This is a genomic window from Pseudomonas sp. JE3303 (assembly GCF_056312565.1).
On sequence record NZ_JBWGIF010000002.1, the window covers coordinates 55,887 to 169,203 of the forward strand.

Annotated in this window: 106 protein-coding genes and 1 other RNA gene (2 of these 107 only partly in view); 66 read left to right on the forward strand and 41 right to left on the reverse strand. The window is 63.8% G+C overall.

All coding sequences use genetic code 11. The features are described from left to right. On the reverse strand, positions 1-176 hold the start of the coding sequence (locus AC0ZZU_RS03695) for a YraN family protein (protein ID WP_476339216.1). It extends 196 nt beyond the left edge of the window; the window shows 176 of its 372 coding nt (coding positions 1-176); its start codon is at positions 174-176; the stop codon falls past the left edge of the window. Beyond that, entirely contained in the window at positions 176-1,990 is a 1,815-nt protein-coding gene (locus AC0ZZU_RS03700) for a penicillin-binding protein activator (protein WP_476339217.1), read from the reverse strand. The genes AC0ZZU_RS03695 and AC0ZZU_RS03700 overlap by 1 nt, the downstream gene beginning before the upstream one ends. A 189-nt stretch (positions 1,991-2,179) precedes the next feature. Here AC0ZZU_RS03700 and rsmI point away from each other — a divergent pair, with 189 nt between their 5' ends. From rsmI to lpxC, 18 genes are all read left to right on the forward strand, one after another. Further along, positions 2,180-3,055 carry a 16S rRNA (cytidine(1402)-2'-O)-methyltransferase gene (rsmI, locus tag AC0ZZU_RS03705; RefSeq protein ID WP_476339218.1) on the forward strand — a complete coding sequence of 292 codons (876 nt, stop codon included), beginning with the start codon at positions 2,180-2,182 and terminating at the stop codon, positions 3,053-3,055. A 67-nt stretch (positions 3,056-3,122) separates the two neighbouring features. Then, an RNA gene (gene rnpB / locus AC0ZZU_RS03710) (RNase P RNA component class A) lies at positions 3,123-3,482 on the forward strand. A 303-nt stretch (positions 3,483-3,785) separates the two neighbouring features. After that, positions 3,786-4,241 carry a division/cell wall cluster transcriptional repressor MraZ gene (gene mraZ, locus AC0ZZU_RS03715; RefSeq protein ID WP_476339219.1) on the forward strand — a complete coding sequence of 152 codons (456 nt, stop codon included), beginning with the start codon at positions 3,786-3,788 and terminating at the stop codon, positions 4,239-4,241. Continuing rightward, positions 4,238-5,185, forward strand: a complete 948-nt coding sequence (gene rsmH, locus AC0ZZU_RS03720) for a 16S rRNA (cytosine(1402)-N(4))-methyltransferase RsmH (RefSeq protein ID WP_476339220.1) — start codon at positions 4,238-4,240, stop codon at positions 5,183-5,185. The genes mraZ and rsmH overlap by 4 nt, the downstream gene beginning before the upstream one ends. After that, complete coding sequence (gene ftsL, locus AC0ZZU_RS03725; protein ID WP_476339221.1) at positions 5,182-5,475, forward strand: cell division protein FtsL; 294 nt, start codon at positions 5,182-5,184, stop codon at positions 5,473-5,475. The genes rsmH and ftsL overlap by 4 nt, the downstream gene beginning before the upstream one ends. Then, entirely contained in the window at positions 5,475-7,217 is a 1,743-nt protein-coding gene (locus AC0ZZU_RS03730; protein WP_476339491.1) for a peptidoglycan D,D-transpeptidase FtsI family protein, read from the forward strand. The genes ftsL and AC0ZZU_RS03730 overlap by 1 nt, the downstream gene beginning before the upstream one ends. Further along, positions 7,217-8,704 (forward strand): UDP-N-acetylmuramoyl-L-alanyl-D-glutamate--2,6-diaminopimelate ligase, encoded by a 1,488-nt coding sequence (locus tag AC0ZZU_RS03735; protein WP_476339222.1) that lies wholly within the window; start codon positions 7,217-7,219, stop codon positions 8,702-8,704. The genes AC0ZZU_RS03730 and AC0ZZU_RS03735 overlap by 1 nt, the downstream gene beginning before the upstream one ends. Beyond that, entirely contained in the window at positions 8,697-10,064 is a 1,368-nt protein-coding gene (locus AC0ZZU_RS03740; RefSeq protein ID WP_476339223.1) for a UDP-N-acetylmuramoyl-tripeptide--D-alanyl-D-alanine ligase, read from the forward strand. Before AC0ZZU_RS03735 ends, AC0ZZU_RS03740 begins: the two co-directional genes overlap by 8 nt. Beyond that, entirely contained in the window at positions 10,064-11,146 is a 1,083-nt protein-coding gene (gene mraY, locus AC0ZZU_RS03745; RefSeq protein WP_158459958.1) for a phospho-N-acetylmuramoyl-pentapeptide-transferase, read from the forward strand. Before AC0ZZU_RS03740 ends, mraY begins: the two co-directional genes overlap by 1 nt. Before the next feature lie 6 nt (positions 11,147-11,152). Continuing rightward, entirely contained in the window at positions 11,153-12,499 is a 1,347-nt protein-coding gene (gene murD, locus AC0ZZU_RS03750; protein ID WP_476339224.1) for a UDP-N-acetylmuramoyl-L-alanine--D-glutamate ligase, read from the forward strand. Next, positions 12,496-13,710, forward strand: a complete 1,215-nt coding sequence (gene ftsW, locus AC0ZZU_RS03755) for a putative lipid II flippase FtsW (protein ID WP_476339225.1) — start codon at positions 12,496-12,498, stop codon at positions 13,708-13,710. The genes murD and ftsW overlap by 4 nt, the downstream gene beginning before the upstream one ends. After that, entirely contained in the window at positions 13,700-14,779 is a 1,080-nt protein-coding gene (gene murG, locus AC0ZZU_RS03760; protein ID WP_476339226.1) for an undecaprenyldiphospho-muramoylpentapeptide beta-N-acetylglucosaminyltransferase, read from the forward strand. Before ftsW ends, murG begins: the two co-directional genes overlap by 11 nt. Continuing rightward, positions 14,772-16,226 (forward strand): UDP-N-acetylmuramate--L-alanine ligase, encoded by a 1,455-nt coding sequence (gene murC, locus AC0ZZU_RS03765; protein WP_476339227.1) that lies wholly within the window; start codon positions 14,772-14,774, stop codon positions 16,224-16,226. Before murG ends, murC begins: the two co-directional genes overlap by 8 nt. After that, positions 16,223-17,182 (forward strand): D-alanine--D-alanine ligase, encoded by a 960-nt coding sequence (locus AC0ZZU_RS03770; protein WP_476339228.1) that lies wholly within the window; start codon positions 16,223-16,225, stop codon positions 17,180-17,182. The genes murC and AC0ZZU_RS03770 overlap by 4 nt, the downstream gene beginning before the upstream one ends. 5 nt (positions 17,183-17,187) lie before the next feature. After that, entirely contained in the window at positions 17,188-18,057 is an 870-nt protein-coding gene (locus AC0ZZU_RS03775) for a cell division protein FtsQ/DivIB (protein ID WP_476339229.1), read from the forward strand. 14 nt (positions 18,058-18,071) lie between these two features. Then, entirely contained in the window at positions 18,072-19,325 is a 1,254-nt protein-coding gene (ftsA, locus tag AC0ZZU_RS03780) for a cell division protein FtsA (RefSeq protein WP_476339230.1), read from the forward strand. A 58-nt stretch (positions 19,326-19,383) separates the two neighbouring features. Continuing rightward, positions 19,384-20,577: a cell division protein FtsZ gene (ftsZ, locus tag AC0ZZU_RS03785; protein ID WP_158459965.1), complete on the forward strand. Its 1,194-nt coding sequence runs from the start codon at positions 19,384-19,386 to the stop codon at positions 20,575-20,577. A 112-nt stretch (positions 20,578-20,689) separates the two neighbouring features. Continuing rightward, positions 20,690-21,601: a UDP-3-O-acyl-N-acetylglucosamine deacetylase gene (gene lpxC / locus AC0ZZU_RS03790; protein WP_158459966.1), complete on the forward strand. Its 912-nt coding sequence runs from the start codon at positions 20,690-20,692 to the stop codon at positions 21,599-21,601. Positions 21,602-21,659: 58 nt separating this feature from the next. Here the strand turns inward: lpxC and AC0ZZU_RS03795 are convergent, their stop codons facing one another. Beyond that, positions 21,660-22,112 (reverse strand): DUF721 domain-containing protein, encoded by a 453-nt coding sequence (locus tag AC0ZZU_RS03795; RefSeq protein WP_476339231.1) that lies wholly within the window; start codon positions 22,110-22,112, stop codon positions 21,660-21,662. A gap of 287 nt (positions 22,113-22,399) precedes the next feature. Between AC0ZZU_RS03795 and secA the strand changes: the two genes are divergently transcribed. The 4 genes from secA (at position 22,400) to AC0ZZU_RS03815 (ending at position 28,207) form a co-directional block, all read left to right on the forward strand. Continuing rightward, positions 22,400-25,135, forward strand: coding sequence for a preprotein translocase subunit SecA (gene secA, locus AC0ZZU_RS03800; protein WP_476339232.1), 2,736 nt, complete (start codon positions 22,400-22,402; stop codon positions 25,133-25,135). A 203-nt stretch (positions 25,136-25,338) separates the two neighbouring features. Next, on the forward strand, positions 25,339-26,556 hold the full coding sequence (argJ, locus tag AC0ZZU_RS03805) for a bifunctional glutamate N-acetyltransferase/amino-acid acetyltransferase ArgJ (protein WP_476339233.1): 1,218 nt from the start codon (positions 25,339-25,341) through the stop codon (positions 26,554-26,556). 77 nt (positions 26,557-26,633) lie between these two features. After that, positions 26,634-27,266 (forward strand): glutathione S-transferase family protein, encoded by a 633-nt coding sequence (locus tag AC0ZZU_RS03810; RefSeq protein ID WP_476339234.1) that lies wholly within the window; start codon positions 26,634-26,636, stop codon positions 27,264-27,266. Further along, entirely contained in the window at positions 27,263-28,207 is a 945-nt protein-coding gene (locus AC0ZZU_RS03815) for a Nudix family hydrolase (RefSeq protein ID WP_476339235.1), read from the forward strand. Before AC0ZZU_RS03810 ends, AC0ZZU_RS03815 begins: the two co-directional genes overlap by 4 nt. Positions 28,208-28,281: 74 nt before the next feature. Here the strand turns inward: AC0ZZU_RS03815 and AC0ZZU_RS03820 are convergent, their stop codons facing one another. Genes AC0ZZU_RS03820 through AC0ZZU_RS03830 form a run of 3 tightly spaced genes read right to left on the reverse strand, consistent with a single transcriptional unit; the run spans position 28,282 to position 31,844 of the window. Next, positions 28,282-28,842: a cob(I)yrinic acid a,c-diamide adenosyltransferase gene (locus AC0ZZU_RS03820; RefSeq protein ID WP_476339236.1), complete on the reverse strand. Its 561-nt coding sequence runs from the start codon at positions 28,840-28,842 to the stop codon at positions 28,282-28,284. 14 nt (positions 28,843-28,856) lie between these two features. Then, positions 28,857-30,875, reverse strand: a complete 2,019-nt coding sequence (locus AC0ZZU_RS03825; protein WP_476339237.1) for an ATP-binding protein — start codon at positions 30,873-30,875, stop codon at positions 28,857-28,859. Positions 30,876-30,926: 51 nt separating this feature from the next. After that, positions 30,927-31,844, reverse strand: coding sequence for a putative 2-dehydropantoate 2-reductase (locus AC0ZZU_RS03830; protein ID WP_476339238.1), 918 nt, complete (start codon positions 31,842-31,844; stop codon positions 30,927-30,929). Between the two features lie 100 nt (positions 31,845-31,944). Here AC0ZZU_RS03830 and AC0ZZU_RS03835 point away from each other — a divergent pair, with 100 nt between their 5' ends. From AC0ZZU_RS03835 to AC0ZZU_RS03845, 3 genes are all read left to right on the forward strand, one after another. Continuing rightward, positions 31,945-32,430, forward strand: coding sequence for a YajQ family cyclic di-GMP-binding protein (locus AC0ZZU_RS03835; RefSeq protein WP_158459974.1), 486 nt, complete (start codon positions 31,945-31,947; stop codon positions 32,428-32,430). Between the two features lie 111 nt (positions 32,431-32,541). Next, entirely contained in the window at positions 32,542-33,387 is an 846-nt protein-coding gene (locus AC0ZZU_RS03840; protein ID WP_476339239.1) for a mechanosensitive ion channel family protein, read from the forward strand. Between the two features lie 111 nt (positions 33,388-33,498). After that, a complete protein-coding gene (locus AC0ZZU_RS03845; protein ID WP_476339240.1) occupies positions 33,499-34,749 on the forward strand; it encodes an MFS transporter in 1,251 nt (416 codons plus the stop codon). 16 nt (positions 34,750-34,765) lie between these two features. Here AC0ZZU_RS03845 and AC0ZZU_RS03850 read toward each other — a convergent pair whose 3' ends face one another. Both AC0ZZU_RS03850 and AC0ZZU_RS03855 read right to left on the reverse strand, forming a co-directional pair. Then, positions 34,766-36,319: an AmpG family muropeptide MFS transporter gene (locus AC0ZZU_RS03850; protein WP_476339241.1), complete on the reverse strand. Its 1,554-nt coding sequence runs from the start codon at positions 36,317-36,319 to the stop codon at positions 34,766-34,768. A 43-nt stretch (positions 36,320-36,362) separates the two neighbouring features. Continuing rightward, the gene (locus AC0ZZU_RS03855; RefSeq protein ID WP_476339242.1) at positions 36,363-36,716 is read right to left on the reverse strand and encodes an MGMT family protein; all 354 of its coding nucleotides are present in this window, start codon (positions 36,714-36,716) and stop codon (positions 36,363-36,365) included. A gap of 152 nt (positions 36,717-36,868) precedes the next feature. Here AC0ZZU_RS03855 and AC0ZZU_RS03860 point away from each other — a divergent pair, with 152 nt between their 5' ends. The 10 genes from AC0ZZU_RS03860 (at position 36,869) to AC0ZZU_RS03905 (ending at position 45,550) form a co-directional block, all read left to right on the forward strand. Next, positions 36,869-37,876, forward strand: a complete 1,008-nt coding sequence (locus AC0ZZU_RS03860) for a DUF481 domain-containing protein (protein WP_476339243.1) — start codon at positions 36,869-36,871, stop codon at positions 37,874-37,876. A gap of 129 nt (positions 37,877-38,005) precedes the next feature. After that, positions 38,006-38,737 (forward strand): HugZ family pyridoxamine 5'-phosphate oxidase, encoded by a 732-nt coding sequence (locus tag AC0ZZU_RS03865; protein ID WP_476339244.1) that lies wholly within the window; start codon positions 38,006-38,008, stop codon positions 38,735-38,737. 65 nt (positions 38,738-38,802) lie between these two features. Beyond that, positions 38,803-39,264 carry an FxsA family protein gene (locus AC0ZZU_RS03870; protein ID WP_476339245.1) on the forward strand — a complete coding sequence of 154 codons (462 nt, stop codon included), beginning with the start codon at positions 38,803-38,805 and terminating at the stop codon, positions 39,262-39,264. Positions 39,265-39,518: 254 nt separating this feature from the next. Continuing rightward, positions 39,519-39,812 (forward strand): co-chaperone GroES, encoded by a 294-nt coding sequence (locus AC0ZZU_RS03875; protein WP_158459982.1) that lies wholly within the window; start codon positions 39,519-39,521, stop codon positions 39,810-39,812. A 44-nt stretch (positions 39,813-39,856) separates the two neighbouring features. Then, on the forward strand, positions 39,857-41,509 hold the full coding sequence (gene groL / locus AC0ZZU_RS03880; RefSeq protein ID WP_476339246.1) for a chaperonin GroEL: 1,653 nt from the start codon (positions 39,857-39,859) through the stop codon (positions 41,507-41,509). 319 nt (positions 41,510-41,828) lie between these two features. After that, positions 41,829-42,512, forward strand: coding sequence for a two-component system response regulator ColR (gene colR / locus AC0ZZU_RS03885; protein ID WP_028689695.1), 684 nt, complete (start codon positions 41,829-41,831; stop codon positions 42,510-42,512). Then, a complete protein-coding gene (locus AC0ZZU_RS03890; RefSeq protein WP_476339247.1) occupies positions 42,502-43,818 on the forward strand; it encodes a sensor histidine kinase in 1,317 nt (438 codons plus the stop codon). Before colR ends, AC0ZZU_RS03890 begins: the two co-directional genes overlap by 11 nt. A 119-nt stretch (positions 43,819-43,937) precedes the next feature. Further along, the gene (locus AC0ZZU_RS03895) at positions 43,938-44,618 is read left to right on the forward strand and encodes a class I SAM-dependent methyltransferase (protein WP_476339248.1); all 681 of its coding nucleotides are present in this window, start codon (positions 43,938-43,940) and stop codon (positions 44,616-44,618) included. 6 nt (positions 44,619-44,624) lie between these two features. Continuing rightward, on the forward strand, positions 44,625-45,326 hold the full coding sequence (locus tag AC0ZZU_RS03900) for a lipopolysaccharide kinase InaA family protein (RefSeq protein WP_476339249.1): 702 nt from the start codon (positions 44,625-44,627) through the stop codon (positions 45,324-45,326). Continuing rightward, entirely contained in the window at positions 45,323-45,550 is a 228-nt protein-coding gene (locus AC0ZZU_RS03905) for a hypothetical protein (protein WP_158459987.1), read from the forward strand. The genes AC0ZZU_RS03900 and AC0ZZU_RS03905 overlap by 4 nt, the downstream gene beginning before the upstream one ends. 7 nt (positions 45,551-45,557) lie before the next feature. Here AC0ZZU_RS03905 and AC0ZZU_RS03910 read toward each other — a convergent pair whose 3' ends face one another. From AC0ZZU_RS03910 to AC0ZZU_RS03950, 9 genes are all read right to left on the reverse strand, one after another. Next, on the reverse strand, positions 45,558-48,590 hold the full coding sequence (locus AC0ZZU_RS03910; protein ID WP_476339250.1) for a multidrug efflux RND transporter permease subunit: 3,033 nt from the start codon (positions 48,588-48,590) through the stop codon (positions 45,558-45,560). Positions 48,591-48,604: 14 nt separating this feature from the next. Further along, complete coding sequence (locus AC0ZZU_RS03915) at positions 48,605-49,756, reverse strand: efflux RND transporter periplasmic adaptor subunit (protein WP_476339251.1); 1,152 nt, start codon at positions 49,754-49,756, stop codon at positions 48,605-48,607. 129 nt (positions 49,757-49,885) lie between these two features. Beyond that, positions 49,886-50,983 (reverse strand): DUF1513 domain-containing protein, encoded by a 1,098-nt coding sequence (locus tag AC0ZZU_RS03920; RefSeq protein ID WP_476339252.1) that lies wholly within the window; start codon positions 50,981-50,983, stop codon positions 49,886-49,888. Between the two features lies 1 nt (position 50,984). After that, positions 50,985-52,049 (reverse strand): imelysin family protein, encoded by a 1,065-nt coding sequence (locus tag AC0ZZU_RS03925; RefSeq protein WP_476339253.1) that lies wholly within the window; start codon positions 52,047-52,049, stop codon positions 50,985-50,987. 19 nt (positions 52,050-52,068) lie between these two features. Next, positions 52,069-53,490, reverse strand: a complete 1,422-nt coding sequence (locus AC0ZZU_RS03930; protein ID WP_476339254.1) for a di-heme oxidoreductase family protein — start codon at positions 53,488-53,490, stop codon at positions 52,069-52,071. Between the two features lie 175 nt (positions 53,491-53,665). Beyond that, positions 53,666-55,006, reverse strand: a complete 1,341-nt coding sequence (locus AC0ZZU_RS03935) for an imelysin family protein (protein WP_476339255.1) — start codon at positions 55,004-55,006, stop codon at positions 53,666-53,668. A gap of 148 nt (positions 55,007-55,154) precedes the next feature. After that, positions 55,155-57,206 (reverse strand): putative bifunctional diguanylate cyclase/phosphodiesterase, encoded by a 2,052-nt coding sequence (locus tag AC0ZZU_RS03940; RefSeq protein ID WP_476339256.1) that lies wholly within the window; start codon positions 57,204-57,206, stop codon positions 55,155-55,157. A gap of 252 nt (positions 57,207-57,458) precedes the next feature. Next, positions 57,459-58,055, reverse strand: coding sequence for a superoxide dismutase (locus AC0ZZU_RS03945; RefSeq protein ID WP_158459995.1), 597 nt, complete (start codon positions 58,053-58,055; stop codon positions 57,459-57,461). 191 nt (positions 58,056-58,246) lie between these two features. Then, positions 58,247-58,846 (reverse strand): LysE/ArgO family amino acid transporter, encoded by a 600-nt coding sequence (locus AC0ZZU_RS03950; protein WP_476339492.1) that lies wholly within the window; start codon positions 58,844-58,846, stop codon positions 58,247-58,249. 96 nt (positions 58,847-58,942) lie between these two features. On the opposite strand from AC0ZZU_RS03950, the gene AC0ZZU_RS03955 reads away from it, so the two are divergent. From AC0ZZU_RS03955 to AC0ZZU_RS03970, 4 genes are all read left to right on the forward strand, one after another. Beyond that, complete coding sequence (locus AC0ZZU_RS03955) at positions 58,943-59,833, forward strand: LysR family transcriptional regulator ArgP (RefSeq protein ID WP_476339257.1); 891 nt, start codon at positions 58,943-58,945, stop codon at positions 59,831-59,833. A 49-nt stretch (positions 59,834-59,882) separates the two neighbouring features. Beyond that, a complete protein-coding gene (locus AC0ZZU_RS03960; protein WP_476339258.1) occupies positions 59,883-60,878 on the forward strand; it encodes an NAD-dependent epimerase/dehydratase family protein in 996 nt (331 codons plus the stop codon). Between the two features lie 91 nt (positions 60,879-60,969). Beyond that, complete coding sequence (locus tag AC0ZZU_RS03965) at positions 60,970-61,845, forward strand: ATPase (protein ID WP_476339259.1); 876 nt, start codon at positions 60,970-60,972, stop codon at positions 61,843-61,845. Positions 61,846-62,076: 231 nt separating this feature from the next. Continuing rightward, positions 62,077-63,027, forward strand: a complete 951-nt coding sequence (locus AC0ZZU_RS03970; protein ID WP_476339260.1) for a hypothetical protein — start codon at positions 62,077-62,079, stop codon at positions 63,025-63,027. A gap of 635 nt (positions 63,028-63,662) precedes the next feature. On the opposite strand, the gene AC0ZZU_RS03975 is transcribed toward AC0ZZU_RS03970, so the two are convergent. From AC0ZZU_RS03975 to AC0ZZU_RS04010, 8 genes are all read right to left on the reverse strand, one after another. Continuing rightward, positions 63,663-64,631: a peptide ABC transporter ATP-binding protein gene (locus tag AC0ZZU_RS03975; protein WP_476339261.1), complete on the reverse strand. Its 969-nt coding sequence runs from the start codon at positions 64,629-64,631 to the stop codon at positions 63,663-63,665. Next, the gene (locus AC0ZZU_RS03980; protein WP_476339262.1) at positions 64,631-65,599 is read right to left on the reverse strand and encodes an ABC transporter ATP-binding protein; all 969 of its coding nucleotides are present in this window, start codon (positions 65,597-65,599) and stop codon (positions 64,631-64,633) included. Before AC0ZZU_RS03980 ends, AC0ZZU_RS03975 begins: the two co-directional genes overlap by 1 nt. Before the next feature lie 10 nt (positions 65,600-65,609). Beyond that, a complete protein-coding gene (locus AC0ZZU_RS03985) occupies positions 65,610-66,536 on the reverse strand; it encodes an ABC transporter permease subunit (RefSeq protein WP_158460003.1) in 927 nt (308 codons plus the stop codon). Between the two features lie 9 nt (positions 66,537-66,545). After that, positions 66,546-67,556 (reverse strand): ABC transporter permease subunit, encoded by a 1,011-nt coding sequence (locus tag AC0ZZU_RS03990; protein WP_476339263.1) that lies wholly within the window; start codon positions 67,554-67,556, stop codon positions 66,546-66,548. A gap of 74 nt (positions 67,557-67,630) precedes the next feature. Then, positions 67,631-69,226, reverse strand: a complete 1,596-nt coding sequence (locus AC0ZZU_RS03995; protein WP_476339264.1) for an ABC transporter substrate-binding protein — start codon at positions 69,224-69,226, stop codon at positions 67,631-67,633. A gap of 71 nt (positions 69,227-69,297) precedes the next feature. Then, positions 69,298-70,677, reverse strand: a complete 1,380-nt coding sequence (locus AC0ZZU_RS04000; protein ID WP_476339265.1) for an OprD family porin — start codon at positions 70,675-70,677, stop codon at positions 69,298-69,300. Between the two features lie 424 nt (positions 70,678-71,101). Then, positions 71,102-72,727 (reverse strand): ABC transporter substrate-binding protein, encoded by a 1,626-nt coding sequence (locus tag AC0ZZU_RS04005; RefSeq protein WP_476339266.1) that lies wholly within the window; start codon positions 72,725-72,727, stop codon positions 71,102-71,104. Positions 72,728-72,946: 219 nt separating this feature from the next. Continuing rightward, positions 72,947-73,669: an SIMPL domain-containing protein gene (locus AC0ZZU_RS04010; protein WP_476339267.1), complete on the reverse strand. Its 723-nt coding sequence runs from the start codon at positions 73,667-73,669 to the stop codon at positions 72,947-72,949. Positions 73,670-73,869: 200 nt separating this feature from the next. Here AC0ZZU_RS04010 and AC0ZZU_RS04015 point away from each other — a divergent pair, with 200 nt between their 5' ends. The 4 genes from AC0ZZU_RS04015 (at position 73,870) to AC0ZZU_RS04030 (ending at position 78,139) form a co-directional block, all read left to right on the forward strand. Continuing rightward, a complete protein-coding gene (locus tag AC0ZZU_RS04015; protein ID WP_476339268.1) occupies positions 73,870-75,129 on the forward strand; it encodes an ATP-binding protein in 1,260 nt (419 codons plus the stop codon). Then, positions 75,126-75,686: a response regulator transcription factor gene (locus AC0ZZU_RS04020; protein WP_476339269.1), complete on the forward strand. Its 561-nt coding sequence runs from the start codon at positions 75,126-75,128 to the stop codon at positions 75,684-75,686. Before AC0ZZU_RS04015 ends, AC0ZZU_RS04020 begins: the two co-directional genes overlap by 4 nt. A gap of 87 nt (positions 75,687-75,773) precedes the next feature. Continuing rightward, the gene (locus AC0ZZU_RS04025) at positions 75,774-76,715 is read left to right on the forward strand and encodes an AEC family transporter (RefSeq protein ID WP_476339270.1); all 942 of its coding nucleotides are present in this window, start codon (positions 75,774-75,776) and stop codon (positions 76,713-76,715) included. A 53-nt stretch (positions 76,716-76,768) separates the two neighbouring features. Then, positions 76,769-78,139 carry an amino acid permease gene (locus AC0ZZU_RS04030; protein WP_476339271.1) on the forward strand — a complete coding sequence of 457 codons (1,371 nt, stop codon included), beginning with the start codon at positions 76,769-76,771 and terminating at the stop codon, positions 78,137-78,139. 10 nt (positions 78,140-78,149) lie between these two features. Here AC0ZZU_RS04030 and AC0ZZU_RS04035 read toward each other — a convergent pair whose 3' ends face one another. The 5 genes from AC0ZZU_RS04035 to gatC form a co-directional block, all read right to left on the reverse strand. After that, positions 78,150-79,193, reverse strand: coding sequence for a calcium/sodium antiporter (locus AC0ZZU_RS04035; RefSeq protein ID WP_476339493.1), 1,044 nt, complete (start codon positions 79,191-79,193; stop codon positions 78,150-78,152). Between the two features lie 62 nt (positions 79,194-79,255). After that, a complete protein-coding gene (locus tag AC0ZZU_RS04040; RefSeq protein ID WP_476339272.1) occupies positions 79,256-79,627 on the reverse strand; it encodes a septal ring lytic transglycosylase RlpA family protein in 372 nt (123 codons plus the stop codon). 228 nt (positions 79,628-79,855) lie between these two features. Beyond that, positions 79,856-81,301: an Asp-tRNA(Asn)/Glu-tRNA(Gln) amidotransferase subunit GatB gene (gene gatB, locus AC0ZZU_RS04045; protein ID WP_476339273.1), complete on the reverse strand. Its 1,446-nt coding sequence runs from the start codon at positions 81,299-81,301 to the stop codon at positions 79,856-79,858. A gap of 11 nt (positions 81,302-81,312) precedes the next feature. Next, complete coding sequence (gatA, locus tag AC0ZZU_RS04050) at positions 81,313-82,764, reverse strand: Asp-tRNA(Asn)/Glu-tRNA(Gln) amidotransferase subunit GatA (RefSeq protein ID WP_476339274.1); 1,452 nt, start codon at positions 82,762-82,764, stop codon at positions 81,313-81,315. Positions 82,765-82,779: 15 nt separating this feature from the next. Beyond that, positions 82,780-83,067 carry an Asp-tRNA(Asn)/Glu-tRNA(Gln) amidotransferase subunit GatC gene (gene gatC / locus AC0ZZU_RS04055; RefSeq protein ID WP_476339275.1) on the reverse strand — a complete coding sequence of 96 codons (288 nt, stop codon included), beginning with the start codon at positions 83,065-83,067 and terminating at the stop codon, positions 82,780-82,782. A gap of 201 nt (positions 83,068-83,268) precedes the next feature. Here gatC and mreB point away from each other — a divergent pair, with 201 nt between their 5' ends. The 8 genes from mreB (at position 83,269) to tldD (ending at position 94,443) form a co-directional block, all read left to right on the forward strand. After that, positions 83,269-84,306, forward strand: coding sequence for a rod shape-determining protein MreB (mreB, locus tag AC0ZZU_RS04060; RefSeq protein ID WP_158460018.1), 1,038 nt, complete (start codon positions 83,269-83,271; stop codon positions 84,304-84,306). A 197-nt stretch (positions 84,307-84,503) separates the two neighbouring features. After that, positions 84,504-85,595 (forward strand): rod shape-determining protein MreC, encoded by a 1,092-nt coding sequence (mreC, locus tag AC0ZZU_RS04065; protein ID WP_476339494.1) that lies wholly within the window; start codon positions 84,504-84,506, stop codon positions 85,593-85,595. Next, on the forward strand, positions 85,595-86,083 hold the full coding sequence (gene mreD / locus AC0ZZU_RS04070) for a rod shape-determining protein MreD (RefSeq protein WP_158459404.1): 489 nt from the start codon (positions 85,595-85,597) through the stop codon (positions 86,081-86,083). The genes mreC and mreD overlap by 1 nt, the downstream gene beginning before the upstream one ends. A gap of 33 nt (positions 86,084-86,116) precedes the next feature. Beyond that, entirely contained in the window at positions 86,117-86,728 is a 612-nt protein-coding gene (locus AC0ZZU_RS04075) for a Maf family protein (RefSeq protein WP_476339276.1), read from the forward strand. A gap of 54 nt (positions 86,729-86,782) precedes the next feature. Then, positions 86,783-88,240, forward strand: a complete 1,458-nt coding sequence (gene rng / locus AC0ZZU_RS04080; RefSeq protein ID WP_158459406.1) for a ribonuclease G — start codon at positions 86,783-86,785, stop codon at positions 88,238-88,240. Between the two features lie 79 nt (positions 88,241-88,319). After that, the gene (locus tag AC0ZZU_RS04085; protein WP_476339277.1) at positions 88,320-92,135 is read left to right on the forward strand and encodes a YhdP family protein; all 3,816 of its coding nucleotides are present in this window, start codon (positions 88,320-88,322) and stop codon (positions 92,133-92,135) included. A 14-nt stretch (positions 92,136-92,149) separates the two neighbouring features. After that, a complete protein-coding gene (locus AC0ZZU_RS04090) occupies positions 92,150-93,001 on the forward strand; it encodes a carbon-nitrogen hydrolase family protein (protein ID WP_476339278.1) in 852 nt (283 codons plus the stop codon). A 2-nt stretch (positions 93,002-93,003) separates the two neighbouring features. Then, positions 93,004-94,443: a metalloprotease TldD gene (tldD, locus tag AC0ZZU_RS04095; protein ID WP_476339279.1), complete on the forward strand. Its 1,440-nt coding sequence runs from the start codon at positions 93,004-93,006 to the stop codon at positions 94,441-94,443. Between the two features lie 39 nt (positions 94,444-94,482). On the opposite strand, the gene yjgA is transcribed toward tldD, so the two are convergent. Beyond that, positions 94,483-95,007, reverse strand: a complete 525-nt coding sequence (yjgA, locus tag AC0ZZU_RS04100) for a ribosome biogenesis factor YjgA (protein ID WP_476339280.1) — start codon at positions 95,005-95,007, stop codon at positions 94,483-94,485. 108 nt (positions 95,008-95,115) lie between these two features. Between yjgA and pmbA the strand changes: the two genes are divergently transcribed. The 6 genes from pmbA (at position 95,116) to AC0ZZU_RS04130 (ending at position 100,370) form a co-directional block, all read left to right on the forward strand. Continuing rightward, entirely contained in the window at positions 95,116-96,462 is a 1,347-nt protein-coding gene (pmbA, locus tag AC0ZZU_RS04105; RefSeq protein ID WP_476339281.1) for a metalloprotease PmbA, read from the forward strand. Positions 96,463-96,580: 118 nt separating this feature from the next. Further along, a complete protein-coding gene (locus tag AC0ZZU_RS04110) occupies positions 96,581-96,982 on the forward strand; it encodes a FagA protein (protein ID WP_476339282.1) in 402 nt (133 codons plus the stop codon). Continuing rightward, positions 96,975-98,351: a class II fumarate hydratase gene (locus AC0ZZU_RS04115; protein WP_476339283.1), complete on the forward strand. Its 1,377-nt coding sequence runs from the start codon at positions 96,975-96,977 to the stop codon at positions 98,349-98,351. Before AC0ZZU_RS04110 ends, AC0ZZU_RS04115 begins: the two co-directional genes overlap by 8 nt. Positions 98,352-98,390: 39 nt before the next feature. Next, complete coding sequence (locus AC0ZZU_RS04120; protein ID WP_476339284.1) at positions 98,391-98,852, forward strand: hypothetical protein; 462 nt, start codon at positions 98,391-98,393, stop codon at positions 98,850-98,852. A gap of 1 nt (position 98,853) precedes the next feature. Continuing rightward, positions 98,854-99,465 (forward strand): superoxide dismutase, encoded by a 612-nt coding sequence (locus tag AC0ZZU_RS04125; RefSeq protein ID WP_476339285.1) that lies wholly within the window; start codon positions 98,854-98,856, stop codon positions 99,463-99,465. Between the two features lie 11 nt (positions 99,466-99,476). Beyond that, positions 99,477-100,370 carry a ZIP family metal transporter gene (locus AC0ZZU_RS04130; RefSeq protein ID WP_476339495.1) on the forward strand — a complete coding sequence of 298 codons (894 nt, stop codon included), beginning with the start codon at positions 99,477-99,479 and terminating at the stop codon, positions 100,368-100,370. An 87-nt stretch (positions 100,371-100,457) separates the two neighbouring features. On the opposite strand, the gene AC0ZZU_RS04135 is transcribed toward AC0ZZU_RS04130, so the two are convergent. The 10 genes from AC0ZZU_RS04135 to AC0ZZU_RS04180 all read right to left on the reverse strand — a co-directional run bounded on the left by AC0ZZU_RS04135 (position 100,458) and on the right by AC0ZZU_RS04180 (position 107,451). Then, positions 100,458-100,730 (reverse strand): HPr family phosphocarrier protein, encoded by a 273-nt coding sequence (locus AC0ZZU_RS04135; RefSeq protein WP_476339286.1) that lies wholly within the window; start codon positions 100,728-100,730, stop codon positions 100,458-100,460. 19 nt (positions 100,731-100,749) lie between these two features. Beyond that, positions 100,750-101,604 carry an RNase adapter RapZ gene (gene rapZ / locus AC0ZZU_RS04140; RefSeq protein WP_476339287.1) on the reverse strand — a complete coding sequence of 285 codons (855 nt, stop codon included), beginning with the start codon at positions 101,602-101,604 and terminating at the stop codon, positions 100,750-100,752. 1 nt (position 101,605) lies between these two features. Then, positions 101,606-102,070, reverse strand: a complete 465-nt coding sequence (gene ptsN / locus AC0ZZU_RS04145; RefSeq protein ID WP_324122475.1) for a PTS IIA-like nitrogen regulatory protein PtsN — start codon at positions 102,068-102,070, stop codon at positions 101,606-101,608. Positions 102,071-102,082: 12 nt separating this feature from the next. Further along, the gene (gene hpf / locus AC0ZZU_RS04150; RefSeq protein ID WP_158459419.1) at positions 102,083-102,391 is read right to left on the reverse strand and encodes a ribosome hibernation-promoting factor, HPF/YfiA family; all 309 of its coding nucleotides are present in this window, start codon (positions 102,389-102,391) and stop codon (positions 102,083-102,085) included. A gap of 78 nt (positions 102,392-102,469) precedes the next feature. After that, a complete protein-coding gene (locus tag AC0ZZU_RS04155; RefSeq protein ID WP_476339288.1) occupies positions 102,470-103,963 on the reverse strand; it encodes an RNA polymerase factor sigma-54 in 1,494 nt (497 codons plus the stop codon). A 171-nt stretch (positions 103,964-104,134) separates the two neighbouring features. Next, a complete protein-coding gene (gene lptB / locus AC0ZZU_RS04160) occupies positions 104,135-104,860 on the reverse strand; it encodes an LPS export ABC transporter ATP-binding protein (RefSeq protein ID WP_158459421.1) in 726 nt (241 codons plus the stop codon). Continuing rightward, positions 104,861-105,385, reverse strand: a complete 525-nt coding sequence (gene lptA, locus AC0ZZU_RS04165) for a lipopolysaccharide transport periplasmic protein LptA (RefSeq protein WP_158459422.1) — start codon at positions 105,383-105,385, stop codon at positions 104,861-104,863. Next, entirely contained in the window at positions 105,372-105,944 is a 573-nt protein-coding gene (lptC, locus tag AC0ZZU_RS04170) for an LPS export ABC transporter periplasmic protein LptC (protein ID WP_476339289.1), read from the reverse strand. The genes lptA and lptC overlap by 14 nt, the downstream gene beginning before the upstream one ends. Before the next feature lie 8 nt (positions 105,945-105,952). Then, the gene (locus AC0ZZU_RS04175; RefSeq protein WP_476339290.1) at positions 105,953-106,477 is read right to left on the reverse strand and encodes a KdsC family phosphatase; all 525 of its coding nucleotides are present in this window, start codon (positions 106,475-106,477) and stop codon (positions 105,953-105,955) included. After that, the gene (locus AC0ZZU_RS04180; protein ID WP_476339291.1) at positions 106,477-107,451 is read right to left on the reverse strand and encodes a KpsF/GutQ family sugar-phosphate isomerase; all 975 of its coding nucleotides are present in this window, start codon (positions 107,449-107,451) and stop codon (positions 106,477-106,479) included. The genes AC0ZZU_RS04175 and AC0ZZU_RS04180 overlap by 1 nt, the downstream gene beginning before the upstream one ends. Before the next feature lie 246 nt (positions 107,452-107,697). Between AC0ZZU_RS04180 and AC0ZZU_RS04185 the strand changes: the two genes are divergently transcribed. The 9 genes from AC0ZZU_RS04185 to hisD all read left to right on the forward strand — a co-directional run. Then, positions 107,698-108,507 (forward strand): ATP-binding cassette domain-containing protein, encoded by an 810-nt coding sequence (locus tag AC0ZZU_RS04185; RefSeq protein ID WP_476339292.1) that lies wholly within the window; start codon positions 107,698-107,700, stop codon positions 108,505-108,507. After that, the gene (gene mlaE / locus AC0ZZU_RS04190) at positions 108,507-109,304 is read left to right on the forward strand and encodes a lipid asymmetry maintenance ABC transporter permease subunit MlaE (RefSeq protein ID WP_476339293.1); all 798 of its coding nucleotides are present in this window, start codon (positions 108,507-108,509) and stop codon (positions 109,302-109,304) included. Before AC0ZZU_RS04185 ends, mlaE begins: the two co-directional genes overlap by 1 nt. Beyond that, entirely contained in the window at positions 109,304-109,771 is a 468-nt protein-coding gene (gene mlaD, locus AC0ZZU_RS04195) for an outer membrane lipid asymmetry maintenance protein MlaD (protein ID WP_158459428.1), read from the forward strand. The genes mlaE and mlaD overlap by 1 nt, the downstream gene beginning before the upstream one ends. 21 nt (positions 109,772-109,792) lie before the next feature. After that, on the forward strand, positions 109,793-110,446 hold the full coding sequence (locus AC0ZZU_RS04200) for an MlaC/ttg2D family ABC transporter substrate-binding protein (protein ID WP_476339294.1): 654 nt from the start codon (positions 109,793-109,795) through the stop codon (positions 110,444-110,446). After that, positions 110,443-110,745: an STAS domain-containing protein gene (locus tag AC0ZZU_RS04205; RefSeq protein WP_476339295.1), complete on the forward strand. Its 303-nt coding sequence runs from the start codon at positions 110,443-110,445 to the stop codon at positions 110,743-110,745. The genes AC0ZZU_RS04200 and AC0ZZU_RS04205 overlap by 4 nt, the downstream gene beginning before the upstream one ends. Positions 110,746-110,863: 118 nt before the next feature. Beyond that, on the forward strand, positions 110,864-111,103 hold the full coding sequence (locus AC0ZZU_RS04210; RefSeq protein WP_476339296.1) for a BolA family protein: 240 nt from the start codon (positions 110,864-110,866) through the stop codon (positions 111,101-111,103). Positions 111,104-111,126: 23 nt separating this feature from the next. Beyond that, positions 111,127-112,392, forward strand: coding sequence for a UDP-N-acetylglucosamine 1-carboxyvinyltransferase (gene murA / locus AC0ZZU_RS04215; protein ID WP_476339297.1), 1,266 nt, complete (start codon positions 111,127-111,129; stop codon positions 112,390-112,392). Positions 112,393-112,482: 90 nt separating this feature from the next. Continuing rightward, positions 112,483-113,118 carry an ATP phosphoribosyltransferase gene (gene hisG / locus AC0ZZU_RS04220; protein ID WP_158459432.1) on the forward strand — a complete coding sequence of 212 codons (636 nt, stop codon included), beginning with the start codon at positions 112,483-112,485 and terminating at the stop codon, positions 113,116-113,118. A 126-nt stretch (positions 113,119-113,244) separates the two neighbouring features. Then, on the forward strand, positions 113,245-113,317 hold the 5' end (the start) of the coding sequence (gene hisD, locus AC0ZZU_RS04225; RefSeq protein WP_476339298.1) for a histidinol dehydrogenase. Its footprint extends 1,253 nt past the window's final position; only the first 73 of its 1,326 coding nucleotides appear in the window; it begins with the start codon at positions 113,245-113,247; its stop codon lies off the right edge, out of view.

Below are 113,317 nucleotides of genomic sequence, written 5' to 3' on the forward strand. Positions count from 1 at the left end.
AACCGGTAGCGGACTTCGACGAATACTACTGTATCGCTGTCGAGCATGACCAGATCAAGCTCACCGCCTTTGCATCGCCAGTTCTGCGTCAGCAGCCGCAAACCCTGCCCTCGAAGGTAATCGAGGGCCTGTTGTTCCGCGGCCTGGCCGGCGCTGGTGGTCGATGCGTCTGGCATCAGCGCGGGGTGTCCGGCAGGCGCTTGACCTGGCCGCCCGCAAACTCTGCCCAAGGCAGTTGGCGCTCGACACGTTGGCTGGCGTTCATGCTCAGGCTGCCTGACATCCCTTCGATGCGGTTGTCTGGCAATGCCTTCAGCTGGTCCAGGCGCGGTGCCAGGCTATAGGCATCCACGCCCATCGCGTACAGGCGACCCAGGCTGCCAGCAGCTTGCGGCCACTGGGCTACCACCTGCTGGCGCAACCCGCTGCTGGTATCGAGCAGCCACGGAGTCTCGCAGAAGCGAATCCCGGTCATGTCGTTGTACTGGTTGACGTCACCACTGGCACTGTAGACGTTCGAGGTGGCGTAGACCGGCACGTCCCCAGCGTACTGGAAGTTCAGGGTCGGCTTGATCTGCTGTGCCTGCTGGGGCGTGGCGGCGAGGAACAGGAAATCGATGTCCTGGCGGCGCGATGGTTGCGCGGCGACGCTGCCGCCCACGGTGCTTTGCAGGCTCTGTGCGCGGCCTTCGCTCTGGCGCAGCTGGAACAGGTCGGCGATCTGCTGGGCCAGGGCGACCGGCTGAGCGACACGCTCGGCGGCGAGCAGCGTGCCACCCTTGGACTCCCAGTCTTCACGGAAGGCCTTGAGCACGCGGTCACCCCATTCGCCGCTCGGCACCAGTGCAACGGCGCGCACCATGCCATCGGCATGAGCGCGGCGGGAAACCTCGCGGGCCTCATCCTCGGCGGCCAGGCCAAACTGGAACAGTTGTGGCGGCGCTTTCTGGCCGGCATCGGCGTAGTTCAGGGCCAGCGTCGGGATTGGCAGCTGCGCCATGGCAGCCAGCTTTTTCACCAGCGGCTTTTCCAATGGGCCGATGACCAGTTGCACGCCATCGGCCTGGGCCTGGCGGTAGAAGTCCTCGACCGATGTCAGCCTCGAGCTGTCGACCACCTGGATGGCCGGTGCCGGCTGGCCCGACTGCTGGGCCTGGAAATGCGCGGCCATGAAGCCATCGCGCAGAGCGCGCGCCACGCTGGCCAACGGGCCTTCCTGAGGCAGCAGCAGGGCGATCTTGGTCAGCGGCTGGCTGGCCAGCTCCTTGAGCTTGACCAGGGGCAGTGGCAGCTGGATGGCGGCAGGGTGGCCAGGATGCTGGGCACGCCAGCTCTCGATGGCGGCCTGCTGTTGCTCCAGAGTGCCCGCGCTCTTCACCGCCAAGGCAAGGCTGGTCCAGCCGGCCAGGGTATCGGTGCCGGTGGTCTGCAGCTGCTCGGCTGGCAGCGCGGCAAGCAGGGTCCAGATGGCGTCGTTGTTCGCACTGGCGGCATCACCGGTCAGCAGCGGCCCCAGCAGGACACGCTGCTGCGCGGCAGGCAGGGCCTGGCCGTCGGCTTCGAGGGCGGCGGCGTGAACGCTGTAGGTGCGCACCTGCAGCTCCTGAGGCAACTCACCCACTCGGGCAAGGCTCGGGTGGGCGAGAGCGGTGAGCGCCGCCTTCGGCTGGTTGCGGCTCATGGCGAGCTCGGCGGCCAGGGTGCTGGCGAATACCTGCTGGGCGGGCTTGAGCGACTCCAGCGGCACTTGCTCGAGGATGCGCGCGGCACCGGGGAAGTCCTTCTGCCGGTAGGCCTGGTCCGCGGCGCTCAGGCGCAGCAGCGCGGCCTGCTCGGGCGACTTTGCCGAAGCAGCCTGTTCAAGCAATTGCTCGATGCTCGCATCCGGGGTGCGTGGCAGTTCGCCCAGGCTGGATGAGGGCGAGCTGGCGCAGGCCGCCAGCAGGGCAGCAAGGCAGAAGGCTGTGAACAGCCGCAGGCAAGCGATCATGTAGGTGTCCTGTTACTCGACCAAGTTGGCCGACGATTGTACCCAAGCACTGGCCGGGGCGCGACGACGGCAGCGCTGATCCTTCAATATAGGTGTTGTGACCCTCCCCGGCAGACAAGATGGTTGCGCAGTGTTGCCGGTGGTCGGGCTACAATGGCCGCCTCAGATCCGAAACGACAGGTGTGCGCAGTGACAGATGTTCCAGGGGCTTCGAAATCCACGATCGGTACGCTTTATGTGGTCGCCACGCCCATAGGCAACCTGGACGACATGAGCGCCAGGGCCTTGAAGATCCTGGGAGGCGTCGCGCTGATTGCCGCCGAGGACACTCGTCATTCGATCCGTCTGTTGCAGCACTTCGGCATCAACACGCCCCTGGCTGCTTGCCATGAGCACAACGAGCGTGACGAAGGCAGCCGCTTTCTGACCCGGCTGCTGGCCGGTGATGATGTAGCGCTGATCTCCGATGCCGGCACGCCGCTGATTTCCGACCCCGGCTATCACCTGGTGCGCCAGGCGCGCGCCGCGGGTGTGAGTGTGGTGCCGGTGCCGGGGGCCTGCGCGTTGATCGCCGCGCTCTCCGCTGCTGGGCTGCCCTCGGACCGCTTCATCTTCGAAGGCTTTCTGCCCGCCAAGGCGGCCGGACGCCGTGCGCGCCTGGAGCAAGTGAAGGAAGAGCCCCGCACGCTGATCTTCTATGAGGCGCCGCACCGTATCCTTGAGTGCCTCGAAGACATGCAGGCGGTATTCGGTGACGAGCGTCCGGCCTTGCTTGCGCGGGAGCTGACCAAGACCTTCGAGACCCTCAAGGGTCTGCCGCTGGGTAAGCTGCGTGAATTCGTGTCCGGTGACAGCAACCAGCAGCGGGGAGAGTGCGTTGTGCTGGTCGCGGGCTGGACCGCGCCGGAGGACGAGCAGGCGGTCAGCAATGAAGCGCTTCGCGTACTGGACCTGCTGATGGCGGAGATGCCGCTTAAGAGAGCAGCTGCCTTGGCGGCTGAAATCACTGGTGTACGCAAGAACCTGCTCTACCAAGCGGCTCTCGAGCGACAGAAGGAAAAGTGATGGCGTGATGCCATTCGTCGTTTTACCGCTTGTTCTTGAACGCCGCTCCCGGTAACCTTGGCCGCGGAGAGTCGATTGGACAGTCGCTGCCTTCTTTTGTTCCGCAAAAGAGGGGGGAGGAAAGTCCGGGCTCCATAGGGCAGAGTGCCAGGTAATGCCTGGGAGGCGCGAGCCTACGGAAAGTGCCACAGAAAATAACCGCCTAAGCACTTCGGTGCCGGTAAGGGTGAAAAGGTGCGGTAAGAGCGCACCGCGCGGCTGGCAACAGTTCGTGGCTAGGTAAACCCCACTCGGAGCAAGACCAAATAGGGTTCCATATGGCGCGGCCCGCGTTGGAACCGGGTAGGTTGCTAAAGACGTCCAGTGATGGCCGTCGTAGAGGAATGACTGTCCTCGACAGAACCCGGCTTACAGATCGACTCTCCACCTCCCTTTCCTGCTCGTTCTTGAGCGGGCATACCATTCGTAATATCTAAATAGTCTTATTCCTGAGAAATCACTTTAAGTTCGCCCCGTATGTGACTGGGTGCGTTGGTGTTTTTCCGTAGGAAATTTCTCGTTGTAGTACTTCTACCTTCGTTTGATGAGCTAAATCGCCGTCCTGTAAGGCTTTTCCTCATGAACTCGCCTTGACGGTGTGCTGGGCGGATTCCTATAGTGTGCGCGAGTGGCAGGAAGTGGCATGAAGTGGGTTTTCTGAGACAAAAACGCTAACATTGTGGGGAACGCCGTGTTTCGCGGAGCCAACGCTATCAGCCTCGACGCCAAGGGACGTCTCGCCATGCCGAGTCGGTACCGGGTCGAGCTGGATTCGCGTTGCGCCAGTCAACTGATCGTAACCATTGATGCGGTCGATCGCTGCTTGTGTGTTTATCCCCTCGATGAATGGGAACAGATAGAAGCCAGGTTACGTGCCTTGCCGTCATTGCGTCCTGAAAACCGTCGCCTGCAGCGCTTGCTGATCGGCAATGCGGTAGACCTGGAGCTTGATGGCAGTGGTCGTTTCCTGGTCCCGCCGCGTTTGCGCGAGCACGCCCAGCTCGACAGGAAAGTAATGCTGGTGGGGCAACTGAACAAATTTCAGCTGTGGGACGAGGACGCCTGGAACGCGCTTTCGGCGAACGACCTTGCAGCTATTCAACAACCGGGCTCGATGCCCGACGACTTGCGTGATCTTATTCTGTGACGATTGATAGCGGCTTCAAACACATCACCGTGCTGCTCGACGAAGCTGTCGAGGCTCTGGCTGTGCGCACCGATGGCTGCTACCTCGACGGGACGTTCGGACGGGGCGGGCACAGTCGCCTGATACTCGACAACCTGGGGCCGCAGGGCCGGCTACTGGGGTTTGACAAGGACCCACAAGCGATTGCCACGGGGCAAGCGCTGGCGGCCGAAGACGGCCGCTTTGTCATTGTGCAGCGCAGCTTTGCCGAATTGGGCAGCGAGGTTGCGCAGCGCGGTCTTGATGGCAAGGTCAACGGTATCCTGCTTGACCTGGGTGTGTCTTCACCGCAGCTGGACGATCCTGAGCGCGGTTTCAGCTTCATGAATGATGGCCCGCTCGACATGCGCATGGACCCGACCCGTGGCGTCAGCGCCGCCGAGTTCATCGCCACTGCGCCCGAAGAGGAGATCGCCCGCGTCTTCAAGGAATACGGCGAAGAGCGCTTCGCCCGCCGGATGGCCCGGGCCGTGGTCATGCGCCGCGAGGAACAGCCGTTCACTCGCACCGCCGACCTTGCCGAAGTGCTGAAAGTCGCCAACCCTGCGTGGGAAAAAGGCAAGAACCCGGCGACGCGCGCCTTCCAGGGGCTGCGCATCCACGTCAACAACGAGCTGGGTGATCTTGAGGCCGGGCTGGCTGCGGCCATGGACGCGCTGGAGATCGGCGGGCGTCTTGTGGTCATCAGCTTCCACTCGCTCGAAGACCGCATCGTCAAGCTGTTCATGCGCAAGCTCGCCAAGGGTGAGGCCGACAACCTGCCGCGCAACCTGCCGGTGCAGCACAAGGTCTTCGAGCCGAAGATCCGCGTTCATGGCAAGGCGCGGTTCGCCTCCGAAGCCGAGCTCAAGGCCAATCCACGCGCGCGCAGCGCCGTCATGCGCGTGGCGGAGAAGCTGCGGTGAGTGGGCTGTTCGCCAAGCCTCTGCCAGGCGGTAGCTTCTTCATGCTGCTGCTGTTCGCTGGCGTCCTGGGATCGGCCATTGCCGTGTCCTACAGCGCGCACTGGAACCGTCAACTGCTCAATACCCTGTACGGCGAGCTCAGCGAGCGCGACAAGGCGCAGGCAGAGTGGGGCCGTCTGATTCTCGAGCAGAGTACCTGGACCGCCCACAGCCGGATCGAGAGTCTTGCCAGCGAACAGCTGAAGATGCGCGTGCCCGCTGCCGACGAAGTGCGGATGGTCGCGCCATGATGAAACTCGAAGGCGCACTCTATCCCTGGCGCTTCAGGGTCGTGATCGGCTTGCTGGCGTTGATGGTCGGCGCCATCTGCTGGCGGATCATCGACCTGCAGGTGGTCGACCGCGACTTCCTCAAGGGCCAGGGCGATGCCCGCAGCCTGCGGCACATCTCCATTCCCGCGCACCGTGGCCTGATAACCGACCGCAACGGCGAGCCTCTGGCCGTCAGTACGCCGGTTACCACCCTGTGGGCCAATCCCAAGGAAATGCAGGCCGACAAGGCGCGCTGGCCCGCCCTGGCCGCGGCGCTTGGGCAGGACCCACAAAAGCTCACCGAGCGGCTGACCAAACTGGCCGGCAAGGAATTCATCTACCTGGTGCGTGGCCTGACCCCTGAGAAGGGCCAGCAGATCCTCGACCTCAAGGTTCCGGGCGTCTATGGCCTGGAAGAGTTCCGCCGCTTCTATCCCGCGGGTGATGTCACCGCCCACATGGTCGGCTTCACCGACCTGGACGACCACGGCCGCGAAGGGGTCGAGCTTGCCTACGACGAGTGGCTTGCCGGGGTGCCTGGCAAGCGACAGGTGATCAAGGACCGGCGTGGCCGGTTGATCAAGGACATCCAGGTCACCAAGAACGCCAAGGCCGGCAAGACCTTGGCGTTGTCCATCGACCTGCGCCTGCAGTACCTGGCCACCCGCGAGCTGCGCAACGCCATCGCCGAGCAGGAAGCCAAGGCCGGCAGCCTGGTGATCATGGACGTCAAGACCGGCGAGGTGCTGGCCATGGTCAACCAGCCGACGTACAACCCGAACAACCGCCGCAGCATGTTCCCGGCGGCCATGCGCAACCGGGCAATCATCGATGTGTTCGAGCCCGGCTCCACGGTCAAGCCGCTGTCGATGAGCGCAGCGCTCGAAAGCGGCCGCTGGAAGCCGACCGACAAGGTCGAGGTATATCCGGGCAGCCTGCAGATCGGGCGCTACACCATCAAGGACGTCTCGCGCAGCGAAGGTCCGATCCTCGACCTCACCGGCATCCTGATCAACTCCAGTAACGTCGGCATGAGCAAGATTGCCTTCGATATCGGCGGCGAGGCGATCTACCGGGTGATGTCGCAGCTGGGTCTTGGCCAGTACACAGGCCTTGGTTTCCCGGGGGAACGTGTGGGCAACCTGCCCAACCACCGTGAGTGGCGCAAGGCCGAGACCGCGACCTTGTCCTACGGCTACGGCCTTTCGGTGACCGCGCTGCAGCTGGTGCATGCCTACGCGGCCCTGGCCAACGACGGCAAGATGGTCCCGCTAAGCATCCTCAAGGTCGACGGCGCGCCGGAGACCACCCAGGTAGTACCGAAGGAAACCGCCGAGACCATCCAGGGCATGCTCCAGCAGGTGATCGAAGCGCCGCGGGGTGTGTACCGGGCCCAGGTGCCGTTCTACCACGTCGGCGGCAAGAGCGGCACGGCGCGCAAGGCCACGGTTGGCTCCAAGGGCTACACCGAAAATGCCTACCGCTCGCTGTTCGCGGGCTTCGGTCCGATGAGCGATCCGCGCTACGCGATCGTCGTGGTCATCGATGAGCCCAGCAAGGGCGGCTACTTCGGCGGCCTGGTGTCGGCACCTGTTTTCAGCAAGGTCATGTCGGGCACTCTGCGCCTGATGAATATTCCGCCAGACAACTTGCCGCCGCCCGCGCCTGCCGCCCCTGAGCAGCAGGCCACGGCAGCAGCCGCCAAAGGAGGGCGTGGTTGATGACAATGCCATTGAGCAAGCTGTTTGCCCACGCAAGCCGCGATCCGCTGATCCGCGAGCTGACCCTGGACAGCCGTAACGTACGACCGGGCGACCTTTTCCTGGCCGTGCCGGGTGCCATCGTGGATGGCCGCGAGCATATCGCCGACGCTCTCGCCCGTGGGGCGGCGGCGGTGGCGTATGAAGAGCAGGGCGCCACGGTGCTGCCGCTGACCGACGTGCCGCTGATCCCGGTCAAAGGGCTTATCGCTCAGCTGTCGGACATTGCCGGGCGTTTCTACGGCGAGCCGAGCCGCCAGCTGAACCTGGTCGGTGTCACCGGCACCAACGGCAAGACCAGCGTGACCCAGCTGGTGGCTCAGGCGCTTGATATCCTGGGGCAGCGCTGCGGCCTGATCGGTACGTTGGGCACGGGCTTCCATGGCGAGCTGCAAAGCGGACGCCTGACCACGCCGGACCCGATCGCGGTGCAGGCGACCCTGTACGACCTCAAGAAGGCGGGCGCCAAGGCCGTGGCCATGGAAGTCTCCTCCCATGCACTGGAGCAGGGGCGCGTTGCCGCGCTGGCGTTCGATATCGCGGTGATGACCAACCTGTCTCGCGATCACCTGGACTACCACGGCAGCATGCAGGCCTACGAGGCCGCCAAGGCACGCTTGTTCGCCTGGCAGACCCTGCGCGCCCAGGTGGTCAACCTGGATGACGAGTTCGGCCGCCGGCTGGCGGGTGATTTTGCTCGCCAGCGCAACCCCGGGCACAGTGAGACCCGCCTGTTCAGCTACAGCCTGGAAGACCACGCGGCCTCCCTGTACTGCCGTCAGGCGCATTTCGATGATGACGGCGTACGCGCGACCATCGTCACCGCCCAGGGTGAGCGCACCTTGCGCAGCCAGTTGCTGGGCCGGTTCAACCTGAGCAACGTGCTCGCCGCGGTGGCGACGCTGCTGGCGCTTGACTACACGCTCGACGAGATCCTCAAGGTCACCCCGCAGCTGCAGGGCCCCGTCGGTCGTATGCAGCGCCTGGGCGGGGGTAGCAAGCCGCTGGTGGTGGTGGATTACGCGCACACCCCCGATGCCCTGGAGAAAGTCCTCGAGGCCTTGCGCCCCCATGCCCGTGGCCAATTGCTGTGCCTGTTCGGCTGCGGCGGTGACCGTGACCGCGGCAAGCGTCCGCTGATGGCCGAAGTGGCCGAGCGGCTGGCCGACCGCGTGCTGGTCACCGACGACAACCCGCGCAGTGAAGAACCACAGCGCATTTTCGACGACATCAAGCCGGGGTTCGCGCGCAGCGAGAACGTCGAGTTCGTGGCAGGGCGTGGCAAGGCTATCGCCCAGTTGCTGGCCAGCGCCAAGGCTGATGACGTGGTGGTCCTGGCCGGCAAGGGCCATGAGGACTATCAGGAAATCCGCGGCGAGCGTCATGACTTCTCCGATCTGACCGAAGCCCGGAAGGCACTTGCAGCCTGGGAGGCCCCACATGCTTGAATCACTCTTGCTCACCCAGGTGGCTGGCGCCTTGAAAGGCCGTGTGATCGGTGCCGATGCCAGCTTCAGCGGCGTCAGCATCGACAGCCGCGCCATCGCTCACGGGCAGCTGTTCGTCGCCTTGGCCGGGCCGCGTTTCGATGGCCATGACTACCTGGCCGATGTCCAGGCCAAGGGCGCTGTTGCCGCCCTGGTCGAGCGCGAAGTGTCGGGTGTCGACCTGCCACAGCTCGTGGTCGCCGATACCCGCCTGGCGCTGGGTCAGCTGGGTGCCCTCAACCGCGCGGCCTTCGACAGGCCGGTGGCTGCCATCACGGGTTCCAGCGGCAAGACCACGGTCAAGGAGCTGCTTGCCAGCATCCTGCGCACCCGTGGTCCGGTACTGGCCACCCGTGGCAACCTGAACAATGACCTCGGTGCCCCGCTGACACTCCTCGAGCTGGCGCCCGAACACAACGCGGCAGTGATCGAACTGGGTGCATCCCGTGTCGGCGAAATCGCCTACACCGTCGGCCTGACCCAGCCGCAGGTTGCCCTGATCAACAACGCCGGAACCGCCCATGTCGGCGAGTTCGGCGGTCCGGAAAAAATCGTCGAGGCCAAGGGCGAGATCCTCGAAGGCCTGGGCGAGGGCGGTGTCGCGGTTCTCAATCTTGACGACAAGGCCTTTGAGACCTGGCGCACGCGCGCCGGTGGGCACCGGGTGATCACGTTCGCCCTGACCAACCCGCAGGCCGATTTCCATGCCAGTGCGATCGACCGCGACGCCCGTGGCTGTCCGTCCTTCACGCTGCACGGGCCGGAGGGTTCGGTCGCTGTCCAGCTCAACCTGCTGGGCACCCACAACGTCAGCAATGCGCTGGCCGCTGCCGCTGCCGCGCATGCCTTCGGTCTGACCCTCGAAGGGATCGCCGCAGGCCTCGGTGCCGTACAGCCGGTCAAGGGCCGGACCGTGGCGCAGCTCGCGCCCAACGGGGTGCGCGTGATCGATGACACGTACAACGCAAACCCCACCTCCATGTGCGCCGCGATTGATATACTCGCCGGCTTTTCCGGGCGCACCGTTCTGGTGCTGGGAGATATCGGCGAATTGGGGCCGTGGGCAGAGGAAGGGCACCGGCAGGTCGGTGACTATGCCCGCGGCAAGGTAGGCGCGTTGTACGCGGTGGGTCCGAACATGGGTCACGCGGTCAAGGCGTTCGGCACTGGAGGCCACCACTTCGCTACTCAGTCTGAGCTGATCGATGCGGTACGCGTCGAGCAGGCCAGAGACACCACTATTCTGATCAAGGGATCGCGCAGCGCTGCGATGGAAAACGTCGTGGCGGCTTTGTGCGGTCCTAGCGGGGAGAAACATTAATGCTTCTGCTGTTGGCTGAGTATCTGCAACAGTTCCACAAAGGCTTCGCGGTCTTCCAGTACCTGTCCCTGCGCGGGATCCTCGGTGTACTGACCGCGTTGTCGCTGGCGCTGTGGCTGGGCCCTTGGATGATTCGCACCCTGCAGATCCGCCAGATCGGTCAGGCCGTCCGTAACGACGGCCCGCAATCACACCTTTCCAAGTCCGGCACCCCGACCATGGGTGGCGCGCTGATCCTTTCCGCCATCGGCATCAGCACCTTGCTGTGGGCCGACCTGACCAACCGCTACGTCTGGGTCGTGCTGATCGTGACCCTGCTGTTCGGCGCCATCGGCTGGGTCGACGACTACCGCAAGGTCATCGAGAAAAACTCGCGCGGCCTGCCGAGCCGCTGGAAGTATTTCTGGCAATCGGTATTCGGCCTGGGCGCCGCCATCTTCCTGTACGCCACCGCGCCGACCAGCGTCGAGACCACGCTGATCGTGCCCATGCTCAAGGATGTCACCATCCCGCTGGGCATCGGCTTCGTGGTGCTGACCTACTTCGTGATCGTGGGCTCGAGCAACGCGGTCAATCTCACCGATGGCCTTGACGGCCTGGCGATCATGCCAACGGTGATGGTGGGCGGTGCGCTGGGCATCTTCTGCTACCTGTCGGGCAACGTGAAATTCGCCGAATACCTGCTGATCCCTTATGTGCCGGGCGCGGGCGAGTTGATCGTGTTCTGCGGCGCATTGATCGGCGCTGGCCTGGGCTTCCTGTGGTTCAACACCTACCCGGCCCAGGTGTTCATGGGCGACGTCGGCGCGCTGGCGCTCGGCGCCGCGCTCGGCACCATCGCGGTGATCGTTCGCCAGGAAATCGTCCTGTTCATCATGGGCGGTGTGTTCGTCATGGAGACCCTGTCGGTGGTCATCCAGGTCGCCTCCTTCAAGCTGACCGGCAAGCGGGTGTTTCGGATGGCGCCGATTCACCACCACTTTGAACTCAAGGGCTGGCCCGAGCCACGCGTGATCGTCCGTTTCTGGATCATCACCGTGATTCTCGTGCTGATCGGCCTTGCCACCCTGAAACTGAGGTAGATGAGCGTGTCACTGATCGCTTCTGACCACTTCCGCATCGTTGTCGGCCTCGGCAAGAGCGGCATGTCCCTGGTTCGCTTCCTGGCGAGCCGGGGCATTGCCTTTGCAGTCGCCGACACCCGCGAGCAGCCGCCGGAGCTGGACACCTTGCGGCGCGACTATCCGCAGGTAGAGGTGCGCTGTGGCGAGCTGGACGTGGACTTCCTCTGCCGTGCCAACGAGCTCTACGTGAGCCCGGGCCTCGCGCTGGCGACCCCTGCCTTGCAGCAGGCGGCGGCCCGCGGCGTGCGGCTGTCGGGTGATATCGAGCTGTTTGCCCGTTACGCCAAGGCCCCCATCGTTGCGATCAGCGGCTCCAACGCCAAGAGCACCGTGACCACCCTGGTAGGCGAGATGGCGGCCAAGGCCGGCAAGCGCGTCGCCGTTGGCGGAAACCTCGGCACGCCAGCGCTGGACCTGCTCGACGACAGTGTCGAGCTGTACGTCATGGAGCTCTCGAGTTTTCAGCTTGAAACCACCGACCAGCTCAACGCTGAAGTGGCCACTGTGCTGAACATCAGCGAAGACCACATGGACCGCTACAGCGGGTTGCCGGCGTATCACCTGGCCAAGCATCGGATCTTCCGGGGCGCGCGCCAGGTCGTGGTCAACCGCCAGGACGCGCTGAGCCGGCCGTTGCCTGTCGAGGGCCGGCCATGCTGGTCCTTTGGTCTCAACGCCCCGGACTTCAAGTCGTTTGGCCTGCGCGAAGTGGATGGCGAGAAATACCTCGCGTTCGAGTTCCAGGCACTGATGCCGGTGCGCGAGCTGAAAATCCGCGGGGCCCACAACCAGAGCAATGCCCTGGCTGCCCTGGCCCTGGGGCATGCGGCAGGCCTGCCGTTCGATGCGATGCTCGAAAGCCTGCGCGAGTTCGCCGGTCTCGCGCATCGCTGCCAGTGGGTGCGCGAGCGCGATGGTGTGAACTGGTACGACGATTCCAAGGCCACCAACGTCGGTGCTGCCCTGGCGGCCATCGAAGGCCTGGGTGTCGATGTCGACGGCAAGCTGGTCCTGATCGCTGGCGGCGACGGCAAGGGTGCTGATTTCAGCGCCCTGCGCGAGCCGGTCGCCACTTACTGCCGTGCCGTGGTGCTGCTCGGACGCGACGCCGAAAGGCTCGCCCAGACGCTGGGAGACAGCGTGCCGCTGATCCGCGTGAAAACACTCGATGAGGCCGTGCAGCAATGCGCCGGACTGGCCCAGGCGGGCGACGCCGTGCTGCTGTCGCCGGCCTGCGCCAGCCTGGACATGTTCAGGAACTTCGAAGAGCGTGGGCGCCTGTTCGCCCAGGCCGTGGGAGGGCTGGCATGATTTTCAACATCATCAAGCCGTACCCGTCGCCGCTGATCAGCGGCCGTGGCATCGACCTGGACTTCGCCTTCCTCGCTGGCTGTCTGGCGCTGCTGGGCCTTGGCCTGGTCATGATCACCTCGGCCTCTTCGGAAGTGGCCGCGGTGCAGTCGGGAAACCCGCTGTATCACATGTTCCGACACCTGGTGTACGTGGCCATCGGCCTGGTCGCCTGCGGAGTGACCATGCTCGTGCCGATCGCGACCTGGCAACGCATGGGCTTCACCATGCTGGTCGGTGCATTCGCCTTGCTGGTGCTGGTGCTGGTGCCTGGCATCGGCCGCGAAGTGAACGGCTCGATGCGCTGGATCGGCTTCAGCTTCTTCAACGTGCAGCCGTCGGAGATCGCCAAGGTCTTCGTGGTGATCTATCTCGCGGGCTACCTGGTGCGCCGCCAGCAGGAAGTACGCGAAAGCTGGATGGGTTTCTTCAAGCCGTTCATCGTGCTCCTGCCGATGGCCGGCCTGCTGCTGATGGAGCCGGACTTCGGCGCCACCGTAGTCATGATGGGTGCGGCGGCGGCCATGCTGTTCCTCGGGGGGGTAGGGCTGTTCCGCTTCAGCCTGATGGTTGTGCTGGCCGTGGTCGCGGTGTTCGTGCTGGTGCAGGCGCAGCCCTACCGGATGGCACGGCTTATCACCTTCACCGATCCCTGGTCGGACCAGTTCGGTTCCGGCTACCAGCTGACCCAGGCGCTGATCGCTTTCGGCCGCGGCGAGTGGCTGGGCGTGGGCCTGGGCAACAGCGTACAGAAGCAGTTCTATCTGCCCGAAGCGCACACCGACTTCGTGTTCTCGGTACTTGCCGAGGAGCTGGGAGTGATCGGATCGCTGCTGACCGTGGGCCTGTTCGTCTTCGTCACCGTCCGCGCCCTGTACATCGGCCTGTGGGCCGAAAAAGCCAAGCAGTTCTTTGCCGCCTACATGGCATTCGGCCTGGCCTTCCTGTGGATCGGCCAGTTCCTGATCAATATCGGCGTGAACGTCGGTCTGCTGCCGACCAAGGGCCTGACCTTGCCGTTCCTCAGCTATGGGGGCAGCTCGCTGGTGATCTGCTGCGCCTGCGTCGGCTTGCTGTTGCGCATCGAGTGGGAGAGCCGCACGCACCTGGGCAGCGAAGAGCACGAATTCAACGAGAGCGATTTTGCCGAGGAGGCGCAACATGGCCGCTGACGGCAAGAATGTACTGATCATGGCAGGCGGCACCGGGGGCCATGTGTTCCCGGCGCTGGCCTGTGCCCGCGAGTTCCAGGCGCGTGGCTACAGCGTGCACTGGCTGGGTACCCCGCGCGGGATCGAGAACGAGCTGGTACCGCAGGCCGGTTTGCCCCTGCACCTGATCCAGGTCAGCGGCCTGCGCGGCAAAGGCAAGTTGTCGTTGCTCAAGGCGCCATTGACCCTGGTCAAGGCCGTGCTGCAGGCACGGCGGATCATTGGCCAGATCAAGCCGGTATGCGTGGTTGGATTCGGCGGATACGTGACGGGCCCTGGTGGCCTGGCCGCGCGGCTGTGCGGCGTGCCGCTGGTGATCCACGAGCAGAATGCCCGCGCCGGCACCGCCAACCGGATGCTGGTGCCGCTGGCAGGGCGAGTCTGCGAAGCCTTCCCCGATACCTTTGGCGCCAGCGACAAGCGCCGTACCACTGGCAACCCGGTGCGTGCGGAGCTGTTTCTCGAGCCAGGCCGCGCCACACTGACCGGTCGCCGCGCGCGGCTGCTGGTGCTGGGTGGCAGCCTGGGCGCCGAACCTCTGAACAAGCTGCTGCCCCAGGCCCTGGCCGGAGTGCCCGAGGATGTCAGGCCCGAAGTGTTCCATCAGGCGGGCAAGCAGCACGCGCCGGTGACCGCCGAGCGTTACCGAGAAGCCGGTGTCGAGGCTCAGGTAGAGCCCTTCATCAAGGACATGGCCCATGCCTATGGCTGGGCCGACCTGGTGGTGTGCCGGGCCGGCGCCCTGACGGTGAGCGAACTCGCCGCGGCGGGCCTGCCCTCGATGCTGGTGCCGTTGCCCCATGCGATCGACGACCACCAGACCCACAACGCCCATTATCTGGCTCGTGAAGGCGCCGCCTTCCTGATGCCACAAGCGACAACTGGCGCAGCGCAGCTCGCTGAACGCCTGAACGAGGTGCTGATGCAACCCGAGAAACTCAACACCATGGCCGCCACCGCACGGCGCCTGGCCAAGCCTGCCGCTACCGGCACCGTCGTAGACATCTGCCTGGAGGTGGCCCATGGTTGAGAACCAGAAAGCCATGCCGCAGCCTGAAATGCGCCGTATCCGCCGTATCCACTTCGTCGGCATCGGCGGCGTGGGCATGTGCGGGATTGCCGAAGTGCTGCTGAACCTGGGATACCAGGTGTCGGGCTCCGATCTCAAGGCCTCGCCCGTTACCGAGCGCCTGGAATCCTTCGGTGCCGAGATCTTCGTCGGTCACCGTGCCGAGAACGCGGCCAACGCTGACGTGCTGGTGGTTTCCAGCGCGGTCAACACCGCCAACCCGGAAGTCGCCACGGCCCTGGAGCGTCGTATCCCGGTAGTGCCGCGCGCCGAGATGCTCGCCGAGCTGATGCGCTACCGTCACGGCATCGCCGTCGCCGGGACCCACGGCAAGACCACCACCACCAGCCTGCTGGCCTCGGTGTTCGCCGCAGGCGGCCTTGATCCGACGTTCGTCATCGGCGGCCGCCTCAATGCCGCGGGTACCAATGCCCAGCTCGGCACCAGCCGCTACCTGATCGCCGAAGCCGACGAGAGCGATGCCAGCTTCCTCCACCTGCAGCCGCTGGTGGCCGTGGTCACCAACATCGACGCCGACCACATGGCGACCTACGAAGGCGACTTCAACAAGCTGAAGAAGACCTTTGTGGAGTTCCTCCACAACCTGCCGTTCTACGGCTTGGCGGTAGTCTGCCTGGACGACCCGGTGGTGCGCGAGATCCTGCCGCAGGTCAAGCGCCCGGCCGTGACCTATGGCTTCGGCGAAGCCGCCGACGTGCGTGCGATCAATGTGCGCCAGTCGGGCATGCAGACCCACTTCACCGTACTGCGCCGTGATCGCGAGCCGCTGGATGTGTCGGTCAACATGCCGGGCAACCACAACGTGCTCAATGCCCTGGCGACCATTGCCATCGCTACCGACGAAGGCATCAGCGACGAGGCGATCGTCCAGGGCCTGTCGGGCTTCCAGGGTGTAGGTCGACGTTTCCAGGTCTATGGCGAGTTGCCCGTCGAGGGCGGCAGCGTGATGCTGGTCGACGACTACGGTCACCACCCGACCGAAGTCGCCGCAGTGATCAAGGCCGTCCGTGGCGGCTGGCCTGAGCGTCGCCTGGTGATGGTCTACCAGCCGCACCGTTTCAGCCGTACCCGCGACCTGTACGACGACTTCGTGCAGGTGCTGGCCGATGCCAACGTGCTGCTGTTGATGGAAGTCTATCCGGCCGGCGAAGAGCCAATCCCGGGCGCAGACAGCCGCCAGCTGTGCCACAGCATCCGACAGCGTGGCCAGCTCGACCCGATCTACATCGAGCGTGGCGTGGAGCTGGCACCGCTGGTCAAGCCGCTGCTGCGTGCTGGCGACATCCTGCTGTGCCAGGGCGCCGGTGACATCGGCGGCCTCGCCCCGCAACTGCTCAAGAGCCCGCTGTTCGCCGGTGCCGTGGTCAACCAGGGGAAGTCGAAATGATCAAGCCGGATTACGCTTCCCTGCGTTCGACCCTCGACCCGAAAGCCTTCGGCCGGGTCGGCGTGCTCTATGGCGGCAAGAGCGCCGAGCGTGAAGTCTCGCTCAAGTCCGGCGCCGCGGTGATCGAGGCGCTGACCAGCGCCGGTGTCGACGTGGTCGCCATCGACGTCGGCGATGACCTGCTGGCTCGCCTGGTACAGGAAAAACTCGACCGCGCCTTCATCATTCTCCACGGCCGTGGCGGTGAAGACGGCAGCATGCAAGGCCTGCTGGAGTGCCTCGGGATTCCCTACACCGGCAGCGGCATCCTCGCCTCGGCCCTGGCCATGGACAAGCTGCGCACCAAGCAGGTGTGGCAGAGCCTTGGTATTCCCACCCCGCGTCATGCGGTGCTGGGCAGTGAAGCCGATTGTATTTGCGCGGGCACGGAACTGGGCTTCCCGCTTATCGTCAAACCCGCCCATGAGGGTTCCAGTATCGGCATGGCCAAGGTGAACAGCGTTGCAGAGCTGGTCACCGCCTGGAAAGAGGCCGCCACCTACGATTCGCAAGTCCTGGTCGAGCAATGGATTCACGGTCCGGAATTTACCGTGGCGACCTTGCGCGGGCAGGTGCTGCCGCCGATCGCCCTGGGTACCCCGCATTCGTTCTACGACTACGACGCCAAGTATCTGGCCAATGACACCCAGTACCGTATTCCGTGCGGGCTGGACGCTGACCGTGAACAGGAGCTGATCGACCTGACCGCGCGTGCCTGCGATGCCATCGGCATCGAGGGCTGGGGCCGTCTGGACGTGATGCAGGACGAGCAGGGCCGGTTCTGGCTGCTCGAAGTCAACACCGCACCAGGCATGACTGACCATAGCCTGGTACCCATGGCGGCACGCGCTGCCGGCCTGGACTTCCAGCAACTGGTGCTGGCGATCCTGGCGGCAAGCGTCGAGACGCGAGGTTAATCATCATGCAAGGCGCGATGTTACGTCATCAGCAACCCGCCCCCGGTCGAAGCAAGCCGGTGCCGCGCGGTGCCAGCCGTATGGTGGCCGAAGAGCCACTTTCGGCGCGCCTTTCCAAGGCCAACTTCAGCGTGTTCAAGCGCCTGCTCTGGCCGGTCCTGCTGGTGGCCGCAGGGTTTGGCGCGTATGAAGGCGCGCAGCGCCTGATGCCTTATGCCGACCGTCCGATCACCAAGATCGCCGTCCAGGGCGACCTCAGCTACATCAGCCAGCAGGCAGTGCAGCAGCGGATCGCGCCATACGTGGCGGCAAGCTTCTTCAGTGTCGACCTGCCCGCGATGCGCGCCGAGCTTGAGCAGATGCCATGGATTGCCCATGCCGAAGTGCGCCGCGTCTGGCCTGACGAAGTGGTGATCCGCCTCGAAGAACAGCTCCCGGTGGCGCGCTGGGGCGATGAAGCCTTGCTCAACAACCAGGGCCAGGCATTCACCCCGCGTGAGCTTGCCAACTACGAGCACCTGCCGCAGCTCTTCGGGCCGCAGCGGGCGCAGCAACAAGTCATGCAGCAGTACCAGGTGTTGAGCCAGATGCTGCGCCCTCTCGGGTTCTCCATCGCCCGCCTCGAACTGCGCGAGCGCGGCAGCTGGTTCCTGACCACTGGCGCCGGCAGTGCCGGTCCTGGTATCGAGCTGCTGCTCGGGCGTGACCACCTGGTGGAGAAGTTGCGCCGCTTCATTGCCATTTACGACAAGACACTCAAAGAGCAGATCACCAACATCGCCCGCATCGATCTGCGCTATGCCAATGGCCTGGCCGTTGGCTGGCGGGAACCGATTGCACCGACGACGGCCCAATCCGCCGTTGCGAAGAATTAGAGAGAGGCAGGACCATGGCAAATGCGCATAGCGGCAAAATGATCGTCGGGCTGGACATTGGCACCTCCAAGGTGGTGGCGCTGGTGGGCGAAGTGAGCGAGGACGGTACCCTGGAGATCGTGGGTATCGGCACTCATCCCTCGCGCGGCCTGAAGAAAGGCGTGGTGGTGAACATCGAGTCGACGGTGCAGTCGATCCAGCGCGCTGTCGAAGAAGCGCAGCTGATGGCAGGCTGCCGTATCCACTCGGCATTTGTCGGCGTGGCGGGCAATCATATCCGCAGCCTCAACTCCCACGGCATCGTCGCCATCCGCGACCGCGAGGTCAGCACCGCCGACCTGGAGCGCGTGCTCGATGCGGCCCAGGCCGTGGCCATTCCAGCTGACCAGCGCGTGCTGCATACCCTGCCGCAGGACTACGTGATCGACAACCAGGAGGGCGTGCGCGAGCCCCTGGGCATGTCGGGCGTGCGCCTGGAAGCCAAGGTCCACGTCGTCACCTGCGCGGTCAACGCCGCCCAGAACATCGAAAAGTGCGTGCGCCGCTGCGGTCTCGAGATCGACGACATCATCCTCGAGCAGTTGGCCTCGGCCTACTCGGTGCTGACCGACGATGAAAAGGAACTGGGCGTGTGCCTGGTGGACATCGGTGGCGGCACCACCGATATCGCCATCTTCACCGAAGGTGCGATCCGTCACACTGCCGTGATCCCGATCGCCGGCGACCAGGTCACCAACGACATCGCCATGGCCCTGCGCACGCCGACCCAGTACGCCGAGGAAATCAAGATCCGCTACGCCTGCGCCCTGGCCAAGCTGGCCGGTGCCGGCGAGACCATCAAGGTGCCAAGCGTCGGCGACCGTCCTCCGCGCGAGTTGTCGCGCCAGGCCTTGGCCGAAGTGGTCGAGCCGCGTTACGACGAGCTCTTCACGCTGATCCAGGCCGAGCTGCGCCGCAGCGGCTACGAGGACCTGGTGCCCGCGGGCATCGTCCTGACCGGCGGCACCGCCAAGATGGAAGGCGCGGTGGAACTGGCCGAGGAGATCTTCCACATGCCGGTACGCCTTGGCGTGCCGCACAGCGTCCGCGGCCTGAGTGACGTGGTGCGCAACCCGATTTATTCCACCGGCGTGGGCTTGCTGACCTACGGCCTGCTGAAGCAGGCCGACGGCGTGCCCCTGACGGGTAACAGCAGCAACAGCTATGGCGATGAACCGAAGGCTCCAGTGCTTGAGCGATTCAAGCGCTGGGTCCAGGGCAATTTCTAAGTTTCAAAGCAGTAGTGGTAGGCGCAAGAAAAACTAGAGAACTGAAAGGAGAGGGAAAATGTTCGAGCTTGTAGACAACGTCCCGCAAAGTCCGGTCATCAAGGTGATCGGTGTTGGTGGTGGTGGTGGCAATGCCGTCAACCACATGGTCAAGAGCAGCATCGAAGGCGTGGAATTCATCTGCGCCAACACCGATGCACAGGCGCTGAAGAACATCGGCGCGCGCACCATCCTGCAGCTGGGTACTGGCGTGACCAAGGGTCTGGGTGCCGGTGCGAACCCTGAAGTCGGCCGCCAGGCCGCGCTGGAAGACCGTGAGCGCATCGCCGAAGTGCTCCAGGGCACCAACATGGTGTTCATTACCACCGGCATGGGTGGCGGTACCGGTACCGGTGCTGCGCCGATCATTGCCGAAGTGGCGAAAGAGATGGGTATCCTCACCGTTGCGGTGGTGACCCGTCCGTTCCCGTTCGAGGGCCGCAAGCGCATGCAGATCGCCGATGAAGGCATCCGCGCGCTGGCTGACAGCGTTGACTCGCTGATCACCATCCCTAACGAAAAGCTGCTGACCATCCTGGGCAAGGACGCCAGCCTGCTGTCCGCCTTCGCCAAGGCCGACGATGTACTGGCCGGGGCCGTCCGCGGCATCTCCGACATCATCAAGCGTCCAGGCATGATCAACGTCGACTTCGCCGACGTGCGCACTGTCATGAGCGAAATGGGCATGGCGATGATGGGTACCGGCTGCGCAAGCGGCCCGAACCGTGCACGTGAAGCCACCGAGGCAGCCATCCGCAACCCGCTGCTCGAAGACGTCAACCTGCAGGGTGCGCGCGGTATTCTGGTCAACATCACCGCTGGTCCCGACCTGTCGCTGGGCGAGTACTCGGACGTGGGCAGCATCATCGAGGCCTTCGCCTCCGATCACGCAATGGTCAAGGTCGGTACCGTCATCGACCCGGACATGCGTGACGAACTGCACGTGACCGTCGTGGCCACCGGCCTGGGCGCGCGCATCGAGAAACCGGTCAAGGTCATCGACAACACGCTGCAAAGCGCTGCCGCCGCGTACGAGGCTTCGGCCCCGGCACCTTCGCGCCACGAGCCTTCGGTCAACTACCGCGACCTGGAGCGTCCGACCGTCATGCGCAACCAGGCGCATGCGGGCGCTGCGGCAGCCGCCAAGCTCAACCCTCAGGATGACCTTGATTATCTGGACATCCCGGCCTTCCTGCGTCGTCAGGCTGATTGATGGAATTTATCAGGGGTATAAAGGTGATTGGTATTCAGCAAAGGCAGGGTCTGTTATCATCCCCAGTCTTTGTTGATACCAGTTCGCAAATTGCGCTGAAGCGGCCAATGCCATGATTAAACAACGCACCCTGAAGAATACCATCCGTGCCACAGGCGTCGGCCTGCACTCCGGTGAGAAGGTCTACCTGACCCTCAAGCCTGCCCCTGTGGACTCCGGCATCGTCTTCCGCCGCGCCGACCTCGATCCAGTGGTCGAGATTCCGGCTCGTGCGGCAAACGTTGGCGAAACCACCATGTCGACGACGCTGGTCAATGGCGACGTAAAGGTCGACACGGTAGAGCACCTGCTTTCGGCCATGGCTGGCCTTGGCATCGATAACGCCTACGTCGAGCTCTCCGCGTCGGAAGTTCCGATCATGGACGGTAGCGCAGGGCCCTTTGTATTCCTGATTCAGTCTGCCGGCCTGGAAGAACAGGACGCAGCCAAGAGGTTCATCCGCATCCTGCGCGAAGTGACTGTGGAGGACGGCGACAAGCGCGCTACCTTCATGCCTTTCGACGGGTTCAAGGTGAGCTTCGAGATCGACTTCGATCACCCGGCTTTCCGTAACCGGACCCAGAGTGCCAGTGTCGACTTTTCCAGCACCTCCTTCGTGAAGGAAGTCAGTCGCGCCCGGACCTTCGGTTTCATGAGCGATATCGAGTACCTGCGCAAGCACAACCTCGCGCTTGGCGGCAGTGTAGAAAACGCCATCGTGGTAGACACCGACGGCGTTCTGAACGAAGACGGTCTTCGCTACGAAGACGAATTCGTCAAACACAAGATCCTCGACGCCATTGGCGACCTGTATCTGCTCGGCAACAGCCTGATCGGCGAGTTCAAGGGCTACAAGTCCGGACACGCGCTGAACAACCAGCTGCTGCGCAAGCTGATCGCCGAAACCGATGCCTGGGAAGTGGTCACCTTCGAAGATGCCAGTACGGCACCGATCTCTTACATGCGTCCCGTTGCGGCGGTGTAAGTTCGAACACTCTCTAGTTCTTCAAGGCCACCTTCGGGTGGCCTTTTTTATTCCTGTCCTAAAGCTCCGGCGCATGCCGGGCGAGGCGCTCGAGGGCGGCGCGCAGCTTGGGGTCGGTGATGCCTTCGGCGGTCGACTGGATGCTTTGCGCGGCATTGCCGGACAACGCCGGGCCCGGGCCGGCCGGACGCTCGTGGAACGCCGGAGGCTGCACCTTGAAGGAGATGCGCTGCAAGCCATAGAACGCATCCATCACTTGCAACTGCCGCTGCAAGCGCTTCTGCTGGTAACGCAGCCGAGTGGCCCAATGCCCATTGGTGACCACCAGCAGGAGAACACCCTCTCGCCAGGACGCCACATGGCAATGCTCGCGGGCAGCCGGTTGCAGCTGGCTTTCCACCAGGCGCTGCAGTTGGGACAGGCGCTGGGCCTGGTTCAGCAGGGCCTTCAGTGGTCGGGCCTGGCGCAGCAAGGCGGCCGGCAGAAGGGCGGGCGAGGGCGTATACGCCATTGGGGATGACACCAGAGGTTACAGAACGGGTCATCTTACCAGATCGGCCTTGAGCCGATCCTGTTGCCAGACCCGCGGCCCGCACCATTTCAGGGGGGGCTTGAACTTGCACCAAATGCCCTCATCTAAGAAATGCCCCGTCAAAGCGCTGTGCCAGCATGAAGGAAATCCACCACTTTCCTCACCATCGTTTCCGGGTAGAATGCTCGTTCGCATGCGGCCTTTAGGGCTGCTCGGGCGACTCACGGGGCCGCCCTCCATCCCTATGTGTGGAAGATCCTGCCAATATGTTTGCGCCTTTGTTAAAAAAACTTTTTGGAAGCAAGAACGAGCGTGAAGTCAAACGCATGCTCAAGACGGTGAGCATCGTCAATGCCTTCGAAGAGCAGATGTTGGCCCTCTCCGACGAGCAGCTGCGCGACAAGACCGCAGCGCTCAAAGAGCGCCTGGCCAAAGGCGAAACCCTCGACCAGCTCATGCCCGAAGCCTTCGCCGTCTGCCGCGAAGCGGGCAAGCGCGTCATGGGCATGCGTCACTTCGACGTGCAGCTGATCGGCGGCATGACCCTGCACGAGGGCATGATCGCAGAGATGCGCACCGGCGAAGGCAAGACCTTGGTCGCAACCCTGGCGGTGTACCTCAATGCCTTGTCCGGCAAGGGCGTGCACGTGGTCACGGTCAACGACTACCTGGCCCGCCGCGACGCCAACTGGATGCGTCCGCTGTACGAATACCTTGGCCTGTCCGTGGGCGTCGTCACGCCCTTCCAGCCACCGGAAGAGAAGCGCGCCGCCTACGCCGCTGACATCACCTACGGCACCAACAACGAATTCGGTTTCGACTACCTGCGCGACAACATGGCGTTCAGCGTGGACGAGAAGTTCCAGCGCGAGCTCAACTTCGCGGTGATCGACGAGGTCGACTCGATCCTTATCGACGAGGCCCGTACCCCGCTGATCATCTCTGGCCAGGCCGAGGACAGCTCCAAGCTGTACATCGAGATCAACCGCCTGATCCCGCGCCTGGTGCAGCACATCGAGGAAGTCGAAGGCGAGGTCACCCAGGAAGGCCACTACAAGATCGACGAGAAGAGCCGCCAGGTCGAGCTCAACGAGGCCGGTCACCAGTTCATCGAAGAGATGCTCGCCCAGTCGGGCATGCTGGGCGAGGGCGAGAGCCTGTATTCGTCGCATAACCTGGGCCTGCTGACCCACGTCTATGCCGGCCTGCGCGCGCACAAGCTGTTCCATCGCAACGTCGAGTACATCGTCCAGGATGGCCAGGTCCTGCTGATCGACGAGCACACCGGCCGCACCATGCCGGGCCGCCGCCTCTCCGAGGGCCTGCACCAGGCCATCGAGGCGAAGGAAAACCTGAACATCCAGGCCGAGAGCCAGACCCTGGCCTCGACCACCTTCCAGAACTACTTCCGCCTCTACAACAAGCTCTCCGGCATGACCGGTACCGCTGACACCGAGGCCTTCGAGTTCGCCCAGATCTATCAGCTCAACGTGATGGTCATCCCGCCGAACAAGCCATTGGCGCGAAAAGACTTCAACGACCTGGTGTACCTGACTGCCGACGAGAAGTACGCGGCGATCATTGCCGACATCAAGGAGAGCATGGCCCTGGAGCGTCCGGTTCTGGTCGGTACCGCGACCATCGAGACCTCCGAGCACATGTCCAGCCTGCTCACCAAGGAAGGCATCGCGCACAAGGTTCTCAACGCCAAGTACCACGAGAAAGAAGCCGAGATCATCGCCCAGGCCGGCCGCCCGGGTGCGCTGACCATCGCCACCAACATGGCGGGCCGCGGTACCGACATCCTCCTGGGCGGTAACTGGGAAGTCGAGGTCGCGGCCATGGAAGCCCCGAGTGACGAGCAGGTCGCGCAGATCAAGGCCGACTGGCAGAAGCGCCACCAACAGGTCATCGAGTCGGGCGGCCTGCACGTCATCGCCTCCGAGCGCCATGAATCGCGCCGTATCGACAACCAGCTGCGTGGCCGTTCGGGCCGTCAGGGCGATCCTGGCTCGAGCCGTTTCTACCTGTCGCTCGAAGACAGCCTGATGCGCATCTTCGCCTCGGACCGCGTGAAGAACTTCATGAAGGCCCTGGGCATGCAGTCCGGCGAGGCCATCGAGCATCGCATGGTCACCAACGCGATCGAAAAAGCCCAGCGCAAGGTCGAAGGCCGCAACTTCGACATCCGCAAGCAACTGCTCGAATTCGATGACGTCGCCAACGAACAGCGCAAGGTGATCTACCACATGCGCAACAGCCTGCTGGCTGCGCAGAACATTGGCGACACCATCAAGGACTTCCGCCAGGAAGTGCTCGACGTCACCATCAGCCAGCACATCCCGCCGCAATCGCTGCCCGAGCAGTGGGACGTGCCGGGTCTGGAAGCGGCACTGGCCAGCGACTTCGCCGTGAAGCTGCCGATCCAGCAGTGGCTCGACGAAGACGACAAGCTCTATGAAGAGACCTTGCGCGAGAAGCTGCTCAACGAACTGATCACCGCCTACCACGAGAAGGAAGAGCAGGCTGGCGAAGAGGCGCTGCGCACCTTCGAGAAGCAGATCCTGCTGCGCGTGCTGGACGACCTGTGGAAAGATCACCTGTCGACCATGGATCACCTGCGTCATGGCATTCACCTGCGCGGCTATGCGCAGAAGAACCCGAAGCAGGAATACAAGCGAGAGTCCTTCACCCTGTTCCAGGAGCTGCTCGACTCGATCAAGCGCGATGCCATCCGCGTGCTCTCGCACGTTCAGGTTCGCCGCGAAGACCCGGCCGAGGAAGAGGCCCGTCTGCGCCGCGAAGCCGAGGAGCTGGCCGGCCGCATGCAGTTCCAGCACGCCGAGGCCCCAGGGCTCGAGGCTGCGGAGCCGCAGGAAGAAGGCGCTGAAGTGGCGGTCGCTGCCGCGCCCGTGCGCAACGACCAGAAGCTGGGCCGCAATGAGCCGTGCTGGTGTGGTTCGGGCAAGAAGTTCAAGCATTGCCACGGCCAGATCGACTGATCGCTGTTGTAGTGCGTGTATCCCGGGGCTGCCTTGCAGCCCCTTCGCGGCACAAGGCCGCTCCCACAGTGTCCTGAACTCACTTCGCTACCGGAGTCAGCCCAGAACCTGTGGGAGCGGCCTTGTGCCGCGAAGGGGCCGCATCGCGGCCCCTTTCAAGCCTGGCCGCCGGCTTGGCGACATACTTTTCTAGGAGCGATTTCATGGCTGTTGGTCTGGGTCCTTTGCCAACCTTGCACCCGGTTCCGGGTTTCGAACTGGGTATCGCCTCTGCGGGCATCAAGCGCCCAGGGCGCAAGGATGTGGTGGTGATGCGCTGCGCCGAAGGCGCGAGCGTTGCCGGCGTGTTCACCCTCAATGCCTTCTGCGCGGCACCGGTCATCCTGGCCAAGCAGCGCGTGCAGGGTCCTGTACGCTACCTGCTGACCAACACCGGCAACGCCAACGCCGGTACCGGTGCCCCGGGCCTGGCCGCAGCCGAGCGCACCTGCGCCAAGCTCGCCGAACTGACCGGTGTCGATGCCAGCGCGGTGCTGCCGTTTTCCACCGGCGTGATCGGTGAGCCACTGCCCGTCGAGAAAATCGAAGGCGCCTTGCAGGCAGCCCTGGACGACCTGTCGGAAAACAACTGGGCCGCTGCCGCCACCGGCATCATGACCACCGACACCCTGCCCAAGGGTGCCAGCCGCCAATTCCAGCATGACGGCGTGACCATCACGGTCACTGGTATCAGCAAAGGCGCCGGCATGATCCGCCCGAACATGGCCACCATGCTCGGCTACATCGCCACCGACGCCAAGGTTGCCCCTGCGGTGCTCAAGGACCTGATGCTCGACGGCGCCAACAGGTCGTTCAACCGCATCACCATCGACGGCGATACCTCGACCAATGATTGCTGCATGCTGATCGCCACCGGCAAGGCTGCGGTTGCCGAAGTCACCGAAGCCAGCGGCCCACTGTTCGAAGCGTTGAAAAAAGCCGTGTTCGAAGTGTGCATGGAAGTGGCCCAGGCCATCGTGCGTGATGGCGAAGGCGCGACCAAGTTCGTGACCGTCGAAGTCAACGGTGGAGGTAATCACCAGGAGTGCCTGGACGTCGGCTATGCCGTCGCTCACTCGCCGCTGATCAAGACGGCGTTGTTCGCCTCCGACCCCAACTGGGGCCGCATCCTCGCCGCCGTCGGCCGTGCCGGTGTGCCGCAGCTCGACGTCAGCCTGATCGATGTTTACCTGGGCGATGTCTGCATCGCCAGCAAGGGCGGACGCAGCGCGAGCTACACCGAGGCGCAGGGGGCTGAGGTAATGGCCCGTGAAGAGATCACCATCCGCATCGAACTCGGCCGTGGCCAGTGCAGCGAAACGATCTGGACCACCGACCTGTCCCACGAGTACGTGAAGATCAACGCTGAATACCGGACCTGATCCACTGAGCGCCGGCAAGGCCACCTCGGTGGAGGCTTTGTCGGCAGCAGGTTTCATCCCTCTTCTGGAGCCGAACCATGAGCTATCAACTGATCATCGGCGACAAGCTCTACTCTTCCTGGTCGCTGCGTGGCGCCCTGGCCCTCGAGCTTGCCGGTGTGCCTTATGAAGAAACCCTGATCAAGCTCAACCAGCCTGATACCCGGGGACGGATTCTCGCCCTCTCCGCGACCGGCAAGGTACCGCTGCTCAAGACCGAGCACGGCATCATCGCCGATTCGCTGGCGATCGCCGAATACCTCGCCGAACGCCATCCCGAGGCCCAGCTCTGGCCGGCCGATGTCGCCGCCCGTGCCCAGGCGCGCTCGGCATGCGCGCAGATGCACAGTGGCTTTACCGCCCTGCGCAGCCACATGCCGTTCGATCTTTCGCGCTCACAGGCGCTGGAAAACATGCCACTGGACGTGCAGGTGGACATCGACCGCATCGTCGCGCTGTGGTCCGAGTGCCGGTTGGCGGCCAAGGAAAGCGGCCCCTTCCTGTTCGGCAAGCCGAGCCTGGCTGATGCATTCTTCGCCCCTGTGGCCGTGCGCCTGCGTACCTACCGGGTCGACGTGCCTGCCGAGGCTGCCTTGTATATCGAGACGATCTACCAATGGCCGGCCTTCCAGGCCTGGCGCAAAGCGGGACTGGCGGAGCGGGCAGGGTGAAACGCATTCATGTAGTGGCGGCGGTGATCCGCGGCGCCGATGGCCGGATCCTGATTGCCCGCCGTGCCGATACCCAGCACCAGGGCGGACTGTGGGAATTCCCCGGCGGCAAGGTCGAGGAGGGCGAGTCCATCGTCGCGGCGCTGGCACGCGAGCTGCGCGAGGAGCTGGGCATCGAGGTGACTGCCTCGCGGCCGTTGATCAAGGTGGGACATGACTACCCCGACAAGCACGTGCTGCTCGATGTCTGGGAAGTTTCGGCCTTCAACGGTGAACCGCACGGCGCCGAGGGCCAGCCACTGGCGTGGGTCTCGCCGCGCGAGCTGGGGCAGTATGAGTTCCCCGAGGCGAACCAGCCGATCGTGGCCGCGGCCAGGCTGCCCGACCAGTACCTGATCACCCCGCAAGACCTGGAAGTACCGCAGATGCTGCGTGGCATCCAGAAGGCGGTCGCCGGTGGGATCAAGCTGGTCCAGCTGCGCGCACCGGACATGTACGACCCCAAGTACCGCGATGTAGCCGTGGATGCCGCAGGGCTGTGCGCGGGCAAGGCTCAGCTGATGCTGAAGGGTCCGCTGGAGTGGCTGGGTGATTTCCCTTCTGCCGGCTGGCACCTGACGGCTGCGCAGTTGCGCAAGTACGCGGCGAAGGGGCGGCCATTCCCGAAGGAGCGTTGGCTGGCAGCATCGTGCCACAGCGCTGAAGAGCTGGCGCTGGCCGAGCAGATGGGCGTGGACTTTGTCACCTTGTCACCGGTGCAGGCGACGCAGACGCATCCCGAGGCGGTGCCGCTGGGGTGGGAGCAGGCGCAGCGGCTGATCGATGGATTCCGGCATCCGGTGTTCTTGCTGGGTGGCGTTGGCCCCGATGATCGCGAGCGTGCCTGGCAGGTTGGGGCGCAAGGGGTTGCAGGGATCCGGGCGTTCTGGCCCGAGATCTGAAACCTTCTTTGATCCTTCCAGCCCCTTCGCTGGCAAGCCAGCGAAGGGGTCGGTACAGGCAGTGCAGAACCCTGCTACGGCTTCATGGCCGCCATCCACAACACCTCCGCCACCCCCTGCCGCCGCCCGATGATCCGCGCCGCGACGAACAGCAGGTCGGACAGCCGGTTGATATACGCCAACCCGACCCCTGCCAACGGCTCTTCCCGGTTCAACTGCTGGCACCGCCGCTCGGCACTGCGCGCCACGCTGCGGCACACATGCGCCTGTGCAATCAGCGCCGACCCACTGGGCAATATGAAATTCTCCAGCGGCCCGAGCTCGTCATTCCAGCGGTCAATCGCCGCTTCCAGCCGGTCGATTTCCACCTGGCCCAGCGCCTGGTAAGTCGGCATCGCCAACTCGCCCCCCAGGTCGAACAGCCGGTGCTGGCAGGGCGCCAGAACCTCGATCACCTCACTCAGTCCTTGCTCGGCAAGTCCCGCCAGCAGCAGGCCGAGCTGGCTGTTGAGGCTGTCCACCTCGCCAATGGCTTCGATGCGCGGGTGGTCCTTGGGTACGCGGCGGCCATCGCCCAGGCCGGTTTCGCCTTTGTCTCCAGTACGTGTATAGATCTTCGACAGGCGAAAGCCCATGGTCATGACTCCTTCTAGGACTGCGCCACAGGCGCGGGCGGGGCAAGGGGCAGGCGCAGGGTGAAGCAGGTACCTTGCCCCGGCGTGGACTGCACCTCCATCTGGCCCTTGTGGTTGTTGGTGATGATGAAGTACGACACCGACAGCCCAAGGCCCGTGCCCTGGCCGATCTCCTTGGTGGTGAAGAAGGGCTCGAAGGTGCGCTTGCGCACGGCCTCGGGCATGCCCACCCCGTTGTCCTCGACCTGGATTTCCGCCCAGGGCGGATTCAGGCGGGTACGCAGGGTAATGCGGCCGGGCTCGGCCCCATCCGGGCGCTGATGGATGGCCTGGGCGGCGTTTTTCAGCAGGTTCAGCAGTACCTGCTCCAGCTCGTTGGCGGTGCAGGGTACCGGCCCAAGGCTGGGGTCGAACTGGCGCACGATCGCCTGGCCCCGGAAGTCGAAACCGATGGCCAGGTCAAAGTCATTGCCGGCTATTTCAAGGGCCTGATCGATCAGCCCGGGCAAGTCGCAGGGCGCGAGCTGGCGGTTGCTGAGGCGGCTGAAACTGAGCATGTGGGTGACGATCTTGGCCGCCCGCGCCCCGGCCTGCTGGATACCGTCAAGCAGTTGCGGCACTTCGCGAGTCTCCAGGTAGCGGTTGATGGTCATCAGGTCCAGGCCAAGCTCGTCGGCCTGCTGCTGGTTGCGCGGCAGCTCGGGCGACAGGCGGCGTCGAATGTTCTGCACGTTGTGCAGGATCGCGCCCAACGGGTTGTTGATCTCGTGGGCCATGCCAGCGGCCAGGCCACCGACCGAGAGCATCTTCTCGGACTGCACCATCATCTCCTCGAGCGACAGCCGCTGGGTGATGTCGTCGATGCGGATTACCACGCCGCGTCCGCCACCGCCGGTCAGGGGGTAGAAGGTCAGGGCATAGTGGCGAGCGTCGTCGCCCTGGGTCCAGGTCACCCGCTCGATCTTCGCCACCCGGTGCTTCTCGACACTTTCCCTGAGCTGCGTCAGGTACGGCTTGAGTGGCTCGAAGGCGAGGAAGATCGGCTGGTTCAGCGCCTCGTCCAGCGGCGTGCCCGAAAGCACCGTGGCTTCATGGTTCCACTGGGTGACATAGAGCTGCTCGTCCAGAGCGATCAGGGCCGAGGGCATGGAGTCGATGATGCTGTTGAGGTAGTTCTGAAAGCCTGTGAGCTTTTTTTCGATCTTGCTGCGGACCTGGACTTCGAGCTCCAGCTTGCGGTTGGTGTGACGGGTTTCCTCGGCCAGGCCCTGGGCCTGGTCGAAGGCATCCTGGAACTCGTCACGGGTGCGCTTGAGCTGCTGCTCGCGCGCCTCGATGCGCGAGAGCATGGTGTTGAACGCATCGGCCAGGCTGCCGATCTCGTCGTCGTTGCCGCGGCGGGCACGCAGCGCGTAGTTCTCCTCGCGGGTCACCTGGCGCGACACTTCTTCGAGCTGATAGATCGGCTGGGTGATCAGGCGCTTGATCTGCCGGGCAACGACCAGCCACAGCAGTACGCTGAACACCAGGATGCCGAGGCTGGCGGTGAGGGTGCCGGTGTAGAAGGCTGTCGGCAGCTCGCTGCTGGCCACCAGCAACAGATGGGCAGGCGGCTTGCCGGGACGCGGCAGGCGGATCAGCTGGGTGCTGCGGAACTCGGTGAGGCGCCAGCCATCGATGTTGCGGAACCGCTTGGGCAGGGCCAGCGGCACCCCGTGCTGCAACTGCGCCAGCATGCTGCCGTCACCGCCATAGAGTGCGGCGGCGCGCAGTGGCGAGTAGCTGTCGAGCTCGTCGAGCAAGGCCGTGGCGTTTTCCGGCGAGTCACCGGCACGTGCGGCCAGCTGTGGGTTGGATACCAGTCGGCCGATGGTCTGCAAGGCCTGGGGCGCCATGCTTTCCTGGGTGATCCAGTAGGCGGCGCTGATGAAGGTCAGGTTGGCCACCAGCAGGATGGTGACGAGCAGCACCAGCAACGCCGCCAGCAGTTTTTGCCCGACCGGGAGATTGTCCAGGCGTTGGCGCAGGGTCATGGGCAAGGCAGCGTCCGCATCAGTGGATGAAAGGGCAGGGCAGAGCCCGGATCAGTCGCCGGGCAGCCCGCGTGACTTCAGGTTATCGACCAGTCGCCGCTGCAACCGTTCCAGGTGCGGCAGCGCCTGGGCGTGACGGGCGGCGACCCGGCACACGTGCCCCAGCAGGTAATGGATCTCGGTGCGGCGTCCGCCGCGCACGTCCTGGTACATCGAAGAGTAGTTGGCCGCGGTGGCCTGGATCACCCGTTGCACTTCGTCGGCCAGGTCTTCGGCAGCCTGGGGCTGGCCGCAGCGTTGCAACAGCTCGCTGAGCTCGGTGCACAGGGTGGCGATTTCGCAGGGATGCTCCAGCAGCCCGCCGTTGCGGCACTCGTTGATCACGGTCAGCGGATTGATGGCGCAGTTCAGCGCTAGCTTGCGCCACAGGCGGGTAAGGATATCGACGGTCCATTGCGCGGGGATGCCCGCGTCATGCAGGTCATCGAACCACTCCGGCACCAAGGGGTTGGCCGGGTCGCCCAGCCAGTTGAAACCATGGCCTGCGAACCGGACTTGCCAGGTATCCTCGCGGTAGGCGCCCTCGGTGCTGGAGGCGAAGATGCAGCGCGCGTGCGGCGCCTGCTCGGCGACCTCGTCCTGGCTGCCCAGGCCGTTCTGCAGCAGGATCAGCTCCGCCCCCGGCACCAGGCGCGGCGCCAGGCGGGCGATCGCGGGCGCGGCATCGTAGGCCTTGCACGCCAGCACCAGGCGGTGGATCGGGCCGCTGGCCTCGGGGATTTGCGCAGGGATCGCGTAGTGGTTGGACTGGTCGTGCTCGACCAGCGTCAGGCCGCCCGCCGCCTCGTAGGCCTGCAGGCGCTGCCGGTCGCGCAGGACCAGTTGTACCGCCTTGCCGGCGCGTGCCAGCCGGCAGGCCCACAGGCTGCCCAGGCTACCGGCGCCGAGAATATGCCAGGTGCTGCTCATCTGCGTTTCGCAACCGTTTATAATGAGTCCGCATTTTAACCGTCAAACCCGCCGCGCTCCATCTTCAGACGAGCGCGCGTTTTTTATTTGGAGAACAACCATGCCTTCGTTCGACGTGGTATCGGAACTGGACAAGCACGAAGTCACCAACGCGGTCGAGAATGCCGTCAAGGAACTGGACCGTCGCTATGACCTCAAGGGCAAAGGCACCTTCGAGTTCAAGGACAAGGAACAGACCGTCCTGCTGACCGCCGAGGCCGATTTCCAGCTCGAGGCCATGGTCGAGATCCTGCGCCTGGCCCTGGTCAAGCGCAAGATCGACGTCAAGTGCCTCGAGGTCAAGGACGCCTATGCCTCCGGCAAGGAAATGAAACAGGAAGCCAAGTTCCGCGAAGGCATCGACAAGGAGCTGGCGAAAAAGATCGTCGCGCACATCAAGGACGCCAAGCTCAAGGTCCAGGCCGCCATCCAGGGTGAGCAGGTACGTGTCACCGGCAAGAAACGCGACGACCTGCAAGAGGCCATCGCCGCCCTGCGCGCCAAGGAGTTCGAGATGCCGCTGCAGTTCAACAACTTCCGCGACTGATCGGCTCGCCAGGAACCTGGGGTAGACCCTGATGTCCCAGTTCCCTGTGGCCGCCGCATCCTCGGCGGCCTGCTTTTACTGTTTCACGCCGCATCGCATCAGGAGACGAACATGGATTTGAACGCTGAAGTGGATCAGCTGGTCAGGACCTCCCAGGCCTGGCTGCCGTTGATCATGGAATACAGCAGCCGGGTGCTGCTGGCCTTGGTAACGCTGGCTATCGGCTGGTGGATCACCAACAAGCTCAGCGACCGCCTCGGCAAGCTGGTGGGGCTGCGCAATTCCGACGCGGCACTGCAGAGCTTCATCAGTACGCTGGCCAATATCATCCTCAAGATCCTGCTGTTCGTCAGCGTGGCCTCGATGATCGGTATCGAGACCACCTCGTTCGTCGCCGCCATCGGTGCCGCGGGCCTGGCCATCGGCCTGGCGTTGCAGGGCAGCCTGGCGAACTTCGCAGGTGGTGTGCTGATCCTGCTGTTCCGCCCATTCCGCCTCGGCGACTGGATCGAAGCGCAGGGTGTCAGTGGCACGGTCGATACCATCCAGATCTTCCATACGGTGCTCCGTACGGGCGACAACAAGACGGTGATCGTTCCCAACGGCGGCCTGTCCAACGGCATCATCACCAACTACAACCGCCAGCCGACCCGCCAGGTAGTGTTCAACGTCGGGGTCGATTACGACGCTGACCTGCAGAAGGCCCGCGCCGTCCTGCTCGACCTGGCCAAGGACCCGCGCGTACTGCCGGAGCCCGCGCCACAGGCCGTGGTCTCGGAGCTGGGTGACAGCTCGATCACCGTGTCGCTGCGGGTGTGGGTGAAGACGCCGGATTACTGGAGCCTGATGTTCATGCTCAATGAGCAGACCCGCGACCGGCTCAAGGCCGAGGGCATCGAGATCCCGTTCCCGCAGCGGGTGATCCGCGTGGTGCAGGAAGCGCCAGCGGCGCACTAGGCAGCGCTGCATCCTGTAGGGGCGGCCTTGTGCCGCCCCTATTTGTTCATGGCATAAACAGCGGTTTTCTGGCATATACCCCAGTCCTGTGACACGACCCGATACCCCGCCATGACCCCGCTTATCAATATCACCCCTCTGCGAGCCTTGGGCTTCGCCCTTACCCTGGCCCTTTTCGAGCTCCTCACCTACCTGGGCAGTGACGTGATCATGCCCGCGATGCCCACGGTGGTCGGCGACCTGAATGCCAGTCCCGAATTCATTCCGCACGCGCTCAACCTGTACCTGCTCGGTGGCGTGGTGCTGCAATGGCTGATCGGCCCGTTGGCGGACCGCTACGGGCGCCGGCCACTGCTGCTCATCGGTTGCGTGGTATTTGGCAGCGCCTGCCTGGCCACTTATTGGGTAGAGGACATCGGCCTGTTCAACCTGCTGCGCCTGTTGCAAGGCATCGGCCTGGGCTTCGTGGTCACGGTCAGCTATCCCGCGTTGAACGAGGCTTTCAGCGAGGCCGATGCGGTGCGCATGATGGCATTGCTGGCCAATATCGCGTTGCTATCGCCCCTGCTCGGTCCGCTGGTCGGCACTTTGCTGCTCGAGATGATGGGCTGGCGCTGGCTGTTCGTGGCGCTGGCGGTGGGCGCGGTGCTGACGTGGCTGGCGTTGTACCGTTTCATGCCCGAGACCCTGGGCGTGCTACGCCGCGACGGCTCGCGCCTGCCGTTCACGCCGATCGAGCTGCTGCCCTTGCTGTCAGGCTACGGCCGGCTGCTGGCGAACCGGCGATTCGTGGCCGGCAGCGCTGCCCTGGGGTTGGTGAGCCTGCCGCTGATTGGCTGGATCGGCCTGTCACCGGTGCTGTTGATCCATGACGAGGGCTTGAGCACGCTGGACTACGCGCTGTGGCAGTTGCCGGTGTTCGGAGGCTTGATCGCGGGCAACCTGATCATCAACCGCATTGCCGACCGCCACCCCTTGGCCAGCCTTGTGCGTGGCGCGCTCTGGCCCTACCTGCTGGGGCTGTGCGCCATGGTCCTGCTGACGTGGATCTGGCCCACCGTGACCAGCCTGGTGGCGGGGCTCTCGCTCTACGCGCTGGGCCTTGGCGTCGCCAATGCGGTGCTGTACCGCCTCACGCTGTTCTCGAGTGACCAGAGCAAGGGCCTGGTCTCGGCCATGCTGGGCATGATCACCATCACCTTGCTGGGGCTCGGCGGCGCGGTGCTGGCAATGATCGGAGCAGGTGCCAGCCTGCTGCACTTCGCCGTACTGGCGGGAATCGGCGGGATGCTGGCGCTATGGCCCTTGTGGGTGATGCTGGATGAGCGCGAGGCGCCAGGGCAGGGTGCGACGGCCCGGTAACCCCAGGCCGTTGCGCTCAAGGCCGCTCGGCGGCCTGTTGCTTGCTGTCTTCCAGCGGTGCCTGGGTGCCACCGGCCTCCTGACGCCATTGCAGAGCGATCAGGATCAGCGTCGGCACGCCGAGCAGCGCGGTAATCAGGAAGAAGTCGTGGTAGCCGTACTTCTCGACCATGACCCCCGAATACCCGCCGATCAGGCGCGGCAGCAGCAGCATGATCGAACTGAGCAAGGCATATTGGGTGGCCGAGAACTTGAGGTTGGTCAGGCTCGACAGATAGGCGACGAACGCCGAGGTGGCCAGGCCGGAACTGAAGTTGTCGAGCGAGATGGTCACGATCAGCATCTGCAGGTTCGGACCCATGTCGGCCAGCATCAGGAACAGGATGTTGGTCCCCGCCGAGGCCACTCCACCGATGAACAGGATCGGCATGATGCCGAAGCGCACGATCAGCAACCCCCCGAACCCCGCGCCGACCAAGGTCATGATCAGGCCGAAGATCTTGCTGACGCTGGCGATCTGGTCCTTGGTGAAGCCCTGGTCGATGTAGAACACGTTGGCCATCACGCCCATCACGGTGTCGGACATGCGGTACGTGGCGATCAGCCCGAGCAGCAGCAATGCCTGCCAACGGTAGCGCAGGATGAAATCGTTGATCGGTGTCAGCACGGGTGCGAGCCCGCGGCGCCCCATGGCCGACAGGCACAGCCAGGTCAGCAGCGCGTAGAGGATCAGGCGCAGGAAAGCGCGGTCGCGCAGCAGCAGGTCGAGCGGGGTGGCGTCGCCGAACATCACGCTGGCCCAGTCGGTGTTGTACATCTGGGTGAAGGTCGCGGGCACCGAGACCAGCAGCACGATCAGCACGAACACCGAGGCCAGCTGGTGCACCAGCCCATAGCGGGCGGCAGACAGCTGGGTGCGCAGGGGGACGGGGGGTTCGCGCATCACCAGCGTGGTGATCAGCGCGGGTACCATGAGCAGGCCGAACAGTACATAAGTGCCGGTCCAGGCTTCATGCAGGTAGCTGAAGCCGGTCGATCCAAACCATTCGGCGAAGAACAGCGCGCCTGCCGTGGCCAGGAGCGCGGCAATGCGGTACCCGGCCATGTAGCTGGCCGCAAGCGCCGCCTGGCGCTGGTCGTCGGCGATTTCAAGGCGATAGGCGTCCACGGCGATGTCCTGGGTCGCGGAGGCGAATGCCACCAGCACCGCCAGGGCGATCAGCCAGGACAGGTGTTTCTGCGGATCGCAGAAGGCCATGCCCACCAGGCCGATCACCACCAGTGCCTGGGAGAGCAGCAGCCATGAGCGGCGGCGCCCCATCTTGCCGAGCAATGGCAGGCGCCATTGGTCGAGCAAGGGTGACCACACCCATTTGAAGGCATAGGCCAGGCCGATGAGGCTGGCATAACCGATGGTTTCTCGGGCGACACCCGCTTCGCGAAGCCAGACCGAGAGGGTCGAGAACACCAACATGTACGGCAGGCCTGCGGCGAAGCCGAGCAGCAGCAGCACCAGGGTAGAAGGGCTGGCATAGGCAGCGAGCGCAGCGCGCCAGGTTTTACGGGGCATGGGCCAACATCTGCCTCAAGGTTACGAAAACAAAGCGCGCACTCTAACCGCTGTGCTCCATCGGGCGCCAGCCGTGGCGCGTCATATCCACACGATTATTGTGCACGTTCACGCCTTCTGCACGCAGGCGGGCACGCTGTTCTTCACCCGATGGAGTGCCCGGCTTCAGGCTGAGCTTTCCGCCCGCGCCGATTACCCGGTGCCAGGGCAGGCGTGTGTCGTCGGGCAACTGCCCAAGGGCCCGTCCTACCCAGCGGGCAGCGCGGCTCATCCCCGCGAACTCGGCTATCTGGCCGTAGCTGGCGACCTTGCCGGCCGGGATCTGGCCGAGCACCAGATACAGCGCCATTCGTCGGGCTTGTGCTTCTTCGGCGGTAAGGCTGGAGGTCGCTGGCATCAAGGGCTACCGGGGGCTGGAGAACTGCAGGAACGAGATCTTTCACAAATGAGAATTGAACTCGATGGCATGAGTCGGGTCTGTCCTTGCTCTGGGCGTGGGTATCTGGATAATGCCCGGCTTTTCTCGTCAACCCGAGCCCTTTTCTGCTTATGTATTCTAGAGTCCTGTTGTGCGTTGCTGCAGCCACCCTCTGTACCCCGGCCCTCGCCGACACCGTCTGGATGAAGAACGGTGACAAGCTGAGCGGCAAGATCAAAGTCTTCGACGGCGGCAAGCTGTTGCTGGAGACCGCCTATGGCGGTTCCATTCCTCTCGACTGGAAACAGGTCAAGACTCTGGAAAGCGACCAGCAGCTGCTGGTCAAGCAAGACGCCTACACCGGTGAAAAGGCGAAATCTCTGCAGGCGGCGGAAGACGGCAAGGTAACGCTGGCCAATGGCGAGGGGCCAAAGACGGTCGAGCTCGCCAGCATCGCGCAGATCCTCAAGCCCAAGCCGGTCGTGGAGGACTTGGTGTGGAAAGGCAACGTCGATCTGGCCCTGGACTACAAGCGCGCCGAAAATGACACTGACGACTACGATGTCGGCTTCAAGACCACCGCCCGTCATGGCCGCTGGCGCCATATCGCCGAGGGCGAGTACAACCGCGAATCCGAAGACGACGTTACCAACACCAACAACTGGAGCGCCGAGTACTCGCTGGACCGCTTCATCACCGACAAGTGGTTCTGGCAGGGCCGCTTGAACTACAAGCGTGACCAGATCGAAGACCTTGCCCGCCAGCGTACCGTCGGTACCGGCCCTGGCTATCAGTTCTGGGACGACGAGCTTGGCGCCTTCTCCCTCGGCTCGCTGATCAACCGCACCGATTACCAGTATCGCGACGGCGGCAAGGACAACTTCTATTCCGCGGCCGTCAAGTGGGACTACAACCGCTACCTGATCGGCAAGACAGTGGAGCTGTTCACCAACGGCGAAGTCGGCAAGCCGCTGGGCAATGTCGCCAACTACTCCCTGGATGCCGAGATCGGCTTGCGCTACAAGGTTACCGAGTGGGCCTCGCTCAACCTCAAGGCCGAGAAGGACATCATCAGCGGCACCAACGACAGCGACCTGGACAAGACCCGCTACACCGCAGGGTTCGGCGTAGCCTGGTAAGGGCTCGCCAGCTTCAAGTGGCAAGCTGCAGGAAAAGGCGGGCGGAATCGTCTGGTACGGCGCGCACGCCCTTGCTTTTCCTGGCGCTTGTAGCTTATAGCTTGCAGCTGATATCAAAAGGAGTCTGCCGTGAGTGACAAAGCCATCCGGCCCGCCCGGGAACTGCTGCTCAAGGAATACCGCGGGGTCCTGTCGACCCACTCCAAGTCCATGCCGGGCTACCCTTTCGGCTCGGTGGTGCCGTACTGCCTCGACGCCCAGGGTCAGCCGCTGATCCTGATCAGCCGCATCGCACAGCACACGCACAACCTGCTAAAAGACGCCAAGTGCTCGATGCTGGTAGGCGAGCGCGAGGCCGAAGACGTGCAGGCGGTGGGCCGCCTGACGGTGATGGCCGAGGCTCACAAGCTGGCCGAGGAGGGCGTCATCGAGGCCGCTGCCGAGCGCTACTACCGCTACTTCCCCGAAGCCGCCAACTACCACCGCGCCCACGACTTCGATTTCTGGGTGCTGCAGCCGGTCCGGCACCGCTACATCGGTGGCTTTGGCGCCATTCACTGGCTCGACCAGGTCACCCTGGCCAATCCGTTCGCGGGCAAGGCCGAGGCCAGCATGATCGAGCACATGAACAGCGACCATGCCAACGCCATCGCCCATTACGTCAGGCTGAGCGGTCTTGCGGACACACCGTCCGCGCAACTGGTCGGCATCGACAGCGAAGGCATGCACCTGCGCATTGGCCAAGGCGTCTACTGGTTGCCTTTCCCAAGTATTTGCAATACGCCGACACAAGTCCGCGAAGCCCTGGTTTTGCTGGCTCGCGCCGAGCAGTGGCCAACCCTGGAGCAAGTGGGGGCTTGAAATTGCGACTGATCGCAACCATTTGAGGTCCTACAGGAAGGATGACTTCCGTCGAGGAACCTTTGATGCGTGCTTTTCTACTGCTGTTTCTGATTTTTCCGGTGCTGGAGTTGTATGTCTTCTTCAAGGTCAGCACCGCCATCGGCTTCTTTCCGGCGTTGCTGCTGATCATTGCCGGCTCCGCCCTTGGAGTGCTGGTCATGCGCGTGGCGGGTTTTGCGACCGCCCTGCGTGCCCGCGAGAGCATGCAACGCGGCGAGCTGCCGGCCGAGGACATGTTCCATGGCCTGATGCTGGCCATGGCGGGCGGCTTGCTGCTGATACCGGGTTTCATCAGCGACGTGCTGGGCCTGGTCATGCTGCTGCCGTTCACCCGCAAGCTGGTGGCGCGCAAGCTGCGCCAGCGTGTCGAAGCGCAGGCCATGCGCCAGCGCGCATTCCGTGATGATCCGTTGAACCCGCAACCGGGCACTCCTGCCCGGCGCCCGGATGTCATCGAGGGCGAGTACAAGCGCCGCGACTCCTGATCCGCCACAGTGAAAAGACGGCCCCACTTGCGGGGCCGTTTTCATTTGTAAGAACTTTCGCTAAAAATTTTGTACCCCAGCCTTGTAATTACCCTTGGCGGCCTCATGTATGGGTCACCGCAAGGTTTCTGGTCGTTTGCACCAGACATGACACGCGTGGCTCGCCTTGGCGGGCCACACCGGCACCGCCGGAAAGCATCAACCCGCCGGTGTCGACACCGGCCGATGAAAACCACAATTGGGAGAGATCGACAATGAAGCTTCGTCCTCTGCATGACCGCGTCGTTATCCGTCGCAGCGAAGAAGAATCGAAAACCGCTGGCGGTATCGTCCTGCCGGGTTCGGCCGCTGAAAAACCAAACCGTGGCGAGATCGTCGCCGTCGGTACCGGCCGCGTCCTGGACAACGGCGAAGTCCGTGCGCTGGCCGTGAAAGTGGGTGACAAGGTGGTTTTCGGCCCGTACTCGGGCAGCAACACCGTGAAAGTCGACGGCGAAGACCTGCTGGTGATGAGCGAGAACGAAATTCTCGCTGTCGTCGAAGCTTGATTCTCCGGTTTCCCGTTACTTCAAGTATTAAGGATTAAACGATCATGGCTGCTAAAGACGTAAAATTCGGCGACTCCGCCCGTAAGAAAATGCTCGTTGGTGTCAACGTCCTGGCTGACGCTGTAAAAGCGACCCTGGGCCCGAAAGGCCGTAACGTTGTTCTGGCCAAGAGCTTCGGCGCGCCGACCATCACCAAGGACGGCGTTTCCGTCGCCAAGGAAATCGAGCTGAAGTGCGCCTTCGAGAACATGGGCGCCCAGCTGGTCAAGGAAGTTGCTTCCAAGGCCAACGATGCTGCCGGTGACGGCACCACCACCGCGACCGTCCTGGCCCAGGCCATCGTCAACGAAGGCCTGAAAGCCGTCGCTGCCGGCATGAACCCGATGGACCTCAAGCGCGGCATCGACAAGGCTACCCAGGCCGTCGTCGCCGAGCTGAAGAACCTGTCCAAGCCATGCGCCGATTCGAAGGCCATTGCCCAGGTAGGCACCATCTCCGCCAACTCCGACAACTCCATCGGCGACATCATTGCCGAAGCCATGGAAAAAGTCGGCAAGGAAGGCGTGATCACCGTTGAAGAAGGCTCGGGCCTGGAAAACGAACTGTCCGTCGTCGAAGGCATGCAGTTCGACCGTGGTTACCTGTCCCCGTACTTCGTCAACAAGCCGGACACCATGGTTGCCGAGCTGGAAGGCCCGCTGCTGCTGCTGGTCGACAAGAAGATCTCGAATATCCGCGAACTGCTGCCAGTCCTGGAAGCCGTTGCCAAGGCCGGCCGTCCGCTGCTGATCGTTGCCGAAGACGTCGAAGGCGAAGCCCTGGCGACTCTGGTAGTCAACAACATGCGTGGCATCGTCAAGGTTGCCGCGGTCAAGGCACCAGGCTTCGGCGACCGCCGCAAGGCCATGCTGCAGGACATCGCTGTCCTGACCGGCGGTACCGTGATTTCCGAAGAAATCGGCCTGAGCCTGGAGTCCGCTACCCTGGAGCACCTGGGTAACGCCAAGCGTGTGACCCTGTCCAAGGAAAACACCACCATCATCGACGGCGCTGGCGCCGAGTCCGACATCGAAGCACGCGTCAAGCAGATCCGTGCCCAGATCGAAGAGACTTCCTCGGACTACGACCGTGAGAAGCTGCAAGAGCGTCTGGCCAAGCTGGCCGGCGGTGTTGCCGTGATCAAGGTCGGTGCTGGCACCGAAGTCGAGATGAAAGAGAAGAAAGCCCGCGTTGAAGACGCCCTGCACGCTACCCGTGCAGCCGTCGAAGAAGGCGTGGTACCTGGCGGTGGCGTCGCACTGGTTCGCGCACTGCTGGCCATTGTCGACCTGAAGGGCGACAACGAAGAGCAGAACGTCGGTATCGCGATCCTGCGCCGTGCTGTCGAAGCCCCGCTTCGCCAGATCACGGCCAACGCCGGCGACGAGCCAAGCGTTGTTGCTGACAAGGTCAAGCAAGGTTCCGGCAACTTCGGTTACAACGCTGCTACCGGCGAGTACGGCGACATGATCGAAATGGGCATCCTGGACCCGGCCAAGGTTACCCGTTCGGCGCTGCAGGCTGCTGCCTCGATCGGCGGTCTGATGATCACCACCGAAGCCATGATCGCTGACGCTCCAGTAGAAGCTTCTGCTGGCGGCGGCATGCCGGACATGGGCGGCATGGGCGGTATGGGTGGCATGGGCGGCATGATGTAATTCGGCCCCCCATCTGCTAAAAGAGCCCCGCCTAGTGCGGGGCTTTTTCATGGGACGCTTGCAGCCCTCCTGCAACCCTGTGCCATGCACCAAGGCTGACAACCCAGATCCAACAGGCCATGGCACGTTGCAACAAATGTAGGAGCGGCCTTGTGTCGCGATGCGCCGCGCGGGCGGCACTCGATTTGCGCGGCGCTGCAAAAACCAAGCGCACACTCGCGGCGCTGCAAAAACCAGGCGCACACTCGCAGCGCTGCATAACCCGAGACAAGCCCATCGGATACCCTTAAGCTGCGACCTGCCGCACAGGAGACCTTTGATGCGAATTCTACTGGTTGAAGACAACCGCGATATCCTGGCCAACCTGGCCGATTACCTGGGCATGAAAGGCTATACGGTCGACTGCGCCCAGGATGGACTGTCAGGCCTGCACCTGGCCGCCACCGAACACTACGACCTGATCGTGCTCGACATCATGCTGCCTGGTATCGACGGCTACACCCTGTGCAAGCGCCTGCGCGAAGACGCACGGCGCGACACGCCGGTAATCATGCTCACCGCCCGCGACCAGCTGGACGATCGCCTGCAAGGCTTCCGCTCCGGTGCCGATGACTACCTGCTCAAGCCCTTCGCGCTCTCGGAGCTCGCCGCGCGTATCGAGGCCGTGCTGCGCAGGGCCCAGGGAGGAGGACGGCGCACCCTGCAGGTGGCCGACCTGAGCTACGACCTCGACACCCTCGAAGTCACTCGCCAGGGCCGCCTGCTCAAGCTCAACCCGGTCGGCCTCAAGCTGCTGGCCGTGCTGATGCAGAAGAGCCCGCACGTCCTGCGCCGCGAGGTGCTGGAAGAAGCGCTGTGGGGCGATGACTGCCCCGACAGCGACAGCCTGCGCAGCCATGTGCACCAGTTGCGCCAGGTGATCGACAAGCCATTCGACAAACCGTTGCTGCATACCGTGCATGGCGTCGGCTATCGCCTTGCCGAGGGGCGTGATGGAGTTTAAGCAAAGCCTTGCCCAGCGCATCATCATCGCCTTTGCGCTGATGAGCGCACTGGTCGCCGGGGCATTCGCCTTCGGCATCGTGGCGACAGTCCACCTGGTCGAGGAACGGTTGATTTCCACCGTGCTGGGCGGTGACCTGCAACGCCTGCTGCGCATGGACAGCGTCAGCGACTGGAGCCACCGGCCACGCCCGGACCAGCTGTTCTACTTCAGCGGCGGCCAGGACGACTTCGCCTTGCCCAATGACCTGCGTCACCTGAAGGCCGGCTTCCATGAGGTATTCCGCGAGCAGCTGTCGTACCACGCGATGGTCGAGGTAGTGGACGGACGGCATTATGTGCTGCTGCAGGACCAGAGCGATTTCGAAGAGCGTGAGCGGTTGCTCTTCGCCGTGGTGGTCGTGGGCTTCGTGCTCAGCCTCGCCCTGGCGACCTTCCTTGGCTGGTTGCTGGCGCGCCGGGTGATGGCGCCGGTGATCCGCCTGGCCCGCCAGGTGCGCCACCGTGACCAGTTGCTCGGGCTGGCGCCGCCGCTCGCCCCGGACTATGCCGCGGACGAGGTCGGCCAGCTGGCCGCGGCCTTCGACGACACCCTGGGCCGGCTGCGCGACGCGCTTACCCGCGAGCGGCTGTTCACCAGTGACGTGAGCCATGAGCTGCGCACGCCATTGATGGTGCTGGCGACCTCCTGCGAGCTGCTGACCGAGAACCAGGCCCTGGATAACCGCGCACGCAGCCAGGTCGAGCGGATCGCCCGCGCCACCGAAGAAATGCGCGAACTGGTCAAGACTTTCCTGATGCTCGCCCGGGCCCAGCGCGACGAAGGCGCCGTGGCCTCGCGCGCGCCGTTGCGCGAGGTGGCGGACGACCTTATCGGTGTGTGGCGCGACACGATCGAGCAGAAAGGCCTGACGCTTTACTACGACGGCAGGGTGAGTGCCAGCCCGGCACTGTATAACGCCACCTTCCTGCAGTCGGTGATGGGCAACCTGCTGCGCAACGCTGCGCACTACACCGACCACGGCTATATCCGCCTGAGCCTGGAAGCCTACGGCTTCAGTGTCGAGGACAGCGGCGTGGGGATCCCGGAGGAGCAGCGCGAGGAGATGTTCAAGCCGTTCGTGCGGGGCGATGAGCGTCGCGGCGAAGGGCTGGGCCTGGGCCTGTCGCTGGTCCAGCGGATCTGCGATGACCAGGGCTGGCGCGTGACCCTGACGGCCACGCTGCCCCATGGCTGCCGGTTCCAGGTCGACCTCACCCAGGGGCCAGCGCACCTCACGGAAGATCAGCACCACCTGTCACAATGATGGCGCCTGGTAATCTTTTGTAATTATCTACTTTGCCTTGTGACAGATTTTTCACAAACGCATGACCTGATTCTCACGCATGCCTTTCTAAGGTGTGCGCCTTGAGTCAGGAGATGCCCATGCGTAGCCCCATCAAACTAGAATTTTCCGAGAAATACGACAAGGAACATGCCAAGGAGTACTTCCTCAAGCATCAGGATGGACTGGCACGTAGGCTTTCGCACCAGCGTGACGAGCAGATGGCTCGCCGCGCCCTGGCCCTCGCGGGTGAACCGGGTCTGGTGCTGGACCTGCCGTGCGGAGCAGGGCGTTTCTGGCCGTTGCTGGCGGAAAAGCAGAATCGGGTGATCATCGGCGCTGACAACTCCGCCGACATGCTCGAGACCGCCTGCGCCTCCCAGCCGCCTGAGATCGTCGAACGGGTACGGCCTTTGCAGACATCAGCCTTTGCAATTGATCTGCCGGACAATGCGGTCGACAGCATCTTTTGCATGCGGCTGTTCCACCACATTGGCGATCCAGCCCACAGAAAGACAATTCTTGAGGAGTTTCAAAGGGTTAGCCGTGATAGCGTGATCCTTTCGCTGTGGGTGGATGGCAATTTCAAGGCTTGGCGGCGCAAGAAGCTGGAACGGCGCCGTAGCGCCCGGGCCCAGCAAGACAACTTCCAGAACCGGTTTGTGTTACCAGCCGCCACGGTCGAAGAAGAATTTGTCGCGGCCGGCTTCCGGATCCAGGAACGTCTGGACTTTCTGCCGTTCTATGCCATGTGGCGGGTATATCTATTGCGCAAGGGGTAGCAGTACATGGCGGTAGCCCAGAGACAGGGTTCGGATTTCGACTTCTACTGGCAACAGCAAGGGGAGTGGGTCGAGGAACCCAACCAGCGCCGCGGCGGCGAGAGCGGCGTGCAGCGTCTGTGCGATGAATCGGGGCGGACGCTCTATGCAAAGCGCCAGATTGGTCACATCTATCGCAGTTTTCTTCATCCGTTCGGACGGCCTACGGTACTGCGCGAGCTCGACGCACTCAACAGCTTCGAGCAGCTCGGTGTGCGCGTGCCGCGGATCGTCTATTGCGGCGTCGAGCGTGATGCCGAGAACCGGTGGCGGGCGCTGCTGGTAAGCGAGGCGCTGGACGGCTTCGTGGATATCGACAGCTGGCACCAGGACGGCGCCCGCGAGCGCTACGGCCAGGCGCTCCACGACCGGGTGCTCGAGGACCTGGCGGCCAACCTGGCGCGCATGCACCGGGGCCACTGGCAACATGGCTGCCTCTACGGCAAGCATGTGTTCGTCAAGGTGATCGGCGAGGGCGCGGAGGCTACGGCCGAGGTGGCACTGCTCGACCTGGAGAAATGCCGGCGGCGCATCAGCTGCCACCGCGCGGCCTACAACGACCTGCGACAGTTGCGTCGCCATTCGTCACTCAATGATGGCGAATGGCGAAAGCTGCTCTACTTTTACCAGATGGCGTTTGGCAGCGCTGTCAAAGGGTTAGAGCAATGAAATTACAAATAGCACGAGGTCTGTTTCTCCTGTGTGCCCTGGCGGTCTGCACTGCAGCGGCCGCAGCGTGGGAGCAACCTCGCACGGTTGTGTTCAGCAAGGCCGAGGACGGCCGGCAATGCGCATTGCCGCGCGTGGCCAGGCAGCAGGTGGCTGCACAGCCGGATCATGACCTGCTGCTGTTCCTGTTCGGCATGCGCCAAGGCCTGCGCTCGCAGGGCTGATGGCAAGCTACCTGGCATCCGGGTGTCTACCGGAAACCAGCGTATAGACGCAAGGCAACACGAACAGCGTGAACAGTGTGCCGATCGACATCCCGGTGGCAATCACCACCCCGATGTCGAACCGGCTCTGCGCCCCGGCCCCCGTGGCCACTATCAACGGCACCATGCCGAATACCATCGCTGCCGTGGTCATCAGCACCGGGCGCAGACGGATCGCAGCCGCTTGCTCCATGGCTTCCCGGGCATTGAGTCCCTTCTGTACACGTAACTGATTGGCGAATTCGACGATCAGGATTCCGTGCTTGCTGATCAACCCGATCAACGTCACCAGGCCTACCTGGGTGTAGATGTTCATGGTCGAAATACCCAGAAACAGCGGTAGCAATGCGCCGCAGATCGACAAGGGCACGGTCACCAGGATCACCAGTGGGTCGCGGAAACTCTCGAACTGGGCGGCCAGCACCAGGAAGATGATCGCCAGCGCCAAGCCAAAGGTGAGCCACAGCGCGCTGCCTTCCTGCACGAACTGGCGTGCCGCCCCTGCATGATCGAACGAGAAGCCCTGCGGGGCTTCTTCGCGCGCGATGGCATCCACCGTCTCCAGTGCATCCCCCATGCTCACCATTGGTACGCCCTGGATGATCGCCGAGTTCAGCTGCTGGAACTGGTTGAGCTGGCGCGGCCTTGCCCGGTCGCTGAGGGTGATCAGCGTCGACAGCGGCAGCAACTGGCCTTGGTCGTTCTTCACGTAATAGTTGTTCAGCCAGCCTGGATTGGCCCGATAGGGCCGCTCGACCTGGGCAATGACCTTGTAGCTGCGCCCTTCGAGGGTAAAGCGGTTGATTTCCGCCTCGCCCAGCAGGGTCGCCAGCGTGCCGCCGAGTACGTCCATCGACACCCCCATCTGAGCTGCCTTGGCCCGGTCGATGTCCACCACCACCTCCGGCTTGTCGAAGGCCAGGTCAATGTCGAGAAAGGCGAACTTGCCCGACTCCAGCGTGCGGTCCTTGATGCGCTGCGCCACTTCCAGCAGCGCCGGATAATCCCCCGCCGTGTTGATCACGAACTGGAAGGGCAGGCCTTCGCCGGTGCCGGGCAGCGAGGGCAGGTTGAAGCCGAAGACCTGCAAGCCGCCAATCTCTTCAAGCTTGGCCTGCACTGCGGGCAGCAGCTCCATCTGCGTGCGGTCGCGCTCGTTCCAGGGCTTGAGCAGAAAACCGCCGATGCCCGACTGCACGCCATTGAAACCGTTGATCTGGAAAGACGAGTAATACTCGGGAAAGGTCCTGAAGATGTCCGTGAATTCGTTGGTGTAGGCGTTGAGGTAATCCAGGTTGGTCGGCTGCGGCGAGCTGCTCATCATGAAGATCACTCCCTGGTCCTCGTCAGGCGCCAGTTCGTTCTGGGTAAACACCAGCAACACGGGAATCACGCCCAGCACGATCACCGCGAACACCAGCACCACCGGGCGGCTGTTCAACGTGCCGTGCAACAGTTGCTGATAGCGCTGCTTGAGCCGCTCGAACAGGGTGTCGAGGCGGTGGGCGAAGCCACTGGGGTTCTGCTCGTGGCGCAGCAGCAGCGCGCACATCATCGGGGACAGGGTGAGGGCGACGATGCCCGAGATGATCACCGCGCCCGCCAGGGTCAGGGCGAACTCCTTGAACAGCGCTCCGGTCAGCCCTTCCAGGAAACCGATGGGGGCGTAGACCGCGGCCAGGGTGATGGTCATCGACACCACGGGCATGGCGATTTCACGTGCGCCTTCCAGGGCGGCCTCGAGCGGCGTCTTGCCTTCCTCGATATGCCGGTGGATGTTCTCGACCACCACGATCGCATCGTCCACCACCAGGCCGATGGCCAGCACCATCGCCAGCAGCGTCAGCAGGTTCAGCGAGTAGCCCATCATCTGCATGAAGAACAGTACGCCGATCATCGACAGCGGGATCGTCACCACCGGGATCAGCACCGATCGCAACGCCCCCAGGAACAGGAAGACCACCACGATCACGATCAGCACCGCCTCGCCGAGTGTCTTGATCACTTCGTCGATCGAGGCCTGGATGAACAACGTGGCGTCGTAGGCGATCGAGACCTTGAGATTGCCCGGCAACTGGCTTTCCAGCTCAGGCATGATGCCGCGCACTTCCTTGATGACTTCGAGGGGGTTGGCCGCAGGCGTTGCCTTGATGCCGATATACACCGACGGGGTGCCGTCGAACGAGCTGACCGTGTCGTAGTTCTCGGCGCCCATCTGCACCCGCGCCACATCGCCCAGCAGCACGCGGCTGTCGCCGACGGTCTTGAGCGGCAGGGCCGCGAAGGCTTCCGCGGACTTGAGCTCGGTGCTGGCATTGATGCTGGTGACCACGTATTCACCCTTGATCTCGCCCGCCGCCGACAGGAAGTTGTACCGGCGCACCGCGTCGGTCACATCGAGGGCGCTCAGGCCATGGCCGGCCAGCCTCACCGGGTCGATCCAGATGCGCATGGCGAACACCTGGTTGCCGAGGATCTCGGCCTCGGCCATGCCGGGGAGGGTGGCGAGCTTGGGCTGGATCACCCGTGACAGGTAATCGGTGATCTGCGGGTTGCTCATCTCGGTGCTGTAGAAGCTGAGGTACATCAATGCCGACGCATCGGCGGCTTCCTTGCTCAGCACCGGGTCTTCGGAATTCTGCGGCAGCTGGTTGCGCACCTCGTTGGCCTTGGCCAGCAGTTCGGTGAACAGGCGGTCACTGTCGGCGCCGATGCGTGCATAGATGGAGATGATCGAGAAGTTCTGCCGGCTGACCGAGGTCATGTAGTCGATGCCTTCGGCGCTGGCCAAGCTTTGCTGCAGCGGCTGCGTGATGTAGCCCTGGATGGTCTCGGCGTTGGCGCCGGGGTAGGCGGTGGTAACCGTGATCAGGGCGTTTTCCATTTGCGGGTATTGGCGGATCTGCAGCTTGCTCCAGGCCTGGAAGCCCAGCAGGACGATGAGCAGGCTGACGACGGTTGCCAGCACCGGGCGACGGATGAAGGGATCGGTAAAGGCCATGGGCGTCTCCGGGCTCAGTCGTTGCGCTGCGTGCTGTTGGCGTCGGTTTGCTGAGTCTTGTCGGGGGTGATGCGGATCGAGGCGCCCTGGGTGAGCTTCAACTGGCCGGCGATGACCACCTGCTCACCCGCCTTGAGACCCTTGTGGATGACCACCAGGCCATCTCGGCGCTCACCGGTTTCGACAGTGCGGCGATCGGCCACCAGCGGCGGCTGGCTTTCGCCATCCTGTTGCGCCTGGCCATCCTCCGCCTGCTTGCGGGTCACCACGTACACCGAGTTGCCATAGAGGGTGTAGGTGATCGCGCTTTCGGGCACCACCACCTGGGGCTGCGGGTCGGGCAGCAGTACCTGCAGGTTGGCGAACATGCCTGGCAGCAGCTTGCCCTCCGGGTTGGCCAGGGTCGCGCGGACCAGCAGGTTACGGGTGCTTTCCTCGACTTTCGGGTTGATCGCGCTGAGGGTGGCGGGGAAGTGCTGGCCGGGATAGGCCGCCACCCGGACCTGCACCTGCTGGCCCAGGCTCAGGCGGGGGAGGACCTGTTCGGCAACATTAAAGTCGACATACAGGCTGCTCACATCCTGCAGGGTGGCAATCACCGTGCCGCTGGCCAGATAGTCGCCGATGTCGACCTGGCGGATACCGATGGTGCCGCTGAACGGTGCGCGAATGCTCTTTTTCGCAAGGGAAGCCTTGAGCTGGTCGACCACCGCCTGGCTGCGCTGGAACTGTGCAAGCAGGCGGTCGTATTCGCCACGGGAGATGGCCTGGCTGCCGACCAACTGGCTGCCCCGGCCAAAGTCGACCTTTGCCAGGCCCAGGTCGGCCTGAGCGGTGCCCAGCAGCGCCGTCTGCTCGCCGCTGTCGAGTTCCAGCAGCAGCTGCCCGGCCTTGACGTGCTGCCCTGACTCGAAGTGCAGCGCCTTGACGGTACCGGCGGTCTCCAGGCTCAGCTCCACACCTTGGGAGGCCTTGAGGCTACCCACCGCAGGCAAGCGCTCCTGCCAGCTGCGCTCGACGGCAGGCGCGGCGGCGACACTGACCGGCGGCTTGGGGGCCGAGAACATCTGCACCTGCCGGTAGATGGAAAAGGCCTTGTAACCCCCCAGCATCAGCACGATCAGCAGAACGACAGCCAACATGATCAGCATGCGGCGGCGAAGCATAGTCCGGTTCCTTGGAAATCTGGTTATTGTTCTTCAGGCACGACTGCGGGCCATCCTGGCCCCGGTGCGGGTGGAGAGAGTATTGCTGGTTTTTTGGGAGATGGGGCCGGACCCGTCAATCGAGATGCATCAGACCAGATGCAAATGGTTATCCCAGAACCCGGAAGGCAACTCCAGCGGCTGGCCGGCCAGCTGCGCCTTGCGGCAATCATAGAACCTGCACCGACCCTGTCCCGAGGTGACCACGAACCCATCAGCCACCGCCCCGACCCCCGCACAATCGGGCATCGGCGCATCCAGGCGGACTTCGGCGCTGTCCAGGTCCCAGATGAACAGCCGGTTTGCCCGCGGCGCGGTCAACGCCACCAGGCGCAGCTCGCTGTGAACGGCGACGCTGGCGGTGTAGTTGGCCATGGACTGCAATTGCCGCTCCGGCACCGGGAAGGCCTGGAACGGCTGCCCGGGCCGCTTGATCGCGATCAGCTCGGCAGTCTCCTCGCCGCTACCCATGAACTGCTGGCCGGCCACGATGGTGCCGTCAGCGCCGATCGCCAGGTGGCGGACGCTGTTCATCTGCTGCCCGAGCACTTCCTTGCTGATCAAGGCGCCATCGCGCTGCATCAGCACCAGGCTCGGCTCCATGGCATCGAGGTTCATCTCCACGCGGCTTTCGGCCTCGGTGCGGATACCGCCGTTGGCCACCACGAGGGTTTCACCATCTGGCAGCCAGGACACCTGGTGCGGGCCGATGCCGTGAGTCGAAATCTCACCGGCGTAAGCCAGGCGCTCGCCTTCGAAGCGGTATACCCCCAGCACGCCACGCCCGGGATCGGTAGTGTCGTTCTCGGTGGTATACAGCCATTCGCCGTCCTTGTGGATCACCGCATGACCATAGAAATGCCGGTTCGGCTGGGAGGCGATGGTCTGCAGCAGGCGCCCGTCGCGCAAGTCGACCAGGTAGCTCTCGGTACCCGGACGACGTGCCACGAACAGCGCGATCGGCAGCGCGGGATGATTGACGATGTCGTGGCAGCGCTGACCCACCTCAGTGGCGAACACCTGGCTGCCATCCAGCCGGTAACCGACAGCATAGTGCTTGCCGTCACCGTCATCGCGCGCCGACAGCAGCAGCGGTTCGCTGCCCTTGCTGCGAAACAGGCTCCAGCCACCCAGGGTGAGGGCGCTGAGCAATACGCTACCGAGTTTGATCGCCTGGCGTCGCAGCATGTCAGTCACCGTCGTTGGCATTGAAGCCCAGCTGGATATTCAGCGCCTTGGCCAACTCGCCTTCGTGCAGGCGGTGGACCACGTTCAGGCTGTCGTAGATCTGGTTCAGGGTCTGCTTGCCCGCGTCGTCTGCCAGCAGCTCGCCCAGCGGTTTCTGGTTGTCGGCCAGCATCTTCAGCGAGGTGGCGTAGGCATCGTCGATCTTCTGCGCCAGGGCGTCCTGATCGCTGCCCAGCAGGCCGCGCAGGCCCTTGTTGTCGACCCCGACCCAGAGTGCCTGGGCGGCCTTGAGGCTGGCTTCGAGGCTCTTGATCGAGGCGTGGCTGCGCCAGGCTTCGGCCTGCAGAGGCTGGGCGATGCCCTTGCTCTGACGACCCATGGGCGCGCCCAGCTTTTTCTTCAGCGTATCGAGCGCGGTGACCTGTGCACGCAGCAGGTCGGCGATTGCCTCGTGGGAGTCAGCGTAGCGCTGGTTCGGGAACTTGGTCATCTGCGCGAGCATGCCGTCGGTGTTGTTCCAGCCCTTGAGAATCTCCTCGGCCAAGGCCTTCTGGTGATCACCGATGGCGACCAGCAGCGGGCAGTAGCGGGCCTTCTGCTCGGGCGTGGCAACGTCTGGCTTGCTGTCGAACAGGATGTACTCGTAGGCCGACAGGCCGCGTACCACGACACTGGATGTGCCCAGGGTCTCGCCGTCGATCGGCTTGTCGCCATTGACCAGTTGCTCTACCTGGCGACCGACCAAATTTTTCTTGTCTGGCCAGAACTGTACCTGCCAGGCGCGGTTGCCCTCGGCCAGCGGACCGACCAGCAGGGGTTGCAGCTCGGCCCAGGCCTTTTGCGCGGCCAGGAAATCGTTGCGCGCGGCATCCAGGCTCGTTTTGCCTTCGCAGAACGACAGGGCGCTGGCGGCGAGCTGGCGGTCGGCCTCGACCCAGCGGCTGTAGGTCGGCAGGATCACCTGCTTGGCGATGGCGGCGGAGGTCACGGCCTGGGGATCCTGCGGTGCACATGCACCGAGGGCGAGTGCGGCGAGGCTTGTGAACAACAGTTTGGGTCGGAACATGCCCGGCTCCTTGCGCTTTTCAAAGTGAGTTCAGGAAAGCCAGCAGCGCGGCGCGCTGCTCGGCATTGAAGGTCAAGACTTGCTGGCGCGCCGCCTCTGCCTCTCCGCCATGCCAGAGCACGGCCTCGAGCAGGTTGCGGGCGCGCCCGTCATGCAGAAACTGGGTGTGGCCACTGACCTTGCCGGTCAGGCCGATGCCCCAGAGGGGCGGGGTCCGCCAGTCCTGGCCACCGGCTGCGAACTCGCTGCGGTTGTCGGCCAGGCCCGGGCCCATGTCGTGCAGCAGCAGGTCACTGTAGGGACGAATGACCTGGCTCGCCAGCTCAGGCTCGGCTGCGTCGGCAGCCGTAGTGAATCGCGGGGTATGGCAGCCTTGGCAGCCGGCTTCGAAGAACAGGTTCTTGCCCGCGAGCACCTGCGGCGCGTCAACCCCACGGCGAGCGGGCACGCCCAGGTTGCGCGTGTAGAACGACACCAGGCGCAGGATGTTGTCGCTGACTTCCTTTTCGCCGTCAGCGCCATCGCCATTGGGCGCGGCCAGGCAGTCGAGCTGGGTGGGCATGCAATCATCGACCGGGCGCAAGGTAGTGGTCAGGCCCATGTCGCCTGAAAACGCATGCACGTTCTGCTGGTTGATGTTCGGCTGCCCGGCCTTCCAGCCGAAACGTCCCACTACGGTGGCGCCCTGAACGTCATCCCAGACACGGTTGGGCCGCCCGCGAATGCCATCGCCATTGCGGTCGTCCGGGTCGGCGTTGGCCAGTATCGCCCCCTCGGGAATGGCTTCGAGCAGGCCCAGGCCGATCATCGGCGGCGCGACCCGCGCTGAAAAACGCGTATCCGGGTGCATCGGCCCATAGCCGAGCTGGGTGATCTGCAGTTGCGGGCGACGCAGCTCGACCTGGGTGCCGTCCTTGAAGGAAACGGTGTGGTGGCTGTAGTCGATGCGCACCTTGCCTTCGGGCGCGATGCCGGGGATGGCCATGTCCTGTAACTGGGTGCCGTACACCGGTTCCGGGACTACGCCCAGCTGCTCGATGATCTTCACGTATTCGGGCCGGTCGGGAATCGACAGCCGCACCAGCATCGACACCGCATTGCGGGCACCAGGTCCGGGCGGATGGCCGCGACCGTCGCGTACGTGGCAGTTCTGGCAGGCGTTGGTGTTGAACAGCGGGCCGAGGCCATCGCGGGCGGTGGTGGTGGAGGGGGCGATCACCCACGGGCTGCGGAAAAAGCTGTTGCCCACGCTGAAATCCAGGCGCCGCTCGGGACTCAGGTTCGCCGAGGGCATGGAGAACGCGTTGCGGTCAGAACGTTGCACCGTCGCCTCGCCGCCCGACAGCGCCTCGCCCGGCTCGGCCTGGGTGAAACGCGGCGCGTCATCACAGGCGGCCAGGACAGCGGCCAGCAGCAAAGGGCTGAGACGGAGCAAGGACATCAAGAATCCTGGGCTAGAGCAAAAATCCGGCGTGCAAGCTTAGCAGGCTGACGGGATATGAATAAGAGGGATTTGCGTTTGCTGCATGAAACTTGCCGGATCCACACCTGCCACTCCCAAAAGACAGATGCAAAAAGGCGGCCCTTCGGCCGCCTCTTGTGCAACACGCTGTCAATCAGAACTCGTGATCAGCCGTATCCGGGCTCAGGTTGGAGATTCCCAACTTGCCTGCAGCCTGCTCGATCGCTCCGGTCTGCTTGACCAGGGAGGCGATGGCGTCCCGCACGATCTGGTTGCCAGCGGCATTGTCCGGAGCGATCAACTGGTCGTAGTGCTCACCCTTGAGGGCGTGGTCGACGATCACCTGGATCTTGGCTTCGGTAGCTTCAAGGTCGGCCTTGAGGGTGGTGTCGGCGGCAGGGTCTGCCTTGGCCACCAGCGAAGACAGGCTTGGGCCGGTCACCTTGGAACCATCGGGACGGGTGTATTCGCCCAGGTAGACGTTGCGGATGCCCTTGGCGTCGTAAAAGTGCGAGAAGTGGGTGTTGTCGCTGAAGCAGTCCTGCTCGTCTTCCGGCGAGTTGGCTTCCAGCGAGACTTTCATGCGCTCACCGGCCAGTTCACCCAGCGACAGGCTGCCCATGCCGAACAGCATCTTGCGCAGGCCATCGGTGGCAGGCTCTGCCTCGAGCTTGGCGCGGTAGTTGTCGGCAACGTTCGGCGCCCAGTTGGCGAGCATTTCCTCGAGGTCGCTGACCAGCAGGTCGGTCACCGCCTTGAGGTAGGCACGACGGCGGTCGTTGTGGCCACCGGTGGCGCCTTCGCCTTCGAGGTAGTCCGAAGCAGGGCGGTTGCCCGCGCCTGGGCCGGTGCCGTTGAGGTCCTGGCCCCACAGCAGGAACTCGATCGCGTGGTAGCCGGTGGCAACGTTGGCTTCGGAACCGCCCAGCTCGTTCAGGCTGGCGAGCTTCTCGGGAGTGATGTCCTTCACGTCGACCTTGTCTTCGCCGACCTGGATCTCAGTGTTGGCGATGATGTTGGCGCCGGCGGCCGGGTTGCCAAGCGCGTGCTCGTAGGTGGCGTCGACATAGTCGATCAAACCTTCGTCCAGCGGCCAGGCGTTAACCTGTCCTTCCCAGTCGTCGATGATGGTATTGCCGAAGCGGAAGGCCTCGGTCTGCAGGTACGGTACGCGAGAGTCGGCCCAGGCTTGCTTGGCGGCCTTCAGGGTGTCGTCGTTTGGCGTGGCGAGAAAGGCATCGATCGCGGTCTGCAGGGTCTTGGCAGTGCTCAGCGAATCGCTGTAGACAGCGTGGACCATCCCGGCGTAATGCTTGACCACGGCCTGTGCAGCGGCTTCATCGACGGCAGGGGCTGGCGCGGCGGCGGTAGTGCTGGCGGCAGCAGCAGGTGCCTGGGCTTGCGGGGCGGCAGCCTTGTCGTCCTTGTCGCCGCAACCGGCGAGGGAGATGGCGATGGCCAGCAGACTGGCGGAGGCCAGAGGCATACGAATCATTATTGGTTTCCTGCGTCGTGTGGTTGGACTGGTGTGCCGGGGCACGCGAAACCGCAACATGATGCGAAAGATTTGCATTTGGTGTAAAGGGGCGCGCACGGAAAACTTCAAATGCCCGCTCGTGGTGCGGTACTGCGCCGGCCAGGGGCTACAGCGCGGTAACTCGGTTGGGTTGCGCCTGTTTCAGAAAAGCGCTCAGCTCACGGGCTGGCAGCGGCTTGCTGTAGAGATAGCCCTGGCCCTCATGGCAGCCCTGGGCAATGATGTAGCTCTCCTGTTCGGCGGTCTCCACGCCCTCGGCGATCACCTGCATGCCAAGGCTCTTGCCCAGCTGGATGATGGCGCGAACGATGGTGGCGTCGTCATCGTCGTCGAGCAGGTCCTGGACAAAGCTCTTGTCGATCTTGATCTTGTCCAGCGGCAGCGACTTGAGGTAGCTGAGCGACGAATAGCCGGTGCCGAAATCGTCGATGGCGATCAGTGCCCCCGAGCGGCGCAGGCTGAGCAGGTGCTGGGAGGCGGTGCTGATGTCTTCCATCAGGCCGGTTTCGGTCACCTCCAGCTCCAGGCTGCGCGGCGGCAAGCGGTACACCTGCAGGAGATTGTTGACCACCCGCGGCAGTTCGCTGTGGTGCAGTTGCACTGTGGACAGGTTGACCGCCATGCGCAGTTCGCCAAAACCCTGGTCATGCCATTCGCGTAGCTGACGGCAGGCCTGGTCGAGAATCCACTCGCCAATGGCGATGATGCTGCCATTCTGCTCGGCCAGGGGGATGAACTGGTCCGGCGGAACCATGCCCAGCTGCGGATGCTGCCAGCGGAGCAGGGCTTCGACGCCGACCACGCGGTGATCCCGGTAGCTGATCTGCGGTTGGTACACCAGGTAAAGCTGGTTGCGCGGCAGTGCCTCGCGCAGGTCCTTTTCAAGCTCGCGGCGACGGCGCATCTCGCTGTCGACGCTGGCGATGTAGAACTGGTATCGGTTGCGCGAACGTGCCTTGGCCAAGGTCATGGTCTGCTCGGCTTTTTGCAGCAGCTTTTCTGTGCTGTCACCGTCTTCGGGGAACAGCGTGATACCGATGGTGGCGCGCAGGCGGATGACCTCATCGCCCAGTGCGAACGGCGCCTCCAGGTCGTCGAGGATGCTCTGGGCCAGTTCGGCCGCCTCGTAGGGCTGCTCGATATCGGCCTGCACCAGTGCGAATTGATCTCCACCCAGCCGGGCCAGGGCGCCGAGGCGGCCGCTGTGGGCACGCAGGCGGTCGGCCAGGGCGAGCAGCAACTGGTCGCCTGCCTGGTAGCTGAACTGCTCGTTGATACCCTTGAAATCATCGAGCCCGACACACAGCACCGCCACCCGGCGCTGCAGCCGGCCGCCATCGACGAGGATCTTGTCCAGCTGTTGCTGCAGCTGCTGGCGGTTGGGCAGGCCGGTCAGGAAGTCGTACTGGGCCATGCGTTGCAGGCTGTTCTCCGCCTCGTGGCGCAGGTGGGTGTTGCGGTCGATGGAGGCCAGCAGCTGGTTGGCAGTATCGACCCACAGGCCCAGTTCGTTTTTTTCGTGTCCCCTGATCAGCGGGATCTGGTGCTGGCTGGGGCGGTCGGGATTGATCTGCATCAGGTGCTCGATGATCTTCGACAGCGGCTTGGTCAGCAGCCAGTGATAGACCAGGTACAGCACCAGCCCCAGGGCCAGTGCGCGCAGCACGCCGGAGATGAAAATGATCACCGCGTTGAACAGGAACCCTTCGCCGTAGGCGGCGCTGTCGAGCGTAATGCTGAGGTCGCCGTAGTATTCGCTGTACGGACCGCGGCCTACCAGGTGGGTGCTGAAGCTGCGTTCCTGGCCAAGGATCAGGTCGGTAAGCCAGCGCGTGGTGGTTTCTTGCAGCGGACGGGATTTTTCGGCCAGCATGTTCTCGTTGGGATGTCCGATGGACGCCATGCGCACGGATCCGTCCTGGAACAATCCCTCCATCACCTGCATGCCCATCTCGCGGTCCAGGCTGTAGACCGCCTGGGTCGAGGGGTCGCGGAACATGTCGAGGATGCGCTGGGCGTCGCTGGCCACCGCATGGCGCGTCTTGTAGGCGTCGTAGACGATCTGCGCGCAGCTCAGAACAACGCCTACCGCCAATGCAGAAAGCAGCACCACCCTGAGCAACTTGACGGACAAGCTATGCCTGAATTCCAGCTTCAATGGGGTTTCCTTAATCCATGCGCATAGCGGCATTTTGCCTGCAACTTTTGCGGCACACTATCGACCCGGCCCGGCATCCTGGGCCGATCTCAGTGTACCGGTTAAGCAGCCTTGCGACTTGAACGCTGCAGCGATCTTTCCCAGCTCTTGATGTTAGCGCGCTATCGGCCCCGATCAAGGGGGTGAACGCGTGTTGCGGGCGAAAAAAAACCCGGCGAGGCCGGGTTTTTTCATGCAGCGCAGCGACCGGGGTCAGGCCTTGAAGGTCTTGCCTTCGAACTGCTCGGCAACGAACTGCCAGTTGACCAGGTTCCAGAACGCCTCGACGTACTTCGGGCGCACGTTACGGTAGTCGATGTAGTAGGCGTGTTCCCAGACGTCGCAGGTCAGCAGAGGGGTGTCGCCGCTGGTCAGCGGGTTGCCGGCGCCGATGGTGCTGGCCAGGGCCAGGGAACCATCGGCTTTCTTGACCAGCCAGCCCCAGCCGGAGCCGAAGGTGCCGACGGAAGTCTTGGTGAACTCTTCCTTGAACGTGTCGAACGAGCCGAAGGCTGCGTTGATCGCGTCGGCCAGGGCGCCCGACGGCTGGCCACCGGCGTTTGGCGCCAGGCAGTTCCAGTAGAAGGTGTGGTTCCAGACTTGAGCGGCGTTGTTGAAGATGCCACCCGAAGAGGTCTTGACGATCTCTTCCAGGGTCTTGCCTTCGAATTCGGTGCCTGGAATCAGGTTGTTCAGATTCACGACATAGGTGTTGTGGTGCTTGTCGTGGTGATACTCCAGAGTTTCCTTGGAGATGTGCGGCTGCAGGGCATCGTGGGCGTACGGCAGCGGCGGCAATTCAAAAGCCATGGTTATTCTCCTAATCAGGTCTGTTGCGGTTTGCGCAAGGCCGATCACGGGCGGCCGGTATGCGTCGGCGAGTTTGTACTCTTTGCGACGCAAGGGCCCGATCATAGCACCGGCCCCGGCGCATAACCACGCAACAAGTATAGGGATTAGAGGTTCCCGACCCCGTGCCGATCCCGGGACGGGTGAGCTTTTCAGCCTATGATCAGTTGCGCGGCAACCGCGAACATCATGACGGCCACCATCAGGTCGAGCAGCCGCCAGGTGCCCGGCCGTGCCAGCCAGGGGGCCAGCCAGGCCGCGCCGAGGGCCAGGGTGAAGAACCACAGCAGCGATGCGCTGGCGGCGCCGGCGACATAGGCGCCGGGCATGCTCTGCTGGGCGCCGAGCGAGCCGATCAGCAGCACGGTGTCCAGGTACACGTGCGGGTTGAGCAAGGTCACAGCCAGGGCGCTGAGCAATACTGCGCGGCGCGAGCGCACGCCCAGGCCTTCTTGCTGTTCCAGGGTCTGCCGCGAGCAGGCCCGGCGCAGCGCCTTGCTGGCGTACCATACAAGAAATACCGCGCCGCCCCAGCGGGCTACGGCCAGCAGCGTCGGGGTCTGCATCAGTACCGTGGCCAGGCCGAACACGCCGGCCGCCACCAGCAGCGCATCGCACAACACGCACAGCGCCGCCACCGGCAGGTGATGCTCGCGGCGCAGGCTTTGCGCCAGAACAAAGGCGTTCTGCGTACCAATGGCCATGATCAGGCCGAGGGCGACCAGCAGGCCGTTCACATAGCTTTGCCACATTTGGAGGTGCTCGATGCTGAAGAAGATGCTGGCCATTCTGGGCAATCGCGCTGTATAAGAAAAACCAATAACCCTGATCAGGCATTAGCAGAACTGATGTTCGACTACAAGTTGCTGGCCGCCCTCGCTGCCGTGATCGAGCAAGGCGGCTTCGAGCGCGCCGCGCAAGTGCTGGGGCTCTCGCAATCGGCAGTCTCCCAGCGCATCAAGCTGCTGGAAGCGCGGGTCGGCCAACCGGTGCTGGTACGCGCCACACCGCCCGGCCCGACCGATGTCGGACGCCAGTTGCTCAACCACGTGCAGCAGGTGCGGCTGCTCGAGCGGGACCTGCAGCAGCAGGTCCCGGCACTTGACGAAGGTGGCATGCCGGAGCGCCTGCGCATTGCCCTCAACGCCGACAGTCTTGCGACATGGTGGGCCGGGGCTGTAGGCCCTTTCTGCGCCGAGCAGCAGTTGTTGCTGGACCTGGTGGTCGAGGATCAGGACGTCGGCCTGCGGCGGATGCGGGCTGGCGAGGTGGCGGCCTGCCTGTGCAGCAGCGAGCGGCCCGTGGCCGGGGCGCGCAGCCTGCCGCTAGGGGCGATGCGCTACCGCGCCTTGGCCAGCCCGGCATTCATGCAGCGTTATTTTGCTGCCGGTCTCGACATCCAGCGCCTGCCGCGTACACCCGCGCTGGTGTACGGCCCCGACGACTTTCTGCAACACCGTTACCTGGCGTCCCTGGGGATCGAGGACGGCTTCCTGCACCACCTGTGTCCTTCTTCCGATGGATTTCTGCGCATGCTCGAAGCAAGCCTTGGCTGGGGCCTGGTGCCGGAACTGCAGGCAAGTGAACAGCTGGCCAGCGGGCAACTGGTGGAAATCCAGGCCGATACCCCCATTGATGTGCCCCTGTACTGGCATCATTGGCGTACGGGCGGGCAGCTGCTCGGCCAACTGACCGAGCACTTGCGGCGCACCGCAGAGCGGTGGCTGGTGCCCTTGTAGGCGCAGGCAGCGTCAATGGCATCTGTAATCTTGCAAGGTGGAGTCTTACATGCGAATTCTGGTCACCGGCGCGAGCGGCTTCATCGGCGGGCGCTTTGCGCGTTTCGCCCTGGAGCAGGGGCTGGAGGTGCGGGTCAATGGCCGGCGTGCCGAGGGCGTCGAACATCTGGTACGGCGCGGCGCGCAATTCATGCCAGGTGACCTGGTCGACCCGGAGCTTGCGCACCGTGTCTGCCACGGGGTTGACGCCGTGGTGCACTGCGCCGGCGCCGTGGGCAGCTGGGGGCGCTATCAGGACTTCTACCAAGGCAACGTGGTGGTGACCGAAAACGTCGTCGAGGCCTGCCTCAAGCAGCAGGTACGTCGCCTGGTGCACCTGTCATCGCCATCGATCTACTTCAATGGCCGTTCACGCGTGGATATCCGTGAAGACCAGATCCCGCGGCGTTTCCACGACCACTACGGGGCCACGAAGCACCTGGCGGAGCAAAAAGTCTTCGGTGCCCAGGAGTTCGGCCTCGAAGTGCTGGCCCTGCGGCCGCGCTTCGTCACTGGCGCAGGTGATTCGAGCATTTTCCCGCGCCTGCTGCAGATGCAGCGCAAGCACCGCCTGGCGATCATCGGCAACGGCCTGAACAAGGTCGATTTCACCAGCGTGCACAACCTCAACGATGCGCTGCTGAACGCCTTGTTCGCCGACGAGCAGGCGCTCGGCCAGGCGTACAACATCAGCAACGGCCAGCCGCTTCCGTTGTGGGATGTGGTGAACTACGTGATGCGCCAGATGCATCTGCCGCAGGTCACGCGGTATCGCTCCTATGGCCTGGCCTACAGTGCCGCCGCGCTCAACGAGGCGGCCTGCATGCTGTGGCCTGGCCGGCCGCAGCCTACCCTGTCGCGCCTGGGCATGCAGGTGATGAGCAAGGACTTTACCCTCGACATTACCCGCGCGCGCCAGCAACTGGACTACCGCCCACGGGTCAGCCTGTGGACGGCACTGGACGAATTCTGCGCCTGGTGGAAAGGCCAGCCGGTTGCCTACTGAACCGGCGCGTGTGCGATCATCCATGAGATCGCCTCACGGGCGGTTTATACTGGTGCCTCTTTGCTATTACTCCTTTGGTTGAAAGCTCCCCATGCGTAACAATGCCCGAGAAGATCATTACGACGTGCCGACCCTGCACGCCGGCACCCGTGACGACGACGAACTCCTGCCGGCGCATATTGCGCGCAGCCGCGAGAAGGCAGCCCGGCCCGCCTCCACGGCGCCGCTGTGGGCTTTGCTGTGCGCTTCGTTCATTGCTCTCGCAGGCCTTGGCTGGTGGAGCTTCCAGCAGATCTCGCTGATGGAGCAGCAACTCGTTGCTACCCAGGAAAGCTTCGCGCGCATCAGCGAAGAAGCCGCCGGGCGCCTGCAAGCGATCAGCGGCAAGGTCGCCGCCAGCGAAACCACTGTTTCCAGCGAAAGCGAAGCGTTGAAATTGCAGATTCGCCAGTTGCAGGCCGGCCTGACAGAGCAGGGCACCCAGCAGCAAGGCGTGGCCGGTCAGGCCCAGGACCTGGGCAAGCGGCTGGAGGAGGCATTGAAGCAAGTCAACGAGCAACAGCAGGCCAGTCTGGCGCAACACCAGGCCAACGAAGCTCGCCAGCAAGCCAGCGTTGAACAGCTGGCCCAGCTGCAGGCGCAGCTATCGGCCGTGAATACCGAGCTCGCTGCCTTGAAAGCCGGCCAGGTGGATGGCGGCAAGATCGATACGCAGCTCAAGAGTCTCGGCGGTGATATCGCTGCATTGAAGAAGCAAGGCAATCCGAGTACCGCGATCCAGAGCCTGGAGCAGGATGTCCTGGTGCTCAAGAGCCAGATCGACAACCGCCCCGCGCCCGCCGCCGCAGCCGCCAGCGGCGCCACGGTGCAGGAGTTCGACGCGTTCCGGGGCCAGGTGACGCGGAACATCAGCACCTTGCAGAGCCAGATCCAGAATTTGCAGAAACAGATCAATACTCGGCCATGAAGGCGCAGGTGCAGTCTTGAGGAGTGCCGTGGCAGGCGCAATGCTGGCAGCAGAACGTTGCAGAAGACCATGGTCGACAAGGCCTTATCTGGCATTTTGCACGGTCCTAGGAAAGGTCTTGAAGCTAACTCATTGATTTTCCAAGAAGTCATGAATTGACACACTTGGCACACCCGCTGCACCAGTCGTTAGGCGAATGGACTTGTTGCCCACCAAAAAAGGCGCCTAACGATGATCACCTCTGCCGAATACTCATCCGCCGTCTCGGACGGCCCAAATCGCTCAGGAGTCTCCTGGGCGGCCATCTTTGCAGGTGCCGCTGCTGCGGCTGCGTTGTCGCTGATCCTAGTGATACTCGGTGCGGGACTGGGCTTTGCAGCCACCTCGCCTTGGGCTCATGAAGGCGCCAGTGCCAAGGCGCTCGGTATTTCCACCATTGTATGGTTGCTGGTCACGCAGATCCTGGCCTCAGGCCTGGGCGGCTATGTTGCAGGCCGCCTGCGGGTGAAATGGGCCAATCTGCATGGTGATGAAGTCTACTTCCGTGATACGGCCCATGGTTTCCTGTCCTGGGCGGTGGCAACCCTGGTTGCTGCCATGCTGATCGCAGGGACCCTCGGTAACGTAGTGGGTGCCGGCGCCCAAGCCGGTGCCAGTGTTGTTTCGGGTGTTGCCAGCGGTGCTGGCATGGCGGCTGGTGGTGCTGCGGCCGATTCGAAGGGTGGCGATCCGATGGGGTATTTCGTTGATACGCTGTTCCGCGCCGACGGTCCTGCCGCAGTCAGCGAAGACGCTGCCAATGGTGTTGCAGGCCGCATCCTGACCAAGACCCTGGCTGGCGACGGTACGCTGACTGCCGAAGACCGCACCTATCTGGCGCAGCTGGTTGCCCAGCGTACCCGCCTGACCCAGGCCGAAGCCGAAGCCCGCGTCGACCAGGTCTACGCTCAGGCACGCCAAGCGGCTGAAGATGCCAAGGTTGCCGCGCAGAAAGCAGCTGACGCCGCTGCCTCCGCTGCTGCCTGGACCGCGATCTGGACCTTCATCGCGCTGCTGTGCGGTGCCTTCTTCGCCAGCCTTGCCGCACTGTTTGGTGGCCGCCAGCGTGACCAGGCCCGTTGGTTGGATGATGGTGATGCCACGCGCCGCACCAACTATGTCGGTACCACGCCGGTCCGTTAACGTTTTTGACATTGCCTGAAGGACAAGGAGAAATACTATGCGCTCACTCTTGCTTTGGTTCCTCGGAATCCCGATCCCGTTGATCATCCTGATCGCGATCTTCATGCACTGATCCGCTGCGCTCCATGAGAAAAGCCGTCATCCTGGGATGACGGCTTTTTTTTTCCGGAATTCTGTCCTGGCCCACGAGGCGTGCGCTTGGGGCCTTGTGGCGCCCATGAGATCGAGCGCCGCCCGCGCGGCGCATCGCGGGACAAGCCCGCTCCCACAATTTGTTGCAACGTGCCAGGGCCTGTGGGATTTGGGTTGTCAGCCTTGGTGCATGGCAGAAAAGTGGTGGGAGGCTGGTGTGCTCACTCCAGGTTCCTCGCCGTACCAACAAGGCTAAGAGTCCAGTCTGTCAGGCCATGGCACGTTGCAACAAATGTGGGAGCGGGCTTGTCCCGCGATGCGCCGCGCGGGCGGCGCTCGATCTCAGCGGCGCCACAAGGCCCCAAGCGCACGCCCCGCGATGCGCCGCGCGGGCGGCGCTCGATCTCAGCGGCGCCACAAGTCCCCAAGCGCACGCCCCGCGATGCGCCGCGCACGCGGCGCTCGATCTCAAGGGCGCCACAACGCCCGAAGCGCACATTTCTCTACAGAAACTGCTCCGCATAGTGACAAGCCACCTGCCGCGTCTCTACCGCCCGGAACGCCGGCACTTCCACCGCGCAACGCTCCGTGGCATACGGGCACCGCTTGTGAAACGCGCATCCATCCGGCGGATTCAGCGGATTCGGCAGCTCGCCCACGATGCGGATCTTCGGCTTCGACGGATCCGGATGAATCGCCGGTGTCGCCGACAGCAATGCCTGTGTATACGGATGCAGGGGCCTGGCGTAGATATCTTCCTTGGGCCCCATCTCCGCCGGGCGTCCGAGGTACATCACCAGCACGGTATCCGCCACATGCCGTACCACCGCAAGGTTGTGGGAAATGAACACGTAGGCAGTGCCGAACTCTTTCTGCAAATCCATGAACAGGTTCAATACCTGGGCCTGGATCGAGACGTCGAGCGCGGAGGTAGGCTCATCCGCCACGAGCACCTTGGGCTGCAGCATCATGGCGCGGGCAAGGGCGATGCGTTGGCGCTGGCCGCCGGAGAACATGTGCGGATAACGCTGGTAGTGCTCGGGCCGCAGACCTACCTGCTGCATCATGGCCTGGACTTTTTCGCGGCGCTCGGCCTTGCTCAAGCGGGTATTGATGAGCAACGGCTCGGCCAGTTGGTCACCGATCTTCTGGCGTGGATTGAGGGAGGCGTAAGGGCTCTGGAAGACCATCTGCACATCGCGGCGCAATTGCTTGCGCTGTTGCTTGCTGGCGCCTGCCACCTCTTGGCCTGCGATCTGCAACGAGCCCGACGAGGGCTCTTCGATCAGGGTCAGGGCGCGGGCGAGAGTGGATTTGCCGCAGCCGGATTCGCCGACCACGGCCAGCGTCTTGCCGGCCTCCAGCTCGAAGGATACGCCATTGAGCGCGCGCACCAGTGCATGCCCCTTGAACAGGCCGCGGGAAACTTCATAGTGCCGGGTGAGTTCGCGGGCGGTCAGTACGACAGTCATCACGCCACCTCCTGATTCAGCGGATAGAAACAGCGCGCCAGGCTGTGGGCCTTGGGATCAAGGGCGGGACGTTCCTGGCGGCAGTTGTCGCGCACGTAGGGACAGCGCGGCGAGAGCAGGCACCCGACCGGCCGGTCGTAGCGGCCAGGGACGATGCCGGGCAAGGTCGCGAGCCGGTCGGCGCCGATGCTGTGCTCGGGGATCGCCGCCAGCAGGGCTTCGCTGTAGGGGTGCGCCGGAACGTCGAACAGTTCCGGCACCTGGCCGACTTCAACCGCCTGGCCTGCGTACATCACGCACACCCGCTTGGCGGTCTCGGCGACCACGGCAAGATCGTGGGTAATCAGGATCAGGGCCATGTCCTGCTCTTTCTGCAGGTGGACCAGCAGTTCCATGATCTGCGCCTGGATGGTGACGTCCAGCGCGGTAGTGGGTTCGTCGGCGATCAGCAGCCGGGGCTCGCCGGCAATGGCCATGGCGATCGCCACGCGCTGGCTCATGCCGCCGGAGAGCTGGTGCGGGTAGGCATCGAGGCGGCTTTCAGGGGCAGGGATCTCGACCTTCTTGAGCAGCTCCAGGGCGCGCTGGCGCGCGGCCTTGCCCTTGAGGCCCAGGTGCTGGCGGAGAACTTCCTCGATCTGGTACCCCACGGTGTAGCTCGGGTTGAGCGCGGTCATCGGGTCCTGGAAGACCATGGCGATGTCCTTGCCGACCACCTTGCGCCGTTGTCGGGCGCTGAGCTTGAGCATGTCGGTGCCAGCAAAGCGCAAGGTATCGGCGGTGATGCGGCCGGGGGCTTCGATCAGGCCCATCACGGCCATCATGGTCACCGACTTGCCCGAGCCGGACTCGCCAACGATCGCCAGGATCTCGCCAGCGTCCACCGCCAGGTCCAGGCCATCGACCACGGGCACCGCATTGGCGTCGCCAAAGCGCACGTTCAGGTTGTTTATCTGCAACAGTGACATGGCATGTTCCTCAGGCGGCGTTCTTGAGTTTGGGGTCAAGTGCGTCGCGCAGCCCGTCGCCCATCAGGTTGATTGCCAGCACGCTGAGCAGAATCGTCAGGCCGGGCAGGCTCACTACCCACCAGGCCCGCTCGATGTAGTCGCGGGCCGAGGCCAGCATGGTGCCCCATTCGGGCGTCGGCGGTTGCACGCCCAGGCCCAGGAAGCCCAGGGCGGCGGCATCGAGGATCGCGGAAGAGAAACTCAAGGTGGCCTGCACGATCAGTGGCGCCATGCAGTTGGGCAGCACGGTGATGAACATCAGCCGCGGCAGGCTGGCACCCGCGAGGCGGGCGGCGGTGACATAGTCGCGGTTGAGCTCGCCCATGACTGCGGCGCGGGTCAGGCGCACATAGGAGGGCAGGGAGACGATGGCAATGGCGATCACGGTGTTGATCAGGCCAGGGCCAAGGATGGCGACGATGGCCACGGCCAGCAGCAGCGAAGGCAGGGCCAGCATCACGTCCATCAGGCGCATGATCGACGGGCCGAGAAAGCGCGGGAAGAAACCGGCCAGCAAGCCCAGCATCACCCCGGGGATCAGCGAGATCACCACCGACGACAGGCCGATCAGCAGCGACAGCCGCGCGCCCTGTATCAGCCGCGATAGCAGGTCGCGGCCCAGTTCGTCGGTGCCCAGGATGTACTGCCAGGTGCCTCCTTCGAGCCAGACCGGCGGGGTCAGCAGGAAGTCACGGTACTGCTCGCTCGGGTCGTGGGGTGCCACCCAGGGGGCGAACAGCGCGCAGAAGACGATCAGGCACATGAAGGCAAGGCCGGCCACCGCGCCCTTGTTGCGCGAGAATGCGTGCCAGAACTCCTTGTAAGGGGAGGGGTACAGCAGGCTCTGGTCGACGGGCGCGGCCGGGATCACGGTTTTTGCAAATGGGGTAGTCATGGCGGGGCCTCAGCGCTGGTGACGGATGCGTGGGTTGGCCAGGCCGTAGAGGATGTCCACGACGAAGTTGACCAGGATCACCAGGCAGGCAATCAACAGGATGCCGTTCTGTACCACGGGGTAGTCGCGGGCGCCGATGGCTTCGATCAGCCATTTGCCGATGCCCGGCCAGGAAAAGATGGTCTCGGTGAGCACAGCCCCGGCCAGCAGCGTGCCGACCTGCAGGCCAAACACCGTCAGCACCGGGATCAGCGCGTTGCGCAGGCCATGCACGAACACCACGCGGGCGGGCGACAGGCCCTTGGCGCGGGCGGTGCGGATGTAGTCCTCGCGCAGCACCTCGAGCATCGATGAGCGGGTCATGCGGGCGATCACCGCCAGCGGGATGGTGCCCAGCACGATCGCGGGCAGGATCAGGTGCATCACGGCATCCTTGAAAGCGCCTTCTTCATCGCTGAGCAGGGTGTCGATCAGCATGAAACCGGTTTTCGGCTCGATGTCGTAGAGCAGGTCGATCCTTCCCGAGACCGGCGTCCAGCCCAGGCTGACGGAGAAGAACATGATCAGGATCAGGCCCCACCAGAAGATCGGCATCGAATAGCCGGCAAGCGATATACCCATCACCCCGTGGTCAAACAGCGAGCCCCGCTTGAGGGCGGCGATCACCCCGGCCAGCAGGCCGACCACGCCGGCAAACAGCAGCGCGGACAGCGCCAGCTCCAGGGTTGCCGGGAACAGCACGAGAAACTCGTTCCACACGCTTTCGCGGGTGCGCAGCGATTCACCCAGGTCGCCCTGGACGAGCTTGCCGACATAATCCAGGTACTGCTCTGGCAGGGGCTTGTTCAGGCCGAGGCGCTCCATGGCCTGGGCGTGCATCTCGGGGTCGACCCTGCGCTCGCCCATCATCACTTCCACCGGGTCGCCCGGGATCAGGCGTATGAGCGCAAAGGTCAGCAGGGTGATGCCGAAAAACGTCGGGATCAGCAACCCCAGGCGCCGGGCAATAAAACTGAACATCGTCGGGTGTACCTCATCAGCGGCCGGTCAAGGCAATACCGCCAGCCCGGATAGGGCTGGCGATCGTTCTTGTTCTACTTCACCTGGGTAGTGGCGAAGTTGTTATTGAGCAGAGGGTTGATGTGATAACCCTCCACGTTCGCGCGCATGGCCGTGAACGTCTTCGGATGGGCCATGCTGATCCACGGCCGCTCGTCATCGTACACCGCCAGCGCCTCGACATAGAGCCTGGCGCGTTGATCATCGCCACTCACCTGGCGCGCCTCGGTGATCAACGCCTGGAACTTAGGGTTGCACCAGCGCGCATAGTTCTCGCCACTTTTGACGGCATCGCAGCTGAGCAGCGGGCTGAGGAAATTGTCCGGGTCGCCGTTGTCGCTGGCCCAGCCGGTGGCGACCATGTCGGCTTCGCCGTTTTTCGCACGGCGCAGCATCTCGGCCCATTCCATGACCCGTACTTCCAGCGTGATGCCGACCTGGCGCAGGTCGGCCTGGAACATCTCGGCGCTCAGGCGCGGATTGGGGTTGCTCCCGCCACCGCCATTGCGGGTGAACAGGGTCAGCACGGTGCCCTGGGGCACGCCGGCCTCCTTGAGCATGGCGCGGGCCTTGTCCAGGTCGCGGGGCGGGTTCCTGTTATCGGTATTGAAACCCAACATGCTCGGTGGATAAGGATTGACCCCCACCATCGCGTTGCCTTTGCCGAACAACTGGTCGACATGGCTCTGGCGGTCGAACGCCATGTTGATCGCCCTGCGCACCCGCACGTCGCTCATGTACGGGCGCTGGGTGTTCATGGCGATATAGCCGGTGAACAAGCCTTCGATCTCGGCGACCTTGAGCGTGGGGTCGGCCTTGATCGCGGGCACATCATCGGGCTTGGGATACAGCGCGACCTGGCACTCGTTGGCGCGCAGCTTTTGCAGGCGCACGTTGCTGTCGGTGGCAATGGCGAAGATCAGCGCATCGGCGGGTGGCTTGCCCCTGAAGTAGTCGGGGTTAGGCTTGAAGCGGACCTGGGCGTCCTTGTTGTAGCGCTGGAAGATGAACGGCCCGGTGCCGATCGGCTTGCTGTTGAGATTCTGGGTCTTGCCGGACTTGAGCAGCTGGTCGCCATATTCGGCCGAGTAGATCGACGTGAAGCCCATGGCAAGGTCCCGCAGGAACGGCGCTTCGCGGTGGTTGAGGGTGAAGACCACGGTGTGCTCGTCCTGCTTCTCGACCGACTTGAGGAGGGCGCTGAAGCTCATGCTTTCGAAGTAGGGAAAGCCGACGCTGGTCTTGTCGTGCCATGGGTGGTTGCGGTCGAGCTGGCGCTGGAAGCTCCAGATCACGTCGTCGGCGTTCATCTCGCGGGTCGGCGCGAAGTAGTCGGTGTGGTGGAATTTCACGCCCTGGCGCAAGTGGAAGGTGTACGTCAGGCCGTCCGGGCTGATCTCCCAGCGTTCTGCCAGGGCCGGCTGGATTTCGGTGGTGCCCGGCCTGAAGTCGACCAGGCGGTTGAACAGGGTCTCGGCCGCGGCATCGGCGGTCACCGCAGTGGTGTACTGGACGATGTCGAAGCCCTCGGGGCTGGCCTCGGTGCAGACCACCAGCGGCTTGGCCACGATGCCTGTGGCGGGGGCCAATATCAGGGCAGCCAAGGCAACCCGTAGCGATAGCGCTTTCATGGAATCTCCCGGTGCTCGGTTATTCAGCTTAGACGCCACGGCCCGCGAGGGCAGGCCATGACGCGGCGCAGTCAGAGGATGTTGAAAGGAAGGGTGGTGACGATACGCAGCTCGTCGAGGTTGCCGTCGGCCTGGCCCTTGCTTGCCCGGTGGGCGGTGTAAGTGGCGCGGATGCTGCTGTTCTTCAGCGGGCCATCCTGCATCACGTACGTGGTGCCCGCGCTCCACTCGTAGTGGGTCTCGCCGTCCATGCCGGCCAGGTCGTAACCGCTACCCTTGTAGTGGGTGCCGTCGATACCCCAGCCACGCGCGTTGTACAGGTTGAACGTGAGGCCGGGAACCCCGTAAGGCGCCATGTCCAGTACGTAGGCAATCTGCAGGGACTTCTCATTGGGGCCGTTGTAATCCGAAAACAGTGAATTGGCCAGGAAGATGCCGTTGGTTTCGTGCAGGTAGTCGAAGTACTCGTTGCCATCGACCTCCTGGTACGCGACGGTCAGCGAGTGCGCCTGGTGCCGCAGGCCTAGCGACAGGCTGTAGGTCTCGTTGTCGATCGCGCCGAGCTTGCTGCGGCCTTCGTCCCGGGTCTTGTAGTAATTGAGACCGGTAGTGAGGCTCAGCACCGCGCTGTCGCCCAGTTCATGGGTCGCGCCGAAATAGTACTGGTTCCAGAAGTCGTCGACTTTGGCGGCGTAGAGGCTGGTGGTCAGGCTCTTCAGCGGCTGGTAGTTGATGCCGAAGGTGCTCGCGCGGTCGGTTTCCTGGCCTGCGGCGCCATACTCGGAGCGAAACTTGCTCAGGCTCTGCTCGGTACGCGGCGATACCCGGTCGAAGCTGCCCAGGTCTAACGACAGGTTGTCGAACTCGGCGCTGTGCAGGCTGACGCCCTGGAAGCTGGAAGGCAGGGCCCGGTTGCCGATCGAGGCGATCATCGGCGTATCCATGGCCTGGCGGCCGGCGCTGAGGGTGGTGTTGCCAATCCGTGCCTGCAGGTTGGCAAGGCCCAGCTTGCTCCACTGGCCGACGACATCGCCATCGCCGTGGGTGAGGGTGCGGTTGTTCGGCCCTGCCACGGTCGAGCGCCCCTGCTCCAGCGCGATGGCGTTGTAGGCGGCGGCCTGGAGGGCAAAGCCTACGGAGCCTTGGGTAAAGCCTGAGCTGTAGTCGAGTATGGTGCCCTGCACCCAGTTCTCACGACGCCGTGTGTCGTGGCGGTTGCCGTCGCTCTTGTAGTAGCCGAAGCGGGTGTCACGTGTCCCTTTTTCATGGGAGTACCAGTTGCGGGTAGTGCCCGCCAGGCTCTGGCCCTCGATCAGCCCCTCGGCGTCGCCCTGGGCGCTGGTGGAGACGGGCGTCAGGGGGTAGAAGTCCTGGCTGGCCAGATCAGCCTCGGCCGGGGCGGACATTGCGCCAAGGGTCAGTGCCAGTGCGGTGCTGGTGAATACTCTCATCGTGAAGCTCCCTTTCTTTTTTTAGTTATCGCCGGCTTCAGGGCCGGGCCTGGTGCGGTTGAATCGGGTTGCAAACGTTTGCCAATGTGATTGCAAGTAAATCGGGCCGCACGAGGCCGAGGAGTGGAGTTCACTTCCAGACTTCCATCGGGTGGGGGGTATCAGTGCCGACAGCGTGCAAACCCGTGGTACAGGTCTCCTCTTCCGCGTTCGTGTGGATTTATCGCACACTGTCAGTCGAACCGCGCTGACAGTGCATGCGTGAACCATACGAGCGGCGGGCACATGCCGGAAGGTACGTTTGCCTTAGATCGTGTAGGACGTTTCCTGTAGACAGGTAGGAGGTTTCCGCGCTGCCTACAGGACGCCCAAGTGAGAACTACAACCCTATGTGAACATCAGGCATGGAGGCGCAGAGCACGGCTCATTTGCTGACGCTGACCCCGTAGAACGAGTTGAGCCCGAATGGGCTGATCTTGAAGTCATGCACCGTTTTGCTCATCGGCTGATAGACCGTGGAATGGGCGATGGGGGTCATCGGCACCTGGTCCTTGAGGATGTGTTGCGCCTGTTTATACAGCTCGGTGCGTTTGGCCTGGTCGGGGGTGGCCTTGGCTTGCTTGATCAGGTCGTCGAAAGGCTTGTAGCACCACTTGGAGAAGTTGTTGCCCGACACCGCGTCACAGCCGAAGAGCGTGCCGAGCCAGTTGTCCGGGTCACCGTTGTCGCCACTCCAGCCGATCAGCATGGCGCCGTTCTCGCCGCCCTTGGAGCGCTTGATGTACTCACCCCATTCGTAGCTGACAATCTTGGCCTTGATGCCGATCTTTGCCCAGTCCGATTGCAGCATCTCGGCCATCAGCTTGGCATTGGGGTTGTAGGGGCGTTGCACGGGCATGGCCCACAGGGTGATTTCGGTGCCTTCCTGGACGCCGGCTTCCTTGAGCAGGGCCTTGGCTTTTTCGGGGTCGAACGCAGCGTCCTTGATGGTGGTGTCGTAGGACCACTGAGTCGGCGGCATGGCGTTGACCGCCAGCTGGCCCGCGCCCTGATAGACCGACTGGATGATCTGCTGCTTGTTCACCGCCATGTCCAGCGCCTGCCGGACCTTGAGCTGGGCCATGGGATTGGGCTGGTCGCTGCCCTTGATCTTGTCCATCACGTTGTAGGCGATGTAGCCGAGGTTGAAACCGGCCTGATCGGGCATGTTCAGCTTGGGGTCTTTCTTCAACGGCTCGATGTCGGCCGGCCGCGGGAACAGCGTGACCTGGCACTCGTTCTTCTTCAGCTTCTGCATGCGCACCGAAGCATCGGTGGTGATGGCGAAGATCAGGTTGTCGATCTTCACGTCATCCGGTTGCCAGTAGTCCTTGTTGCCCTTGAAGCGGATCTGCGCGTCTTTCTGGTACTTGCTGAACACGAACGGGCCCGTGCCGATCGGCTTCTGATTGATGTCGGCGGGCTTGCCCTGCTTGAGCAACTGCTCGGCATATTCGGCGGACTGGATCGAGGCAAAGCTCATGGCCAGGTTCTGGATGAACGCCGCGTCGACGCCGTTGAGCGTGAACTTGACCGTGTGCTCGTCGACCTTCTCGATCCTGGCGATGTTCTTGTCCATGCCCATGTCGGTGAAATACGGGAACTCGGTGGGGTAGGCCTTGCGGAACGGCATGTCCTTGTCGAGCATGCGGTTGAAGGTGAACAGCACATCGTCGGCGTTGAACGCGCGGGTCGGCTTGAAGAAGTCGGTGGTATGGAACTTGACCCCCTCGCGCAGGTGGAAGGTGTAGGTCAGGCCATCGTCGGACACATCCCAGGAGGTGGCAAGGCCAGGGATGACGGCGGTGCCGCCGCGCTCGAACTGGCTCAGGCGGTTGAAGACTGTCTCGGCTGAGGCGTCGAAGTCGGTTCCGGTGGTGTACTGCCCGGGGTCGAAGCCTGCAGGACTGCCTTCGGAGCAGAACACCAGGTTGGACGCGGCGAGGGCGCCAGGGGCGCTGGCGAGCAAGCCTGCACCGACCAGGAACGGAATGACTGCATGTTTGAGCATGGTGGCCTCATTGTTGTCATTTTTGGGTGAGGCCGGCCTCGTGGGCCGACCTTCCGAACTTATGCAGAGGCTGTTGCCAATGCAACACTCGGAAGGATAGCTGGCGTCAAGAATGTGGTACTGGCGTACCTGAATGTCGCATGGATGTAATTTTAGGCGAGGTTTAACGTTTGCGGACCGAAAATGGCCGCGATCCTACACAGGATCGCGGCCGGGTGTTCATGGCATCTGGACTTCGATCATCCCGTCGGCGCTCATGCTGACCTCGGTGGTGCCTGCCTCGACGTCCGGCGACGGCGCGGCCTCGGCGGCACTGTCGGCCTTCATCATCATTGGCGCGGCGCGCATGTAAGGGCGCGGATACCCGGTGCTGTTGAGGTTGAGGTTGACCACCTTGTAGCCGTTGCCGCCCATGGCCTGCGTCGCCAGTTGCGCGCGTGCCTTGAAGGCATCGACCGCTTCCTTGAGCAGGGCATCCTCGCTGGTCTTGCGCGTGGCGGGGGCGATGGAGAAGTCCATGCCGCCCATCTTCAGGTCCTGCAGCAAGTCGCCGGTAAGCTTGGACAAGCCCGGGAAATCGGCGCTTTCCAGGCGCAGCTCGGCGCGTTCGCGCCAGCCGGTGATCCTCTGGCCCTTGTTGTCGTAGATCGGATAGCTGTTGCGGCTGCCTTGGCTGATCTTCACGTCCTTGACCTGCCGGGCCTGCTGCACGGCCTTGTTCATGGTTTCGGTGATCTGCTTGGCGAGTGCGGCCGGGTCGTTGTTCTGTGCTTCGCTGTACAGGGTCACGACCATCAGGTCGCGCGCCACTTCCTTGCTCACTTCGGCACGCAGCGACACCTGGTTGTAATAGCGCGGCTCGTCAGCCGCCAGTGCCGAGACGCTGCTGGCCAGCAGGCCACATGAGAGCAGCAGGGCAGCGCTGCGACGGGGGATGTGCATGTGTGACTCCTTGGCAGGGGCGTGAAAAGGCCATCCATTCCACGCATGGCCCGTAAGACTCGGAGAGTGTAGTCAGGTTCACAAGTGCCCCTGCCGGGTGTGTAAAAAAGTGTGGCGCTTTGCCGCAGCGCTGCAGCCGGGGGGCAGGCTTGGGTATACTCCCGGCGATCCATCCGCAGCACTCATATTCAGGAGAGCGCATGCTCGCCGCCGAACACCCGCTGTCCGCCACTCGCCAGAACCTCTGGCGGCTGACCTTCATCCGCGTCCTGGTCCTTGCCGCCCAGGCAGGCTCGGTGGGCGTCGCCTACTGGACCGACCTGCTGCCACTGCCCTGGTTCGCATTGGTGCTCACCCTGGCCCTGTCCTCGCTGCTGTGCGCCTTCACGGCCTTGCGCCTGCGCCTGTCGCTGCCGGTGACCGAACTCGAATACGCCTTCCAGCTGGCCTGCGACCTGCTGATCCACAGCGCCTTGCTCTATTACTCGGGCGGCTCGACCAACCCGTTCGTCTCCTATTACCTGGTGCCGCTGGCGATAGCCGCGGTGACCTTGCCGTGGGTCTACTCGCTGGTGCTGTCGGGCCTCGCCCTGGCTGCCTACAGCTTGTTGCTGGTGCAGTTCTACCCGCTTGACCCGCTGCCGATGGCGCGCGAGACGATGCAGGTGTACGGCATGTGGCTGAGTATTGCCCTGGCCGCAGCGGTGATCACCTTCTTTGCCGCGCGCATGGCCGAGGAGCTGCGCCGCCAGGAGCAGCTGCGCGCCGAACGCCGGGAGGAGGGGCTGCGTGACGAGCAACTGCTGGCCGTGGCCACCCAGGCGGCGGGCGCGGCCCACGAGCTGGGCACGCCGCTGTCGACCATGAGCGTGCTGCTCAGCGAGATGCGCAGCGACCACAAGGATCCGCAGCTGCAGGAAGACCTGGCCGTGCTGCAAGACCAGGTCAAGCTGTGCAAGCAGACCCTGCAGCAGCTGGTGCGCGCCGCCGAGGCGAACCGGCGCATGGCGGTGGTCGAGCAGGACGTCACCCTCTGGCTCAACGAGTCGCTGGACCGCTGGCACCTGATGCGCCCCGAAACCAGTTACCGCTTCCAGCGCCTGGGCCAAGGCCAGGTGCCGAGCCTCGCGCCGCCGCCCGACCTGACCCAGGCGCTGCTGAACCTGCTGAACAATGCCGCCGATGCCTGCCCCGACAACCTGGAGGTGTCCCTTGACTGGGATGGCCAGTACATCGTCATCAGCATCCGCGACCATGGCCCCGGCGTGCCGGCGGCCATTGCCGAGTCGATCGGCAAGCCGTTCTTTACCACCAAGGGCAAAGGCTTCGGCCTGGGCCTTTTCCTGAGCAAGGCCAGCGTCACCCGTGCGGGCGGCTCGGTAAAACTCTATAGTCATGAACAGGGCGGCACCCTGACCGAATTGCGCCTGCCACAGGGCACGCGAGGAGATAAACGATGAGCGAAGAAAACCAGGTCGAAAGCGAAGAGCTGCCGCATCTGTTGCTGGTGGATGACGATGCCACCTTTACCCGGGTCATGGCCCGAGCCATGAGCCGGCGCGGCTTTCGCGTGAGCACCGCCTCCTCGGCCGAGGAAGGCCTGGAGCTCGCGCAGAAGGACAAGCCCGACTACGCCACCCTCGACCTCAAGATGGAAGGTGACTCGGGCCTGGTGCTGCTGCCCAAGCTCCTGGAGCTCGATGCCGAGATGCGCGTGGTGATCCTCACGGGGTATTCAAGCATTGCCACCGCAGTCGAGGCCATCAAGCGCGGCGCCTGCAATTATCTGTGCAAGCCGGCCGATGCCGATGACGTGCTGGCCGCGCTGTTCGCCGAGCACGCCGACCTTGACAGCCTGGTGCCAGAAAACCCGATGTCGGTGGACCGCCTGCAGTGGGAGCACATCCAGCGCGTGTTGTCCGAGCACGAAGGCAATATCTCCGCCACCGCGCGTGCGCTTGGCATGCACCGGCGCACGTTGCAGCGCAAGCTGCAGAAGCGGCCGGTCCGCCGCTGATTTTTTCCGGGGCCGCTTTGCGGCCCCAAAACTCCGTGGCACTCACGTATCATTAGCGACCTAACGGCCACCATGGGATCGCTGTCAATGCTCGCCCTTCTCATCCAGACACTGAACATCACGGCACCGGTCTTCGCCATGTTGTTCATGGGCGTGCTGCTCAAGCGCATCCGGCTGATCGACGACAATTTCATCCACCTCGCCTCGAACCTGGTGTTCAACGTGTGCATGCCGGCGCTGCTGTTCCTGGGCATCTACCACGCTGACCTGTCCACGGCCGTGCAGGGCGATCTCATCGCCTATTTCGTCGTCTCGACCCTGCTCGGCTTCGCCATGGCCTGGGGCTTCGCGATCTGGCGCTGCCCGCTTGCGGACCGTGGCATCTACACCCAAGGCGGGTTTCGCGGCAACAACGGCGTCATCGGCCTGGCCCTGGCGGCCAGCCTCTACGGCGACTACGGCATTTCACTGGGCGCGGTGCTGGCCGGACTGGTCATCCTCTTGTACAACTCCCTGTCGGCGGTGGTCCTGGCGGTGTACAGCCCGGACCTGAAGTCCGATCCCTGGAGCATCTGCAAGAGCATCTTCAGCAACCCGCTGATCATCAGCGTGCTGGCCGCGACGGCGCTGGCGTACGGCCAGGTGCCGTTGCCCAACTGGCTGCTGACCTCCGGCGACTACCTGGCGCAGATGTCCCTGCCCCTTGCCCTGATCTGCATCGGCGGCACACTGTCCCTGGCATCCCTGCGCGACAGCGGCAAGCTGGCGATCAGCGCCAGCCTGGTGAAGATGGTCTGGTTGCCGATCATCGGCACCCTCGGCGGCTGGCTATGCGGCTTTCGCGGGGCGGAGCTGGGGATCCTGTTCCTCTACATCGGCAGCCCGACCGCCGCAGCCAGCTACGTCATGGCGCGGGCGGCCAACGGCAACCACGAGCTGGCGGCATCGATCATCGTCATCACCACGCTGGCGGCGGCGATCACCACCAACATCGGAATCTTCCTATTGCAGTGGGGTGGATGGATCTAGATCCTGACCGCACACAACGCCAACAACACTGCCTCCGGCTTTAAGGACACTTCATGCAAGACCAGAGCACGCCCGAGCGATTGCAGCGCGGGCTGAAAAATCGCCATATCCAGCTGATCGCCCTCGGTGGCGCCATCGGCACCGGGCTGTTCCTGGGCATCGCCCAGACCATTCAGCTGGCAGGGCCTTCGGTGCTGCTGGGCTACGCCATTGCCGGCCTGATGGCCTTCTTCATCATGCGCCAGCTTGGCGAGATGGTGGTCGAGGAACCCGTCGCCGGCAGCTTCAGCCATTTTGCCCATCGCTACTGGAGCGAGTTCGCAGGCTTTGTCTCGGGCTGGAACTACTGGGTGGTGTACGTGCTGGTGGGCATGGCGGAACTGACCGCCGTGGGCATCTATGTGCAGTACTGGTGGCCAGGCTTCCCTACCTGGGCAACCGCGGCGATCTTCTTCGTGGTGATCAACCTGATCAACCTCTCCCAGGTGAAAGTCTACGGTGAGATGGAGTTCTGGTTCGCGCTGGTCAAGGTGGTGGCGATTGTCAGCATGATCGGCTTTGGCGCCTACCTGCTGGCCAGCGGCACCGGTGGGCCGGATGCAGACATCGCCAACCTGTGGCAGTACGGCGGGTTCTTCCCCAATGGCATCACCGGCCTGGTGATGGCCATGGCGGTGATCATGTTCTCCTTTGGCGGCCTGGAACTGGTCGGTATCACCGCTGCCGAGGCGGACAACCCGCGTCACAGCATTCCGCGCGCCACCAACCAGGTGGTCTACCGCATCCTGATCTTCTACATCGGTGCGTTGGCCGTGCTGTTGTCGCTGTACCCTTGGCAGAAGGTGGTGCAGGGCGGCAGCCCGTTCGTGATGATCTTCCACAACCTGGACAGTAACCTGGTCGCCACGCTGCTCAATGTGGTGGTGTTGACGGCGGCGCTGTCGGTCTACAACAGCTGCGTCTATGCCAACAGCCGCATGCTGTTCGGCCTGGCCACCCAGGGCGACGCACCGCGCGCGCTGCTCAAGGTCAACCGCCGCGGCGTGCCGCTGGCAGCGCTGGGCGTCTCGGCGCTCGCCACCGGGCTATGCGTGATCATCAACTACGTCATGCCGGGCGAGGCCTTTGGCCTGCTGATGGCGCTGGCGGTGTCGGCGCTGGTGATCAATTGGGCGAGCATCAGCATCACCCACCTGAAGTTCCGCCGTGCCAAGCTGGCTGCCGCTGAAAAGCCGTTCTATCCAAGCTGGGGGCATCCGGTCACCAACTACCTGTGCCTGGCCTTCATCGTGCTGATCCTGGGGGTGATGTTGCTGACCCCGTCGATCCGTATCTCGGTGCTGCTGATTCCGCTGTGGATTGCCGTGCTGGGCGTGGCGTTCCGGTTGAAGAAAAAGGCCAGGCCGACCGACTGCGGCAACTGACCACCCGCCCTCAGTGCTGGCGGCGCCAGGCGCGCAGGGTGGTGTACAACAACACCGCCCCAAGCGCAGGCAATGCATAGAACAGCATCAGGTGCTCCAGGCGGCCGGCCAGCGGCATGCCGGTGGTGAAGGCTACGACGTGCAGACCGTAGGCCAGGTACAGGCCCAGGAACACCACGCCCTCGGCGCGGGTTATCCGGTAGCCCGAGTAGAACACCGGCAGGCTCAGGACCGCGACGCCCAGCATCACCGGCAAGTCGAAATCCAGGGCGTTGGGTGAAATCGACAGCGGTTCGGGTGCTATCAGCGCCGTCAGCCCCAGCACCGCCAGCAGGTTGAACAGGTTGCTGCCGATCACGGTGCCGACGGCGATTTCCCGCTCGCCGCGCAAGGCCGCGATCAACGCCGCCGCCAATTCCGGCAACGAGGTACACACCGCGACCACGGTCAGGCCGATGATCCGTTCGGAAAGCCCGAGGTCGGTCGCCACTTCGACGGCGGCTTCAAGCAGCAAGTGTCCGGCCAGGCTGAGCAGGCCAAGCCCCAGCAGGATCTGCAGCACCGCGCCGGACCAGAAACGGCCGGCGGGGCGCGGGGCTGGATCGGGCGCAGGGTAGGTCCGTGCATAGTGACGTGACTGATGCCAGAGCATCGCCAGGTAGCCCATCAGGCCCAGCACCAGCACCAACCCCTCGAGTCGTCCCAGGTAGCCATTGAGCGCCAGCACGTAGACCAGCGCGCTGGCGGCGATCATCAAGGGCAGGTCCAGCCGCACCAGCTGGCGCGATACCCGCAGCGGAATGATCAGTGCCGCCAGGCCCAGGATCACCAGCACATTGAAGATATTGCTGCCTACGACGCTGCCGACGGCAACGTCCGGAGCGCCCTGGTAGGTGGCCTGCAGGCTGACGGTCAGCTGCGGCGCCGTGCTGCCGAACGCCACCAGGCTCAGGCCGATGATCAGCGGCCGTACGTGCAGGCGCAGGGCCAGGTGCAGCGCGGCGCGCACCAACAGCTCGGCCCCGGCGATCAGCAACAGCAAGCCGAAGGCCAGTTGCAAGAGGCTGAAAGTGGGGAGGGTGGCTAGGTCGAAGATGGGAGCGGCTCCGTGTCAGGTCAATTGCTCAGACCTTGTACCCGCACGCGGGCGGTTCCGCTACGGATCATGCCGATTTTTTGCGCCGCGGCGCGGGACAGGTCGATCAGGCGGCCTCGCGAATGCGGGCCACGGTCATTGATGCGGACCACGACGCTGCGCTGGTTGTTCAGGTTGGTGACCCGCACCCGGCTGCCGAAAGGCAGGCTGCGGTGCGCGGCGGTCAGGCCATGCTGGTTGAAGCGCTCGCCACTGGCGGTACGGCTGCCGTGGTGGCGTGAGCCATAGTAGGAGGCGGTACCGGTCTTGTCGTAACCGTCGGGGGCGGTGTCGTGACTGGCGCAGCCGGCCAGCACGGTGAAAAGCGCGAGTGCGCTGAGGGGACGCCACATATATCCATAACTCCAGAAACCACCGCGGACCACTGCCATGCGTGTGTCTTTGTGCGTGTGTGCGTGTGTTGTGTAGGAGCGGCCTTGTGTCGCGAAGCGGCCCCGAAGGGGCCGTGAACCATTCACCTCAGTATGACTGACACAACGAGGTGAATGGTTTTACGGCCCCTTCGGGGCCGCTTCGCGACACGAGGCCGCTCCTACACACACACACAAGGGTGGTGTGAATCAGCCTTCCAGCTTGGCCTTGAGCAGCTGGTTCACCTGCTGCGGGTTGGCCTTGCCCTTGGAGGCCTTCATGGCCTGCCCGACAAAGAAGCCGAACATCTTGCCACGCTTGGCTTCGTCGGCGGCGCGGTATTGCTCGACCTGCTCAGCGTTGGCCGCCAGCACTTCATCAAGCACCTTCTCGATCGCACCGCTATCGGTGACCTGCTTGAGTCCGCGGCTCTCGATGATCGCGTCGGCATCGCCTTCGCCACCCGCCATCGCCTCGAAGACCACCTTGGCGATCTTGCCGCTGATGGTGTTGTCGGTGATGCGCAGCAGCATGCCGCCCAGTTGCGCGGCGGTAACCGGCGCCTGGTCGATCTCGACGCCCAGCTTGTTGAGCAGGCTGCCCAGCTCGACCATCACCCAGTTGGCCGCAAGCTTGGCGTCGCCGCCGATGCTCACTACCTGCTCGAAGTAGTCTGCCTGCTCGCGGCTCGACGCCAGCACGTTGGCGTCATAGGCCGACAGGCCATACTGGCTCTGGAAGCGCTCGACTTTCTGCGGCGGCAGCTCTGGCAAGCTTGAACGGGTGGCCTCGAGGAACGCGTCCTCGATGACCACCGGCAGCAGGTCAGGGTCCGGGAAGTAACGGTAGTCGTTGGCTTCCTCCTTGCTGCGCATGGAGCGGGTCTCGTCCTTGTTCGGGTCGTACAGGCGGGTTTCCTGGATCACCCGGCCACCGTCCTCGATCAGGTCGATCTGACGCTGGATCTCGGTATTGATCGCCCGTTCGATGAAGCGGAACGAGTTGACGTTCTTGATCTCGCAGCGGGTACCGAACTCGGTCTGGCCCTTGGGCCGGATCGACACGTTGCAGTCGCAGCGCAGCGAGCCTTCGGCCATGTTGCCATCGCAGATGCCCAGGTAGCGCACCAGCGCATGAATGGCCTTGACGTAGGCCACGGCCTCCTTGGCGCTGCGCATGTCGGGCTCGGAGACGATCTCTAGCAACGGAGTGCCAGCGCGGTTCAGGTCGATCCCGGTCGAGCCGCTGAAGTCTTCGTGCAGGCTCTTGCCGGCGTCTTCTTCCAGGTGCGCGCGGGTGATGCCGACGCGCTTGATGGTGCCGTCTTCGAGGGCGATGTCCAGGTGGCCCTTGCCGACGATCGGCAGTTCCATCTGGCTGATCTGGTAACCCTTGGGGAGATCGGGGTAGAAGTAGTTCTTGCGCGCGAACACGTTGTGCTTGCCGATCTCGGCATCGACGGCCAGGCCGAACATGCAGGCCATGCGCACGGCTTCCTGGTTGAGCACCGGCAGCACGCCAGGCATGCCCAGGTCGATAAGGCTGGCCTGGGTGTTCGGCTCGGAGCCGAACGTGGTGGCGCTGCCAGAGAAAATCTTCGACTGGGTGGCGAGCTGGGTATGAATCTCCAGCCCGATAACAACTTCCCATTGCATGTGTGAGTTCCTCAGAAGCCGTTGGGTGCGCGGGTGTGCCAGTCAGTCACTTGCTGGTAGCGGTGCGCGACGTTGAGCAGGCGGCCTTCCTGGAAGTACGGGGCGAGCAATTGCACGCCGACCGGCAGGCCCTCGACGAAACCGGCCGGCATCGACAGGCCCGGCAGGCCCGCGAGGTTGGCGGTGATGGTGTAGACGTCTTCCAGGTAGGCGGCGACCGGGTCGCTGTTCTTGGCGCCAAGCTTCCAGGCCGGGTTCGGCGTGGTCGGGCCCAGGATCAGGTCGACGTCGTTGAACGCGGCCATGAAGTCGTTCTTGATCAGGCGGCGGATCTTCTGCGCCTGCAGGTAGTAGGCATCGTAGTAGCCGGCCGACAGGGCATAGGTGCCAACCATGATGCGCCGCTGCACCTCGGTGCCGAAGCCTTCGCCACGCGAGCGCTTGTACAGGTCGGTGAGGTCCTTGGGGTTGTCGCAGCGATGGCCGAAGCGCACGCCATCGAAGCGCGACAGGTTCGAGGAAGCCTCGGCCGGAGCGATGACGTAGTAGGCCGGGATCGCGTGCTGCATGTTCGGCAGGCTGATTTCCTTGACCACCGCGCCGAGCTTCTCGAGCTCCTTGACGCTGGCCTGGACCAGGTCGGCGATGCGCGGGTCGAGGCCCGTACCGAAGTACTCCTTCGGCAAGCCGATGCGCAGGCCCTGGAGCGATGCGTTGAGGTCGGCGCTGTAGTCGGCCACGGGCTCATCGATGCTGGTGGAGTCCTTGGCGTCGAAACCGGCCATGCCTTGCAGCAGCAGCGCGCAGTCTTCGGCGGTGCGGGCCATCGGGCCGCCCTGGTCGAGGCTGGAGGCGTAGGCGATCATGCCCCAGCGCGAGACACGACCGTACGTCGGTTTCAGGCCGGTAAGGTTGGTCAGCGCCGCGGGCTGGCGGATCGAGCCGCCGGTATCGGTGCCGGTGGCCGCCGGCAGCAGGCGAGCGGCGACGGCTGCGGCCGATCCACCGGACGAGCCGCCAGGCACGTGTTCGAGGTTCCACGGGTTCTTGACCGGGCCGTAGTGGCTCGATTCGTTGGCCGAACCCATGGCGAACTCGTCCATGTTGGTCTTGCCCAGGGTGACCATGCCGGCCTCGGCGAGGCGCGCGACAACGGTGGCGTCATACGGCGCCTCGAAGTTGTCGAGCATCCGCGAGCCGCAGCTGGTGCGCACACCCTGGGTGCAGAACAGGTCCTTGTGGGCAATCGGCGCACCCAGCAGCGCGCCGGTATCGCCAGCGGCGCGGCGGGCGTCGGCGGCACGGGCCTGGCCCAGGGCCAGCTCCTCGGTGACGCTGATGAAGCTGTTGAGCTGTGGGTCAAGTTGCTGGATGCGCGCAAGCAGGGCGCGGGTCAGCTCCTCGGAGGAAAACGATTTGTCGGCGAGTCCGCGGGCGATCTCGGCCAGTGTCAGTTGATGCATGGCAGGCTCTATCCCTTACTCGATGACTTTCGGAACCAGGTACAGACCGTCTTGGGTCGCCGGTGCGACGGCCTGGTAGGCGTCGCGCTGGTTGCGTTCGGTTACCACGTCGGCGCGCAGGCGCTGACTGGCTTCCAGGGGGTGGGCGAGGGGCTCGATACCGCTGGTGTCGACAGCTTGCATCTGGTCGACCAGCCCGAGAATACTGTTCAAGGCATCGGTAATGCGTGGCAGATCGCCTTCATCCAGGCCCAGTCGGGCCAGGTGGGCAATCTTTTCCACGTCGCAGCGTTGAAGCGCCATGGGGATCTCCAGGGGAAACAAAACGGAAAGGGTCCGCGATGAGGAACATGCCGGCGTTCTGGCGGTCATACGGCCGCGATCATCTGCTGGCTTGCTCGGAAAAACAGCCAATTTAACATATTGGCGCCTTGCCCAAAATCCCCGTCATTGTTAGAGTTTGCCGCACTTTTTTACCCACGCGTTGCCTAGGGTCACTTTCCCATGTTCAAGAAACTGCGTGGCATGTTTTCCAGCGATCTTTCCATCGACCTGGGCACTGCCAACACCCTTATTTACGTGCGAGAGCGCGGTATCGTCCTCAATGAGCCGTCGGTTGTTGCCATCCGCACCCACGGTAATCAGAAGAGCGTCGTCGCGGTCGGCACCGAAGCCAAGCGCATGCTGGGCCGTACGCCGGGCAATATTGCCGCCATTCGTCCGATGAAAGACGGCGTGATCGCCGACTTCAGCGTTTGTGAAAAAATGTTGCAGTACTTCATCAACAAAGTACATGAAAACAGCTTCCTGCAGCCCAGCCCACGTGTACTGATCTGCGTGCCGTGCAAATCGACCCAGGTAGAGCGCCGCGCGATCCGTGAATCGGCCCTCGGCGCCGGTGCGCGTGAAGTGTTCCTGATCGAAGAACCGATGGCCGCTGCCATTGGCGCTGGCCTGCCGGTCGAAGAGGCCCGCGGCTCGATGGTCGTCGACATCGGTGGCGGTACCACCGAGATCGCGCTCATCTCCCTGAACGGTGTGGTCTACGCCGAATCCGTACGGGTGGGTGGCGATCGTTTCGACGAAGCCATCGTCACCTACGTGCGCCGCAACTACGGCAGCCTGATCGGCGAATCCACTGCCGAGCGGATCAAGCAGGAAATCGGCACCGCCTATCCGGGCGGCGAGCTGCGCGAAGTCGACGTGCGCGGTCGTAACCTGGCCGAAGGCGTGCCACGTGCCTTCACCCTCAATTCCAATGAGGTGCTCGAAGCCCTGCAGGAATCCCTGGCGACCATCGTCCAGGCGGTCAAGAGCGCCCTTGAGCAATCGCCACCGGAGCTTGCCTCGGACATCGCCGAGCGGGGCCTGGTGCTGACCGGTGGCGGCGCGCTGCTGCGTGACCTCGACAAGCTGCTGGCCCAGGAAACCGGCCTGCCGGTCATTGTCGCCGAAGACCCGCTCACCTGCGTCGCCCGTGGCGGCGGCCGCGCCCTCGAGATGATGGACAAGCACTCCATGGACCTGCTCTCCAGCGAGTAAGTCCCGGTCAGTCCGTCGAACGCCCGGTTTACAGGCAGCACGCGCAGTGCTACCTGTATGTGCCGGGCTGGCGTCCGTTGGGCGTCGTTACCCTCAACCCGCAAGCAGGCTGGTACGTTGCCCCATGCTCAATGACCTCCTGAATCGTCGTCCACGAGGAACGGCCCATTAAACCGCTTTTCACCAAGGGCCCTTCACTGGGGGTTCGTCTGCTCGTTCTGGTCGTGCTGTCGATCGCCTTGATGGTGGTCGATGCGCGCTTTGCCGTGCTCAAGCCGGTGCGCAGCCAGATGGGGCTGGTGCTGATGGAATCCTACGCAGTCACCGATGTGCCGCAGCGCCTGTGGCAAGGGGTTGCCAGCCAGTTTGGCAGCCGCACCGAGCTTGCCGCCGAAAACGAGAAACTCAAGACCGAGGCCCTGCTGCTGCAAGGACGCCTGCAGAAGCTGGCCGCCCTGACTGAGCAGAACGTGCGCCTGCGCGAGTTGCTCAACTCCTCGGCACTGGTCAACGAGAAGGTCGAGGTGGCCGAACTGATCGGCGTCGATCCCAACCCGTTCACCCATCGCATCGTGATCAACAAGGGCGAACGCGATGGCGTGGTGCTTGGCCAGCCGGTGCTCGATGCGCGTGGCCTGATGGGCCAGGTCGTCGAGCTGATGCCCTACACGGCGCGCGTGCTGCTGCTGACCGACACGACCCACAGCATCCCGGTGCAGGTCAATCGCAACGGCCTGCGCGCCATCGCCAGCGGTACCGGCAATCCCGAGCGGCTTGAACTGCGCCATGTGGCCGACACCGCCGATATCAAGGAAGGCGACCTGCTGGTCAGCTCCGGCCTCGGCCAGCGCTTCCCGGCAGGCTACCCTGTGGCCACGGTCAACGAGGTGATCCACGACTCCGGCCAGCCATTTGCCATTGTCCGCGCCATTCCCACCGCCGCCCTCAACCGCAGCCGGTACCTGCTGCTGGTGTTCAGCGACAGCCGCACCCCCGAGCAGCGCGCCGCCGATGCGGCCATCGCCCAGGAAGAAGCCGACCGCCACGGCGCAGTTGGCTCTGCCGCTGCGCCCGCCGCCCCGGCGCCTGCCACGGGTGAGCCGGCGGCCCCGGCGGCGCCTGTTTCCGCAGTCCCAGCGGCACCTGCCGCGCTTGCACCGGTTGCTCCAGCCGTACCAGCCGCGCTTGCGCCCGTGGTCCCAACCGTACCTGCCGCGCCCGCCGCCACGCCGGCCCCGGCTGCGCCCGCCAGTCCGGCAGCGGCGCCTGTCCAACCCCGGAGACCATGATGCCTAGCTCGCGCAGCAACAATGGCTGGGTGATCTGGCTGACGTTCGTGGTCGGCCTGTTGCTCAGCGTGTCACCCATGCCGCAGTTCATGGAAGTCTTCCGGCCCATGTGGCTGGCCATGCTGCTGGCTTTCTGGACCCTTCACGTACCGCACAAGGTCGGCATGACCACGGCGTTCGTGCTGGGCCTTGCCGAGGACGTGCTGTACGGCACGCTGCTTGGCCAGAATGCCCTGGTCCTGACGCTGATCACCTTCCTGGTGCTGACCCTGCAGCAGCGCCTGCGCATGTTCCCGATGTGGCAGCAGTGCCTGGTGGTGCTGGTGATCTTCGGCATTGCCCAGCTGGTTCAGCTGTGGCTTAGCGCCCTGACCGGCAATCGCCTGCCGACCCTGGCGCTGGTGTGGTCGGCGGTGATCAGCGCCTTGCTCTGGCCCTGGATCAGCTTTGCCCTGCGCGACCTGCGCAAGCGCCTGAGTATCAACTGAAGGCCTCACCGCCACCGACAGGGAGATGTCCACATGACTGCGTTTTACCTGGCCTCTGGCTCTCCACGCCGGCGTGAGCTGCTGACGCAGATCGGCGTGCCGTTCACCACGCTCAGCGCGCCGGTCGACGAAACCGCGCTCTGCGGAGAAAGCGCCCCTGCCTATGTCGAGCGCCTGGCCCGTGCCAAGGCGGCTGCCGGACATGCCAGCCTGGCCGGGCCTGGCGTGGTACTGGGCGCCGACACCGCTGTGGTGGTCGACGGAAAGATCCTCGGCAAGCCCGAGAGCGCCGACCACGCTTTGGCGATGCTGGCCGAGCTGTCCGGCCGCGAGCATCAGGTGCTCACCGCCGTGGCGCTGACCGACGGCCAGCGCTGCGAAAGCCGGTGTATCACCAGCCTGGTGCGCTTTCGCGCCATCAGCGTTGAAGAAGCCCAGCGCTACTGGGCTACCGGCGAGCCCGTCGACAAGGCCGGGGGCTATGCTATCCAGGGCCTGGGCGCGATTTTTGTCACCTCCCTGGCTGGCAGTTATTCGGCTGTGGTCGGCCTGCCATTGAGCGAAACCGCAGAACTCCTCGAACATTTCGAAATTGCCTGCTGGCAAACCCGGTCAACCGACGTGGAGGATACGCACCCGCTGTAGCCAGTTGCCCGCCCGCCATCCATCCTTACCGAAGACCTTTGACGAGAGCCTGCCATGAGTGAAGAGATCCTGATCAATATCACCCCGATGGAATCACGCGTGGCGGTAGTGGAAAACGGAGTGCTGCAGGAAGTGCATGTCGAGCGCACCCAGCGCCGCGGCATCGTTGGCAATATCTACAAGGGCAAGGTGGTGCGGGTGCTGCCAGGCATGCAGGCGGCCTTCGTCGACATCGGGCTGGACCGCGCGGCGTTCATTCATGCCTCGGAGATCTCCCAGCGCGAAGGCTCGGCGGTGGAAAGCATCAGCGCATTGGTGCATGAGGGCCAGAGCCTGGTGGTCCAGGTCACCAAGGACCCGATCGGCTCCAAGGGCGCGCGCCTCACCACCCAGCTGTCTATCCCCTCGCGCTACCTGGTCTACATGCCGCGCAGCAGCCATGTCGGGATTTCCCTGAAGATCGAGGACGAGGCGGAGCGGGACCGCCTCAAGCAGGTCGTCACCGATTGCATGGCCCTGGAAGACATCAAGGATGCCGGTGGCTTCATCCTGCGCACTGCCGCCGAGGGCGCGCGCTCCGAAGAAATCATCATGGACATCCGCTATCTGCGCCGCCTCTGGGAGCAGATCGGCACCCAGATCAAGACCGTCGGCGCGCCTACCGAAATCTACGAAGACCTGGGCCTGGCCCTGCGGACCCTGCGCGACCTGGTCAATCCAAAGATCGAGAAGATCCGCATCGATTCACGCGAGACCTTCCAGAAGACCACCCAGTTTGTCATCGAGCTGATGCCCGAGATCGCCGACCGCCTGGAGCACTATCCGGGCGAGCGGCCGATCTTCGACCTGTATGGCGTCGAGGACGAGATCCAGCGCGCCCTGGACCGCAAGGTGCCGCTCAAGTCCGGCGGCTACCTGGTGGTCGACCCGGCCGAGGCGATGACCACCATCGACGTCAATACCGGCGCCTTCGTCGGCCATCGCAACCTGGAAGAGACGATCTTCAAGACCAACCTGGAAGCCGCCACCGCCATCGCCCGGCAGCTGCGCCTGCGCAACATCGGCGGGATCATCATCATCGATTTCATCGACATGGAAGACGAGGAGCATCAGCGCCAGGTACTGCGCACCCTCGAGAAACAGCTCGAACGCGATCACGCCAAGACCAACATCATCGGCATCACCGAGCTGGGCCTGGTGCAGATGACCCGCAAGCGCACCCGTGAAAGTCTCGAACAGGTGCTCTGCGAGCCCTGCCTCTGCTGCCAGGGCCGTGGCAAGCTGAAGACACCCGAGACGATCTGCTACGAGATTTTCCGCGAGATCCTGCGCGAGGCCCGCGCCTACCAGGCCGAGGGCTACCGGGTCCTGGCCAATCAGAAAGTGGTCGACCGGCTGCTGGACGAGGAGTCGGGCAACGTGGCCGAGCTCGAGACGTTCATCGGGCGCACCATCCGCTTCCAGGTCGAGTCGATGTATTCGCAGGAACAGTACGACGTGGTGTTGCTCTGAGGCTTTCGGCATACCCACGTCGGCTGGCAAAGCCCGCGCTTGCGGCCATAGTTAGGATCTGTACGGATCCGGGAGGGCCATGGCCATGGAACGTCTGATGCGCGTTCTGGGTGCCATGACCCGCTGGGGGTTGGCGGCATCCGCCCTGGTGGCGGTACTGGTGGCCCTGTATGTCAGCCTGGGGCGGCAACTGGTGCCGTTGGTCGCCGAGTATCGTGCCGAGGTCGAGACCAGGGCCGAGCAGGCGTTGGGCCTGCCGGTGCATATCGGTGCGCTCCAGGGGCGCTGGAGCAGGCTGTCGCCGGTCGTGCAGGTGCGTGATGTGCAGGTGGGCGAGGGGCCTGGGGCATTGCGCCTGGACGAGGTCAAGGTGGTGCCCGACCTGTGGGCCAGCCTGATGGCGCGCCAGGTGCGCCTGTCGCGGTTGCAACTGGGCGGCCTGCAGCTGAGCGTTCGCGAGGACGGGCAGGGCGCCTGGTCTCTGGAGGGGCTGCCCACCCAAGGCGATCAACCCTTCGATCCGGGCGAGATGCTGCAGCGCTTGAGGCAGCTTGGCCGCCTGGATGTATTCGACAGCCAGGTCACGGTGGTGCCTTGGCAACGCGACCCGTTGACCCTGACCTATGTCAGCCTGGGCCTGCAGAGCGGCAGTTCTCGCCAGCAGTTCGACCTGCGCCTGACTTTGCCAGACGGCCAGCCCCTGGCCATGAACCTGCATGGCCGGATCACCCCCGAGGCCTGGCGCGATGGCCGTGTCGAAGCCTATCTGAGCCTGCCCCAGAGTGACTGGGCGCGCTGGTTACCGCCCCGCCTGCTGGGGAAGTGGCAGGCAAGTCAGTTGCAGGCCGGAGGCGAGTTCTGGGTCGACTGGCGCAAGCGTCAACTGCAAAGCGCGGTGGTGCGTCTCAATGCACCCAGGCTGAAGGGTGCACATACCGGGCGCGAGCCTGTCGCCCTGGACAATCTGGCGCTTGGTGCCTGGTTCCAGCGCCAGGAGCAGGGCTTCGACGTGGTGCTTGATTCCCTCGCCGCGAGCATCGGCGATACCCGCTGGGAATCGCATGTCCAACTGCGTCAGCGTCCGGACCAGGATCCAGCCCAGACGGTGTGGCACGTCCAGGCCGACCGTCTGGACCTGACCCCATTGACCCCGCTGGTCGAAGCCCTTGCCCCGCTGCCAGAGGCCGCCATGCAAGCGGTACAGTCGCTCAAGGTGACCGGAGCGCTGCGTAATGTGAGCCTCGACCTGCGGCCCCAGGCCGAAGGCGACAAGCGGCTGCGGTTTGCTGCCAATCTGGAGCGGATCGGCTTTGATGCCTATCACGGGGCCCCGGCCGCCGGAAACGTGAGTGGCAGTGTCAGCGGTGATCTTGGCAATGGTGAACTTCGCCTGCATACCGATGCGTTCATGCTGCACCTGTACCCCATCTTCGAAAAACCCTGGCTTTACCAGAAAGCCAATGCCCGTCTGACCTGGCGCCTGGACAAGGAAGGCTTCACCCTTGCCGCGCCGTACCTCAAGGTGCTGGGCGAGGAGGGCAAGATCGCTGGGGACTTCCTGATCCGCCTGCTGTTCGACGAAAGCCGCGAGGACTACATGGACCTGCGTGTCGGCCTGACGGAAGGCGACGGCCGCTACACTGCCAAGTACCTGCCGGAGGTGCTCAGCCCGGCCTTGGACGAATGGCTGCGTACCGCCATCGTCAAGGGCAGCGTCGATGAAGGCTACTTCCAGTACCAGGGCTCGCTGAACCACGGCGCTCCCGCCCATGCCCGCAGCATCAGCCTGTTCTTCAAGGTCCGCGACGCCGCGCTGGACTTCCAGCCGGGCTGGCCGCAGGTCCAGCACGTGGATGGGGATGTGCGCATTGACGACGCCGGCGTGCGCATCGAAGCGCGCAAAGGACTGCTGCTCGACACCAAGGTCAGCGATGTCACCGTGGAGATTCCCCATGTCGAGGCCGGCCACGACAGTCATCTCTATCTCGATGGCGCCTTTGATGGCGACCTGAAGGACGGCTTGAAGATTCTCCAGCAAGCGCCGATTGGCACAGGTGAGATCTTCGCCGGCTGGGAAGGGCAGGGACCGCTCCGGGGCAAGCTGAAGCTTGATGTGCCGCTTGCCCACGGGCAGCATCCCAAGGTGCTGGTCGACTTCTCGACTGCCGATGCTCGACTGAAAATTGCACCGCCCACGCTGGAACTCAGCCAGCTCAAGGGCGATTTCACCTTTGACTACGATAAAGGTCTCAGTGGCAAGGGCATCAGCCTGCGCGCCTTCGACAAGCCTGTCACGGCCCGGATTTTCGCCGAGGGCCAGCCAGGCCAGATCCAGTCCCGCATCGAAGCCAAGGGGCAGGTGGCCCTCAAGGCCCTGACCGACTGGCTGCAGTTCAAGCAGGCGTTGCCCGCCGAGGGCGAAATTCCGTACCTGCTGCAGGTCAACCTTGGCAGCCAGGAAAACCGCCTCAGCGTATCCTCCACGCTCAAGGGCCTGACCATCGACCTGCCCGCGCCCTTCGGCAAGTCGTCGGGGCAGAGCCGCGACACCCGCTTCAGCATGAACCTGCAGGGCCCTGAGCGGCGAATCGACGTCAGCTACGTCGACCTGGCCCGGTTCGCCTATGCCGCCCCGTTCGAAAAGCTGGCCGAGGGACGCGGCGAGCTGCTCCTCGGCACTGGCCAGGCGCAGCTGCCGCCGGGCCCGGGGCTGCGGGTGCGCGGGCGCCTGGACACCCTGGACGTGGAGCCCTGGCAGCAGCAGCTTGGACGCCTGGCGGGCAATGATCCGGGAGGCAACGCCCGGCAGGTGCTGCGCAACGTCGATGTGAGCATCGGTCAGGTCAAGGCATTCGGCATGCTGCTCAACCAGGCGGTGGTCCGCCTGGACCGGGCGGGCACGGGCTGGTCGATGCGCCTGGACAGCCGCGAAGTGATTGGCAACGCGCGTCTGCCCGATGCCAAGGCCGCTCCCCTGGCGGTCAACCTGCAGACCCTGCGCCTGCCCGCGGCCGATCCTGCGCAGAGCCAGGCCGAGGATGCGCCTGACCCGCTGGCCGGTTTCGACCCGCGCAAGGTACCTTCGCTCGACCTCAGCATCGACAAGCTGTTTCGTGGCGATGAACTGTTCGGCAGCTGGGCCATGAAGCTGCGGCCCACGGCGCGCGGCGTTGTCTTCAACGATGTGGACCTTGACCTCAAGGGTTTGCGCATCGATGGCAGCGGCGGCTGGGAAGGTACGCCCGACGCCAGCGGCAGCTGGTTCAAGGGGCGCCTTGCCGGAGACAACCTGGCTGATGTGCTCAAGGCCTGGAATTTCGCCCCGTCCGTCACCAGCCGCCGCTTCCGCCTCGACGCCGATGGGCGCTGGCCGGGCTCGCCGGCCTGGGTCGGTCTCAAGCGCTTCTCTGGCAGTCTCGACGCCGACCTGCGCCAAGGCCAGTTCGCCGACGTCGAGGGCAGCGCCCAGGCCCTGCGCGTGTTCGGCCTGCTCAACTTCAACACCATCAAGCGCCGCCTGCGGCTGGACTTCTCCGACTTGCTGGAAAAGGGCCTGGCCTACGACCGGGTCAAGGGCCTGCTGGTGAGCAGTGAAGGCGTGTACGTGACCCGCGAGCCGATCACGGTGACCGGGCCGTCGAGCAATCTTGAGCTCGAAGGCACCCTGGACATGGTCCGCGACCGCATCGATGGTCGCTTGCAGGTCGCGTTGCCCGTGACCAACAATCTGCCGCTCGCGGCGCTGATCGTTGGCGCCCCCGCCATTGGCGGAGCGCTGTTTCTGGTCGATAGATTGATCGGCGACAGGGTTTCGCGTTATGCCAGCGTGCATTACCGCGTCGAGGGGCCGTTGAAAGAGCCTAGAATGACCTTTGTGAAACCCTTCGAGAAATGATTCCGGGAGCCGCCATGAAGTCAGCCGTGATCCAGATGGTCAGCCAGGACGACGTGCAGGCCAACCTGCAGCGTGCCACTGCCCTGCTGGAACTGGCGGCGCAGGGCGGCGCGCGGCTGGCGGTGCTGCCGGAAAACTTCGCGGCGATGGGCCGGCGGGACGCGGCCGCCATTGGCCGCGCCGAGGCACTGGGCGAAGGTCCGGTCTTGCCATGGTTGAAACGCACGGCCCGCGACCTCAAGTTATGGATAGTCGCCGGCACCTTGCCCTTGCCCCCGGCCGGCCAGCCCGAGACCAAGGCCCATGCCTGCTCGTTGCTGATCGACGAGGACGGCGAGGTGGCGGCACGCTACGACAAGCTGCACCTGTTCGATGTGGACGTGGCGGATACCCGCGGCCGCTATCGTGAGTCAGACGACTACGCCCACGGAGCCCAGGTGGTCGTCGCCGACACCCCGGTAGGCCGCCTGGGCCTGAGCGTGTGCTATGACTTGCGCTTTCCCGAGCTCTACAGCGCCTTGCGCGCCGCCGGGGCGGAGCTGATCAGTGCGCCCTCGGCGTTCACGGCGGTCACGGGCGCGGCGCACTGGGATGTGCTGATCCGCGCACGTGCGATCGAAACCCAATGCTACCTGCTGGCCGCGGCCCAGGGTGGCGTTCATCCAGGCCCGCGGGAAACCCATGGCCATGCTGCGATCGTCGACCCTTGGGGACGCATCGTTGCCCAACAGCCGAGCGGCGAAGGCGTGCTGCTGGCCGAGCGCGACAGCAGCGAACAGGCGTCCATACGGGCGCGGATGCCGGTGGCCTCGCACCGGCGCTTTTTCTCGCAGGACGCCTTGCGGCCTGCGCACACCTCGGAGTGACTATGAGCCAAACCCTATCCACCGTCAGCGAGCAGCTACTGGCACCGGGCGGACTGACCCTGGACAGCCTGCAAGCCGTGCTGGGCGAGTTGGCCGGCCCCGGCATCGATGCCGCCGACCTGTACTTCCAGGGACAGATCTCGGAAACCTGGGCGCTTGAAGACAGCATCGTCAAGGAAGGCAGCTTCAACCTCGACCAGGGCGTGGGCGTGCGTGCCCAGTCCGGCGAGAAGACCGGCTTCGCCTACAGCAACGCGATCACCCACGAAGCGCTGACTTCGGCGGCCCGCGCGGCGCGCTCGATCTCCCGCGCCGGGCAGGATGGCCAGGTGCAGGCCTTCCGCAGCCAGGACGTTACTACCCTGTATGCGCCGGGCAACCCACTCGATGTACTGACCCGCGCCGAGAAAGTCGACCTGCTCAAGCGCGTCGACGTCGCCACCCGTGCCCTGGATCCGCGTATCCAGCAGGTCAGCGTAAGCATGGCCGGTGTCTGGGAACGCATCCTGATCGCCGCCGCCGACGGCAGCCTGGCCGCTGACGTTCGCCCGCTGGTGCGCTTCAACGTCAGCGTCATCGTCGAGCAGAACGGACGTCGCGAGCGCGGTGGGCATGGTGGCGGCGGGCGTACCGACTACCGCTTCTTCACTGATGAACGCGTGATGGGCTACGCCCGCGAAGCACTGCGCCAGGCGCTGGTCAACCTGGAGGCGCAACCGGCGCCGGCGGGCACCTTGCCGGTCGTGCTTGGCCCGGGCTGGTCGGGCGTGCTGCTGCACGAGGCCGTCGGCCACGGCCTGGAAGGGGACTTCAACCGCAAGGGCAGCTCGGCCTACAGCGGGCGACTGGGTGAGCAGGTGGCTTCGTCGCTGTGCACCATCGTCGACGATGGCACCCTCGAAGGCCGCCGTGGGTCGCTCAGCGTCGATGACGAAGGCACGCCGACCGAATGCACCACGCTGATCGAGAACGGCATTCTCAAGGGCTACATGCAGGACAAGCTCAACGCACGCCTGATGGGCATGGCAGTGACAGGCAACGGCCGCCGCGAATCCTACGCGCACCTGCCGATGCCGCGCATGACCAACACCTACATGCGGGCAGGCAGCAGCGACCCGGCCGAAATCATCGCGTCGGTGAAAAAAGGCCTGTACTGCGCCAATCTGGGTGGCGGCCAGGTGGACATCACCAGCGGCAAGTTCGTCTTCTCCACCAGCGAGGCCTACCTGATCGAGGACGGCAAGATCACCGCGCCGGTCAAGGGCGCCACGTTGATCGGCAATGGCCCGGAGGCCATGAGCCGGGTATCGATGGTCGGCAACGACCTGTCGCTGGACAGCGGCGTCGGTACCTGTGGGAAGGATGGACAGTCAGTACCGGTAGGCGTTGGCCAGCCGACACTGAAGATAGACCTGATCACCGTGGGCGGCACCGGCGCATGACCGGGCCCGGGCAGGCGGGCGCCTGCCCGTCGGCAAGACTCAGCGCAGGCCGCGCTGGGTCTCGTCGAGATCGCGGATGTACTTGAAGATCTTGCGCGAGGCGGCAGGTGGCTTGTTGTGCGCCTTCTCGTGCTGCGCCTGGCGTACCAGCGAACGCAATTGCTGGCGATCGGCTTCGGGGTACTCGCCGAAGAAGCGCTCGAGGTCCTCGTCGCCGCCGTCGATCATCCGGTCGCGCCAGCGCTCGAGGCTGTGGAAGCGCTCGTTGTACTGGCGAGTGGAAGCATCGAGCTGGTCGATCAGGGCGGTGATCGCCTCGATGTCCTGGTCGCGCATCAGCTTGCCGATGAACGACATGTGACGTTTGCGCGCGATGTGCGCGGTGTGCTTGCTGGCATCGGCCAGTGCCCGGCGCAGGGCGTCGGTCAATGGCAGGCGCGCAACGGTATCGGCCTTGAGCGTTGTAAGGCGCTCGCCGAGTTCGACCAGCGCATGCAGCTCGCGCTTGATCTGGGTTTTGCTTTTTTCGCCTTCGTAGGAGGCGTCGTCGTAAGAATCAACCATGGTGGCAGTCCGCTGGAAAACGCCGCCATGATAACCAGTCGGGGGCCGCTTGTCCGGCCCGGTCGTACAATGACCCTCGCCGAACGCAGAATTTGAGTGGAGAGAACCATGAGTGCAGTCCAGAGCGTAGGCCCACAGGCCCTGCCGGCGTTGCAGGAGCAGGTCGAGCAGATCATCGCCGAAGCACGTCGCCAGGGCGCCAGCGCCTGCGAGGTGGCGGTATCGCTTGAGCAGGGGTTGTCCACCACGGTGCGCCAGCGCGAGGTCGAGACCGTCGAGTTCAATCGTGACCAGGGCTTTGGCATCACCTTGTACGTTGGCCAGCGCAAGGGCTCGGCCAGCACCTCGGCCAGCGGCAGCGACGCCATCCGCGAAACCGTTGCGGCCGCGCTGGCGATCGCCAGGCACACGTCCGAGGACGAATGCTCGGGACTGGCCGACCCGGCCCTGATGGCGCGCGAGTTGCCAGACTTCGACCTCTACCACGTGTGGGACATCAGCCCCGAGCAGGCCATCGAAAAAGCGCTGCAGTGCGAAGCGGCGGCTTTCGACGCCGACCCGCGCATACTCAACGCCGACGGCACCACCCTCAATACCCACCAGGGCTGCCGCGTCTACGGCAACAGCCATGGTTTCATCGGCGGTTACGCCTCGACCCGGCACAGCCTGAGCTGCGTGATGATCGCCGAGGGCGAAGGGCAGATGCAGCGCGACTACTGGTACGACGTCAACCGCCAGGGTCAGCTGCTGGCCGATCCGGCCAGCATCGGCCAACGTGCCGCGCAGCGTGCCGCGAGCCGCCTGGGCGCACGCCCGGTGCCGACCTGTGAAGTCCCGGTGCTGTTTTCGGCAGAGCTGGCGGGAGGGCTGTTCGGCAGTTTCCTCTCGGCGATCTCGGGCGGCAACCTGTACCGCAAGTCGTCGTTTCTCGAAGGCGCGATGGGCCAGCGCCTGTTCCCGTCATGGTTGACCCTCGACGAGCGTCCACACCTGCCGCGGGCACTGGGCAGCGCGGCATTCGATGGGGATGGCCTGGCGACCTACGCCAAGCCGTTCGTCGAAAATGGCGAGTTGGTCTCGTACATTCTGGGCACCTATTCGGGCCGTAAGCTGGGCTTGCCCAGCACCGCCAATGCCGGGGGCGTGCATAACCTGTTCGTCACCCACGGCGATGAAGACCAGGCCGCATTGATCCGCCGCATGGGACGCGGCCTGCTGGTAACCGAGCTCATGGGGCATGGCCTGAACATGGTGACCGGCGATTATTCCCGCGGTGCAGCGGGGTACTGGGTGGAGAATGGCGAGATCCAGCATGCGGTGCAGGAAGTGACGATTGCCGGGAACATGAAAGACATGTTCCAGCAAATCGTGGCGATCGGCAGCGATCTTGAGACCCGCAGCAATATTCATACAGGCTCGATTCTGATTGAGCGCATGACCGTCGCTGGCAGCTGATACCAAGCATACCGACAAGAGACCCGGCACCCGTGCCGGGTTTTTTGTTTATCGCGTTCCACTTGAAGTGATTCTGTTTATCACTTAATAATGAATATCATTACCCAGTCACCCGGCGATGATGTTCATGAAACCCGTCCTCCAAGAGTTGTCCTACCTGGAAAACTGGCGCTGGCTGAGCCGGCGCATCCGTTGCGCCCTCGAGCCGGATGAGCCGCGCCTGATCGAGCACTACCTGGCCGAGGGCCGTTACCTGGTGTGCTGCACCGAGACCTCGGCCTGGACCGTGGCCATGACCTCCTTCCGCCTGCTGCTCGACACCGCTTGTGACCGCATGCTGCCCTGGCACTGGCGCTGCCTGTGCCTCGACCAGGCGTGGCGCCCCTTGCTGCTGCTGCGCAACCTCGACCGCCGCGAACAGAACCAGCGTTGGCAGCCCTTCGCCCTGCAGTTGGCGAACTGCGTGCTGCTGCCTTCGATTTCTCCTGAAGAACTGATGCAAGGACTTGATGATGAGTGATACCCGTATCGAGCGTGACAGCATGGGCGAGCTGCAGGTGCCGGCCCAGGCCCTGTACGGCGCCCAGACCCAGCGCGCGGTGAACAACTTCCCGATCAGCCAGCAGCGCATGCCTGCGCAGTTCATCCGTGCGTTGCTGCTGGCCAAGGCCGCGGCGGCAAAGGCCAATGTCGAGCTCGAGCAACTGACCGCCCAGCAGGGCGACGCCATCGTCAAGGCGGTGGGGCAGTTGCTCGCCGAGGATTACATGCAGCACTTCCCGGTGGACATCTTCCAGACCGGCTCCGGTACCAGCTCGAACATGAACGCCAACGAGGTGATCGCGACCCTCGCCAGCCGCGTCCTGGGTGACAACGTCAACCCCAACGACCATGTCAACTGCGGCCAGAGCAGCAACGACATCATCCCAACTACCATCCACGTCAGCGCCGCCCTGGCGCTGCACGAGCAACTGCTGCCGGCGCTGCGTCACCTGGTGCAGGTCATGGAGGCCAAGGCCGAGCAGGTGCATCCGTTCATCAAGACCGGCCGCACTCACCTGATGGACGCGATGCCCGTGCGCATGAGCCAGGTGCTGGGCGGCTGGACGGCCCAGATCAAGGGTGCCCTGGGTCACCTCGAGGCGACCTTGCCAAGCCTCCAGGCCTTGGCCCAAGGCGGCACTGCGGTCGGCACCGGTATCAACGCCCACCCGCAGTTCGCCGCAGGCTTCGCACGTCATCTCAGCGGCCTGACTCAGGTCGACTTCGTGCCCGGCGAGAACCTGTTCGCCCTGATCGGCTCGCAAGACACCGCCGTGGCACTTTCCGGCCAGCTCAAGACCACCGCCGTGGCCCTGATGAAGGTCGCCAACGACCTGCGCTGGATGAACTCCGGTCCGTTGGCCGGGCTTGGCGAGATCGAGCTCGAAGGCTTGCAGCCTGGCTCATCGATCATGCCTGGCAAGGTGAATCCGGTGATTCCGGAAGCCACGGCCATGGTCGCGGCGCAGGTCATCGGCAACGACGCCACGATCGCCGTGGCTGGCCAGTCGGGGAACTTCGAACTGAACGTGATGCTGCCGATCATCGCCCAGAACCTGCTCGGCAGCATCGAGCTGATGGCCAACGCCAGCCGCCTGCTGGCCGACAAGGCGATCGCCAGCTTCAAGGTCAACGAGCCCAAGCTCAAGGAAGCGCTGTCGCGCAACCCGATCCTCGTCACCGCCCTCAACCCGATCATCGGCTACCTCAAGGCCGCCGAGATCGCCAAGACCGCCTACAAGCAGGGCCGACCGGTCATCGACGTGGCGCTCGAGCACACCGAGCTGTCGCGCAGCCAGCTCGAGGTGCTGCTCGATCCCGAGAAACTCACCGCGGGCGGTATCTGAACACCCATCCCATAGCGCTCGTCGCTAGCGAGGTACGTCATGCAGCACTGGAAACGCACCACCGAGGTCGCCAACAGCCTGTTCGATCAGGGGGAGTTGGTCGACGCCCGCGAATACTACCTGCAGGCGCTGGCCCTGGCCCAGGTGCTCTTCGAGCGCTGGCATGACGTCGACGAAGCGGTGGCTGCGTTTGTCATCGCCCACCACAACCTGGCCGACCTGCACCTGCGCCTCAACCAGCCTCACGAAAGCGCCGACTATCTTTGCGCCGCGCACCAGCGCCTGCTGCAGGCCAGCCAGGATCCCCGCCTGCCGCAGCCGCTGCGCGATGCGTCCCTGCGCCATAGCGCCAAGACGTACACCGAATTGCTCAATTTCATCGGCGAGTACGGACAGTACCCGCGCACCGAGCGCCTGCTCGAGCGGCACGCGCCGCAGTCTGGCGCCATGACCCCTCAACCTGATGTCGAACCTCGCAACCACGCCTACGGAATCCATTGATATGCCTCATACCTTGCCTGCATTGCCCTACGCCTACGATGCTCTGGAACCGAACATCGATACCGCGACCATGGAAATCCACCATACCAAGCACCACCAGACCTACATCAACAACCTCAATGCCGCCATCGAGGGTACCGAGTGGGCCGAATGGCCGGTCGAGAAGTTGGTGGCCAACGTCAGGCAACTGCCCGAGAAGCTCCAGGGCGCGGTGATCAACCAAGGTGGAGGACACGCCAATCACACGTTGTTCTGGACCGTCATGTCGCCCAAGGGCGGCGGTCAGCCCCAGGGCCAGGTGGCCAAGGGCATCGAAGAGCAGCTGGGCGGTTTCGACGCGTTCAAGGACGCTTTCACCAAGGCTGCGCTGTGCCGCTTCGGCAGCGGCTGGGCCTGGCTCAGCGTGACCCCCGCCAAGACGCTCGTGGTCGAAAGCAGCGGCAACCAGGACAGCCCGTTGATGAACGGCAATACGCCGATCCTCGGCCTGGACGTCTGGGAGCATGCCTATTACCTGAAGTACCAGAACCGCCGCCCGGAATACATCGGCGCCTTCTACAACGTCATCGACTGGTCCGAGGTCGAACGCCGTTATCTAGAAGCCCTGGCGTGAGTCGTCCCGGCATGCGCTCGGAGGTAATGTCTGTCAGCAGCGTGCGCCTGTTCCGGCTGGCGCTGGGTACTTTGCTGTTGCTGGTCGGTACGGCGCTGCTGGTGGTGCGCGGCATTTCCTGGCTCGACCTGGAGCCGCGCATGCTGCGTGCGCTCGAGGGTGGCGCGCTGTGTGCCTTGGGCACGGCGCTGGGGGCGGTGCCGGTACTGGTGATCCGCAACATGCCGGTGGCATTGGCCGATACCCTGCTGGGATTCGGGGCGGGAGTCATGCTGGCCGCCACCGCGTTTTCGCTGATCATCCCCGGCCTTGATGCTGCCCAGTCCATTGGCTTCAGCCCTTGGGGCGCGGGTGGGCTGATCAGCTTCGGGCTGATGTCTGGTGCGCTGTGCCTGTTTCTCGTCGATCTCAAGGTCTCCGGCGCTTCACCCGAAGCGCTGGTGGGCAATGGCGAACAGCCGGTGATCGCGGCGCGCATCTGGCTGTTCGTGATCGCCATCATTGCCCACAACATTCCCGAAGGCATGGCTATCGGCGTTTCGGCGGGGGGTGGCATGGCCGACGCTGACAGCCTGGCCATGGGCATCGCCCTGCAGGATGTGCCGGAGGGCCTGGTGATCGCGCTGGTACTGGCCGGGGCAGGGATGTCGCGCTTCAAGGCCTTTCTGATCGGCGCTGCGTCTGGCCTGGTCGAGCCGCTGGCCGCAGTGATCTGCGCCTGGCTGGTCAATATCGCGGAGCTGCTGTTGCCCTTGGGCCTGGCCTGCGCGGCTGGCGCAATGCTGCTGGTGGTAACCCAGGAAATCATCCCGGAATCCCGCAGCAACGGGCATCACCGCCTGGCGAGCCTCGGGCTGTGCATCGGCTTCTGCCTGATGATGGTGATGGACACGGCGATGTCTTGAGGTCGGTGCTCCCTGCCGCTATCGCACACTACGGTCTTTCTGCGCCCCGGCGAGAGCCGGGCTATGCGGTGGGGGCAGGGTAAACCGCTACTCCCCTTCATCAAACCTGTTGTTGATCAGCTCGATCAACGCCATCAGCGCATCATCGTCCTGCTCGCCCTCGGTCTGCAGGTGCACCTGGGTGCCCTTGCCTGCGGCGAGCATCATGACGGCCATGATGCTTTTGCCGTCGACCAGGTTGTCGGGCGCGCGGCCGACCTTTACCTGGCAGGGGAAGCGTCCGGCCACGCCGACGAACTTTGCCGCCGCCCGGGCGTGAAGCCCCAGCTTGTTGATGATGGTGATTTCACGGGCGGGCATCGTGGGGCGGTCCTGTTGGCTAGAGGTCGCGGTGGCGGACCTGGACGTTTTTCAAGGATTGCTGCAGCAGTTGGCCGAGGCGTTCGGTGAGGTAGACCGATCGATGGTGCCCGCCCGTGCAGCCGATGGCAATGGTGACATAGGCGCGGTTGCTCGCGGCAAAGCGCGGCAGCCATTTGAGCAGGTAGCTAGAGATGTCCTGGTACATGTCCTCGACATCCGGCTGGGCAGCCAGGTAGTCGATTACCGGCTGTTCAAGCCCGGAATGATCGCGCAGCTCAGGTTTCCAGTAAGGATTGGGCAGGCAGCGGACATCGAACACCAGGTCGGCGTCGACAGGCATGCCACGCTTGAAGCCGAAGGATTCGACCAGAAACGCCGTGCCGGGCTCTGGCTGATTGAGCAGACGCAGCTTGATGGAGTCACGCAGCTGGTAGAGATTGAGGTTGGTGGTGTCGATCTTCAGGTCGGCAAGGTCGGCGATGGGGCCGAGCAGCTCGCTTTCAACCGTGATCGCCTCGGCCAGCGAACGATTGGCATTGGTCAGCGGGTGGCGGCGGCGCGTCTCGGAAAACCGCTTCAGCAGCACGTCCTCGTCGGCGTCCAGGTACAGCACGTCACACTGGATATGCCGACTTCGGGCGTCCTCGAGCAATTCGGGAAAGCGCGTCAGGTGGCTTGGCAGGTTGCGCGCGTCAATGGACACGGCCACCTTGGGCTGTTGCAGCTCGGTATTGATCAATGCGTTCTCGGCCAACTGCGGCAGCAACCCGGCGGGCAGGTTGTCGATGCAGTAGAAGCCATTGTCCTCCAGCACCGCCAAGGCGGTACTCTTGCCGGAGCCGGACCGGCCGCTGACGATGATCAGGCGCATGTTAGTGCTCGTTCTGTGCGTCCAGGACAACCTGGTACAAGGCCTCGCTGCTGGTCGCGGCTCGCAGGCGTTCGCGAACCTCTTTGCGATCGAGCATGCTGGCTATCTGGCGCAGCAGTTCCAGGTGAGCATCGGTGGCGGCTTCGGGGACCAGCAATACGAACAGGAGGTCTACCGGAGCGCCGTCGATGGCGTCGTAGTCGATCGGCGCTTCCAGGTGCAGCAAGGCACTGACAGGCGTCGAACAGCCCTTGAGGCGGCAGTGCGGAATGGCGATCCCATTGCCAAAACCTGTCGAACCGAGTTTCTCCCGGGCAAACAGGCTTTCGAAGACGTCTTGCATGTCGAGGTCAGGCACTTCCCTGTCGATCAGGGTGGCGATTTCCTGGAGCACGCGTTTTTTACTGCCGCCCGGCACGTTCACGAGGGAGCGGCCGGGGGTCAGGATGGATTCAAGTCGGATCATGGATGAGCGGGATCAGCGAGCAGCTGCACCTTGCAGCAGGCTTTGCTGTTTTTCCTTGTGTTTTTTCAGTTGGCGGTCGAGCTTGTCGGTAAGGGCGTCTATAGCTGCATACATGTCTTCGTGCTCGGCATTGGCTACCACTTCACCGCCGGGAATCTGCAGGGTCGCTTCGACCTTCTGCTGCAACTTCTCGACCTTCATGATGACCTGCACGTTGGTGATCTTGTCGAAGTGACCCTCCAGCCGTTTCAGCTTCTGCTCGACATAGTCGCGCAGGGGAGGGGTGACTTCTACATGGTGTCCACTGATGTTGACTTGCATACAGCTTCTCCTTTTGTTGCCCGTGCAATAGAGGCAGGTGTTGCACCTGCCACTGAACCGCGGTGGCACATCCGGGGGCTACATCAGTCGCTTGCGTTCGCTCGACGGTGCGATGCCGAGAGACTCGCGATACTTGGCGACGGTGCGACGGGCTACCTGGATGCCTTGTGCCTCCAGTAAACCAGCGATCTTGCTGTCACTCAATGGCTTTTTCTGATTTTCGGCCGCAACCAGTTTCTTGATGATCGCGCGGATCGCCGTGGACGAGCATTCACCGCCTTCTGAAGTACTTACGTGGCTGGAGAAAAAGTACTTCAGCTCGTAAATGCCGCGTGGAGTGTGCATGTATTTTTGCGTGGTGACGCGCGAAATGGTCGACTCGTGCATGCCCACCGCCTCGGCGATATCGTGCAGCACCAATGGCTTCATGGCCTCGTCGCCGTGGTCCAGGAAGCCGCGCTGGTGCTCGACGATCTGCGTGGCGACCTTCATCAGCGTCTCGTTGCGGCTCTGCAGGCTCTTGATGAACCAGCGGGCCTCCTGCAGCTGATTGCGCATGAAGGTGTTGTCGGCGCTGGTGTCGGCGCGGCGCACGAAGCCTGCGTATTGCGGGTTGACCCGCAGCCGTGGCACGGCCTCCTGGTTCAGCTCCACCAGCCAGCGCTCGCTGTCCTTGCGCACGATCACGTCGGGCACCACGTACTCGGGCTCGCTCGACTCGATCTGCGAACCTGGGCGCGGATTGAGACTCTGCACCAGTTCGATGACCTGGCGCAGTTCATCTTCCTTGAGCTTCATGCGGCGCATCAACTGGCTGTAGTCGCGCCCGCCGAGCAAGTCGATGAACTCGCTGACCAGGCGCTGCGCCTCGGCCATCCACGGCGTCTTCGCAGGCAGCTGGCGCAGTTGCAGCAACAGGCATTCGCTCAAGGTGCGCGCGCCGATGCCAGCGGGCTCGAACTGCTGGATGCGGTGCAACACGGCTTCCACTTCGTCCAGCTCGATGTCCAGTTCGGCGTCGAAGGAGGCGCAGACCTCCTCCAGGGATTCTTCCAGGTAGCCCTGGGGATTGATGCAGTCGATCAGCGTCACCGCGATCAGCCGATCGGTGTCGGACATGGGCGCCAGGTTCAACTGCCATAGCAGGTGGCTCTGCAGGCTTTCGCCAACCGAGGTCCGGGTGGTGAAGTCCCACTCGTCATCGTCGTTGCTGGGCAGGCTGCTGGCGCTGGTCTGGTAGATGTCTTCCCAGGCGGTGTCGACGGGAAGCTCGTTGGGGATGCGCTCGCCCCAGTCGCCCTCCTCGAGATTTTCGACGGTAGGCGCGCTCTCCTGGAAGCTGGTCTCCTGCGTTTCGGCAGGCGGCTTGCTTTCGGGGTTGTCAGCCATGGGGTCGCTGTTGTCGAAATCTTCGCCGTCTTCCTGGCGTTCGAGCATGGGATTGGACTCCAGCGCTTCCTGGATTTCCTGCTGAAGGTCCAGGGTCGAGAGCTGGAGCAGACGGATGGCCTGTTGCAACTGCGGGGTCATCGTCAGTTGCTGGCCCATTTTTAGGACGAGCGATGGTTTCATGGCAGGGGCTTAACACCTTATTCGCCGGCGCACATGCGCCATCCACTACACAGCGGCGCCGAAGCGCCAATTTTAAGCAAGTTATATGCCTGAAATTGGAGCGTTTGCCTAGAGCACTGTAACAATTAAGCCGTAAACCAGCCGGATTGCCAGTGCCCAGGCCAACCTGACCTAGAGCCGGAACTCGTGGCCCAGGTAAACCTCCTTGACCAGGTCATTCGCCAGGATGGTTTCAGCGTCGCCTTCGGCGATCAGTTGGCCATCGTTGACGATGTATGCAGTTTCGCAGATATCCAGAGTCTCGCGGACGTTGTGGTCGGTGATCAGCACGCCGATCCCCTTGGCCTTGAGGTGATGGATGATCTGCTTGATGTCGCCGACCGAGATCGGGTCGACACCGGCAAAGGGCTCGTCGAGCAGGATGAACTTCGGAGCGGTCGCCAGGGCGCGGGCGATCTCGACACGGCGGCGCTCGCCGCCGGACAGGCTCATGCCCAGGTTGTCGCGGATATGGCTGATGTGGAACTCCTGCAGCAGGCTTTCCAGCTCCTTGCGGCGGCCGTCGCGATCGATGTCCTTGCGGGTCTCGAGGATCGCCATGATGTTGTCGGCTACCGAAAGCTTGCGGAAGATCGACGCTTCCTGCGGCAGATAGCCGATACCGGCCTTGGCGCGGCCGTGCATGGGCTGGTGGCTGACGTCCAGGTCATCGATCAGCACACGGCCCTGGTCAGCCTGCACCAGGCCGACGATCATGTAGAAGCAGGTGGTCTTGCCGGCGCCGTTGGGGCCAAGCAGGCCGACGATCTGGCCACTGTCGATCGACAGGCTGACATCGCGCACGACTTGCCGGCTCTTGTAGCTCTTGGCCAGATGCTGGGCTTTGAGGGTCGCCATTTACTCGGCCTTCTTCTTCGGCTGGATCACCATGTCGATACGCTGGCGCGGCGTGGTCACGTTGCCGCCACGGCCGGCGGTGGCCACCTGGGTCTGGGTGTTGTAGACGATCTTCTCGCCTTCGGTGGTATTGCCCTCGTTCTCGACCTTGGCGCGGTCGGTGAGGATCACCAGCTCTTTCTGGGACTGGTACTGGATGGTGACCGCCCAGCCTTTCATCTTGTCGGGCTTGGCAGCGCTCTGCTGCTGCTCGAAGTAGGCCAGGTTGCCCACCGAGGTGACCACGTCGATGTCGCCGTTGGCGGCGCGGGTGAGGGTCACGGTATTGCCGGTGATCTTCATCGACCCTTGGGTGATGATGACATCGCCCGTGTAGGTGGCCACGCCTTGCTTGTCATCCAGGTGCGCGTTGTCGGCCTGGATGCGGATCGGCTGGTCACGGTCGGTTGGCAGGGCCCAGGCGCTCGCGCTTCCCAGTGCTGCGCTCAGGCTGAGCAAAAAAGGGAGGGTTTTAACGAGCCTCATACTGTCCTCTTACGTTGGACAGCAGGTCCATCCTGCCGTCTTTCAAATACGCTTTCATTCCATTGCCCGTAGTGGTGCCACCGGCGCCGTCGATTCTAACGGCTTGCTCGGTTTGCGCATATTGCTTCTGCGGGAATACGGTCATGCGGGAGCTGGTGATGATCATCTCGCGCTTTTTTTCGTCGATGCGGGCGACCCGTACCGAGTCGATAAGCTCCACCTCGGTGCCGTCGGGGTTGACCTCGGCGCGTTCGCTCTGCACATGCCACGGGAACTCCGTGCCGCGATACAGATGCAGGTCCGGCGTGGTGAGCAGGGTGACTTCGCTGGCCTTCAGGTGCTCGACCTTGTCGGCGGTCATCTCGTACTGCAGCTTGCCGTCCGGCATGAACTGCACGGTATGGGCGTTGACCGCATAGTAGTCGATCGCGCTCTCGTCCACCTGCGCCACCGGCTTGTCGAGGAAGCTCTCCGGGCTGATGTTCCAGTAGCCGACCGCCACAAGCAGGGCGGTAATCACGCTGAAAAGCGCGATGGTGCGGATTTTCTTGCTGAACATGTCTGGCTCTACAGGTAATGGGCGTTGGCGGCGTCCAGGTTGCCCTGGGCCTGCAGGATCAGTTCACAGAACTCGCGCGCGGCACCTTCGCCGCCGCGGGCCAGGGTAACACCGTGGGCATGCTGGCGTACGAAGGGGGCGGCGCTGGCTACGGCCATGCCCAGGCCCACGCGGCGGATCACCGGCAGGTCCGGGAGATCATCGCCCAGGTAGGCGACCTGCTCATAGCTTAGATCGAGTTCGGCCAGAAGCCCGTCCAGCACCACCAGCTTGTCCTCGCGGCCCTGGAACAGGTGCGGTATGCCCAGGTTCCTGGCGCGCCGCTCTACCACCGGAGTCTTGCGCCCGCTGATGATCGCCGTGGTCACGCCCGAGGCCATGAGCATCTTGATGCCCTGGCCGTCGAGCGTATTGAAGGTCTTGAACTCGCTGCCATCCTCGAGAAAGTACAGGCGGCCATCGGTCAGGACGCCATCGACATCGAAGACTGCCAGCTTGATCGCCTTGCCGCGTTGCATCAGTTCGTCGTTCATCACATTACTCCGGCGCGTAGCAGGTCATGCATGTTCAGGGCGCCGACCGGAAGGTCGGCCTTGTCGACCACGACCAGCGCGCCAATCTTGTGGTCTTCCATGATCTTCAATGCCTCGGCAGCGAGCATGTCGGGGCGTGCTGTCTTGCCATGGACCGTCATGACTTCCTCGATGCGGGTGGTGTGCACATCGATGTTCCGGTCCAGGCTGCGGCGCAGGTCGCCGTCAGTAAAGATGCCGGCCAGCCGTCCGTCGGCCTCGGCGATGACGGTCATGCCCAGACCTTTGCGAGACATTTCAAGGAGGGCGTCCTTGAGCAGGGTGCCGCGTTGCACCTGGGGCAGTTCGGCGCCCGAGTGCATCACGTTCTCGACCTTGAGCAGCAGGCGGCGGCCAAGGGCACCGCCCGGGTGCGAGAATGCGAAGTCCTCGGCGGTGAATCCGCGGGCTTCGAGCAGGGCGATCGCGAGCGCATCGCCGAGCACCAGTGCCGCCGTGGTCGACGACGTGGGCGCAAGGTTCAGCGGGCAGGCCTCGTGCTCCACGCGGGCGTCGAGATTGGCCTCGGCGGCCTGGGCCAGCGGCGAGTCCGGGTTGCCGGTCAGGCTGATCATCTTGATGCCCAGGCGCTTGATCAGCGGCAGCAGGGTGATGATCTCGACAGTGCTGCCGGAATTCGACAGCGCCAGGATGACATCGTCACGGGTGATCATGCCCATGTCGCCATGACTGGCTTCGGCCGGGTGCACGAAGAACGCCGGCGTGCCGGTGCTGGCAAGGGTCGCGGCGATCTTGTTGCCGATATGACCCGACTTGCCCATCCCGACCACCACGACGCGGCCAGTGCTGGCCAGGATCAGCTCGCACGCCTTCACGAAACTGGCGTCGATACGGGCCTTCAGGCCTTCTACGGCTTCGAGTTCCAGGCGCAGGGTGCGCTGGGCGGATTGGATCAGCTCGCTGGATTGGCTCATAGCGGAAAAAGGATTGCCTGATGAAAAGTCGCCGATTATAGCGACAATGTGAGAAACCCTCACCTTGTCATTGTCACACCTTGGTCACCGGTGGCCGTCGCCGCGCTGAACGAGTGCGGTGACGGTCTTGGGGCGCACCTGCGTCGGGTGCTATAGTTCGCCGCTGTCCGGCCCGCTCGGGGGCGTGTGTGCCTCCATGATGGGGGCAGACGTCTAGTTGACGAGGCCGCATCGCAAGGAGTCAAGATGAGTGTGGATAGCGCCTGGGCGGTCGAGTTGAAGGGCGTCACCTTCAAGCGCGGTTCGCGCAGCATTTTCAACAATGTCGACATACGTATTCCCCGTGGCAAGGTGACTGGCATCATGGGCCCTTCAGGCTGCGGCAAGACTACGCTGCTGCGCCTGATGGGCGCACAGCTGCGCCCGTCCAGCGGCGAGGTGTGGGTCGCTGGGCAGAACCTGCCGACATTGTCCCGAGGCGATCTCTTCGACGCCCGCAAGCAGATGGGCGTGCTGTTCCAGAGCGGCGCCCTGTTCACCGACCTCGATGTCTTCGAGAACGTCGCCTTTCCGCTGCGCGTGCACACCCAGCTGTCCGAAGAGATGATCCGCGACATCGTGCTGATGAAACTGCAGGCCGTGGGCCTGCGCGGCGCCATCGAGCTCATGCCCGACGAGCTCTCCGGTGGCATGAAGCGCCGCGTGGCGCTGGCCCGGGCCATTGCACTGGATCCGCAGATACTGATGTATGACGAGCCATTCGTCGGCCAGGATCCGATCGCCATGGGCGTGCTGGTGCGCCTGATCCGCCTGCTCAACGACGCCCTGGGGATCACCAGCATCGTGGTGTCCCACGACCTGGCCGAGACCGCGAGCATCGCCGACTACATCTACGTGGTGGGTGATGGCCAGGTGCTAGGGCAGGGGACGCCTGGCGAGCTGATGGGCTCGGACAACCCGCGCATCCGCCAATTCATGAAGGGTGACCCGGACGGTCCGGTACCATTCCATTTTCCTGCGCCTGATTACCGCGCCGATCTGCTGGGGACGCGTTGATGCGCAAGAAATCGTTACTCGAACGCGTGCGCCTGTTCGGCCGCTCGGCCATTGATGTGATCGCGGTGCTAGGCCGCTCATGCCTGTTCCTGGGACATGCATTGATCGGCCGTGGCGGCATCGGCGGCAGCTTCCAGCTGCTGGTCAAGCAGCTCTATTCGGTCGGCGTGCTGTCGCTGGCGATCATCGTCGTGTCGGGGGTGTTCATCGGCATGGTGCTGGCGCTCCAGGGATACAGCATCCTGACCCAGTACGGTTCCGAGCAGGCAGTGGGGCAGATGGTTGCCCTGACGCTGCTGCGCGAACTGGGGCCGGTGGTCACCGCGTTGCTGTTCGCAGGCCGGGCCGGTTCGGCGCTGACCGCCGAGATCGGCAACATGAAATCCACCGAGCAGCTGTCGAGCCTTGAAATGATCGGCGTCGACCCACTCAAGTACATCGTCGCCCCGCGCCTGTGGGCGGGCTTCATCTCACTGCCGCTGCTGGCGCTGATCTTCAGCGTGGTGGGCATCTGGGGTGGCTCGTGGGTCGCCGTCGACTGGCTCGGCGTCTACGAAGGTTCGTTCTGGGCGAACATGCAGAACAGTGTCTCCTTCACCGACGACGTATTGAACGGCCTGGCCAAGAGCCTGGTCTTTGCCTTCGTCGTCACCTGGATTGCCGTATTCCAGGGCTACGACTGCGAGCCCACCTCAGAGGGGATCAGCCGTGCCACCACCAAGACCGTGGTCTATGCCTCGCTGGCAGTACTGGGTCTGGACTTTATTCTGACCGCTTTGATGTTTGGAGATTTCTGATGCAAAACCGCACCCTGGAAATCGGTGTCGGCCTGTTCCTCCTGGCCGGAATCCTGGCGCTGCTGCTGCTGGCCCTGCGCGTCAGTGGCCTGTCCGCCAGCCCGAGTACCGATACCTATAAAGTTTATGCCTACTTCGACAATATCGCCGGTTTGACTGTCAGAGCCAAGGTGACCATGGCCGGCGTGACCATCGGCAAGGTCACCGCCATCGACCTGGACCGCGATTCCTATACCGGTCGGGTGACGCTGCAGCTGGACAAGTCGGTCGACAACCTGCCGACCGACTCCACTGCCTCGATCCTGACCGCCGGGTTGCTCGGCGAGAAGTACATTGGTCTGAGCGTGGGCGGCGAGGAGGCGGTGCTCAAGGATGAAGGTGTCATCCATGACACCCAGTCGTCGCTGGTGCTGGAAGATCTGATTGGCAAGTTCCTGCTCAATTCCGTTGGCAAAGAAGCTAAATAGACAAGCGAATAAGGAGTTTTCATGATCTCGATTCTGCGACGTGGCCTGTTGGTTCTGCTGGCATCCCTGCCGATGCTGGCAATGGCGGCACCCGGCCAATCGGCCCATGAGGTGATCCAGGGCACCACCGACAAGCTGCTGGCCGACCTTCAGGCCAACAAGCAGACCTACCAGACCAACCGCGAGGCCTTCTACCAGGCGCTCAACGAGATCCTGGGCCCGGTCGTCGATGCCGATGGCATCTCCAGAAGCATCATGACCGTCAAGTATTCGCGCAAGGCGACACCCGCGCAGATGCAGCGCTTCCAGGAAAACTTCAAGCGCAGCCTGATGCAGTTCTATGGCAATGCCCTGCTGGAATACAACAACCAGGGCATCAAGGTCGATCCCGCCAAGGATGAAAGCGGCGAGCGCACCAGCGTCGGCATGAAAGTGACCGGCAACAACGGTGCGATGTATCCGGTTTCCTACACCCTGGAGAAAATCGGCGGCGAGTGGAAGGTGCGTAACGTGATCGTCAATGGCATCAACATCGGCAAGCTGTTCCGCGATCAGTTCGCCGATGCCATGTCGCGCAATGGCAACGATCTGGACAAGACCATCGACGGTTGGGCAGGTGAAGTCGCCAAGGCCAAGCAGACCGCCGAAACCTCGCCCGAGAAGGAAGTGCAATGAGCGAGGCGGGCGTAAGCATGGCCGAGCCGGGCGTCCTGCGCCTGGCAGGCGTGCTCGACTACCGTAGCGGTCCGGCCCTGCGCAAGGAAGGCAAGGTGCTGATCGGCGCCTGCCGAGAGCCGCGGCTGGTGCTTGACTGCTCCGAGGTGGTCAAGTCTTCGAGTGTCGGATTGTCGCTGCTGCTGGCCTTCATGCGTGATGGCCAGTCCGCCGGGAAGACCTTCCAGTTGCGCGGCATACCCGAAGACATGCAGGAAATTGCCCAGGTCTATGACCTGGAAGAGGTGCTGGCGGGCTGATGGCCCACAGCATCAAGGCGGCCCCTCGGTCAGCGAGCTCGTTCATGGGCTTCGCAGGCGGGGGGCTTTTTTGTATGATGGCCGACCCGCGCGCACAGGGCGCCGATTGAGGTTGAGCATGCAGGCCGTAGAAGTTAAAAGCTTCCTTGAAGAAAAATTGCCGGGAACCCGTGTAGAAGTAGAGGGTGAAGGCTGCAACTTCCAGTTGAACGTCATCAGCGATGAGCTGGCTGGCCTGAGCCCGGTCAAGCGTCAGCAAGCGATCTATGCTCACCTGAACCCGTGGATTGCCGATGGCAGTATCCATGCGGTAACCATGAAATTTTTCAGCAGCGCAGCCTGGGCTGAGCGCACCTGAGCCAACTTGGCGGCGAGACTCCAATGGACAAACTGATTATTACTGGCGGCGCACGCCTTGACGGCGAGATCCGCATTTCCGGGGCGAAGAACGCTGCCCTGCCGATCCTGGCCGCGACCCTGCTGGCCGATGGGCCGGTCACGGTCGGCAACCTGCCGCACCTGCACGACATCACCACCATGATCGAGCTGTTCGGGCGCATGGGCATCGAGCCTGTGATCGACGAAAAGCTGGCCGTGGAAATCGACCCGCGCACTATCAAGACCCTGGTCGCACCCTACGAGCTGGTCAAGACCATGCGTGCCTCGATCCTGGTGCTCGGCCCCATGGTCGCGCGCTTCGGTGAGGCTGAAGTCGCCCTGCCGGGCGGTTGCGCCATCGGTTCGCGTCCGGTCGACCTGCACATCCGTGGCCTCGAAGCCATGGGCGCGAAGATCGAAGTCGAAGGCGGCTACATCAAGGCCAAGGCGCCTGAAGGCGGCCTGCGTGGCGCTCACTTCTTCTTCGATACGGTCAGCGTGACCGGTACCGAGAACATCATGATGGCGGCAGCCCTGGCCCGCGGCCGCAGCGTCCTGCAGAACGCCGCGCGCGAGCCTGAGGTGGTCGACCTGGCCAACTTCCTGATCGCCATGGGCGCGAACGTGCAGGGCGCTGGCACCGACACCATCACCATCGATGGCGTCGAGCGCCTGCACTCGGCCAACTACCGCGTGATGCCCGACCGTATCGAGACCGGCACCTACCTCGTCGCCGCTGCCGTCACCGGTGGCCGCGTCAAGGTCAAGGACACCGATCCGACCATCCTCGAGGCCGTCCTCGAGAAGCTCAAGGAAGCCGGCGCCGACCTCACTACCGGTGAGGACTGGATCGAGCTGAACATGCATGGCAAGCGGCCCAAGGCCGTCAACCTGCGCACCGCTCCGTATCCGGCGTTCCCGACCGACATGCAGGCCCAGTTCATCTCGCTCAACGCCATTGCCGAAGGCACGGGCGCAGTGATCGAGACGATCTTCGAAAACCGCTTCATGCACGTATACGAGATGCACCGCATGGGCGCGCAGATCCAGGTCGAAGGCAACACCGCCATCGTCACCGGCACCAAGACCCTCAAGGGTGCTCCGGTCATGGCGACCGACCTGCGGGCTTCGGCCAGCCTTGTGCTGTCGGCCCTGGTAGCCGAAGGCGATACCCTCATCGACCGCATCTACCACATAGACCGTGGTTACGAGTGCATCGAGGAAAAACTGCAGATGCTGGGCGCGAAGATCCGTCGCGTGCCGGGCTAGTCTGTGACTGGCGCAGGGACGCGCCAAACGAATCGAATGCGGCCGGGCCATGGCCCGGCCGGCTGTAGCCGCTTAAGGACCGACGTTTCCATGTTGACCATCGCGCTATCCAAGGGCCGTATTCTCGACGACACCCTGCCACTGCTGGCCGAGGCCGGTATCGTGCCGACCGAGAATCCGGACAAGAGCCGCAAGCTCATCATCCCTACGACCCAGGCCGATGTGCGCCTGCTCATCGTACGTGCCACCGACGTGCCGACCTACGTCGAGCATGGTGCCGCCGACCTGGGCGTTGCTGGCAAGGACGTGCTGATGGAGTACGGCGGCCAGGGCCTTTATGAGCCCCTGGACCTGCAGATCGCCCGCTGCAAGCTGATGACCGCCGGCGCGGTCGGTGCGCCAGAGCCCAAGGGCCGTCTGCGCGTGGCGACCAAGTTCGTCAATGTCGCCAAGCGCTACTACGCCGAACAGGGCCGCCAGGTCGACATCATCAAGCTGTACGGCTCGATGGAGCTGGCGCCGCTGATCAACCTGGCCGACAAGATCATCGACGTGGTCGATACCGGCAACACCCTGCGCGCCAATGGCCTGGAACCCCAGGAATGGATCGCCGACATCACCTCCCGGCTGGTGGTCAACAAGGCATCGATGAAGATGCAGCATGCCCGCATCCAGAGCCTGATCGACACGCTGCGCCAGGCGGTCGAATCGCGACACCGCGGCTGACTTGAACGCGCGACCTCTGCTGTCGCGCCCGTCTATCCGCGTCATAGCCTTTAATCTCGGGTGCCCGCGCGGATGGACTGGTAGCCTTGGGCGCCTGAGCATTCGCTAATAATCGAGGCCCTCGCCATGACCGTGTCCACTGCAATCGCCCGTCTCAACGCTGCCGACCCGGATTTTGCCCGACATCTGGATCACCTGC

Coding starts and splice junctions, on each gene's coding strand:
- hpf (WP_158459419.1), bottom strand. CDS start 102,391: ATGCAAGTCAACATCAGTGGACACCATGTAGAAGTCACCCCTCCCCTG.
- AC0ZZU_RS03770 (WP_476339228.1), top strand. CDS start 16,223: ATGATCAAGCCGGATTACGCTTCCCTGCGTTCGACCCTCGACCCGAAA.
- AC0ZZU_RS03835 (WP_158459974.1), top strand. CDS start 31,945: ATGCCTTCGTTCGACGTGGTATCGGAACTGGACAAGCACGAAGTCACC.
- gatB (WP_476339273.1), bottom strand. CDS start 81,301: ATGCAATGGGAAGTTGTTATCGGGCTGGAGATTCATACCCAGCTCGCC.
- murC (WP_476339227.1), top strand. CDS start 14,772: ATGGTTGAGAACCAGAAAGCCATGCCGCAGCCTGAAATGCGCCGTATC.
- AC0ZZU_RS04185 (WP_476339292.1), top strand. CDS start 107,698: ATGAGTGTGGATAGCGCCTGGGCGGTCGAGTTGAAGGGCGTCACCTTC.
- AC0ZZU_RS03945 (WP_158459995.1), bottom strand. CDS start 58,055: ATGGCTTTTGAATTGCCGCCGCTGCCGTACGCCCACGATGCCCTGCAG.
- murA (WP_476339297.1), top strand. CDS start 111,127: ATGGACAAACTGATTATTACTGGCGGCGCACGCCTTGACGGCGAGATC.
- groL (WP_476339246.1), top strand. CDS start 39,857: ATGGCTGCTAAAGACGTAAAATTCGGCGACTCCGCCCGTAAGAAAATG.
- AC0ZZU_RS03735 (WP_476339222.1), top strand. CDS start 7,217: ATGACAATGCCATTGAGCAAGCTGTTTGCCCACGCAAGCCGCGATCCG.
- ftsA (WP_476339230.1), top strand. CDS start 18,072: ATGGCAAATGCGCATAGCGGCAAAATGATCGTCGGGCTGGACATTGGC.
- AC0ZZU_RS03970 (WP_476339260.1), top strand. CDS start 62,077: ATGATCACCTCTGCCGAATACTCATCCGCCGTCTCGGACGGCCCAAAT.
- mreB (WP_158460018.1), top strand. CDS start 83,269: ATGTTCAAGAAACTGCGTGGCATGTTTTCCAGCGATCTTTCCATCGAC.
- AC0ZZU_RS03860 (WP_476339243.1), top strand. CDS start 36,869: ATGTATTCTAGAGTCCTGTTGTGCGTTGCTGCAGCCACCCTCTGTACC.
- AC0ZZU_RS03810 (WP_476339234.1), top strand. CDS start 26,634: ATGAGCTATCAACTGATCATCGGCGACAAGCTCTACTCTTCCTGGTCG.
- mlaD (WP_158459428.1), top strand. CDS start 109,304: ATGCAAAACCGCACCCTGGAAATCGGTGTCGGCCTGTTCCTCCTGGCC.
- AC0ZZU_RS04085 (WP_476339277.1), top strand. CDS start 88,320: ATGGCCATGGAACGTCTGATGCGCGTTCTGGGTGCCATGACCCGCTGG.
- AC0ZZU_RS03965 (WP_476339259.1), top strand. CDS start 60,970: ATGCGTAACAATGCCCGAGAAGATCATTACGACGTGCCGACCCTGCAC.
- AC0ZZU_RS04210 (WP_476339296.1), top strand. CDS start 110,864: ATGCAGGCCGTAGAAGTTAAAAGCTTCCTTGAAGAAAAATTGCCGGGA.
- AC0ZZU_RS03980 (WP_476339262.1), bottom strand. CDS start 65,599: ATGTCACTGTTGCAGATAAACAACCTGAACGTGCGCTTTGGCGACGCC.
- AC0ZZU_RS03825 (WP_476339237.1), bottom strand. CDS start 30,875: ATGACCCTGCGCCAACGCCTGGACAATCTCCCGGTCGGGCAAAAACTG.
- AC0ZZU_RS04155 (WP_476339288.1), bottom strand. CDS start 103,963: ATGAAACCATCGCTCGTCCTAAAAATGGGCCAGCAACTGACGATGACC.
- AC0ZZU_RS04180 (WP_476339291.1), bottom strand. CDS start 107,451: ATGAGCCAATCCAGCGAGCTGATCCAATCCGCCCAGCGCACCCTGCGC.
- AC0ZZU_RS03820 (WP_476339236.1), bottom strand. CDS start 28,842: ATGGGCTTTCGCCTGTCGAAGATCTATACACGTACTGGAGACAAAGGC.
- AC0ZZU_RS03935 (WP_476339255.1), bottom strand. CDS start 55,006: ATGATTCGTATGCCTCTGGCCTCCGCCAGTCTGCTGGCCATCGCCATC.
- AC0ZZU_RS04090 (WP_476339278.1), top strand. CDS start 92,150: ATGAAGTCAGCCGTGATCCAGATGGTCAGCCAGGACGACGTGCAGGCC.
- AC0ZZU_RS03990 (WP_476339263.1), bottom strand. CDS start 67,556: ATGTTCAGTTTTATTGCCCGGCGCCTGGGGTTGCTGATCCCGACGTTT.
- AC0ZZU_RS04205 (WP_476339295.1), top strand. CDS start 110,443: ATGAGCGAGGCGGGCGTAAGCATGGCCGAGCCGGGCGTCCTGCGCCTG.
- lptB (WP_158459421.1), bottom strand. CDS start 104,860: ATGGCGACCCTCAAAGCCCAGCATCTGGCCAAGAGCTACAAGAGCCGG.
- rapZ (WP_476339287.1), bottom strand. CDS start 101,604: ATGCGCCTGATCATCGTCAGCGGCCGGTCCGGCTCCGGCAAGAGTACC.
- AC0ZZU_RS03895 (WP_476339248.1), top strand. CDS start 43,938: ATGCGTAGCCCCATCAAACTAGAATTTTCCGAGAAATACGACAAGGAA.
- mreD (WP_158459404.1), top strand. CDS start 85,595: ATGCCTAGCTCGCGCAGCAACAATGGCTGGGTGATCTGGCTGACGTTC.
- AC0ZZU_RS04120 (WP_476339284.1), top strand. CDS start 98,391: ATGCAGCACTGGAAACGCACCACCGAGGTCGCCAACAGCCTGTTCGAT.
- AC0ZZU_RS03960 (WP_476339258.1), top strand. CDS start 59,883: ATGCGAATTCTGGTCACCGGCGCGAGCGGCTTCATCGGCGGGCGCTTT.
- colR (WP_028689695.1), top strand. CDS start 41,829: ATGCGAATTCTACTGGTTGAAGACAACCGCGATATCCTGGCCAACCTG.
- yjgA (WP_476339280.1), bottom strand. CDS start 95,007: ATGGTTGATTCTTACGACGACGCCTCCTACGAAGGCGAAAAAAGCAAA.
- ptsN (WP_324122475.1), bottom strand. CDS start 102,070: ATGATCCGACTTGAATCCATCCTGACCCCCGGCCGCTCCCTCGTGAAC.
- AC0ZZU_RS03775 (WP_476339229.1), top strand. CDS start 17,188: ATGCAAGGCGCGATGTTACGTCATCAGCAACCCGCCCCCGGTCGAAGC.
- AC0ZZU_RS03915 (WP_476339251.1), bottom strand. CDS start 49,756: ATGCTTCGCCGCCGCATGCTGATCATGTTGGCTGTCGTTCTGCTGATC.
- lpxC (WP_158459966.1), top strand. CDS start 20,690: ATGATTAAACAACGCACCCTGAAGAATACCATCCGTGCCACAGGCGTC.
- rng (WP_158459406.1), top strand. CDS start 86,783: ATGAGTGAAGAGATCCTGATCAATATCACCCCGATGGAATCACGCGTG.
- AC0ZZU_RS03930 (WP_476339254.1), bottom strand. CDS start 53,490: ATGTCCTTGCTCCGTCTCAGCCCTTTGCTGCTGGCCGCTGTCCTGGCC.
- secA (WP_476339232.1), top strand. CDS start 22,400: ATGTTTGCGCCTTTGTTAAAAAAACTTTTTGGAAGCAAGAACGAGCGT.
- AC0ZZU_RS04040 (WP_476339272.1), bottom strand. CDS start 79,627: ATGTGGCGTCCCCTCAGCGCACTCGCGCTTTTCACCGTGCTGGCCGGC.
- AC0ZZU_RS03845 (WP_476339240.1), top strand. CDS start 33,499: ATGACCCCGCTTATCAATATCACCCCTCTGCGAGCCTTGGGCTTCGCC.
- AC0ZZU_RS03700 (WP_476339217.1), bottom strand. CDS start 1,990: ATGATCGCTTGCCTGCGGCTGTTCACAGCCTTCTGCCTTGCTGCCCTG.
- AC0ZZU_RS03985 (WP_158460003.1), bottom strand. CDS start 66,536: ATGACTACCCCATTTGCAAAAACCGTGATCCCGGCCGCGCCCGTCGAC.
- AC0ZZU_RS04010 (WP_476339267.1), bottom strand. CDS start 73,669: ATGCACATCCCCCGTCGCAGCGCTGCCCTGCTGCTCTCATGTGGCCTG.
- AC0ZZU_RS04025 (WP_476339270.1), top strand. CDS start 75,774: ATGCTCGCCCTTCTCATCCAGACACTGAACATCACGGCACCGGTCTTC.
- AC0ZZU_RS04125 (WP_476339285.1), top strand. CDS start 98,854: ATGCCTCATACCTTGCCTGCATTGCCCTACGCCTACGATGCTCTGGAA.
- AC0ZZU_RS03950 (WP_476339492.1), bottom strand. CDS start 58,846: ATGTGGCAAAGCTATGTGAACGGCCTGCTGGTCGCCCTCGGCCTGATC.
- tldD (WP_476339279.1), top strand. CDS start 93,004: ATGAGCCAAACCCTATCCACCGTCAGCGAGCAGCTACTGGCACCGGGC.
- gatA (WP_476339274.1), bottom strand. CDS start 82,764: ATGCATCAACTGACACTGGCCGAGATCGCCCGCGGACTCGCCGACAAA.
- argJ (WP_476339233.1), top strand. CDS start 25,339: ATGGCTGTTGGTCTGGGTCCTTTGCCAACCTTGCACCCGGTTCCGGGT.
- AC0ZZU_RS03830 (WP_476339238.1), bottom strand. CDS start 31,844: ATGAGCAGCACCTGGCATATTCTCGGCGCCGGTAGCCTGGGCAGCCTG.
- murG (WP_476339226.1), top strand. CDS start 13,700: ATGGCCGCTGACGGCAAGAATGTACTGATCATGGCAGGCGGCACCGGG.
- AC0ZZU_RS03870 (WP_476339245.1), top strand. CDS start 38,803: ATGCGTGCTTTTCTACTGCTGTTTCTGATTTTTCCGGTGCTGGAGTTG.
- lptA (WP_158459422.1), bottom strand. CDS start 105,385: ATGAGGCTCGTTAAAACCCTCCCTTTTTTGCTCAGCCTGAGCGCAGCA.
- ftsZ (WP_158459965.1), top strand. CDS start 19,384: ATGTTCGAGCTTGTAGACAACGTCCCGCAAAGTCCGGTCATCAAGGTG.
- AC0ZZU_RS03840 (WP_476339239.1), top strand. CDS start 32,542: ATGGATTTGAACGCTGAAGTGGATCAGCTGGTCAGGACCTCCCAGGCC.
- AC0ZZU_RS03795 (WP_476339231.1), bottom strand. CDS start 22,112: ATGGCGTATACGCCCTCGCCCGCCCTTCTGCCGGCCGCCTTGCTGCGC.
- AC0ZZU_RS04130 (WP_476339495.1), top strand. CDS start 99,477: ATGCGCTCGGAGGTAATGTCTGTCAGCAGCGTGCGCCTGTTCCGGCTG.
- AC0ZZU_RS03900 (WP_476339249.1), top strand. CDS start 44,625: ATGGCGGTAGCCCAGAGACAGGGTTCGGATTTCGACTTCTACTGGCAA.
- AC0ZZU_RS04200 (WP_476339294.1), top strand. CDS start 109,793: ATGATCTCGATTCTGCGACGTGGCCTGTTGGTTCTGCTGGCATCCCTG.
- AC0ZZU_RS04015 (WP_476339268.1), top strand. CDS start 73,870: ATGCTCGCCGCCGAACACCCGCTGTCCGCCACTCGCCAGAACCTCTGG.
- AC0ZZU_RS03850 (WP_476339241.1), bottom strand. CDS start 36,319: ATGCCCCGTAAAACCTGGCGCGCTGCGCTCGCTGCCTATGCCAGCCCT.
- AC0ZZU_RS03975 (WP_476339261.1), bottom strand. CDS start 64,631: ATGACTGTCGTACTGACCGCCCGCGAACTCACCCGGCACTATGAAGTT.
- AC0ZZU_RS03730 (WP_476339491.1), top strand. CDS start 5,475: ATGAAACTCGAAGGCGCACTCTATCCCTGGCGCTTCAGGGTCGTGATC.
- AC0ZZU_RS03910 (WP_476339250.1), bottom strand. CDS start 48,590: ATGGCCTTTACCGATCCCTTCATCCGTCGCCCGGTGCTGGCAACCGTC.
- mraY (WP_158459958.1), top strand. CDS start 10,064: ATGCTTCTGCTGTTGGCTGAGTATCTGCAACAGTTCCACAAAGGCTTC.
- AC0ZZU_RS04000 (WP_476339265.1), bottom strand. CDS start 70,677: ATGAGAGTATTCACCAGCACCGCACTGGCACTGACCCTTGGCGCAATG.
- mlaE (WP_476339293.1), top strand. CDS start 108,507: ATGCGCAAGAAATCGTTACTCGAACGCGTGCGCCTGTTCGGCCGCTCG.
- AC0ZZU_RS03890 (WP_476339247.1), top strand. CDS start 42,502: ATGGAGTTTAAGCAAAGCCTTGCCCAGCGCATCATCATCGCCTTTGCG.
- AC0ZZU_RS04030 (WP_476339271.1), top strand. CDS start 76,769: ATGCAAGACCAGAGCACGCCCGAGCGATTGCAGCGCGGGCTGAAAAAT.
- AC0ZZU_RS04005 (WP_476339266.1), bottom strand. CDS start 72,727: ATGCTCAAACATGCAGTCATTCCGTTCCTGGTCGGTGCAGGCTTGCTC.
- AC0ZZU_RS03875 (WP_158459982.1), top strand. CDS start 39,519: ATGAAGCTTCGTCCTCTGCATGACCGCGTCGTTATCCGTCGCAGCGAA.
- AC0ZZU_RS03925 (WP_476339253.1), bottom strand. CDS start 52,049: ATGTTCCGACCCAAACTGTTGTTCACAAGCCTCGCCGCACTCGCCCTC.
- AC0ZZU_RS04110 (WP_476339282.1), top strand. CDS start 96,581: ATGATGTTCATGAAACCCGTCCTCCAAGAGTTGTCCTACCTGGAAAAC.
- gatC (WP_476339275.1), bottom strand. CDS start 83,067: ATGGCGCTTCAACGCTGCGACGTGGAAAAGATTGCCCACCTGGCCCGA.
- lptC (WP_476339289.1), bottom strand. CDS start 105,944: ATGTTCAGCAAGAAAATCCGCACCATCGCGCTTTTCAGCGTGATTACC.
- AC0ZZU_RS03995 (WP_476339264.1), bottom strand. CDS start 69,226: ATGAAAGCGCTATCGCTACGGGTTGCCTTGGCTGCCCTGATATTGGCC.
- AC0ZZU_RS03920 (WP_476339252.1), bottom strand. CDS start 50,983: ATGCTGCGACGCCAGGCGATCAAACTCGGTAGCGTATTGCTCAGCGCC.
- AC0ZZU_RS04175 (WP_476339290.1), bottom strand. CDS start 106,477: ATGAACGACGAACTGATGCAACGCGGCAAGGCGATCAAGCTGGCAGTC.
- AC0ZZU_RS04135 (WP_476339286.1), bottom strand. CDS start 100,730: ATGCCCGCCCGTGAAATCACCATCATCAACAAGCTGGGGCTTCACGCC.
- AC0ZZU_RS03905 (WP_158459987.1), top strand. CDS start 45,323: ATGAAATTACAAATAGCACGAGGTCTGTTTCTCCTGTGTGCCCTGGCG.
- AC0ZZU_RS04115 (WP_476339283.1), top strand. CDS start 96,975: ATGAGTGATACCCGTATCGAGCGTGACAGCATGGGCGAGCTGCAGGTG.
- pmbA (WP_476339281.1), top strand. CDS start 95,116: ATGAGTGCAGTCCAGAGCGTAGGCCCACAGGCCCTGCCGGCGTTGCAG.
- AC0ZZU_RS03855 (WP_476339242.1), bottom strand. CDS start 36,716: ATGCCAGCGACCTCCAGCCTTACCGCCGAAGAAGCACAAGCCCGACGA.
- AC0ZZU_RS04020 (WP_476339269.1), top strand. CDS start 75,126: ATGAGCGAAGAAAACCAGGTCGAAAGCGAAGAGCTGCCGCATCTGTTG.
- hisG (WP_158459432.1), top strand. CDS start 112,483: ATGTTGACCATCGCGCTATCCAAGGGCCGTATTCTCGACGACACCCTG.
- ftsW (WP_476339225.1), top strand. CDS start 12,496: ATGATTTTCAACATCATCAAGCCGTACCCGTCGCCGCTGATCAGCGGC.
- AC0ZZU_RS04075 (WP_476339276.1), top strand. CDS start 86,117: ATGACTGCGTTTTACCTGGCCTCTGGCTCTCCACGCCGGCGTGAGCTG.
- AC0ZZU_RS03740 (WP_476339223.1), top strand. CDS start 8,697: ATGCTTGAATCACTCTTGCTCACCCAGGTGGCTGGCGCCTTGAAAGGC.
- AC0ZZU_RS03955 (WP_476339257.1), top strand. CDS start 58,943: ATGTTCGACTACAAGTTGCTGGCCGCCCTCGCTGCCGTGATCGAGCAA.